The organism is Kitasatospora sp. NPDC041917 (genome assembly GCF_055589745.1).
Genome location: NZ_JBVJBI010000002.1, coordinates 359,837 through 470,453 on the forward strand (window position 1 = coordinate 359,837; position 110,617 = coordinate 470,453).

Here is a 110,617-nt window from a genome sequence, read left to right on the forward strand (position 1 = left end):
ACCATCGCGCCCTCCGCCGAGTCCCTGGTGGCCGGGCTGCGTTCGCTGGACGGAAAGGCCCCGCGGCTGATCACCGTCAACGGCGCCGGTTCGCTGCGCACACCCGACGGAAAGCAGGTGTGGGACGCCGAAGGACTGCCCGAGCCCCTGCTGCAGATCATGCACGCCCACGGCGACGCCCTCGACTTCTACCGCTCCGTCCACGACGTCCGCTGGACCTGCCTCAGCCCCGCCGGACAGATCGAGCCCGGCGAGCGCACCGGCACCTACCGCACCGCCCTCGACGACCTGGTCGTGGACTCCGAGGGCAGGAGCCGAATCTCCGCCGAGGACTACGCGGTGGCCCTCGTCGACGAGATCGAGCAGCGGAACCACGTCGGCGAACGCTTCGCCGTCGGCGACTGAACCCCGCGCTCCGCCCGCGGTATCCGACCGGTGGCGGCGAGAGCGGGTCGGGCCGAGGTGCGGGCGCACCGGGAACCCCTCCCCCGCCGTCTGCGCGCCTGTACGATCTCCTCACCGGAGCGGCCGGTGAAGCTCCGCTTCTCCACCGCTCCAGCGGACTTCACCGGTTCGGCGTTCTCGCCCGGGTCGGGGACGAGCCCCTGAGGAGCAGAGCGGATGACCACGCCCGAGACCTTCGCGGTCTTCTACTCCTCCCTCGGCACCCTCGCACCGGCCCCGGTCGGGGCGGCGGCGCCGGGTGGGGGGCCGGCCGTGCCGCCCTGGCTGGCGCAGGTGTCGGAGGCGCTGTTCGAGGGCATGGACGCCGACGCGGCGCGGGCCTGGGCACGCCGTGTGCGCCGGGAGATGGAGCGGCTGAACGGCAGGGTGCCCTTCAGCGTGGTCCACGACTGGTACCGCTCCGCCGTCGGGCCGGTGCTGACCGAGGCGAGCGCACGGCGCGGCGGGTCCGTCGCGCAGCACCAGCGCGTCCAGGCGCTGCACGCGGACGCCCTGGGCGGCGGTCGGGTCGACGAGGGCACGTGGCGCGCGGCGCTCGAACCGGAGCTGCGGGAGCTCTTCCACCACGCGTACCCGTACGCCGAGGCCTACGCCGCGGCCGCGGCCGCCGCCGGCTCCTACGCGCTGGCGAACGGCTACGACGCGGCCGAGGCCGCCCAGTACGGCGAGACCTACGCGGAGCTCAACACCACGGCCAACGTGCGGGCCCATGCCGACGCGAACGCCCTGGCCAACGCGGCCGCCGTGGCGGCCGCGTACGCGGCGGCGGACCCCGCCGCCTACGCCGCGACCTGGCCGTCCGCCCGGGTCCGCGCGGTGGTGCTGGTGCACGCCGACCGGCGGGACGAGCGCGGCGAGCGCGCCACCTGGGCGCGGCTGGCCGACGGCCTCGCCGCCTGCCTGGCCCGCGCGGAAGCCGCCTGACCCGGAGCTGAGCCCGGCACCCGGGGTCCGGGTCCCGGACCCGGGCTCAGGTCCGGGCGCGGACCGGATCAGCCCTTGAGCGGCCCGCCGTTGATCGCGACCCGGCGACCGTAGCGGGTGTGCGGGTGGTAGTCGTACGTGGCGTGGTGCTGGACGCAGCGGTTGTCCCAGAACACCAGCGTGTTGGGGCTCCAGCGGATGCGGCAGCTCAGCAGGGGCCGCTGGGCGGGCAGCGCGCAGAGCAGGTCGAGCAGGGCCCGGCTCTCGTCGGGCGACAGCTGGGGGATGCGCGCGGTGTAGGCCTTGTTGACGTAGAGGATCCTGCGGTCGGTGTCGGGGTGCCGCACCACCAGGGGGTGTTCGCTCTTGGGAATCACGTACCCCTCGGGCGGGGTGTAGCCCTGGAAGGCGACGAGGCCGTCGTGGATCGCGGTCAGGCCGTCGAGCAGCTCGCGCATCGTCGGGGACAGCATCTCGTACGCCAGGTGCATGTTGGCGAACAGGGTGTCGCCGCCGCTGCCCGGTTCCGGCACCCGGGTGATGTGGAGCATCGACCCGAGCGAGGGTTCGGCGTCGGCGGTGCCGTCGGCGTGCCAGCCGTTGCCGGCGACGTTGTCCGCCTCGGCGCCGGTGCTGATCTCCAGGATGTACGGATCCGCGTCGACCGGGGGCGGGTTGACCGGGCGCAGTTCGCCGAAGTGCCCGGCGAAGCGCTTGTGGTCCTCGTCCGTCAGCTCCTGGTCGCGGAACACGAGGACGTGGTGGTCGAGGAACGCCTGCTTCAGCTCCGCCAGTTGATCGTCCGACAGTTCCTTCGAGAGGTCGACGCCGGAGACCTCGGCGCCGATCACCGGAGTGACCGGGTCGACCGTGACGGTCCGGTACTCCTTGGCGGGCCTGGTGGTGACGGCCCTGACCGCGTCCAGCTCGTACTGCTCCATGACCTGCTCCTGTGGTGGGGGGATTCGGTGTCGTCACAGCCCGCGTGCCAGCAGGTCCGCGAGGACCAGCCGGCCGAAGGCCAGGTTGCCGTGGATGGAGTCGTCGGCCTCGCACAGCTCGGGGCGCTGGAAGCCGTCCGGTCCGGTGGTGCGGGACCGGAGGTCGACGAGCTCGACGCCGAGCGCGTCGAGCGCGCTTCGGACCGTTTCCTGCGCGGCCGTGAACACCACCGGGTCGGACTGCTCCGGTACGCGCTGCGGCGGCAGCACGGCCAGCACCCGCAGGCCGAGGCCGAGTGCGTGGCGGTAGAAGGCCAGCGCGTCGCGGACGGTGGCGCGGACGACGGCGTCGAACAGCGGCCCGGAGAGGAAGCCCGGGGCGAAACCGCCGTCGCGGCCACGGTGGAGGTGCCAGTTCTCCCGGGTGGCGACGAAGTGCGCGCTGAGGCCGAAGGTGGACACCAGGGGGACCGTGAGGTGCCCGAGGCCGTCCGCGTCCAGGCCGGCCAGGAAGCTGCGGTAGTGGGCGTCGGCCTCGGCCTTGTGGAACACCACGTCGTGCTCGCGCGGCGCGAAGAAGTCGTCGGTGAACTCGCGCCCGGCACCGATCGGGCCGCCCTGGAAGGGGATCCGGGCGGCCTTCGCGGCTCGTCCGATCGGGCCGGCGTGCGAGTCGCCGAGCAGCAGGAACCTAGCGGGGGCGGTAGTAGTCGAGGACGGCGTCGTCACAGGTGTCCACCCCCTTCGGTCCCGCGGCCGGCGTACCGGTTCGGACCGGTCGCGGATCCGCCGAGGGCCGCGACAGCCCGGCCATGAAGTGGCGCATCACGAAGTCGACGCCCTCGGAGGTCACTTCACGCAGGTTCGGCGCGTAGAACCTGCTCCGGAACGGGAGGCCGGTGATGAGTTCGTACGACGGGAAGTAGTCGACGTCGTCGAGGTCCTCGGTCAGCTGCCCGGCCACCGTCCGCAGCAGCGACTTGGAGTAGGTGTTGGCGGTGAGCGCGTGGCCGCCGGTCGCGGTCGCGGTCAGCGGAACCGGTGAGACGGTCAGCAGGACCCGCAGCCGCGGATTGGCCTCCCTGGCCAGCGCCACGGCGTCCGTCAGGTCGCGGCGGACCTCGTCGAAGGTGAACCGGTGGAGGACGTGGCGGTCCGGGTCGAAGGTGCCGCGCACGGTGCCGGGGCAGGACGGCAGGACGGTGCCGTCGGCGCGGTCCCGCCACGCCTCGGTCAGGCCCAGGGTGAAGATCAGGCAGCCGGCTTCCGTGACGGCCTCACGGATGGCGGCGAGGGTCGTCCCCCGGGCCGCCAGCATCTCCTCGGCCGAGGCGTGGCCGCCGGGTTCGACGGACGGACGGCAGGGGTCGTGGTACCTGCCCTCGTCCAGCCACGCCCCGGTGGGCGGGGTCGTGCGGCCGAAGGCCCAGGAGAGCCACTGCCGCAGCACGGCGGCGGTGTAGATGTTTCCGGTGCGGAACGAGAACACCCCGTAGTGGCGGGCCCTGCGCTCCTGCTCGGTCAGCCCCGGCGGGGCCGGCTCCGCGTCGCACCAGTTCATGCCCTGCTCCAGCAGGGCACGGCCGATGTGCGCGGCGAAGCAGGACCCCGCGGTGAGGATCGGCTCGTCCTGCCCGATCGCGAACGCGGGCGTCCAGAGGTCGTCGATGGCGAGCGGGTCCGGCTCGGCCACGGCGGAGCGCCAGAACGAGCGCGCCGGTAGTGCCTGGTAGGGGTTCACGGGGGATGGTCTCCGATGGGTCGGACGGCGGCGGTCGAAGGAGGCGCGGGTGCGGAACGGCTGAGGGGCTGGGGCTGGTGCTGGTGCGGACCGGGCCTGCGGCCGCGCCGGGCGACGCCGGACGTCACCGGGCGACGCCGGGCGCCCCCGCCGGCGGTCCGGGCCCGATGCCGCCCGGACCGCCGGTGCGGGGAGCGCGCCGGATCACGCCCGGGGGTGGTCGGCGCGGTCCCCGGGCGGGTCGTCCGACGCCTCGGCGATCGCCGCCGCCACCGCGTGCACATGCGGCGGGCGGACGATGCCGTAGTGCGTCGTGTCGAGCCGGTGCCAGGTGCTGGGTTCCGGGAGGTACGGGCGCCACAGCTCCCGCTGCCGCTCCGGCGACCCCGCCCAGGGAAGCCCCTCCACCGGCCGCCCGGCCAGCCACAGCCGGCTGGGCGTGGCGCTCAGCATCGGCATCCGGTAGTCGGCCATGCTCCGCAGGTTGGCCCGGCAGCACCGGACCAGACGTTCGGCGTAGCCGTGGGCCTCGGGCCCGGCCGGCACCGACCCGCCCTGGCCGAGCTCGTGCGAGAACACCGCCTGGAGCTGCGCGTCGTCGTACTCCTGGAAGAGCCCGCCGGAACCGGGCGGCGGCGGGTCGATCAGGTGGACGCCGTGGACCGGCCGGCCGATCGCCTCCGCCTCCGCGGCCATCCCCATCACCGCCCAGGCGCCGAAGGACCAACCGGCCAGGTGCAGCCGCCGGGTGCCGTCCGCGAAGCGTGCTCGCAGGGCGGCGGCGTAGCGGCGGGCCCGCTCGGGCAGTGTCCAGTCCGCGGTCCCGGGCCGTTCCAGCGCCGGATCGGCGATCAGACAGACGGTCGGCCGGGGGCCCAGTGCCGACACCAGGGACCGGTAGGCCTGGATGTCGCCGCCGACCGGGTGCACCAGGCACAGCACGTCGGTTCCGGTGCCCTGCTGCCAGATCTCGGGAACCACGCCCTCCGTGGCGACGGCCCTGGCGGGTGTCGCCTCGGACAGCCGGGTCAGGATCTCGCTGAGGGAGACCCGGTGGCTGAGCCGGGACAGTTCCAGCTCGACATCGAAGTGACGTTTCACCAGGCCGATCAGGTCGAGCAGGGTCAGCGAGTCGGCGCCCAGGTCGTAGAGCGGGGCGTCGGGATCGATGCGGTCGAGATCCAGCCAGTCGCACAGCCGGTCGCGGAGCAGGGCGGCCACGCCGCCGTCTGCCGTCTCGGCCGCCACGGTGCCTCCGGCGGACACCGGCGCGGTCCCGGCGGACGGCACCGTCCCAGTGGGCAGCGCAGGAGCGGGCGGCACGAGGGCCCCGGCGCCGGGCGCCGAGTAGAACGCGCGGGATGCGTGGAGGTCGGTGGTGGAGACCAGCACCTGCGGCAGTTGCAGTCCCATGGCCCGCGCGAACACCCGCTTGCCCTCGGCCACCGTCAGCCCGACCGACAGGTGCGCCCGGTGGCGTGCGTCGGCCCGCGGCGCGCGCAGCGCCATGCCGGCCTCGCTCCACACGTCCCAGTTCACGCCGAGCCGGACCGTGCTCCCGGCGTCACCGGACGACCGGTACTGGGCGAAGCCGTCGAGCAGGCTGTTGGCGGCCGCGTAGTCGAACTGGCCGACGCCGCCGAGCTCCGCGGACATCGACGAGCAGTACACCGCCACCGGCGGCCGGTAGCGCTCGATCACCTGCTCGACCAGCAGGGCGCCCTGCAGCTTGGCGGCGGACGCCCGCCCCATCGCCTCGGCGTCGCGCCGGGCGATCAGCCCGCCGCTCGCCACCCCGACGGCGTGGATCACGCTGTCGAGACGGTCGGTGCGGCGGCCGATACGGGCCATCACCTCCTCGGGCGCCGACTCGGTGAGATCGGCTTCGACCAGGTCGACCCGGTCGGCCCAGGGCGTCAGCTCCTCCGGCAGCCGCGGACTCCTGGCCAGCAGCAGGACCCGGGCGCCGCCGTTCTCCAGCAGCCAGCCGGCGATGCTGCGGCCGATCCCGCCGGTGCCGCCCAGGACCAGGTGCACGCCTCCGACAGGCAGCCCGACGGGGCCCGCGCCGGCCGTGGACACCGGCAGCGTGACCTGTTCCCACCAGTGGCCCTGGCGCAGCGCCAGCCGGCGCGGAAGGGCGGCCGCGGCCGCCGGGGGCGCGGCCTCGGCCAGCAGTGCCGCCAGCGGTACGGCCCAGTGGGCGGGGTCCGCACCGGGGACGTCGACCCAGTGGCCCGCCCCGGTTCCCTCCTGGGGCGCCACCTCGGCGGCACCGGCCAGCAGGCCCGCCTCCGGCCGCTCCACCGGGCCGTCCACCGGCCTCGCCCGGTACGACAGCCACCACGGCCTCAGCCGCAGTGGCCCGGCGGCGTCGGCCACGGCCCGCAGCAGTGCGGCCGGCGTGTCCAGACAGGCCCAGCGGGCCCGGGCCAGGCTGTCCCGGCCGACCGGTCCGCCGATCCCCAGCGGCAGCGCGTGCACCCAGTCGATGCCGTCCTCGCCCGCACCCGAACCTGTGCCCGTACCCGTACCCGCCAGTGCGTCGAGCAGCCGACCGAGCGAGGCGGGGTCGGCCGGGTCGACCTCGTAGACGTCGTCGCTCCGCCGGGCGAACGCCCCGGCGGCACGGACCCGCACCACCCGGGCGTAGGCGGCCTCGAAGGCGCGGACCGCCTCCGGGGGCGCCGGTCCGTCCGTGAGCAGCACCAGCGGCCGGGAGGTCCGCGAGCCGATCGCCGAGCCCGCTCGGCGCAGCCGCGCCCAGTGCGGCTGGTGCAGCCAGGCGTCCTCCGGAAGGCGCCGCGGAACGTCGGCGGCGGCCGGGCCGGCCGGGTCCGGGGCCGTCGGGACGGGGGCCGCCGGGGCGCGGGGGAAGTCGAACTCCGCCAGCGCGAAGGCCGGCGGCGGGAAGTCCCACGGTGCCTGGGCAGGGCCGGCGGGCCAGTCGATCCGCTCGCCGGACAGCCAGGCCGCGGCCGTCTCCTCGGCGGTGAGGCCTTCGCTCGAAACCGGTGCCCCCGCGCGGGCCTCCCCCGCTCCCGCGTCCGTGATCCGGCCCGCGCCGCGCAGCCAGGCCACGGCGGCGGAGGCGTCGGGGCAGACCGCTGCCAGCCGTCGGCGGCGTGCGGGACGGCCCGCCTGGAGGTGGCGCAGCACCTGCGGATAGGCGGAGGGCCGGGCCTCCAGGTAGTCGGCGATCCGGGCGGCGTCGACGCGCAGGCCCGCTTCACTGCTGCTGGAGAGCAGCAGGCAGGGAGGCACCGGGGTGTCCGGTGCCGCGTCGCCCGCCGTCGGGCCCGCTGTGCCGGTCGTCCCGGGGGCCGGCCGGTCGGCCTCCAGGACCGCGTGGGCGTTGGTGCCACCGATCCCGAAGCTGCTCACCGCCGCGATCCTGTCCCGGTCCGCGGGCCAGGGCCGGGCCTCGGTGGGGACGTAGAACGGCGTGGGGTCGGCGCCGAGCTGCGGATTGAGGGCGTGGAAGCCGACGTTGGGCGGGATCACGCCGTGGTGGACCGCGAGCGCGGCCCGTACCAGCCCGACCACGCCGGCCGCCGCACCCAGGTGTCCTATCTGGCTCTTGACCGAGGTCAGCGCGCAGTGGCCGGACCGGTCCAGGTCGAAGGCCTGGCGCAGGGCGCCGACCTCGACCGGGTCGCCGAGCCGGGTGGCGGTGCCGTGGGCCTCGACATAGCCGAGGTCGGCGGCGCCGCGGCCGCTGCGGCGCAGGGCGGCGCGGATCACCTCGCGTTGCCCGGCGAGCGAGGGGGCGCTGTAACTCAGCTTGTCGGAGCCGTCGTTGTTCAACGCCGTGCCGGTGATCAGGGCGTAGACGGTGTCGCCGTCGCGTCGGGCCAGCCGGAGCGGCTTGAGCACCACCGTGCCGACGCCGCTCGCGCCGATGGTGCCGCTCGCGTCGTCGCTGAAGGGCCGGCAGCGACCGTCCACGGAGAAGATGTGCTGCGGCCGGTAGCGGTATCCGCCGGTCAGGGTCGGGTCGACCAGGACTCCGCCCACCAGCATCACCTCGGCGTCGCCCTGGCGCAGCATCCCGGCGGCGACGTGGACGGCCACCAGCGAACTGGCGCAGGCCGCCTGGGTGGTGAAGGCGGGCCCCGTCAGCCCCAGGTGGTAGGCCGCCTTGGTGGCGAGGAAGTCCTTGTCGTGGTGCAGGGCCAACTGGAAGCCGTCGGGCAGGCGTTCGGGGTCGGCCTCGCGGAGCATGGACTGGAAGTAGGTGCTCTCACCGGCTCCGGCGACCAGGCCGACGCGCGCACCCGACGGGTCGGCGATCCCGGCGTGTGCCAGGGCCTCGACACAGCTCATCAGCAGGTGCCGCTGCTGGGGGTCCATCAGCCGGGCCTCCTGCCGGCCGATGCCGAAGTGGTCCGGGTCGAAGTCCAGGGGGCCGTCCAACTGGCTGCGCGCCCCGACCAGGCCGTCGGCGGCGTCGAAGTGCTCGATGCCGGTGCCGCCCGTGGTGACCATCCGCCAGAACGCGGCGAGATCGGACGCGCCCGGAAGCCGTACCGCCATGCCGACGACCGCGATCGGCTCGTCCAGGGCGATCGGGCCGACGGTGGGGGCCGGCGGCGCAGCGGCGGCGGCGGCGGAGGCCGCGGTGGCGGCGGTGGGGCCCGCGGTGGCGGTGCGTGGGGATCCGTCGTCCGCGGCCGTTGCCGACCGGTCCAGGAAGTCGGCCAGCGCCCGTACGGTGACGTGTTCGAACAGGTCGGCGACGGTGAAGCGCAGGCCCGCTTCGGTGGTGCAGCGCAGCTGGAAGCGCATCAGGCCCAGGCTGGAGGCTCCGGCGTCGAAGAAGGTCTGCCCCGGGTCGATCGCCAGGCCGGTGACCGCCTCGAACGCCTCGGTCAGCAGGGCCTCGCGCGCCGACAGGCCTGCGGCGCGGGCCGTCGGGCGGCGCAGTTCCCGCCCGGCGGAGCGCAGCGCGCCCCGGCGGTCCAGCTTGCCGCTGGGGGTCCTGGGCAGCTCCCCCATCACCCGGAAGCGGGCGATCCGGACGTGGCCGGGCAGCATCGGCGCCAGGTGCGCGGTGAGGTCCTCGACCGTGGGCGCCTCCCCACGGCATTGCAGGCAGGCCACCAGTTCCTCACCGTCGCGGACCACCACGGCGTTGACGACGTCCGGGTGCCGCAGCAGGGCCGCCTCGACCTGTCCGGGCTCCAGCCGATGTCCGCTCAGCTTGATCTGGTCGTCGTCCCGGCCCAGGAAGTGCAGCCGGCCCTGCCGGTCGAAGCGGGCCCGGTCGCCGCTGCGGTAGCACAGGCCGAGGCCGGGCAGCTCGACGAAGCGCGCGTCGTTGAGCGCCGGGTCTCCCAGGTAGCAGCGCGCCGCCATCGTGCCGCCGATCAGCAGGGTGCCGGCGCGGCCGGGGGGAACGGGCTCGTCGGCCTCGTCGACCACCGTGAGCACGGCGTTGGCCACCGGTCGGCCGATGGCGGGACGCTCCGGCCACAGGGCCGGATCACCGTCCAGGCACAGGCTGCTCACCACGTGCGTCTCGGTCGGGCCGTAGTGGTTGAACAGCCGGGCGCCCGGCAGGCCCGCGAACCAGCGGCGGATCGCCTCGGTGCACACCAGCTGCTCGCCGGCGGTGACCACCTCCCGCAGCCGCGAGGGGTAGCGGCCCAGGTGGACGCCGTGCTCGGCGAGGAGCTGGAGTGCCACGTAGGGCATGAAGACGCGCTCCGCACCGGCCGTCTCCAGCTGCTCCAGCAGCGCGGGGGCGTCCTGCCGCCAGCCGGGCCGGACCAGGTGCAGGCAGCCGCCGCCGCACAGCGTCCCGAAGACCTCCTGGAAGGACACGTCGAAGGAGAGCATGGAGAACTGCTGGGTGGCCGCCGGGGCCGCCAGTCCTCCCGACTCCGCCTGCCACTGCAGCAGGTTGCACAGGGTGCGGTCGGACACCTGCACGCCCTTGGGGACACCGGTGGAGCCCGAGGTGAACAGGGTGTAGAGCGGTCGGGCGCCGCGGTGCGCCGGGGCGGCGGGTGCGGTGGGCGCGGCGGCGGGCGCGGCCGCCGCGGTGGCGGGTGACAGCACCACCGGATGGCGAGCGACGCGGCCCGGGTCGACCGCGTCGAACTCCGGGTCACCGCCCGGGGGCAGCAGCACGCACAGCGGCTCCACCTGGTCCAGCACCTGGCGGCGCAGGGCCGGTGGATAGGACGGGTCGAGCGGCACGATGGTCACGTTGAGCCTGGCCAGCGCCAGCAGCGCCACCACGTGCTCGACCGACGGCCCCAGGTGCAGCGCGACGCAGCACGGACGGTCGTCCCCGTCCGGCAGCGGGTGGTCGGCCCGCAGCTCGGCGGCGAGCGCCGCCGCGTGGGCGTCGAGTTCGGCGTAGCTCACCGGTCGGCCGTCGGACATCAGGGCCGGTGCGTCGGGGGTGCGGGCGACCTGCCGGGCGAAGCCCTCGGCCACCGTCGTCCAGGCCGGCACCGTCGGGGCGCCGCGACCGGGTTGCGGCAGTCCGCGGCGGTAGGGTGCCGCGAGCTCGGCCGGGGTCGCCGTCCCGCCCTCGGCCAGCAGGTCGAGAGCCCGCCGGAACAGGCCCGCCATCGCCGCCACCTCGGCGGCGTCGAAGCGGTCGTCGGCATACTCCCACAGGCAGTCGAGACCGCCCTCGCGCTCGACCACGGACAGCGTCATCGGGCACTTGGCCTCGGCCGGGGCCCACCACAGCGGGCGGGCGGCGCAGCCGGGCAGGGCCAGCGCACCGAAGTCGGTGTTCTCCAGGACGAACAGGTAGTCGAACGGGGAGTCGCCCCGGGCCGGCTCCCGGTCGGCCAGGACGTCGGCCAGCGCCACGTCCTGGCGGTCCAGCACCCGGCGGGCTTCGGCGCCCTGGCGCAGCAGCTGGCCGCGCAGCTCCTCGCGGGGCGCGACGGCCTGCGGCAGCAGCACGGTGTTGGCGAACATGCCGACGCTGCCCTCGAACTCCTGGACCGGCCGGTTGGCCACCGGTGCGGCGATCCGCGGCCTGGCCGCGCCGGTCACCCCGTACAGGCTCCAGGCGAAGACGCCGAGCAGCAACTCGAAGCGGGTCATGCCCAGTTCGGCGCAGATCCGGTCCACGGCGGCGCGCCGCACGACGTCCAGCGAGGTGTGCAGCAGGCCGGCCCGGGAGAAGGGCGGGGCTCCGGCCCGGTCACCGGGCTCGTGGTCCACCGCCTCCTCCGACCGGGCGTAGTGGGCCCGCAGTTCGGCGCGCTGGGCCAGGTAGGTGGGGCCGGCGAACCAGTCGGCCTGCCAGGCGGCGTAGTCGAGCGGGGTGGGCACCGGGGCGGTGTCCGTCCGCCGCGAGGCCTCGGCGGCGCCGCCGAGGGCGTGCCGGTAGCCGGACGACAGGTCGTTCAGCAGGACGTTGAGCGACCAGCCGTCGACCGCGATGTGGTGCAGATGGAGCAGCAGCACCCCTCCCCCGTCCTGCGGCAGCCAGCGGGCGCGCAGCATCCGGGGGCGGGCCAGGTCGAACGGCACGGCGAAGAAACGTTCCGCCATGGCGCGCGCATCGTCCTCGCCGCCGATGCCGACCACCCCCGGGCCGGGTTCGGCCCGCAGGCCGGGTTCGGTCCAGGGGTCGTACGGGTCCCCGACCAGCTGGCGCAGGCCCTCGGGCGCGGCCTCGAAGGCGGTGCGCAGGGCCGCGTGGAGCCGCACCAGCTCCCGCAGCGAACCGCGCAACGCGTCGGTGTCGACCGGGCCGTCCAGGCGGAAGGCCAGTTCCACCGCGTAGGCCCGGGAGCGCGGCGCCCGCTGCTGCAGCAGCCACAGGCGCTGCTGCTCGCTGGTGGCGGACGCCGAACGTGCCCGGGTGGGGGCGGGCGGCACCGGGTACGGCGAGTCGGCGGCTCCGGCCTCCGCCACCGCCCGGGCGATCCCCGCCACGTCCCCGGTCAGCACACGGGCCTGGGGCAGTTCGCAGCCCCAGCGCCGGCGCACCTCGAAGCGCAGCCGCAGCGCCTTGAGCGAGTCGCCGCCGGAGGCGATCCAGCGGTCGTCCAGCCGCAGGTCCGGCACCCCGAGCACCTCGGCCGCCAGGGCCAGCACCTCACGCTGCCGCGCGGTGACGGCCGCGGCGCCCGGACGGTCGCCCTCCGGGCCGCGCCAGGGCCGGTCACTGCGGCGCAGCAGGGCGGCCCGGTCGACCTTGCCGTTGGCGTTCAGCGGGAGCGCGTCCACGAGGTGGATGTGATGGGGCCTCATGTAGCCCGGCAGCCCGGCCGCCAGATGGCGGTCGAACTCCTCGAACGGGACCTCCTCCCCGAGCACGACGAACGCCAGCAGCTCGTTCGGGCCGTCCTCCCCGAGCCTGCGGGTGCACACGTACGCCTGCCGCACCGCCGGATGCGCGACGATCTGCCGCTCCAGCTCGCCGGGCTCGATCCGGAAGCCGCGGACCTTCACCTGGCGGTCGGCGCGTCCGACGTACTCGACCAGGCCGTCGGCGTCGGCGCGCACCAGGTCGCCGGTGCGGTAGTGCGTCGTGCGGCCGTCGTCGTACCAGGGCAGCCGGACGAACCGGCGCTCCGTCTCCTCGGGCAGCTTGCGGTAGCCGGCCGCGAGACCGGCGCCGGACAGATGGAGTTCGGCCACCTCCCCGGGCGCCGCGACCCGGTCGCCGTCCGGGGCCACCAGCACGGCCCCGGTCCGCGGCAGCACCCGTCCGATCGGCACCAGGTCCCCGTCGAAGTCGCGCGGGATCGGGTGGCACAGCGCGAAGGTGGTGGCCTCGGTGGGGCCGTAGACGTTGTGCAGCCGGGTGGGGGCCGCCGCGTTGTGCCGGTACCAGCGGCGGATCAGCCGGGCGTTGAGCTGCTCGCCGCCGACCAGCAGCTGTCCGACCCCGGCGAAGCAGGACGGCTCCGTGTCCACCACCGCGTTGAACAGGGCCACCGTGACGAAGGCCGTGTCGATGCGTTCCCGCAGCAGGGCGGCGGCCAGCCGGTGCGGCGTCTGAACGGCCTCGTCACCGAGGACGACGCAGCAGCCGCCGGTCAGCAGCGGCACCCAGACCTCGAAGCTCAAGGCGTCGAACGCCGGATTGGACAGGCAGGAGTAGCGGGCTCCCTGCTCGATGCGGATGTACCCCGGGCTCGCCAGCCGCAGGATGCCGGCGTCCCGCACCTCGACTCCCTTGGGGCGGCCGGTCGTGCCCGAGGTGTAGAAGAGGAAGGAGACCGGCGCCCCGGTGAAGACCGCCTCCCGGTCGCCCGGTCCGGCCGCGAGCAGCGCCGCCGCCTCCAGCGGGCGCACCCGACCCGGCAGGTCGTCGGGTGCCGTCCCGCCGTGGACCACGGCCACGCTGGACGAGTCCGTCAGGATGTGGCGTCGGCGTTCCGCCGGGCTCTGCGCGTCCAGCGGGACGACCAGGGCGCCGAGCCGCAGGACGCCCAGCATGACGCAGACCAGCTGCCAGGAGCGCGGCAGGCAGACCGCCACCGCCTCACCGGGGCGGACGCCGGCACGGCGCAACCCGTGGGCCACCGCCGCGGCGGTGGCCTCCAGGCCCGTGTAGTCCAGCCGGACGTCGCCGTCGACCAGCGCGACGGCCCGGGGGGTGCGCAGGGCCTGCTCGTGCACCGCCAGGGCGAGGCCGGTGGCCGTGGGCGTGACGGGGGCTGCGCTCACGGCGCTCTCGGCGGGCATCAGGCCTCCCCGGCGGACGCGGCGGACGCGGCGGACGCGGCGGACGCGGCGGACGCGGCGGACGGTTGTCCGGGTACGGGTTCGGCCGGGGCGGGCGGGGGCACCGGATGGCGGTCCAGCTCGGCCGCGATCAGCTCGGCGATCCGGGGCACCGCCGCGCTCTCCAGCAGGTCCCAGTGGCCGCCGGCGACCGGCTCGACCAGAAGGCCGCCGCCGGCGCGCCGCTGCCAGAACGCGCGTACGGCACGCGCCAGTTGCTCCTCCTGTTCCCGGTTCGCGTTCCCGCCGGCCGATGCGTCCCCGGCGGCCTCGACCAGCACCAGCCGGGCCGATGAGGGCGGCGTCCGGTAGTCGCGGGCGGTCATCCGGTTGTGGTTGTAGATGCGGAAGTACCGGTCGACCTGCTCGTCCTCGATCCCCGGGTACATCCCGTTGAACCTGATGAGCTTGTCGCGGAATTCGGCCATCGGCACGGGCTCGATCGAGGCGAGCTGCTCCGTGTCCTCGGTTCCGTGGGTGTCGAGCAGCACCACGCTGAACCGGGTGTGCCCGGCCTGGGCCAGTCGGCGCCCCATCTCGTGGGCGACCAGGCCGCCGTAGGAGAGACCGCACAGCACCAGCGCCTCGTCCGGACGGGGGTCGACCAGCGCCAGGTACTGCTCCGCCATGGCCTCGACCGTGGGCAGTGGCGTCTCCCCGGGGTTGATCCCGGGCGACTGCACCCCGAGGACGCCGACCCGGTCGGGCAGCGCCGCGGCCAGCGGCAGGTAGCAGAAGGCGGTACCGCCGGCCGGATGGACGCAGACCACCCGCTGTCGTCCGTCCCCCCGGCGGAACTCGACCAGGTTGCCGTCCGGTGCGCCCGACGCCCCCGCCCGGAGCCGTTCGGCCAGGGCCTCGATGGTCGGGTTCTGCACGAGGTCGCGGATCGGCAGGGTCTCGCCGAACTCCTCACGGACGGCCAGGGCCACCTTGATGGCGGATATCGACGTGCCGCCCAGATCGAAGAAGTTGTCGGATATCCCGATGCCGGGGTGGAGCAGCACCCGCCGCCAGATGCTGTGCAGCGTCATCTCCACGTGGTCCCGCGGGCTCGCCGTGTTGACCCGGGCACCGGTCGCGGAGCGGGCCGCGTCCAGCAGCGCGGCGCGGTCCGGCTTGCCGCTGCGGTTGAGCGGCAGCCGCGGCAGTTCCACGAAGAGCGCGGGGATCATGTAGTCCGGCAGCCGCCGCGCCAGGGCGGCACGCCACTCGTGCGGTCGGCGCGGCTCCGCGTCGCCCCGGCCCAGGCCCGCCACCAGGCGCAGCTCGCCCGCGGCGTCGCGATCGGCCAGCACCACCGCCTCCCGCACGCCGGGGAGGGCCAGCAGCGCGGCCTCGATCTCCCCCGGCTCGATCCGGAAGCCGCGCAGTTTGACCTGGTCGTCGCCGCGACCGAGGTACTGGGCGTTGCCGTCCGGAAGCCAGCGGGCGAGGTCCCCGGTGCGGTACAGGCGTTCACCGGGCGCGAAGGGGTCGTCGACGAAGCGCTCGGCGGTCAGGTCCGGACGGTGCAGGTAGCCCCGGGCCAGGCTCGCCCCACCGAGGAAGACCTCGCCGGTCACCCCGGTCGGCACCGGCCGGAGCCGCCGGTCGAGCAGGTAGAGGCGGGTGTTGTCGAGGGGGCGGCCGATCGGGCACGGCCGGTCCAGCGGCCGCGGGTCGGTGTAGGCGGTGCTGTACAGGGTGGCCTCGGTGGGCCCGTAGCCGTAGCAGACGCGCAGGCCGGGCAGCGCCTGCTGGATGCGGTGCAGCGCCTTCTCCGGGAGGGACTCCACCCCGGTCAGCAGCTGACGGAGCACCAGCCCGTCCAGGCGCGCCTCGGGGTCCTCGTCGATCCACGTGACGTAGGACGGCGGCAGGAAGGCCTGCACGACGCGGTGCTCGCGCATCCAGCCCAGCAGTTCCTCCGGGTCGCCGCGCAGCTCGTCGGGGACCAGGTGCAGCACGGCGCCGGTGGTGAGCGGCATCAGCAACTCGTGCACCGAGGCGTCGAATCCGATGCTCGACCAGGCGGAGGCCGCCTCGCCGGGGGTGGCCCCGAAGCGCGCCAGCCAGGTGTCGAAGAGGTTGAGGACGCTGCCGTGGGTCACCGCCACGCCCTTGGGGCGGCCGGTGGAACCGGAGGTGTGGATGACATAGGCGAGCTGCGACGGCCCGACGGTGATCCCCGGTGCGTCGTCGCGCTCCGCCTCGGCCTCGACCGCCCGCACCGGCTGCCAGCCCCCGGGCGGCACGTCGGCGTCGCTGAGCACCAGGGCCGGCGCCGCGTCCTCGACCATCGCGGCCAGCCGCTCGACCGGCTGCCCCGGGTCCAGCGGCAGGTAGGCGGCGCCGGCCTTGAGGATGCCGAGGACGCCCACCACCAGCTCGGTCGAGCGCCCGGCGTGCAGGCCGACCACCTGGTCCGGGCCGACGCCGCGGGCGATCAGCGCGTGCGCCAGCCGGTTGGCGCGGCGGTCGAGCGCGGCGTAGTCGAGCCGCTCCCCTGCCCGGACCAGGGCCGGATCGGTGGGGCGGGTTCGGACCTGGGCCTGGAAGCGCTCGACCAACCCGGCCGGGGCGGCAGCGGCGGGCGTCACCGACCCGTCGGCGCGGTCGTCCCGGTCGTCCCGGTCGTCCCGGTCGTTCTGGCAGGTGCCGTCGTCCCGGTGGGCCCGGTCGGCGCCGCTCCACTCCGACAGCACCCGGCGGCGCTCCTCCTCGTCCATGAGTTCCAGCTCGTCCACGCCCAGGTCGGGCCGGTCGACCAGCTGGGCCAGTACCCGGAGCAGATAGCCCGCGTAGCGCTCGGCCGTCGGGTGGTCGAACAGCGCGACGGCGTAGTCCAGATGGCCGACCACCCGGCCGTCGTCCTCCTCCGCCAGCGACAGGGCCAGGTCGAACTTGGCCCCGGCGTACGGGATGCCGAGCGGCTCGACCTCGATCCCGGGCAGGTCCAGCAGGCCCTTCCGGGAGGGCTGCCAGGCGACCATGGTCTGGAACAGCGGGGTGTGGGCGGTGCTGCGCGGCGGGTTGATCAGCTCCACCACCTGCTCGAACGGCAGGTCCTGGTGCTTCAGGGCGGCCCGCAGCGCGCCGCGCACCTGCTTCAGCACGGCCGACCCGGTCGGCGAGTCCGCCAGGTCGACCCGCACGGCCAGGGAGTTGACGAAGAATCCGATCAGGTCGGAGAAGGTGCCGCGGCGGCGGTTCGCCGTCGGGACGCCGACGACGATGTCGGTCTGCCCGGTCAGCCGCGACAGCACCACGGACCAGCCGGCCAGCACGGCCGTGAACAGGGTCCCACCCTGCCGGCGCGCGAGCGACGTGAGGGCGGTGCCGAGTTCCCCGTCGATGGAGAGCGGCACCCGGCCGCCGCGGTGGTCCTGCTCCGGCGGGCGGGGGCGGTCGGTGGGCAGTTCGAGCAGGGCCGGGGCGCCGGCGAGGGCTTCCCTCCAGTGGGCGCACTGCACCGCCGGTTCGTCCCCGCACGCCCACTCCCGCTGCCAACGGGTGTAGTCGGCGTACTGCAGGGGCAGCGGCGTCAGCGGGGAGTGCGCGCCGTCACGGAAGGCCGTGTACAGCGTTCCGAGTTCGCGCAGCATCACGGTCATGGACCAGCCGTCGAAGACCGCGTGGTGCAGGGTCAGCAGCAGCACGTGGTGCTGCTCGGCCAGGACGATCAGACGGCCGCGCGCCAGCGGGCCGCGGCTCAGGTCGAAGGGCGTGTCGGACTCCGCGCGCTGCAGGGCGGTGACGCGCGCCCCGGCGTCCGGGAGCCCGGTCAGGTCGTCCACCGCGAGGGTGTAGCCGGAGTCGGGCGGACCGATCAGCTGGTGGAGGCCGTCTCCGCCGGCGACCAGCCGGGTGCGCAGGACCTCGTGCCGGGAGACCAGTTCGTCGAGCGCACGGGCGAGCACCGCCCGGTCGAGGGTTCCGCGCAGGGTGAAGGCCAGGGTCTCGTTGTACGCGGCGTTGGCGCCGTCCAGCTGGGACAGCGCCCAGAGCCGTTGCTGTCCCGGCGCGGGCTCCGGGAGCCGGACCCCGGCCGCCGCCGGGGTGTCGGCCCCGCGCGCGGGACGCGTGTCCGCCTGGTCGGTGGTGGTGCCGTGGGGCTCGTACGTCTCCGACAAGGCCAGACCTTTCCTGGGGGAGGGTCGTTGCAGGGATCGACGGCGCGGTGGCGGTGCGTGGGGGGGAGCGGCCGTTGACCCCGGTGGTACGGATCGGATCGCCTGGGCCGAGGCCCCCGATCGGATCGCTCGGGTCGCTTCGAACGCGCGCGGAACCCCGGGGTGACGGACGGTCGGCATCCGTTGGAGCTCGGGCGGTCCAGGGCGGCCCACAAGGGTGCCCGTGAAGCCGGCGATGACGACGTGCAGTGGATCAACGCCTCTGGATGCATAGTTAAGATGACTAATTCGGCCGGGGCAAGAGCCTGGATCTTCTTCCCCTGCCCGTCCGCGCGCCCGCCGTCACCGGAGCACACCGGTCCGTCACCGGAGCACGCCGCCCGTCCATCGCGTTGCCCGCACGAGCCGCGATCAAGGATGATGCTCCGCCGTGACGTATCTCGTCCTCGGCCTGCTGGGCATGCTCGCCTTCGCCGCCGTCCTCAGGTTCCGCAGGAACAGGGCCCGGAACTGGGCCCGGACCGAGTTCGACGCGCCCACGTACGGCATGGCCCCCCGCGACCGGCTCGACCCGGGCCGCGCCGGTCCGCCACCGCCCCCGCACCTGCGCCAGGAGTCCCTGGCGATGGCCGAGGCGGCCTGGGCCGGGGACTGGAGGCCGGCCGCCGCGTACGTCGAGGCCGCCGGGCAGGACTGGGACGAGCGCTGGTACCGGCTCGACCTGGCACCGCGGCCCCGGCCGTGCGCGGCTCACCACCCGCACCGCCTGCAACTCCGACCGCCTCGCTCCCCCGCCACGAAGCCCGGGCGCCTACCAGGTCCCGGCGAACGGATGTGGCGACTTCTTCGGTTCACCATCCCGGGCGGGGAATTCATGAAAGGAAAGTTCCCTGGTCACAAGGGGTGCGAGACGGCCCGGCCGGTGGGGTGCGCACGTCATTTCAATGACGTGTTCCCGATTGAGCCGAGGGCAGGACGAGGAATTCGCCCCTCGCTCACGTGAATCGCGCAAGTCCCTTCCGTTCCCGGATTGAATCTGACAGCATCGTCCGCTATCCGGTGACCGAAGGCCGGTGATCACTGCGCCGGTGCGCCCCCAGGGTGCCCGTCCGCAGCCGACGTCCCCGGACCGGATCGACGAGTGGGACGGAATGCGGCCGGGGCGGCGCAACCGGGGAGGAACGTGATGCTCGGCTCCGTCGTGCGCAGGCTGCGCCACGTGGAGGAGAAGTGACCGCCCAGGCCGGCACCCGCGTGCCCACCCGCGACTCCGCCCAGCGCCCACCGCGCTGGGTCCGCACCAGGCTGCGGGCGAACCCGCTGTCCGCGCTGCTCATGGCGGCCCTCGCGTTCGTCACCGTCTTCCTGGCGGCGGCCTTCCCCCGCCTCGCGGACCGGGGCGCGGACACGGCACTCCAGGACTTCGTCAGCGGGAAGGGCCCCAACCAGACCAGCCTGCAGACCACTTCCAGGACCAGGGACGACGACAACGCCCTCGAACTCGACCGGGTGCAGCGGCAGCTGATCGAACAGCTGGGCCGGCGGCTGACGCCGGCCCAGCCGGGGCAGGCCTACGGTGCCCGCGCCCTGGGCGACCACTCCATGGCCAATCCGGGGTACGCCCACCTCTCGGACAAGGAGCCCTACCCGGCCCTCAGCCTGCTCCACCTGCACGACCTGGCCGCCCGGGCCACCCTCACCGACGGCACCTGGCCGACCCCCGGCGCCGTCGGCGGTCCGCTGCCGATCGTGGTCAGCGAGAAGGCCGCCGAGACCATCCGCATCAAGCTCGGTGACGTCATCGACAACGGCGTCGAGAGCTCCGGCGCCAGGCGGACCACCGTGGTGGTCGGCCTCTACCGGGTCAACGACCCCCAGGACCCCTTCTGGGACGACCTCGGCTGCCCGGCCCGCGCCTGCCTGAACACCAAGGCCGACCACGAGCACTGGACGACCAGCGGGTTCGTCGACGGCGGCAGCCTGCCCGCGCTGGTCCGCTGGGGTTCGACCGCCGAGAACTTCTGGCGGCTGCCCGTCGACCCCGCCTCGCTGCACGCCGACCGGATCGACCGCACCCGCGACGTCATCAGATCCTTCCTGACCGGGCGCGACGCCACCGCCCTCCTCGACGCGACCGGACGCACCGACCTGCAGACCGTCTCCGGCCTGCCCGACGTCCTCACCCGGGCGGACGAGCGCTACCGGGCCTCGCTGCCGCTCAGCGCGATCGGCCCGGCCGGCGTCGCGGGCGTCGCCACCGTGGTGCTGTTCCTGGCCGCCGCGCTCACCACCGACCGGCGCGCCGCCGAGATCCGGCTGCTCCGGGCTCGCGGCGGTTCCCTCGCCGGGGTGCTGCGACGGCTGATCGGCGAGGGTGCGGTCACCGTCCTGCCCGCCGCCGTGCTCGCCACGGCCCTCGCCCTGGTGCTGCTGCCCACCCCCCGGTGGGACCGCGCGGTGTCGGCCGCCCTGGTCGCGGCCCTGATCGCGCTGCTGGCCTTTCCGGTTCGCGCGGCCCTGCTGTGGTCCCGTCGACGGCCGGCCGGCGGCCGCCGCCGACTGGTCGGCGAACTCGCCGTCCTGGCGGTCACCGCCGCGGCCGTGGCGGAGGTCCGGCGCCGGGGTGTCGGCCACCCCGGGGCCGGGGTGGACCCGCTGCTGGTCGCCGCGCCGCTCCTGCTCGCCGTCACCGGCGGACTGCTGCTGGCCAGGATCGAGCCGGTGGTGGTCGGCCGGCTGGCCACCCTCGCCGGCCGGGGCCGCGGCCCGATCGGCTTCCTCGGCCTCGCCCGGGCCGCCCGCGACGGCTCGGGCCGCCGCAAGCCCTCCGTGCTGCCGCTGCTCGCCCTGCTGATCGCCGTCACCACGACCGGCTTCGGCGCCACCGTGCTCGACACCGTCGACCACGTGCGGACCCGCGCCGCGCGCATCGCCACGGGCGGGGACATCGGCGTCGCCCTCCCGGACTACGCCACCCTGACCGAGCCGTTCACCGAGGCCGCCGCCGCCCTGCCGGGCGTCCGGGCCTCGACCGCGGCCTGGATCGAGCCCAGAGCCCGCTTCTTCGCCACCGACCGGGACTACACCGAGGCCGACCTGGTGGTGGTGGCCGACCCGGCGGCGTACGCCGAGATCGCCCGGGCCCTCGGGGTCGGCGGGTTCGATCCGGCGAGGCTGGCCGGGACGTCCGGCGGCGGCCGGGACACCCCGGTGCCCGCCCTGGTCAGCCGCGACCTGGCCGAACGCCTGGCCGCAGGGCCGTCCCGGGTGCGCACGCCCAACGGCAACGACCTGCACCTCGCCGTCGCCGGGACCGTCGGCGCCACCCCCGCACTGCCGGACCCGGGCAAGCCGTTCGTCGTCGTCCCCGCCGGCCCCACCTGGGAACGACTGCCGGACACCAGGCGGGTCAACACGTGGTTCGCCGTCGGCGACGTCGACCCCGACCGGGTCAGGACGGTCCTGCGGGACAACAGCGGGGACCGGCCGGTCGGTCTGGCCAAGCTGATCGCGGACGACGCCACCGCCGTCGGCAAGGACACCCACGGCCTGCCCTCGGGATACACCGTGCACAGCAGCCGGGAGACCGCCGCCGCGCTCGGCGACGACCCGCTGCAGCACGCCGCCGGGCGGCTGTTCCGGTACGCGGCCGCCGCCGGAGCCGGATTCGCCCTGCTCGCCGTCCTGCTGACGCTCTTCCGGGCCGCACCCGACCGCACCGCCGTGCTCGCCCGGCTGCGCACCATGGGCATGCGGCCGCGGCAGGGGCTGGCACTGATCATGACCGAGGCGCTGCCGCAGACCCTGGCCGCGGCCGTCGGCGGCGGCCTGGTCGCACTGGCGGCGGTCGCCCTGCTGGGCGGGGCCTTCGACATCTCGACGCTGGTCGGCGCCACGGTCGGGGACGTCGTCGTCCCCGTGCTGATGCCGGTGCTGCTGCCCACCGCGGGCCTGGCCCTGCTGGTCGGGCTCGGGGTGGTGGTGGAGACGCTGGTCGCCGGCCGGCGCCGGATCGCCACCGAACTGCGGGCGGGTGAGCAGTCGTGACACCGGGAGCAGCCGGGACCCCCGGTCGGTGTCCCGGTCCCCCCGGTCCCCCCGGTCCCCGGGGGGCCGGGAGCCGGGCCGCCGGACGCGGGGGTGCCGCGGTCAGTACTCGTTCTTGACGACGAAGAACGAGCCGCGGATGACACCGGCGAGCTTCGACTTCTGCCGGGCGAACTTGAAACGGGAGGCGAGCTCCTCCGGGATCTCCATCCCCTCGGAGAGCTTGAACCCGACCGCCCGCTTCTTGGCGTCGTCGACGGTGTACATCACGTTGATCGACAGCCCGCTCTCGTAGAAGACATAGGCCATGCGGATGTTCTCGACCTGAAAGGCCGTGGCCTCCAGCGGGCGGGAGGCGATGACGATGTCCCGTTCCTCCTTGAGGATCCGGTGCACCCAGTCGACGGCCTCCTGGGCGTCGCCGGCCGGCTCCACCGTGAAGACGTGGTCGTACTTGTTCCTGAAATAGCGGGCCTCGTTCGCCCGCAGACCGGCCAGCGCCTCCGCGACGGGTGAAGACTCCAGACCGACGGTCGAGACGGTGTCGAAATCCACGGTGTAGGTCATGGCGGGTTCTTCCTCGTCGGCGTCGGTGGACGGCGGACGCCCCGGCACCCGCGCCGGAACGAGTGCCTGCCTCGTCCCGCGTCCCACGTCCCGCTCCGAGCGCTGGTCGCCGTGGACCGGGATGCCGTCGGCTCCCGCCAGTATGCGGGCCGGGTGGGGCTGGTTCCAGGTCCTGAAGGTGGTGTCGCGCCCGGTGAAGCCGTTCTCCGATCTGCCGGGACGGTGCGGCCGAGGTGCCGGAGGCCGCAGCGGACGTCCGTCGCACCGTTGCTCGACGCCGCCCTGGTTCCCGTCACCGTCACGGGTCACCAGGTGACAGGCAACGCGTCGAGACCGTAGACCTCGTTGTTGACGCGGTAGGGCACGTCCTCGGCGGGACACGCGAGCGCGAGACCGGGCAGTCGCCGCAGGAGCGCGGGCACCGCGATCCGCAGTTCGGCGCGGGCCAGCGGCGCGCCGAGGCAGTGGTGCGGGCCGTGCCCGAAGGCCAGGTGCGACACGGGTGTGCGTGCGATGTCGAAGCGGTCCATCCCGGCGCCGAGCGCCGGGTCGCGGTTGGCCACCGGCAGTTGACAGACGACCTGGTCACCGGCCTTGATCGGCACGCCGCCGATCGCGGTGTCGCACCGCGCGGTCCGGGCCAGCGCGGTGCTGGACACGGACAGGTACCGCAGCAGTTCCTCGACGGCGGTGTCGATCACCGGATCGGCCTCAGGAGCGTCGCGCAACCGGTCGGCCTGCTCCGGGTGCGACAGCAGGGCGAGCACGCCCAGGCCGATCGTGTTGGACACCGTGACGTGGCCGGCGAGCAGCAGCAACTCGCAGACGCCGACCAGTTCGGAGTCCGACACCGCGCCGCCGTGGTCCCGGACGAGCGTGCCGATCATCCCGTCGTCCGGGCTGCGCCGCTTCTCCGCCACCAGGGAGGCCATGTACGCGTGCGATTCCCGGCCGGCCACGAGCCGTTCCTCGATGGGGAGCCCGAGATCCAGCGTGGTACGGGACCAGCGGTGGAACCGCCCCTGGTCGGGGTCGGGAACGCCGAGCATCGCGCAGATCACCCCGAGCGGCAGCGGCAGGGCGAAGTCGGCCATCAGGTCCGCCGTGGGACCCCGCGATTCCATGGCGTCGATCAGCTCGCCGACCAGGGTGCGGATCATCGGCTCCAGTGAGCGGATCCGCTTCCCGGTGAACTCCGGCGTCAGGACGTGGCGCAGCCGCGTGTGCTCCGGCGGGTCCATGTTGAGGAGCTCGTTCGGCAGGACCGGAGCGCGTTGCGGGTCGTACATCGCGAACGTCTCCTGGTCGGCCAGCACGCGCCGCACGTCGGCGTGCCGGGTGACGAGCCAGTACTCACCGACCCGGTGCAGCCAGAAGTCCTGGACGCGCCGAACCCGGTCCCCGCGCTGGGCCTCACCCAGTGCCGGGCCCGGGCCGAGCCCGTCGCGACGGTAGAAGATCGAGATCGGCGGCACTTCCTGCTGCTCACTCATGGAACCTCCCGTGATCGCCCGATACCCACGTGCCGATACCCACGTGCCGATACCGCCTTCCCGATACCCCGGTGCTCGTGCCGCTGCGCGCTTCGGCCTCGGTCCTGTGCGGCGCGCGGGGGCGCGGAGACTTCGAACCCACCCCCTCCCCCGAGCCGGAGCCGCCCCCTGCCCCTGTTCCCTCCCCGGCCGTTCCGCGGGGTGCGTCTTTTTCCGGGAACCCCTTGACAGGTATAGACCATTCCGCTTGAGTCTGGGTCAGCCCCGCACCGGCCCGCACCCCGGTCGGCCCGTCCCCCACGACGTGCCCCCACCCGCGGGGCCCGGCTCCCCTGCCCCGACGTCCCTACCTCCACGACCGTGCGGCCCCACACCGCACAAGGGGTGATCAAGTGTCCACGAAACGCCTGCTCGCACTGCTCTCCGCCGTCGCCACGGCACTGGCGGTGGTCCTGCTGCTGCCCGCGGCCAACGCCAGCGCCGCCGTCTGCGCCACGCCCTGGAACTCCTCGGCCGTCTACACCGGCGGCGCCGCCGTCTCCTACAACGGCCACAACTGGCTCGCCAAGTGGTGGACCCAGAACGAACCGCCCAGCACCGGAGGCTCCGGCGTCTGGTCCGACCAGGGCGGCTGCGGCACCGGCCCGACGACGACCCCGACCGCCACGCCCACATCCACGTCCACCGGCACGCCGAACCCGAGCGGCTTCCCGGTCAGCCAGGCCCAGTTCGACCAGATGTTCCCGAACCGGAACCCCTTCTACACCTACCAGGGCCTGATCGACGCCCTCGCCGCCTACCCCGCCTTCGCGGCCACCGGCAGCGACACCGTCCGCAAGCAGGAGGCCGCGGCCTTCCTCGCCAACGTCAACCACGAGACCGGCGCGCTGGTCTACGTGGTCGAGCAGAACACCGCCAACTACCCCCACTACTGCGACACTTCACAGCCGTACGGCTGCCCGGCCGGGCAGGCCGCGTACTACGGGCGCGGCCCGATCCAGCTGAGCTGGAACTTCAACTACAAGGCGGCCGGCGACGCCCTCGGCATCGACCTGCTGCGCAACCCCAACCTGGTGCAGACCGACCCGGCCGTCGCCTGGAAGACCGCGCTCTGGTACTGGAACACCCAGAACGGGCCGGGCACCATGACCCCCCACAACGCGATCGTCAACGGCTACGGCTTCGGCGAGACCATCCGCAGCATCAACGGCTCACTGGAGTGCAACGGCGGCAACCCCGCACAGGTGCAGAGCCGGATCAACGCCTACCAGCGCTTCACCCAACTGCTCGGCACCGTACCGGGCAACAACCTGAGCTGCTGAACACCCACGGCCCGCCCGTCGACTGATCACCTGCCCGGTCCGCGAAGCCAGCGGATCGGGCAGGCCGGGGCCGCCCTCGTTGCCGGTGATCAGGCGGCCGCCGACCCGGCCTTCAGGCCATCGCCATGCTGGGCGGCGCCGCAGCTGGTTGGCTCGGGGTGCGCCAGGGGCTTTTCGTGTGTGCCGCCGCCGGCTGTTTCGCCTTCGTTCCGATTCTCCTTTCGCCGATGCGCACCATGCGGAAGTTCCCGTCGTCGCCCGACGGTGACGATGAGGCTCATGAAGGCGTTGCCGAGGCCGCCGCCAAGCGCTGAGCACCTCATTCCTGAGTGTCATTGGTGGACGTCCCCGCCCTCGACGCCGCCTTCATCGGGGTCCGCGGTCGCTCCTCACGCGCGGGACGGCCCCGGCCTCGATAGCCTGGAGGCGAGCCCGTGCACCCGTCCTCGTCCGAGGGGTTGATCGGTCATTCTCCACGCACTCGTCGGCCGGCTGGGGATCGTCGCACGGGCGTTCCCCGCCGTGTGCCGTCGGGTCGGGGTCGTCCGGGCCGTCCGGCTGGGTGCTGGTGAGCTGCTCTTCGACCTGCGCCACGGCACCGAGACCGGAATCGACGTGGCGGCCCGGCACGAGGGGGCGAGCCCCTGGCTGTTCGCCGAGCTGGTGCGGGTGCTGCCCGCGGACGGTCGGCGGGTGCTGCTCGACCTCGGCTCGGGCAAGGGCCGGGCGTTGCTGCTCGCCGCGCGGCACGGCTTCCGGGAGGCGGTCGGGGTGGAGCTGTCCCCGGAGCTCTGCGCCGTGGCCCGGGCGAACCTGCGTGGACGCCGGGCCGGGGCCGGCAGTTGTCGGACCGAGGTGCACTGCGCGGACGCGGCCGGGTTCGAGGTGCCGGACCGGGTCGACACCGTCTTCCTCTTCGACCCGTTCCCCGAGGAGACGCTGCGGGCCGTCGTCGGACGGCTGACCGCCTCGCTGGAGCGGGCCCCCAGGGAGGTCCACGTCCTGTACCAGCATCCGAGGCTCGCCCGGGTGCTGACGGAGGCGGGGTTCGCCCCGGTCTACCGGATCGGCTCCGAGGGGATGGTGCTGCGCCGCGACGGCCGGGCCGACGGGGCGGCGGCTCCGGCTTCCGGCGCCGCGTACAGGCGGGACAGGAAGTCGTAGAGCAGCAGTTCCTGTGCCCGGGCGGCGGAGCGCAGCACCCGGTTGGCGTGCAGGTGGACGTAGTTGCCCGCCAGGGCGGCGATCGGGGTGCCGATCTGCCCGGTCCGCACCCCCTCGCGCAGCTCCGCCGCGAGGGACCGGACGGCCGCGGACGTGTCGTCCGCCGTGCCCGGGTCCGTGCCCATGCCCGGGCACGGACCCGGGTCCGCCAACAGTCGTTCCAGGGCGGCGCGTTCGCGGCGGTAACGGCCGCCGATCCCGCGTCGCGCGGCCTGGTCCACCCGGAACTCGGCGCGGAAGCGGTCGCGGGCGGCGCTCACCAGGGCGCGCTTCTCGGCCCGCGGCAGGCCGAGGTCGGTCAGCAGCCGGTCGATGCCGACCAGCGCGGCCCGCCAGCGGGAGTCCGCGCCGCCTTCCGCACCGCGCTCGATGCTGCCCTCCGTATCGCCCTCCGTACCGCCCTCCGCACCGAGCGACTCGACGGTGCGCAGCGCGGCCTCACTGTCCTGCCGGAACAGGAGTTCCGAGAGCCGGATGCCGAGCGGCCCGCCGTAGCGCTCGATCTCCCGCTCGTAGGTGTCGAGTTGGACGCGCCGGACGACACCGTCCGCGAGCAGCGGCTGCGCCGCGTCGTACAGGGCCGGCAGGACGTCGGCGGCCAGGCGCCGCCGATCGCCGTGCAGCCGCACCCTGAGGTGCCAGTCCGGGTCGGCGTAGCGGACGTAGAACCAGCTGTCCGCCGCGCCCTCGGCGAGGGCGCGGTGGACGAGCGGCCGGACGACCCGGCGCAGGGCTTCGTCGGCGCCGGCCGAGCCGGTGTAGAGCTTGGCGTAGAGCCACTCGGACCCGGGCGGGAAGCTCCGTACGCACTGTCGCGCGTCGGCGGCACGCGGTGGCCCGGGGTCGGCCCCGCGCGCGGGCGGGTGCGCCCGCCGATACGCGGGCGGGTGCGCGCCGGTACGGACGAAGGGGACCACCATCTCGTGGGTGAACCGCCCCTCGGGGCCGCGGGCGAGCACGTCCTCGTCGCCGAGGAACAGCTCCGCCACGGTGGCCGTGGAGCGGCCGGCCAGCAGCCGGGCCGCCATGTCGAGGAAGACGGTGTTCTCCAGGTCGACGGGCAGCAGCCGGTCGCCCTCCGCCACGGCGACCCACCGCGGCAGGCCCAGCTCCCGGCGCAACTCCTGTACGGCGACGAACCGTTCGCCCGGGGACGGCGCCGTGAAGCGCAACAGCTGGCGCTCGGTCAGGTTCCAGCGCGCCCGGGCGAGCACCAGGCGCCCGGAGACGATCCGCGGCAGGTACGGCGCGGCGGCGAGCGGCCCGAGGACGGCGTCCAGCCCGTGCGCCTGCTGCGGGGCCTGCAGCGCGCACAGGAAGCGGTACAGGCCGAGGTTCGCGGGGGCGGCGAAGTGGTGCGCGGACGTCAGGCGCGGGACGACCTCGGCCCCCAGCCGGGTGGAGCGCAGCGCCAGGCGGTCGCCGTCGGGGGCGAGGGTCAGGTCGGTCAGCGGGATCTGCTGGTCGGGCGGCGCCCCGGAGCGGCCGAGGCAGGGGATCTCGTGGCCGCGCAGCAGCGGCCGCCACAGGACGTTGCCGATCCGCTCGCCGGGCAGGTGGGCGATCTCCGCGAACACCGCGTCCGGCCTGAGCGCCTCCTCGGCGCGCAGATGGGCCCGGACGCACCGGGTGAGGTCGTCGCCGTCGTGGCAGAACCGGCCCAGCAGGTACGCCCCGGAGGGTCCGCCCAGGGCGGATATGTGCACCCGGTAGCGCCCCCGCGCCACCGCCTGCGGGCTCTCGGCGAGGATGCTCGCCACGACACCGAAGGAGTCGGGCAGCGGCGGCCGGTCGATGGAGCTCTCGTCGGCGGCTGTGAGCGCGTCGAGCCGTTCCGGGCCGAGGACGAGTTCCCGGGCGCCGGTGCGTACCGCCTCGCCCAGCCAGGTCAGCAGCAGCCGGTGGCGCCCGTCCCAGCGCTGCTCGCCGTCCACCGGCCGACCGGAAGCGTCCTGGCCGGCGAGGCCGGCGCGGTCGAGGCCGTCCGGGTCGAGGCCGGCAAGGCCCAGGCCGGCGAGGTCCAGGCCGGCGAGCAGCGGTTCGGCGGCGGCCATCGGGGCGGCCCGGACGGGGAACCCGAGGCCGGACTCCGGGTCCAGCGCCTCGCACAGCGGTACCTCGCGGGCGCCGTAGCGGGTCCGGTAGGCCGCGGTGAACCGCGCGAGCTGCGGGTCCGGGCGGGTGCCGCCCAAGCGGTGGACGAGCCGGGCGCCCCGGAGCACCTCGGCGGCCACCGCACGCCCCAGCACGGCCCGCGCGGCCGGCTTCACCAGGTCGATCCGGAACAGCCCGGCCGGCCCGGACGGGTCCGCCGCCACCGGTGGGCAGGTGAGCAGCGCCGCCGCGCGGGCGTAGTGGCCGGACGCCTCGCCCGGCGGCCGCCGGTCCGCCATGGCGAGCTGCCGCCGCGCGGCGTCCAACGCGGCCGTGACGGGGCCGAGCCCGGCCCGTTCGGCGAACGGCCGGACCTGGGCGAGCAGGTCCGCCAGCGGCTCGGGCCCGCTCACGGGCGGTGCGAGCTCGGGGACGAGGATCTGGTGCTCGATCAACTCCTCGACGGCCCGGCGGGCTTCCCCGGGCTCCACGTCCGGTTCGGCGGCGAGTACGGCGGCGACGAGTTCGTCCGGGCGGGCGCCGGATCCCGCCCGGTCGACGGCGGCGAGGAGCCACGGCGCCGGCTCGACCTCGACCAGCCGGTGGGTCGGGCCCGCGTCCGTCCGGAGCACCTCGACGTACCGGAGCCGCCCGGCGCTCCGGTACAGGCTGGAGTTGGGCCGGTGGACCAGGTGCCGTCGTACCTCCGGCCGCCGCCGCAGGTCGGCGGTCAGCGCGCCGAGGTAGCCGAAGTCCAGGCCGGTGCGGCGCCGGTAGGAGGAGGACGGTCCGAGTTCGAGGGCGGTCGGGCCGTCTTCCGCGGGGTCGACCGAGCCGACCGAGCAGCCGGCGAAGAGTCCGAACGGGGTCGGCCTGGCGGACATCCGGGCGAGGTAGCGCAGCAGGCTGTGCTCGGCGTTCCGGCCGCGCCGGCTGTCGGGTGAGTGCTCCCAGGTGTCCAGGCCCGTCGTGAGCGAGGAGGAGGCGACGGACAGCGCCTCCCGGACGTCGGCACGGCCGTACAGCGCCCGCAGCCGTGCGCGCACCCGCAGCCGGTCGCGCCGGACGGCGGCGCCGACCAGGTCCGGGTGCCCGCCGCACCGCGCGGCGGCGAGTCCCTCGCCCAGGCCCAGCAGGGCCTCCAGGGGCAGCAGCGGGGTGCGGAGCACGAAGAACTCCGCGGCCTCCCAGGCCGGTTCGCCCTGCACGGGCCCACCCCGAACGGGCTCATCCTGCACGGGCCGGCCGGGGCCGGCCGCGTCGGACCCCACCGCCGGTCAGCTCCGGTCGCGCAGCCGGGCCCACCCGCGCCGCAGCAGGAACGGCCACAGCGGCGGGGCCGACAGCCCCTGGGCGAGCGGGCGCGGCCAGAAGAAGTTGACGTTCAGCGCCCAGGCCGAGACCACCGTCACCTGGTGGTACCAGCCCACCGGGATGTAGAGCGACTCACCTGCGTCCAGGGTGCACTGCCACCCGGTTGCGCCGCGGGCCCGCGGGAACCGTTCGTAGTCGGGGAGGTTGGGGTCGAAGCGGCAGTGCGTGATCTGCGGGATGCGGTAGACGCGCCGGGCCTGCGAGGGCGGATAGAGGACGAAATGCTTGCGTCCGACGACCTGGACGTTGCAGTTCGGCGTCACGTCGCAGTGCAGTCCGGAGGAGGTCCCGAGCACGCCGCACCAGAGGTTGGTGTCGATCGGACCGCGTCGGTACCAGCCGGGTGGCGGCGCGTCGTCGAGCAGGTCCTCGGACAGCTGCCGGAGCTTCGCGTCGAGGTAGTACGAGCAGCGGAACCCGTCGGCGCACACCGCCCGGGTGATCTCACCGGCGCCGCGGCAGGACAGGGCGATCCGTTCCAGCCCGCCGGCGGTCTCCAGCACCCAGTCGAGGTAGCGGCCGAAGGAGGTCCGCCCGCCGGCCGCGAGGTTCTGGAAGACGTTCCGGGGTGGCCCGTTCGTCTCCCGGACCGTCACCTCCCGCTCCCCGGCGACGGACCGCAGGTAGTCCGCGTCCCAGCGGTGCAGGGCAGGCCAGTCCCGGACGTTGTCCAGGACGACCCGGGGCTCGCCCTTGCGCAGCGGTGCGCGGAAGTCGTCGCGGCTGACGCGCGGGACGGCTCGGAGGGCCGTGCCCCGCCCTCCCGGGAGGCTCCGCGGCATCTACTCGGGCCCGCGCCGCTTGGTGCGCCCCCGCCGGGATTCGGGCGCCCCGGGTGCCGACGCCGTCTCGTCGCAGGTCCACAGGCTCCAGCCCTGGGTGGTGAGCAGCGGGTCGTCGAGGTTGCCCACGGTGGACCGTTTCAGGTCGAGGGTCTTCTTGCCGTCCTTCGGCTCCGTCGTGCGCTCCATGGTTCTCCTCCTTCGAAGCGAGGAACTCTCCGCCGGGAAGGCCTCGCGTCAGCGGGGCCTCGGATCGGCGGGGCTTCGGGTCACTTGCGGGGCGTCATTTCAGGAAGACCTCCCGCGCCAGCCTCATTCCGAGCAGCTCGCGGAACTGCGCGCAGCCGTGCGACTTCCGGTCGGGCCCGTCGAGCCGGGCCGAGAGCTCGGCCATCCGCTCGCTGTAGCCGTCCAGCGCGGCCATGTTCTCGACCTCGGTCACGATCATGACGTTCCAGTCGTCACGGCCGGTCGGCGGGGAGACCAGGATGCGGTAGTCGCGGATCAGCTTCTGCCGCTTGGCCTCCTCCATCAGGGGCTTCCACCGCGCCCCCAGGTTGGCGAGGTAGGCGTTGGTCAGGCCGGGCTTGGTCTGGGCGAACTGCACCGACCACACCGGCCCCTCGGAAAAGGCGAAGTCACCGGCGGCCATGGCGGTTTCGTTCTCGGTCATCGAATTCTCGGTCATCGAATTCTCGTTCCGGACGTTCGAGCGCGGTTCACCGGGCGTCCCCGTCCCCGCAGGACGGCCCGCGCGGCGTCCCGCACGGCGTCCCGCACGGCGCACGGTTTCGAGGGGCGGGAGAGGGGCGCAATCGCGTACAGGACGGACAGGTGTCCCGTGACCGGACCGCCGTCCGGGCGGGCCACCCCTTCATGATGCTGCGGCGGCCCCGGTCCCTCAACCGCTGGGGGAACGCGACGGAACGGCGGTGGCCCCGGCGGAGCCACCGCCGGAGCCACCGAGGCCGTAGCCCGTCGGCCAGAGCCCGTCGCCTAACGTGAACCGGCCGGCTCGATGAGCGCGCTGGTGACGATCGTCAGCGTGGCCGGCGCGTTGGTCGCGGGGTAGCCGTCCACCTCGCCGCTCTGGGTGCCGCGCACCGACCACACGAACGCGACCGCGCCCTTGTCCTCCACGACGCGCTGCTGCAGCGTGAAGGTGGCGTCCGGGAACGCGGTGCGGATCCTGGCGATCAGCTGGCGGGTCTCGTCCGCGCCCGTGGCGCGGTACCGCCGGGGCACGCTCTGCCGTTCTTCTGTTGCCATCACAGGTCTCCTGTCGGGATTGCGGGCACCGCACCGCCGGTCGGCGATGCGACGTGCAGGGCGCGGAGCGCCGTCGCCGTGGTGAACAGTCGCCGCCAGTCCTCGGCGACGACGTCGAGGCCCGCGATCGATTCCGTCCACGACGTCTGTTCCCAGGGCTCCGTCAGCTGCGGCCGGGGCACCCGGAGGATCGGCACGACGGGCCAACTGCCGTCCGGTCGCTGGTGTTCCACCAGCCACCGGGTGCCGCGGGCGAGGGCCGCCCGGAGGGCCGGGCAGTCGTCTCCGGGCGGCGCCGTGAGCAGTTCGCCCAGCGCCTGGACGGCCAGCGCGGTGGCGAAGGCGGCGCACGCGCGGTTCGGCGCGTGCGGCCAACCCCCGTCCGGGCGTTGGGCGCGCAGCAGCCACCCGGCGGCTCCCGCCCGGGCCGCTGCCGCCCCGGGCAGGTCGGTACGGCGGCTCAGCTCTCCGATCGCCTGCACCGCACGGCACGTGGTGTACAACGCGCTCGCCCACCAGTAGGCCTCCCAGTTGCCCTCCGGGCGCTGCTGGTCCAGGAGCCGGCGCGCGGCCCGCAGCGCCGCGCGCCGCTCCCGCTCTCCGTCCAGGCCGGCCAGCAGCAGGGCGGCCACGGCGGTCACGCACGGGTGCGAGGAGGTCCAACCGCGCAGGTCGCCGGCGTCGGAGTGGAACCGGACGAGCCAGGGCTCCGGGTCCACGATGGTGGTGAACCCGCCGTCGGGTCGCTGCGTCGACAGCAGCCAGTCCAACGCCGGTCGCCACCGCTGCGGTTCGGGCGCGCCGATCCGGGTCAGGAACAGCAGGGCGTTCGCCGTGGAGTCGACGTCCACCGGCCACTGGCCGTTGTATCCCCACCCGGCTCCCGGAGCGCGGTTGGCGACCAGCCAATCGGCAGCCGCGGCAAGGGAGTTCACCGGAATCTGGTGTGCCGGGGCCGGGGCGTTCGCCGGGGCCCCGGAGTCAGCCGCAGCCGGGGCCGGGGCGTCCGCCGCCGTGCCGACGGTCGCCAGGTTCCAGCCGACGTAGCCGGTGACCCAGGAGGTGCTCTGCTGGCCGAGCAGCAGGAAGTCGCCCCAGCGGCCGGCCGGATCCTGTTCCCGCCGCAGGTAACGGGCTGCTGCCGCAAGGGAGTCGGCGATCGTATCGGCGGTGACCGACCTGCCGCCCGCGGCCACGGTGGCGCCGGGGGCGGTGTCCCGCCGCGCCGCCGGACGGCCGCCCCGGCCCGCGGCGGCGCGCGCCCGGGCCAGCCCGTCCCGGCGCATCCGGTCGAGGTCCGCGCGCAGCCCGCGGACGGACTCGGAGAAGCCGATGAGCCGCTCCACCCAGCCCGCGGGCGGCAGGTCGGTCACCGCCGCCAGCGCACGGCACAGCTGCTCGGCGGCCTCGTCGAGGGTGTGTTCGGCGAGGCCGCCGTAGTGGAAGCGGCGGGCCGCGTCGGCGACCAGCTCGGTTCGGGCGGCGCGGGTCGCCGAGGGCGTCAGGCCCAGCTCGGCGAGCAGCCGGGGGACGAGCTGCGAGGGGTGGCCGTGCAGGAAGTCCTCCTTCCAGTCGACGCATTCGCGGTAGCGGGCGAGCCCGGCGTACAGGCGGCTCTGCGACTCGGTCACCGGTCCGACCGGCTCCGGCGTCCCGGCCAGCGCGGCGAACGCCTCCGTGGTGGTGTGCGCGAGCTCCGCCCCGGCGCCGGCCGGGTCCCAGGGGCGGCGGTAACCGGCGGAGAGCGACTGCCGGAACGGCTCCCGGCCCGGCAGGTCGTCCGCCAACTGCCGGGTGGCGTAACGCCGCAGGGACGCGCACTCCCGGTCGGCCCGGGCCGGTGCGCACTGGCCCCGGCTCTGCCGGAACCGCAGGAAGCGGGCCGCGCCGCCCGCCCGCGCGGCCAGCGCCACCCGTCGGGCCGCGCCCATCGGGACGGTCGCGAAGTACTCGTACAGCAGGAACGGCAGGTGGTCGAAGAGTGCCCCGGGGAGCGGCTGCGCCGGGTCCCACGGGCGGTCCTCGCGGCCGGGCAGGCCCGCCCACTGCTCGGCGAACACCCGGTCGGTGTCACGGGTCTCCATCAGCAGCAGCGTCACGGTCGCCTCCGTCCTAGGCCACGGACTCGGCGCGGTAGGCGCGGAGCAGCACGTCGGGGGCCTGGGCGCCGCCCGGCCCGGCTCCCTTCACCAGCCGGTGGCCGAGGTACCGGCCGACCGCCGGCGGCACCCAGCCCGGCACCCCGCCCGACGGAACCCGGCCCGACTGCTCCGCGCGGACCGGCCGCCACGGCTCGGGCGGCTCGTCGAGGCCGAGCGCGAGCAGGCCGTCCAGCCACGGGCCGTGCTGGTCGAGCCAGTCGAGTTCGGCCGCGGAAACGCCGAGGTGCTCGGCCAGGCCGAACTGCGGGAGGGCCCGGCGCGAGGCCGCGATCGCCAGGCCGACCTGGCACAGGGCCTCACCCGTGGTGCGCGCCGGGCCGGCGGTCCCCAGGACCCGGAACTGCTCCGCCAGCACCGCCGGCCCGGGCGTGCGCGGTTCCCGGTGGGCATCGAGCCAGGGCCGCCAGGACGCCGCCACCGGTGTCGCGGGTGTCCGCCGGTCGCCCCGCCAGGCAGCCGCCCCGAACGCCCCGACTGCCGCGGCCGCCCCGGCCGGGGCACCGTGCGGAGCAGTGGCGGGCGGCTCGGTCGGCAGGTCGAGGCCGAGCGTCGGGCCCGCGATCCGCTGCCGGGTGGTCCGGATGGCGGCGTGCCAGCTCCCCTCGGCGATCCGGTCGGCCGCGCCCTCGGCGCGGTCCAGGTGGCCGAGCGCCAGCGCGCGGACCTCCTCGACCACGCCCTCCCGGGCGAGCAGCTCGGCCACCTCGGACACCGGGGGCCGCTCGGCCGACTCCACCCGCCGCTGCCAGCCGGCCCGCAGGAACGCCACCGTGAGGGGGTAGGAGTAGTGCCCGCGCCGGTAGTCGATCCGCCAGTCCGCCAGGTCGTCGGCGAGCTGGAAGGCCACGTAGTGGGCGTCGTGCGATGCCTCCAGCCCGGCCAGCGGCCGCTCGTCCCCGGCGAGTACGGCGAGGGCCGCGAGGCAGGCCTTGGCGATCGCGGACTTGCCCGCGTAGACGAGCTCCAGCTCCTCCCTGGGGTACGGCTGGAGCAGGCCGCGGTGCCGGGCCTCCTCGCGCAGCACCGCCTGGCAGAAGTGCCCGAAGTAGCGGTCGAAGTGGCCCCAGAACGGGCTGGCGGGCGGCAGCAGCGCGTACAGCCCGTGCAGCGCCTCGCGCTGGAGGAGGCCGCCCAGCAGCAGGCCGCCCCCGGTGCGGGCACAGGGGCGGTCCAGTACCTCGTCCAGGGCCAGCACGTAGTCGAAGAGGTACGAGCCGCTGACGGACAGCGCCCGCAGCTGCGCCAGCGAGACGCGGGGGAAGGCGGTGTAGAACAGCAGCGGGTAGGTGTAGAAGACCCGGGGGTCGACCCCGGCGGCGATCCGCCGTTCGGACGGCAGGCCGGCGGTCGCCGGCAGGCCGTCCACCTGCAGCAGGCGGGCGACCCGGCGCCGCAGCGGCCGCCGGGCCTCCTCCACCAGGGCGTTGTCGCCCCGCCAGCCGACGTGCCGTTCGACCCGGACCCCGCCGTTCGGCCGTTCGGCTACCACCGGCCCGAGACGACCGTCGTGACGACCGTGGTGACGCCGCTCGCCTGGGCCTCCGCCTCGACCCGCGACTCCAGCTCGACGAGCCCCAGCTCGCCGACCGGCAGGTCCTCGAACGGGACCTCCTCGAACGCCAGCTCCTCGAACGGCAGGTCGCCGACGGGCTTGCCGCGCTCCGCTGCCACGTCTCCAGCCATCATGTTCTCCTTCGTCTCGGTGTACCGGTGTCCTGTGCACTACTTCGGTCGGTGGGTCCGGACCGGCGGGCCCGGCGGGTGACCGGGCCGCGGGCCGCGGCCCGGTCACCCGGTGGCGGTGCCGGCCGGTTCCCGCCGCAGCCCCAGCGCCGTCACGTGGCGCTCGGTCAGATGGTGTTTCGCGGCGAAGGCGCGCCGCTGCGAGGTGTTGCGGATGACCAGCTCCGGACGGGACAGCAGCTGACGGACCGGGTCGCGGATCTCCAGCCGGTCCCCGGGCCGGACCAGCGGGTCGGCGGTGCGCGGGACCGACACCTCCAGGAAGGCGTAGCCGCGGCCCCGGGACGCCGTCAGGTTCACGAACAGCAGGTCGGACGCTACGCGCTCCACGTCGAGGCCGCCACCGGTGCGCAGCGCGGCGCTCAGCTCCCGGACGTCGCAGTCGAAGGCCCGGAAGACCGTCCCGTCCTCGGTCAGCCGGCGCTGCAGTGCGTACCGCAGTTCGACGTACGCCATGAGGTCGCGCAGGACCGGGGCGCACGGTCCGAGCCCGTCCAGGACCTCGGCCGCCAGGTACCGGCACAGGTCCGGGACGAACCCGTAGAGGTAGTAGTCCGGCCGGAGCTGCTCCGGGCCGACGTGCCGGTGCTGCCAGCGCGTCCAGCCGGTCAGCACCTGCCGCAGGTCGGCGCCGGCGGTGCGCAGCGCGAGGAACAGCGTCGGGCAGGTGTAGGTGGCGGCGGAGATCGCCTTGGCCAGGTCGCGGTCGAGGTGCGGCGTCGGGATGTGGTAGAAGCTCGGGAAGATGTCGGGGTGGCGGGTGACCGTCGCGATCTCCTCCTCGTCCAGCAGGAAGAGCGAGATGTCGGAGCTGTGCCCGTCGAAGCGCAGCTCCTCGCGGTGCTCCTCGTACAGCGGACTGCCCACCAGTGGTGCCAGCAGGTGCATCTGCGCCTGGGTGTCCGGCGAGAGCTGCAGGACGTCGAGCGCGAGGTCGAGCGAGGCCACCGCGTCCTCGGTGGTCTCCTCCGGGAAGCCGACGATCAGGGAGGCGGTGCAGGAGATCCCCCGGTCGGTGCCGGAGCGGATGACCGGCAGCACCGCGTCGGTGCGCAGCCGCTTGCGCACCAGCGGCTGCATCCGCTGGGATCCGGTCTCGATCCCGAAGAACATCCCGCGGCAGCCGGCGGCGGCCATGGTGGCCAGCAGTTCGTCGTCCACCCGGTCGGTCCGCGCGCTGCACGCCCACTCGAAGCCCTGCCCGCCGTCGAGCAGGGCGGCGCAGAACGCCAGGACCCACCGCCGGTCGACGGTCAGCATGTCGTGCACCAGGTCGAACCGGGTGAATCCGTGGGCGTCCCGCAGGTGCCGCATCTCGGTGATCAGCCGGGCCGGCGACTTGATCCGGTAGTCGCGGTTGAAGAACACGTTGGTCGAGCAGAACGTGCACCCGTACGGGCAGCCCCGGCCCGCCTCCACCGGCGCGAGGTCCTGCAGGGTCCGCTCGAAGGGGTACAGGTCGTAGGCGGGGAAGGGCAGTTCGTCCAGGTCCTGCAGCAGCGGTGCGGCGGGTTCGCGCACCGGGCCGCCGTCCGGCCCCCGCCAGGTGGTGCCGGCCACGCCGGCCAGGTCGTCGCCCGCCGCCCACCGGTCGAGCACCCGGACGAGGGACCGGTCCGCCTCGTTGCGCACGATCGCGTCGATCCAGCCGAACTCGCGCAGGGTCGCGACGTCCACCACGGAGGCCTGCGGGCCGCCGAGCAGGATCCGTACGTCGGGATCCAGCTCGCGGCACTGCCGGGCCAGCGCCAGCGTCTGAGGGTAGGAGTTGCACATCGTGGTGAGGCCGACGACGTCGGGCCGGGACTCGCAGATGAGTTCCGCCACCTCCCGGTGGAACTCGGGCCCGTCACCCACCCGGCCCTCCAGCAGCGCGAGCGTCGGATCCACCACCACCGGTTCGTGCCCGCTGCGCCGGGCCACCGCGGCCAGCCCGAGGAGGTTCAGCGGCACGTACGGCGAGGGGACCTTGCCGAAGTGCCAGTCCGCGTTGAAGCACGTCACGAGAGCCAGTCGCATCCTCGGCCCACCACACCCTGTCCCGGCCCCGGGGACCGTCGCTGCCGTCGCGTCGAAGAGTCGTCTACTCCGTGCGCGCACGACGCGCCAGCGGCCACGCCGCCACTGCCCCGACGGAGTACCCCGCCCGGCCGTACCGCAGGGGCCCGGTTCCGTGATCGTGCGGCGCCCCGTGAAGCGCTTCGACGCGCTGAAGGCCGCTCCCCGTCACGCGAAATTCACAGACCGGGGTCTACTCGCATAGACAACGGTGGGGCATCCTGGTGCGATGCCGGCGCTCGAAGCCCGTCGTCCCCGTTGCCCGGGAACCGCGGGCGGTGGCGCCGGACGGATCGGTCGGCCCTCGCGCCGGAGCACCGCCGCGTCACAGCACTGCGTACGTCCCCTTCGTCCGGGCCGGTTCCTCAGGCCCGGCTCCGGGCTTTCCGCCCTCCCGCCGAGGCGCGGCAGGAGGGCAGGGAGCCGAGTCGGAGGCACACCATCCTCACCGGGAGATGCAGATGAAGCCACGCACCGCAGCCACCGTCGTCGCCCTGGCCCTGGCCGGCCTCGCGCTTTCGGCGCCCACGGCCGGCGCCAGCGGCACCAAGTTGTCGCAGTCGACGGCCGCCAGTCAGCTCAGCAACGCCGGCGTCACGTGGAGCTCCAGTGGGGGCTGCACCACCAGGTCCAACTCCACCTGTACCTCGTTCGACCAGATCAACTCGGGCACGGTGAGCGCCGTCATCACCCTCAAGCAGGCCAGCGGCTGCGCCATCAACATCACGGGCGGGACCGAGGTCGGCCACGCCTCCGGCACCTACAGCCACTACAACGGCTACAAGGTCGACATCGCCCGCAGCTCCTGCATCGACAACTACATCCAGAACAGCTTCACCTACATCGGCCTCCGGGGCGACGGCTACCCGCAGTGGAAGGCCGCGTCGGGCAACCTGTACTGCAACGAGGGCAGCCACTGGGACGTCCTCATCTACTGACGCCGGCCCCGGGTGCCGGCGCCCCGAGGGGCGCCGGCACGCCGGAAGGGTGTCGGTCGGTGTGCCGGCACCGCGATCACGCACCGGGTCGCCACGCCCGGCGTGCCGAATTCCGGTCAGTTGCGCAGGGTGGCCGCGGGGCCACAGGGACCGCGGTGGCGCCAGAACTCCCCGGTGGGCCGGAGCCGTCGGCTCCGCTCATGCCGGTCCGGTCACCGTCCCCCGCCGGGCATGGGCGCGGTCGGCCGCGGCCTGCAGGGCGTCGAGGTCCTCGGCGATCTCCGCACCGGCGACGGCGTCCGGCAGCTCGTCCTCCATGTACCGCAGGGGGCGGTGGCGCAGGCCCATGACGGCCCAGGCGATCAGCAGCAGTCCGCAGGTGACGAGGAGCAGGCCGGTGCCGCGGCCCGGCCCGGTGCCGAGGGCTCGTCCCACGGTGCCTGCCAGCACCCCTCCCGGGTTCAGCAGGCCGGAGAAGCGCTCGGCGAGGGGCGGGGCGGTGAGGAAGGCCAGCGGGGTCATGGCGACGGCGAGCATCTGGTTGGTGGCGAGCACCCGGCCCTGGAGCTCCGGGCCGACCTTGAGCTGGATGATGGCCAGCCAGTGCGCGTTGAGGATGCTCATGGACGCCCACCAGACGAGTGCTCCCACGGCCGCCAGCGTCACGGACGGACGCAGGCCGACCAGGACGACGCCCAGGCCGACGCCGCTCACGAACCCCACCATGCCGGTCGCCCGCCGCACGGTGCCGCCCCACAGCGCCACGATCAGGCTGCCCGCCACGGCACCCGCGCCGCCGACCGCGGTGACCACGCCCACCGCCGTGGTGCCGCTGAAGGAGAGCACGCTCGGGACCGTCAGCGTCACCGCGAGGGTGCCCAGGTAGTTCTCCACCATGAAGAACACGATCATGATCATCAGCGGACGCCGCCGGATCAGGAACCGCCAGCCGCCGACGACGGTCCGGGCGAAGGACTCCTTCTGCCGCCGGAAGAGTCGGTCGGGGAAGCGCACCCACAGCAGCGCGGCCACGCCGACGAGGAACGACGCGACGTCCACGGCCACCACCCAGGGCAGGCCGACCAGCCCGATCAGCGCGCCGCCGGCCAGCGGGGCGATCAGCGTCCCCAGGCCGGCACCGAGGTTGGCCAACCCGTTGGCCTGCACCAGGTACGGCTTGGGGACGAGCTGGGCGACGGCGGCCAGGTAGGCCGGTCGCCGGAACGCGGTCACCAGCGACATGACGCCCACGATCAGACCGACCTGCCAGAGCGCCAGGCTGCCGCTCCACAGCGCGGCCACCAGGGACACCGTGGCGGTCGCGGAGACGGCGTCGCAGGTGAGCATGACCCGGCGGCGGTCGATCCGGTCCGCCACCGCGCCGCCCAGCGGCGCCGCGACGATCGCCGGGAGCATGGCGAGCATGCTGATCAGCGCGTAGTCGAGGACTCGCCCGCTGCGCTGGTAGGCCCAGACGCCGAGGGCGAACGAGGTCAGCGCGCTGCCGATCAGCGAGACGGTCTGGCCCGCGGCGACGAGATAGAACTTCCTGAGGTCATGTCGCGCCGTCCGGCCGACGACCGTGACGTCGGCGATCGGCTCCGGCAGCAGGCCACCGGCCCAGGCACCGAGCCGCTCGCCGATCAGCGCGGCGAGCTGGGCGGCCTGGTGCTTGAGGAAGTAGTGGCCCGCTCTGGGGAGGGTGGCCAGCTCCACCCGGTCGGCGAAGGCTCCCCACTCCGTGAACCGCTCCTCGTAGAGCTCGGTGGACCGGTCCCGTTCGCCGATCACGCAGAGCACCGGGGCTCGTAGCCTGCGGGCGTCCGCCCTGGTCAGTTCACCGGTGAACCAGCCCTGCGCCTGGTCCACGTCGTGCCGCAGAGCGCGCAGCACGGTCCGCAGTGCCGCTTCGGCCGCTTCCCCGTCGCCGTCGCCGTCGTCCATGCCGCCGAGGGTGCGCAGGAAGTCCCGGTAGGCCCGGTCCGACGTCCAGCGGGTGGCCGGGAACCTGCTGCGCAGCCAGGTCGACAGACGCCCCGGCAGCCGCGCGCCGGGAAAGCTCCCGCCGACCAGCAGGCCCGTCACCGGGACACCTTCGGCTTCCAGACGCAGCGCCAGTTCGGTGGCCGCGGCGGAGCCGACGCAGTGGCCGTACACCGCCACCGGGCCGACCCGGCCACCCGTCCCCGGGGCCGGGCGGGCCGCCTCGGCCAGCTCGGCGACGACCCGGTCGATCAGCACGGTGAGCGGGAGCAGCGGCTCGTCCGGCCGCGCCGGGTCGTGCCCCGGCGGTTCCACCGCCAGCACGGCCGCGCCGGGGATCGCCGTGGCCAGTTCCGTGGCGAGCGGACCGTAGGCGGCGGCCGAACCGCCGCCGTAGGGGAGGCACACCACGGTGACGGTCGGGAGTCGGCCGGGCGGGGGACCCGCCAGCCGGTGCAGCAGGCGGCGCTCACCGCCGGGCCCGCCCGCCTGCGCCGTGTCGAGGAACGCGGCAAGCTCGCGCACGGTCGGCCGGGTGAACAGGTCGATCACCCGTAGCGTCGGGTCGATCGCCCGGACGGCGCGCACGGCCCGGAAGGAGTCCCCGCCCAGGGCGAAGAAGTCGTCGTCGATGCCGATGCCGTCGGGGACGTCCAGGTCGAGGACCTGTGCCCAGGCCTGTGCGACGCGCAGCTCGGTCGGCGTGCTCGGGGCGATGTGCTCGGTACTCGCCGTCGGCTCGGGGGCGGGCAGGGCCGACCTGTCCACCTTTCCGTTGGGGTTGAGCGGCAGCGCGGGGAGCACGACGATCGCCGAGGGCACCATGTAGTCGGGCAGTCGCTCGCGCAACGCCGTGCGCACGCGCGCGACGTCCACGCCGGACGCCGGCGCCGCGGGGGTCACCCAGGCGGCGAGCCGCCTGGCATGGGCCTCGCCGACCGGCAGCACCACCGCTTCGGCGATCTCGGGCAGGTCGCGCAGCGCGGCGGCCACCTCGCCCGGTTCCACCCGGAAGCCGCGGATCTTGACCTGGTCGTCGATCCGGCCGAGGAACTCGAACAGTCCGGCCGTGGTCAGCCGGACCCGGTCCCCGGAGCGGTAGCACCGCGCGGTGCCGGTCACCGGGTCGGGGACGAAACGCTCGTCGGTGAGGTCGGGGCGGCCGAAGTACCCGCGCGCCACGCTCGGCCCGCCGATCCACAGCTCGCCGGGCACCCCGGCGGGCAGCGGCCGGCCGCCGGAGTCGACCACGTAGCAGTCCACGTCGGCCAGTGGCCGACCGATCGGAACCGTCCCCGAACGCCGGGCCGGCGGGGTCTCCTCCACGGCGCAGCCGAGCACGGACACTGTGGTCTCGGTGGGCCCGTAGTGCACCTGCACGGACAGCTCGGGCCGCGCGGCGCGGATCCTGGCCACCAGGTCCCAGGAGCAGGCCTCTCCCGCGAGGATGAGCAGCTTGCGGGGCAGCACGCGGCCAAGGTCCCCGTGGGCGGCGAGCAGTTCGAGGTGGCTCGGCACCATCTTGACCGCGTCGACCGGGTGCGCCTCCAGGTACTCCCCGTACGCCTCCGGGTCGGTGGCCACCTCGCGGTCCACCAGGTGCACCGTGCCGCCGGTGGCCAGCGCGCCGAAGAGGTTGGTCATGCCGAGGTCCGCCGCGTGGGTCGACACCAGGGCGAACGCGCCCCCCTCGACACCGCAGCCGGCCAGTCGCTCCGTCACCGCGTGCAGGTAGTGCACGATCTGCCGGTGCTCGACGGTGACGCCCTTGGGGCGGCCGGTCGAGCCCGAGGTGAAGACCAGGTAGGCCGGCGCTGTCGGATCCACGGCCACCCCCGGTGCTCCGCCGGGCTGTTCCGGTGGCGTACCCGGAGCGGGCGGACCGTCGAGGACCAGCAGCTCCCCCGGGGTGCCCGCGAGGTCCGCGCCGCACCCCGGGAGGCGCCGCGCGAACTCCCCTTCCGCGAGGACGACTCGCGCACCCGCCGTCGACAGGATGTCGGCCAGCCGGTCGTCCGGGTACGCGGGGTCGAGCGGCAGGTAGATCGCGCCGGCTTTGAGGGTGGCGAGCAGGGCGACCACGAGCGGTGTCCGGCGGTCGGCCAGGACGGCGACCGGTTCCCGCGGTCCGACTCCGGCCGCGAGCAGCCGGTGCGCGAGCCGGTTCGCCCGCCGGTCCAGCTGTCCGTAGGTGAGTTCACCGTCGGGGCCCACGACTGCCGTCGCGTCGGGCCGTTCGGCCGCCCAGCGCTCGACCAGACCGTGCAGCGGCTGCTCCAGGTCGAACTGCCGGCGCGGCCCGGACAGCAGCGGTCCGTCCACCGGTTCCACGGCCACCTCCCGCACGGGGCGGTCGAGATCGGACAGCACACCGTCCAGCAGGACCGCGTACCACTCGGTGATCCGCTGCGCGGTGTGCCGCTCGAAGAGGTCGGTGCGGTAGATCAGCGAACCCTCGTAGGTGTCGCCGGTGCCGTTCGAGGAGGTGGCCGCGAACGCCAGGTTCAGTTCGTACTTGGCCGTTGTCGCCGGCGGTGCGAAGACCCTCGCCGTCAGGCCCGGGAAGCGCGGCGCCACCGCCGGGGTGTCGATCACGTTGAGGAGGACCTGGAAGATCGGCGTGGTGGAGAGGTCGCGAGCCGGGCGCAGCCGGTCCACGATCCGCTCGAACGGGACCTCGGTGCGGGCGAAGGCCTCCAGCGCCGCGTCGCGCACCCGGGTCAGCAGCTCCCGGCCGCTCGGCCCGCCCGACAGGTCGGTCCGCATGGTCAGGGTGTTGATGAAGAAGCCGATGGTGTGCTCGGTGTCGGGGTGCCGTCGTCCCGCCTCGGGCACGCCGACCGGCACGTCCTCGACGCCCGACAGCCGGGCCAGCAGCTCCTGCCAGACCGCGAGGAGCACCATGAACGGCGTGCAGCCGGTCTCGGCGGCCCGCCCGCGCACCTTGGCGGTCAGGGCGGCCGGAAGGATCACCGGCACCTCCGCGCCCGTCCGTTCCGCGATCGGTGGGCGGGGCAGGTCGGTGGGCAGGTCCAGGACCGGCTCCAGACCGGACAGCGCATGGACCCACCAGGCCAGGTCGGTCTCCGCGCGGTCGCCGTCCTCCGGCCGCCGGGAGAGCCAGTGCGCGTAGTCCGCGTACTGGACCGGTGGCGGTGCGGGAGACTCGGCCAGCCCGAGCCGCGCCGAGTAGAGTGCCGCCAGTTCCGCCACCGCCACCGTCCTCGACCAGGCGTCGAAGGCGATGTGGTGGACCGTCAGTGCCAGGACGTGCTCGTCGGTGCCGAGCCGGAGCAGCACCGCCCGCAGGGGCGGTTCCACCGCCAGGTCGAACGGCCTGCGCAGGTCCTCGATCAGGCGGCGGTCCAGCGACTCCCGCTCGCCCGGCCCGGTCAGATCGGCCTCGGCCAGCGGTACCGCGTCCGCCGGGCCTGCCACCGCCACCGGCTCGCCGTCGGTCTCGACGATCAGGCTTCGAAGGACCTGGTGCCTCTCGGCGAGATCCCGCACCGCCCCCAGCAGCGCCGCACGGTCCAAGGGTCCGTGCAGGTGCAGGGCGACCGGGATGTGGTACGCGGTGCTCTCCGGATCCAGCTGGGTGAGGAACCACAGCCGGGTCTGTGCGGCCGACAGCGGGGCCGGGGCGCCCGCGTCCGGCCGGGCGGGTATCGCCGGGGTGCCGCGGACCGCGGTGCGGCGGGCCGAGGCGAGCCGGGCACGCAGCGCGTTGGTGAGCCGGGGGTCCCGCCGCTCGGCGGACACCTCGGTCATGCGGCACCGCCACCGGTGACGGAGGCCGGGCGGGCGGGTTCGGCCGGGTCGGCCGATTCGGCGGGGTCGGCCGGGTCGGCCCATTCGGCGAGGTCCGCCGATTCGGCGAGGTCGGCCAGCAGCAGGGCCTCCAGCGCGGCGGCGAAGTCGGCCAGGACCGGGTGCTCGAACAGCAGGCGCACCGGCAGCGCGAAGTCCAGCGCCGCCATCAGCCGGCCCGCGACCCGGGTGGCCGCCAGCGAATGCCCGCCGAGCGCGAAGAAGTCGTCGCGCGCACCGACTTCGGTGGCCCCGAGCACGGTCTCCCACACCTCGGCCACCAGCAGCTCGGCATCGGTGCGCGGGGCGATCCGTTCGCGGCCGGTTTGGCGACCGGGCGCCGGGAGGGCGCCCCGGTTCACCTTGCCCGAGGCCGTCAGGGGCAGGGCGTCGAGCACGACCCACCGCCGGGGCACCATGTGGTCCGGGAGACGGGTGTGCAGGCGCTCCTCCACCGCGGGCGTGCCGAAGGCGTCCGCGGTCGCCGCCGAGGGGTCCACCGCGAGGTAGCCGACCAGATGGGCGTCGGCTCCCTCGCCGAGGACCACGACGGCCGCGTCCACGACGGCGGGCTCTGCGCGCAGGGCGGTCTCGATCTCGCCGAGTTCGATCCGGTGGCCGCGCAGCTTCACCTGCTGGTCGCGGCGGCCCAGGAAGTCGAGGGTGCCTCCGCCGGCCTCCGGCCGGGGGGACCCCCATGGCCGCCAGCGGGCCAGATCACCGGTCCGGTAGCGCCGTCCGCCCGGCGCGAACGGATCCGCGGTGAACGCCGCCGCGGTCGCCTCGGGCCGGTTCCGGTAGCCCCGGGCGACGCCCGCACCGCCGATCCACAGTTCTCCGGTGACTCCCGGCGGCACCAGCCGGCCCATGGCGTCCAGCACGTAGGCCGTCTCCCCGGCCAACGGGCGGCCGATCGGCACCGCCTCGCCGACCGGCGTCCCCACCTGCGCCACGGTCGAGTAGACCGTGCTCTCGGTGGGCCCGTAGGCGTTCCACAATTCGCCTGTCCGTGCCAGGAGTTCGCGCGCCAGCCCGGGGTCCATCGGCTCGCCGATGCTGACGACGCGCACCCCTGGGGCCGACCACTCGGCGGCGACCAGCATCCGAAGCGTGGTCGGCGTGGCGGTCATCAGCGTCACCCCGGCCCGGTCGATGAACCGCGCGACGGCATACCCGTCGACCGCGGCCTTGCGGTCCAGCATCGCCAGCCGGAGTCCGCAGGCCAGGCTGACCCAGAGTTCGAACCCGAACACGTCGAAGGCCGGTGACGTGAGACCCAGCATCACGTCGTCGGGCCGGATGCCCGGCCTGATCCGCATCGCGGCCACGAAGGCCGCCAGGCTCGCGTGAGTGACCTCCACGCCCTTGGGCCGGCCGGTCGAACCGGAGGTGTACAGCACGTACGCCAGACCCTCGGGCGCGGCCTCGGGCAGCCTCGTGGGTCCGGGGTCGGTCAGGCCGCCCAGGTCGAGGACACCGACGCCGACCGATTCGCCGAGCTCGCCGGCCAGCGCGAGGGTCTCCTCGGCGGCGACGACGACGGTTGCCCCGGAGTCGGCGAGTTGGCCGCGCAGCCGTTCGGTGGGCTGGTCCGGTTCCAGGGGAACGTAGGCCGCACCGGCTCGCAGGACGCCGAGCAGGGCGGCGGGCAGGTACCGGTCGCGGGGAAGGCAGACCCCCACGGTGAATGCCGCCGCCGGTCCTGCCGCAGGCTCGGCCGGTCTTCTCGCGAGCAGGGCCGCGGCCACTCGCCGGGACCGTTCGACCAGTTCCGCGTAACTGAGTTCGCCGGCCGAGTCGGAGGCGGCCACCGAGGCCGGTCGCTGGGCGGCCTGTTCGAGAACGGCCGCCACCACGGTCCGCGGACCGCCGGCCGGCAGCGGGACTCCGGTGCCGGCGGCGAGCAGAGCGGCCTTCTCCGCTCCGCTCACCAGCTCCAGGGCCGACAGCGGAAGGTCCGGATCGGCCGCCGCGGCGCGCAGGACCCGGAGCAGCCGGTCGGCGAACGCCTCGGCGTCGGCCGGGCCGAACCGGTCCACGTCGTACTCGATCTGGAGCTCGGGCCCCCGCGCCGTCTCGTTGACGAACACGGTCAGCGCCGCCTGCGTCCCGCCGCTGCTCACCTCGCCGAGCAGCTCCAGACGGACGCCGTCGTGCTCCACCGCCACCGGGAGGCCGGCCGGCTGGAGCGAGAGCACGACCGGGGTGCCGATCGTTCCCCGGGGGTGTTCGACGCCGGCCGCCTCGAAGGCGTCCTGCACGGTGAACCCCGGATGGTCCATGACGCGGGCAGTCGTGGCGGAGGCACGGCCGACGGCGCTCCGGAAGGACAGTCCCTCCGCCAGCCTCAGCCTGATCGGCATGATGCCGACCAGTGGCCCGACGACCGCCTCCAGCTCGGGGTGCGCCCGGTGCGCCACGGCTGCGCCCAGGACGACGTCGGACCGGCCGGTGAGGCCGGCGACCAGCACACCGAGCGCGGTCAGGAACATCGAGAACGGAGTGGATCCGCAGTCGGCCGCGAGCTCGCGCAGCATCGCCGCCGTGTCGGCGTCGAGGGGACGGGCCAGCCGTTCGCCGACCAGTCGACCGGGGCCGGCGGGCCCGGCGGAGAGGAGGTCGTGCGGCGGGACGGCGTCCGCCAGCTCCCGGGCCCAGAAGGCCCGCAACTCCTCGACCCGGTCGGGCCCGGCGGCCAGCGCGCGCTCGTGCAGCGCGATGTCGCCGACCTGTACGGGCGGCGGCGTGATGTCCGAGCCGCTGCCCGACCCGTGGTCCGCCCCACCACCCGGGACGCCGACCAGCTCCGACATCAGGACGCCGATCGACCAGCCGTCGAACGCCACGTGGTCGGTCACGACGACCAGTTCGGCGGTGTCGTCGTCGAGCCGGAGCAGGGTGGCCCTGAGGAGCGGTGTCTCGGTGGCGAGGTCGAACGCGTGGCCCGCGGCCGCGCGAGTCAGCTCGGCCGCCCGGCTCACCCGCTCCGCCTCGGGCACTCCCCTGAGATCGTGCTCCTCGAACGGCACCGGGGCCGGCGGGCGGACCAGCGCGACCGGTTCGTCGTCCGCTCCCCGACCCGAGGCGTCCACCACGACGCCGGCCGGCACGACGCTGCGCAACACCTCGTGCCGCTCGACCACCGCGTCCAGCGCGGCCCGTAGCCGCGCCGTGCCCCGCAGTCCGCGCAGGCCCAGTCGGAAGGCGATGGTCGTGGCGCGCTCGGCGGAACTGACCTGCCGCAGCAGCCACATCCCCTGCTGCGCGGACGTCAGCGGGTACGTGTCCCGCCCTGTGTGACGGACCAACGCGGGCTCCGGCCCGGTGCCCGGGCCGTCGGCCGACCGGGCTCGCAGCAGCGAGGCGAGTCCGGCGACGGTGGGCGCGGCGAGGAAGCCCGCCAGCGGGACGGTCGTTCCGAAGTCGCGGCCCAGGACGGCACAGACGCGGGCGGCCGCCAGGGAATGGCCGCCGAGCGCGCCGAAGTCGTCGTGGATGCCGACATCCGCCAGACCGAGGACACCGGCGACGACCGCCGCGATCCGCTGCTCGGTGTCGGTGCGCGGGGCGACGTACTCGGTGTCGACCCCGCGGCCGAACTCCACCGCGGCCAGTGCGGCGCGATCGGCTTTGCCGGTCGGACCGACGGGCAGGCGGTCGAGGACGGCGATCCGGGACGGCACCAGGTGGTCCGGCAGCCTGTCCCGGAGCCAGGCACGCAGCCGCGCCTCGGTGAGCGTCCGGTCGGCCGACTCCGCGTAGGCCACCAGCTGCCGGGTGCCGTCCTCGTCCGCCGGCGCCAGCACCACGGCGTGCTGGACGGCCGGGTGTCCCGCGAGCGTCGCCTGGACCTCGCCCGGCTCGATCCGGAAGCCGCGGACCTTCACCTGGTCGTCGACCCGCCCGGCGAAGTGGTGGAGCCCGTCCGCCCGCCGGACCAGGTCGCCGGTCCGGTAGTGCCGGACTCCGGCCGCATCCGTGACGAACCGTTCGGCCGTCAGCTCCGGCCGGGCCAGATAGCCCCTGCTGACCAGCGGACCGGACACCCAGAGTTCCCCGACCTCGCCGTCGCCGAGCGGGTTCCCGGAGCTGTCACGTATCGAGAGGCCGCTCTGCGCGTAGGGCGACCCGATCGGCGGCTCCCCCCGCCCGGCCCTGGGCACCTCGTGGGTCACGCAGCTGACGGTGCATTCGGTCGGGCCGTAGCTCTGGACGACCCGTCGTACGCCGGCGTTGGCGTAGATCCGGTCCGCCAGGGCCCGGGTGAGCGGTTCCCCGCCCGCGCGGACGGTGCGCACGCCCGGTGGCAGCGGCTCACGCACGAGCGCGGCCAGTACGGACGGCGTCCCGTAGACCATCGTGACCTGGTCCCTCGCGGGCAGGGCCGGCAGCGCGAGCAGGTTCTCGGCCAGGATCACCGTCCCGCCGCCGAGCAGCGGGAGGAACAACTGGGTCACCGACGGGTCGAAACAGACGGACGTCGCGGCCAGCATCCCGCGGAGTTCGCCGGCCGAGTACACGGACGACTCCCACCGCAGCAGGGCCGTCACATTGCGGTGCTCGACCACCACGCCCTTGGGCCGACCGGTCGAGCCCGAGGTGTACATCACGTACGCGGCGTCCGTCGGCTCGCCGGACATGTCGAGGGCGGCGCGGTCGTCCGCGCCCGGGACCACCGTCTCGACGAGCAGCAGGTCGACGCCGGCGGCCCGGCGGACGTCGCCGCGGCGCTCAAGGACGGCCGACGAGGAGACCAGGTGGGAGATCCCGGCGTCCGTGGCGATGAACTCCAGGCGGTCCGCCGGGTGGGCCGGATCCAGCGGCACGTAGGCCGCACCGGCCTTCCAGACCCCCAGCAGCGCCGGGATCAGCCACTCGTCGCGGTCCAGGCAGACCCCCACCAGCGAACCCCTCCCGACGCCCAGGCGGCGCAACTCGCGGGCCACGGCGGCGGCCCTGCGGTCGAGCTCCGAGTACGTGGTCCGGGCCGACCGCGCCACCACGGCGATGTCGTCCGGGGTCCGTCTCGCCTGTTCCTCGAAAGCCCGATGAACCTGGCCGGTTTCGGACATGCTCGCCGACGTCATTGTCGATCCCCCTCATGAACGCGCCACTGCACCGGATCCACGTCCGTCGGGTTTTCGGTGCAAACGCCCTTTTGAGCGCTGGTCAGTTGTCATTGCCGATGCTGTGTGCGGGCTGATGCCGAGTGCGGTCGGGCAGCCCAAGAAGGTCAGCTCGAAGGCATTTCGGGGCGGGCCTCCAGCGACGCGCCCACCGTACTTGCCGTCTCCGGTGGGGTCCATAGCTGTGATCGGCTTGTCAGCCGGTACCCCCTCGGCCGCGACGCCGACCGCGGTCCCGCCGGTGTCGATCCCGCACGCTTCACAAGGAGCGTGCGGGATCGACGGGTTGGCGTGGGATCAGCCGGCGAAACGCCAGATGTGGTCGTGGTAGCCGTCGTAGACGCCGCCGTGCCACGAACTGTCGTAGCAGGGGTAAACGGTCAGGGGCAGGTCGTTGGCCCGGTCACTTCCGTCGCCGGCCCAGCCGGCGAGGTCCAGGCAGAGGCCGTTCCGGTAGTTGACGATCCCCCATCGTGGGCGGTTTGGGCGGGAATTCCGTGCGTGTATCGCCTGGCTCCGACAGAGCTGCGATCGGGCACGAGGATAGGGGGGTCGAATGCGGCGCGAACCGTCAAGGATTCGATTACGGCCGAAAATGATCGCGCGACCGAAAGGCGCCGGTGATCCAGGTCAATCCGGGCGAGCGGCCCAGGCCCGGCCTGACGAAAAACAGCAGACGCCGTGACCGGCGTGCGGGGTTTCGCCGAGGCGCCGTGCCGACAGGCATCCCCGCTTCCTCGCCGACACCACCGGTGACGGACGCCGCGGTCGGGGAGGGCCACACCTGTGGGCCCATCGTGCACGGGTGCCCGCAGCCGGCCGTGCCGGTCCGCCTCCGGAGGGCACCGGCACCGTAGGGTCCGCTCCGAGGGAAACGGGGCCGACCGGTCACCCGGACCGGGGCGCCACGACGGCGCCGGGCCACGGCAGAGACGAGACGAAGGGAAGCTCACGTGCGACAGCGCAGTCTGCGGGACCTCCAGGTATCGGCCATCGGCCTCGGCTGCATGGGGATGTCCGCCTTCTACGGCACGGCCGACCAGGACGAGGCCACCGCGACCATCCGGCACGCTCTCGACCTCGGCATCACCTTCCTCGACACGGCACAGGTCTACGGACCGCTCACCAACGAGACCCTGGTCGGCGAGGCCGTCCGGGGACACCGCGACGAGTACGTGATCGCCACGAAGTTCAACTACCGGATGGACAGCGCCGTACCGGGCGACATGTCGACCGTGGGCCGCCAGGACGGCTCCGCCGAGCACGTCCGCGAATCCGTCCACGGTTCGCTCGCGCGGCTCGGCACCGACCACATCGACCTGTACTACCAGCACCGGGTCGACCCGAACGTGCCCATCGAGGAGACCGTCGGCGCCCTCGGCGAACTGGTCGCCGAGGGCAAGGTCCGTCACATCGGGCTGAGCGAGGCGAGCGCGGAGACCATCCGCCGCGCCCACACCGTCCACCCGGTCACCGCCGTCCAGAGCGAATATTCGCTCTGGACGCGGGACGTGGAGGCCGAGGTCCTCCCCGCCTGCCGGGAACTCGGCATCGGCTTCGTGCCGTACTCCCCGCTCGGCCGCGGCTTCCTCGCGGGTCGCTTCAGCTCCCCGGACGAGCTGGACCAGGACGACTTCCGCCGCACCAACCCGCGCTTCACCAGGGCCAACCTGGCGGCCAACCTCAAGCTCGCGGAGAAGGTGAACGAGATCGCCGCGGAGAAGGACGTCACCCCTGCCCAGCTGGCGATCGCCTGGGTCCTGGCTCGCGGCGAGGACCTCGTGCCGATCCCCGGCACCAAGCGCCGCACCTACCTGGACCAGAACGCGGGCGCCGTCGACGTCGAGCTCACCGCGGACGACCTGGCCCGCATCGACGCCGAGCTGCCCGACGTGGCGGGCGAACGCTACGACGAGGACGGCATGCGGGCGGTGAACCGCTGACCGACCGGTCCGACGTCACGGCGGCCCCCGCCCACTCCCCCGCCCGGCGGGGGAGTGGGCGGGGGCTCGTACGGGGCGTCGGGGGCGGGGTCGGTCGGTCGCCGGTCTGCGCTCGGCTACGCGGCTTGGCGGCGGTTGTGCAGGCGGGCGATACCGAGCATGGCGTGATGGACGCCGTCGCCCTTGAGACGGCAATCGCGCAGGATCTTCCAGGCCTTCATCCGGGCGGAGACGTGCTCGACGCGGGCTCGGACGTGCTTGTGGTCGCGGTGGTGCTCGGCCTGCCATTCGGTGACTTCGCCTTCCCTGTCAAGCCGGCGTGTTGAGGAAGCGGCGCCCAACTGGTCCCGTCGTGACGCGCACAGGTGATGGCCGGCTGCGCCCCCAGTTCTCTCCGCGCCCCCAAGGCTGGTGGCGGTCAGACGTGCTGGACGGGCACATGACAGATGTCGATCGCAACCCATCCCGGGGCCGCAGCCGTGACGGAACGGTTACCGTACGGGTGCGAATCATGTCGGCGGCGACTAGGCTTGACAGCAAGCCCAGTGGTTCCTGGGATCATCTGCCCCCATTGTCTCCACTGCATTTTGCGTGCGCGCGACACGTCTTCACTGATTCTTAAAGCTCCCCAAGCATAGAGATTGTGACAGACGGGAGAGCCTCATGCTTATTTTTGTCATGACGTGCATGGCAGTTGTCCTGGTAGGCCTCATGGTCCGCCTTTCGCGACCTGCCTATGCCGATCTGAAGTGCGGTGACGCACCCATGTACTTTGACGGCGGACTCGTCGTCACATGGTCGGGGCCCGCCCCCGAAGAAGCACGGGTGAGGGTGGCGAACGGCGGTATCTTCGAGCGGGTCGAGCAGGCCACCGGGCCAGGGATTCCGTCGGACTACCCCGAGAAGTACTTGAAGAACCTTCGCACGTCCGAGGTGTTCAACGCCTGCACTGCATGGACTCCCGACGAGCTGGTGCGCTGGCAAGGACGCCACGGAATCGAGATGGAGCCCGAAGCCCTGAGCGTCTACGAAAGCTATCTCAAGAGCGGCAATACCATCTTCATGGCGCTGGTGGACCATCCGAGCGTCACTGATCCTGGATCATTCGTGGCCTGCAGCCTGGTACTCCAGCGCGCCGTGATCGTCTACAACGGCGGGCGTCAGGACCTGTTCCTCCGCTCATATTTCCACAGCGCGCGGGAAGACTCGTCAGAGTTTGTCAACTTCGCACCTGGCGGCAGTGTTCACTACTCATTCAAGACCGATACCGTCTGGTTCCCTCTGGAGCTGACCCGGTTCATCTCCGAGCCGTCCTCGTACGTCGAGCTGGATATCGTCACCTCCGAGGGATTCGACGAGGGCCTTCTTCCGGCCCCGTTCTCGGCGCGAGAAAGCGGCTATGTGCTTCTGGGGGACATCAAGTACCAGGTGAGGCGGGCCTCGGCTGTCCTCAGGATCGGAGATCAACGTCACGCCATCCCCGACTTCAGGCTCGAACTTGGCCGTTGAAATGCCACGCCTGCCCCGCCGAGGAATCGCGGAGCAGGCCTTCCGACGGCCGGCTGGGGGAACGACCAGTGCACCCTGCCGAGATCATATACCTGACCGGATTGGCGCTGGCAGTCATTGCCGTGACTTCGTTGACCTGTTTCGTTCGGATAGCAACGGAGTCCATGGCGCCGACACTACTTGTCGACGACCGTCTCCTGGTCGTCCGGAGGCCGGTACTGACGCGGCACTGTCCCGCTCGCGGCCAGGTCGTGGTCTTCACCTCCGGTACCGACGGGCGCAGGATGGTCAAGCGCGTCGCCGCCACAGGAGGGGACAGCGTTCTTGTCGGCGGCAGCGCCCGGGCGGACGGCTCGATCGACAACGGGACGCGGGTCGACGTACCCCTGCACGGAATTTTCGTACTGGGAGACAACCGAAGGGTTTCACGGGACTCACGAGAATACGGGTGCATCAGTTCGCGGCAGGTAACAGGCCGGGCCGTTCTCGTCGTATGGCCGCCACGTCGATTGCGGGTAGTCCGGTGACAGCCGAAGACCGTACGCGGAAACGGGCTCCACCGGGCGGGGACGGGTGCGGACTGCCCGGTGGAGTCCGGCCGCTACCGCGTCAGCAGCTTCTCCAGGACGTCCGCCCCCTTTGACGCGCCGCCCGCCCCGCGCACGATCCGGCTCAGGGCCGCCGCCCCGGGGCGGCAGGACCGGACGTCCTGGACGGCGTCGCGGAGGCCCTGCACGGTCGGCTCGGCGAGCGTCCTGCCGACCCGCAGCTCCTCCGCCCGCCGGGCGATCGCCCGCTGTTCCGGGATCTGCGGCACCGCCACGAAGGGCACCCCGTGGTAGAGAGACTCCATCGCCGAGTTCATCCCGGCGTGGCTCAGGAACACCTCGGTGTGTCGCAGCACCGCCACCTGCGGCACGTGCGCGTGCACTTCGACGTTCGCCGGGATCGGGCCCAGCGACTCCTGGTCCAGCCCGCCCACCGCCATGACGACCTGCCAGTCGCTGTCCCCGAACGCCTCGATGCAGGTCCGGTAGAACTCGGGCCGGTCGTTGAAGACGGTTCCCAGCGATATCAGCAGCACCGGGGCCTGCGACCGGGGGCTCCACTCCTCAGCGGTCTGCCGGCTGCTCAGCGACGGCCCGACGAAGTGGAAGCGCTCGTCGAAGGTGTCCCCCGACATCTGGAACTCGCGGGGGATGAACACCAGGCTCGTCGGGGCCACGTGGCCGAACATCAGGTTCGGGTCCTCGAGGAAGGTGTGGCCCTGCGCGAACTTCCCCATGTCCTGAATCGCGGCCACCAGCCGGGGGTTGGTGTGGTCGAAGTCGGCCGGTAAGTACACCTGCGCCGCCGAGAAGGACTCGTTCTCCGCGAAGGTCGGCACCAGGGAGACCTCCCGCACATCGAGCAGGTTCGCCAGCATCCTCCCGGTGAAGGTCACCGAGTCGTAGCACACCGCGTCCGGCGGGTCGGCCGAGAAGTGCTCGGCCAGGACGGGGAAAGAGGCACGCGCGTCGTCGAGGTAGTACTCCATCGTCACGGCGAGCTGTTCCGCCGTGAACTCGCCCCGCGCCGCCATGTCGGGCGGCAGCTGCGAGGGCAGGGTCACCGGCGACGCCCCGGCGGCGAAGGCGGCGTCCATGGTGGCTGGTCCCGTGGCGTAGCTGACCCGGTGACCGCGCCGGACCAGCTCCTCGACCAGCGGCAGGGTCGGGTTCACGTGCCCGGACGCGGGCGCGCTCACGAAGGCGAAATGGGCCATCAGCTCTCCTCCAGGATGACCGGCAGAGTCTTGTGCCCGTTGGTGAAGAAGGAACCCAGCGGCTCGAGTTCGGACGACGGGACGGCCAGCCGCAGCCGGGGGAACCGGGAGAACAGCGCGGACAGCGCCGTCGTCGCCTCCAGCTTCGCCAGGGGGCTGCCGAGGCAGTAGTGCACGCCGTGCCCGAAGGTGAGGTGGTCGGCCCGCGACTGCCGGGTGACGGAGAAGTCCTCCGCGTCGGCCCCGTGCTGCGCCGGGTCGCGGCCGGCCGCGCCGTAGGACAGCAGGATCGCCTCGCCCTTGCGGATCCGCACGCCGTCCGCGGAGATGTCCTCCACGGCGTACCGCAGCGGCAGGTTCGGCACCGGCGCCTGCCAGCGCAGGGTCTCGTCCACCACGTCCTCCCACGTGCTGGTCCCGGACCGGACCAGGGCGAGCTGGGACGGGTGCGTGGCCAGCGCGTGGACGGCGTGGTCGAGCAGGTTGACTGTCGTCTCGAAGCCGGCGGAGATGGTCAGCAGCAGGGTGTCCAGCAGTTCCCGCTCGGACAGTCGTGTGCCGTCCGCCTCCTGCGCGGCGATCAGGTCGCTGGTCATGTCGTCGCCGGGGTCGCGCCGTTTGGCGGCCACGAGCTCCTTGAGCAGCATGTACAGCTCGCCGGAGGCGGCCTGCACGCCCGCCGGGTCCGCGTCGAGGCTGAACACCGCGTCCACCAGCCGCCGCAGGTCCGCGCCGGTCTGCGCGGTCAACCCGAACAATCCGGTGATGACCTGGATCGGCAGCGGGAACGCGAACCGTGCGCGCAGGTCGACCGTCTGCCCCGGCGGCACCGTGGCCAGGTCGGCGATCAGGCCGGCCGTGATCTCCTCGACGCGCGGCCGCATCCCTTCGATGCGGCGCGGGGTGAACGCCTTGGCCACCAGGCTGCGCAGCCTGGTGTGGTCGGCCCCATAGGCGGTGAACATGTTCTGCATCGCGACCCACATGATCAGCGGCCAGTCCGGCGGGATGTCGCCGTCGCGCCACATGGGCCAGTGCTTGTTCGCGTCCTTGGAGACCTTCGGGTCGAGCAGCAGCTTCTTCGCCAGGTCGTGCCCGGTGACGACCCAGGCCGACACGCCACCGGGCAGTTCGACGGGCGTGGCCGGGCCGCGCTCGCGCAAGGCAGCGGCCTCGCCGAAGATGTCGCCGCCCGAGGGGTCGATGACGTACGCGTCGGCGGGCGGGGCCTGCGCGCGCACCGGCTCGGTGAAGGTGGTGGTCGTACGGGGCTTGGGCGGCTCGGTGACTTCCAGCAGGGAGGCGGTGAACCGCGAGCCCATGCCGAGGCCGATCGACATGATGGTGTCGCCGGGATTGAGGGTCTCGTCGTGCAGCAGCTGGTCGATGCCGAGCAGTTGGTCGCACGGCCCGACGTGGCCGAGCTCGCGCAGCATCGGCCAGGTGGTGCGGCCCAGGTCGATGCCGAGCGGCTCCAGCACGACGACCTCCAGTTGGGCCAGGCCCAGACCGGTGACGACGAACCTGGTGATGTCGGCGACGCCGACGCCGGCCTCCTCGGCGGCCTGCTCGACCGCGGTGACCAGTGCCCCGCTCATCAGCGTCAGATACGGGGCCAGGCCGGTGACCTCGATCGGCGTACGGTTGCGGTGGCCCTCGGGGTCCGGGATCGTCGGGGTGGCGAGGACCTCCATCTGGGTCGCGGAGCTGTTGGCGGTCGCGACCAGCCGCGCCCGGCCGCCCTCGCGGTTGAGCACGGCCGCGACCGCACCGTCGGCCAGGAAGATCCCGATGGTGGGCTGCCAGCGTTCCCACCGCGGCGGCAGGAACCGGGCGGTGGCCGTGACCAGGGTCGCGGTCGCGGCCGGGTCGGCCACCAGGTGCGCGGCGGCGGACTGCAGCGCGGCCGAGCCGCCGTTGCTGGTCGCCTCGACCTCGTAGACGAGGGCGTGGCCGAGGCCGAGGACCCGCTGCAGGTGGCAGGAGGACGCCATGTGGTCCTGGTGGTCCATCTGGGCGTAGGCGGCCATGGAGATGTCGGCGCCGCTGAGGCCGGACTCGCGCAGGGCTCCGATCGCCGCGTGCACGGCCATCGCGTGCTCGGTGACGTCGTCGGAGCGGGTGAACGACACGAAGTCCGACAGCGCGAGCAGCCGCCGCATGGTCGCGGTGTCCGGCACGGCCTGCGTCGCGGGCGTGCGGGGCGGCAGATATCGCCCCGTTCCGCCGATGTAGACGTTGTCCCAGATCATGCGTAGTCCTTTCCCCTGAGTGCGGACAACCCGGCCCCGTATCCGCTGAAGTCGAGGAGCCATGTGCTGATGGCCAGTGCCGTGGCCGCGGAGTGCTCCTCCAGTACGGTGAAGTGGTCGCCCGAGACGGTGAGCACTTCCTGGGCGGTGGTGGACAGCCGGGGCCACGAGCGCTTCCCGGTGCCCACCAGCAGCACCGGCGCGGTGACGGGCTCCGGGGCGCCGGCCAGATCGAGGTAACGGCCCATCGCCACCAGCCGGTCGTCGTCGACCGGCTGGACCTGGTGGCCGGCGTCGAGCATGCCGGTGAGCACACCCGGCAGGTCGTCGGGGTAGCCGTCGATGAGCACCACGGCGCTGGGCCGGGCCCCCCGCCGTTCCAGTTCCCCGGCGGTCGCCAGCGCCAGCCACGCGCCCACCGAACGGCCGACCAGCACCGGCGCGGCGACGGCCGACGCGGCCTCGGCGAGTACCTGGACCAGGACGTCGGCGTCCGCGGGCAGCGGGTCGCCGGCGAAGCCCGGCAGGGTGACCGCCGTGACGTCGCGGACCGCCTCCAGCGCCGCGGCGAACCGCCCGTACTCCTCGATGCCGCTGGACGCCAGCGCGGACGGCAGGCAGACCAGCGACGGCTGGAGGAAGCCGGCCGCGAGGGCGACCGCCTCGGCCTTGGGCGCGTCGGTGGCCGGGCTCAGCCGGGACGCCGTGGCCAGCAGGTCGAGGCCGTCCTGCGCGCGGCCGACGTCGACGGCCTTGCGCAGCAGGCGCTCCATCGGCCCGGCGACCCGGTTCTCCGGCGAGCACAGCTGCCCGTAGAGGTGGTTGACGAGCTGTTCGGGCGTCGGGAAGTCGAAGACGAGGGTCGCCGGGAGCTGGAGCCCGGTGGCCGCGTTGAGCCGGTTGCGCAGCTCGATGGCGGTCAGCGAGTCGACGCCGTGGTCGCGGAACAGCTGACGCGGGTCGTCGATCCCGCCGGGGGCCATCCCGAGGATGCTCGCGCTGTGCGTGACGACCAGGTCGAGCAGCAGGGCGCGCTGCTCGGCCTCGGGCAGGGCTTCGAGCCTGGCCCGCAGGCCGCCGGGGCCGGCCGCCGGGGCCGGCGCGCGCCGCGGCCGGACGAGTCCGCGCAGCAGCGCGGGCGGGGTGTCGATCGCCGCGAGGTCGAGGCGGACCGGCACCAGCGCCGGGCGTTCGCCGGACAGGGCGGTGTCGAACAGGTCGAGGGCCTGCTCGGTGGCCAGCGGCAGCATCCCGGTCCTCGCCAGCCGGCGGTGGTCGGCCCCGGTCAGGTTCCCGGTGATGCCGCTGGACTCGGCCCACTGGCCCCAGGCCAGGGAGGTGGCCGGCAGACCGCGCGCGTGCCGGTGCTCGGCGAGCGCGTCGAGGAACGCGTTCGCGGCGGCGTAGTTGGCCTGCCCGGGGGCGCCGAACACCCCGGACGCCGAGGAGAACAGCACGAACGCCCGCAGGTCCAGGTGCTCGGTGGCCTCGTGCAGGTGCCACGCGGCATCGGCCTTCGGGCGCAGTGCCGTGTCGATCTGTTCCGGTGTCATCGATCCCACCAGGGCGTCGTCGACGACCCCGGCGGCGTGCACGACGGCCCGCAGGTCGGGGATCGAGGCGACGAGATCCCTCAGTGCCCCGCGGTCACCGGCGTCGCAGGCGACCACGGTGAGGGCGGCGCCCAGCTCCTGCCGGAGCCCGGGCGGCTCGACGCCGCGGCGGCCGGCGAGCACCACGTGCGGGGCGCCGTGCCGCGCGACCAGGTGCCGGGCGACCAGGACGCCGAGGGTGCCGGTGCCGCCGGTGATCAGCACGGTGCCGTCCAGGGGCGCGCCGTCCAGGGGTCCGGCCGGCCCGGTCGGGGCGGCCGGGGCGGCCCTCACCAGCCTCGGCACGAGGGCGGTTCCGTCGCGCAACCGGATCTCGGGCTCGCCGTCGCTCACGGCGGCGCGCACCGCGGCGGGGAGCGCCCGTCGTGACGCGGCCGTGCCGTCGTGCCGGACGGTCAGGATCCGCCCGGGGTTCTCGCTGTGCGCGCTGCGCAGGAAGCCGCGGGCGGCGGCCGAGGCGAGGTCGTCGCCGGTGAGGACCACGAGCCGGTCCGGCGTGTCGGTGGCCAGGAACTCCCGGACCCTGCCGAGCAGTTCCCGGGTCACCGCGTGGGCGGCCGCGACCGGTTCGCCCTCGCCGACGACCTCGTGGAGGACCGTCTCGGTGTCCGGGCCGTCCGGTGCCGCCATCGGGGTCCAGTCGACGGCGAACAGCGTGTTCGGCCGGCGCCCGGCCCCGTGACCCGCCGCTTCGACGGGCCGCAGGACGATCTCGTCGATGCTCACGACCGGCGTCCCGGCGGTGTCGGTGATCCGCACCGCGCAGGTGTCCGGCCCGGTCGGGTGCAGCACCACGCGGACCGTCGCGGCCGACCCGGTGACCGACACACCGGAGAACGAGAAGGGCAGCCGCGCCGGGCTGCCGCCGGCGCCGCCGTCCTCGGCGGCGAGGCCGGCGAGCAGGGTCAGCGGCTGGATGGCGGCGTCCAGGAGCGCGGGGTGGACGCGGTAACCGGTGAGCTGCGCGGGGTCCGCCGGGAAGCTCACCTCGGCGTGCAGGTCCTCGCCGTGCCGCCGGATGCCGGTGAGCCCCTGGAAGGTCGGCCCGTAGTCGTAGCCGGCTTCGGCGAGCCGGTCGTAGAGCGAGCCGATGTCGATCGGCGCGGCCTCGCCGTCGTCCGCCCCGGGCACGGCCGTCCGGTCGGCCCGTGTCGCCCGGTCCGCCGGCGGACCGAGCACGCCGGTCGCGTGGCGGGTCCACTCGTCGGGCTCGGCGGCGGTGCGGGAGTGGACGGTGACGGGCCGGCGTCCGGTGTCGTCGGGCGCGCCGACGGTGACCTGCACGTGCACCCCGTCGCACTCGGACAGCACGAGCGGCGCCTCCAGGACCAGCTCGGACAGTACGGGGCTGGCCGTGTGCTCGCCGGCGTGGACGGCCATGTCCACGAACGCCATCGCGGGCAGCAGCGTCGAACCGAGCACGGTGTGCTCGGCCAGCCACGGGTGGACGGACGCGGAGAGTTTCCCGGTCAGCACCACGCCCTGCCCGTCGGGGAGCTTCACCAGGGACCGCAGCAGCGGGTGGTCGGGCGCGTCGGGGCCCTCCGACGGGGTGGTGGGCCGGAGCCAGTAGTGCTGGTGCTGGAAGGCGTACGAAGGCACACGCACATCCGACGTCCCCGCCGTCGCCGTCGCCGTCGCGGGTGGCGTCCAGCGCACCGCGCCGTCCGCCCACAACCGCCCCAGCCCCGCGAACAACCGCTCCGGAGAATCACCACCACGCCGCATCAACCCGTTCCCCACCAACAGCGGATGCGGACCCACCTCCACAAACCCCGTAACACCCCGGCCCGCCAGCCACTCCAAGGCATCGGCGAACCGGACCGGTTCCCGCGCCTGCCGCACCCAGTACCCGGGCTCCCCCAGGTCCACCGGACGCCCGGCCACCGTCGAGACCACCGGGATCACCGGCTCACCGAACGACAGCCCCGCAGCCACCCGGCCCAGCTCCTCCAGCACCGGATCCATCCGCGCCGAATGGAACGCGTGACTCACCTCCAGCCGCCGCACCCGGCGCCCACGGCCCCGCCACACCTCGGCGACCGCCTCCACCGCGGCCTCGTCCCCCGACACCACCACCGCGTCCACCGCGTTGACCGCCGCCACCTCGGCCCCCGGCACCAGCGACCCCTCCACCTCCTCCAGCGACGCCTGGAGCGAGACCATCGCCCCACCACCGGGCAACCCCTGCATCAACCGGCCCCGCGCCCCCACCAGCGCACACGCGCCCTCCAGCCCCAGAACCTCCGCCACATGAGCCGCCGCCACCTCACCGACCGAGTGCCCCACCACGAAGTCCGGCCGCACACCCAGCCACTCCACCAACCGGAACAGCGCCACCTCCAGCGCGAACACCGCACCCTGGGTGAACTCCGTCTCCCCCAGCACCCCCTCCCCGTCCTCGAACAGCACCTCCACCGGCAACCCCAGCAACCCGCACACCTCGTCCAACGCCCGCGCGAACACCGGGAACTCGCGGTACAAGCCCCGCCCCATCCCCGCCCACTGGCCACCCTGACCGGAGAACACGAACGCCGACCTGCCCGAGTCGCGGGCTTCGCCGATCACCAGCCCGGGATGCGCCTCCCCGCGCACCAAGGCCGCCAGTGCCTCCGGTCCGGTCACCACGGCCCGGTGGGCGAACCGAGTCCGCGCGGCGAGCGCGGCGCCGATTCCGTCCACGTCGGGGGCCTTGGCCGTGTACGCCTGCAGCCTGCGGGCCTGGGCCCGGAGCGCCTGCTCGGACTTGGCCGACAGCAGCCACGGCACCGGCACGACGGCCGCGGGGGCGGACGTGGAAGCGGGATCGTGGGCAGCGGACTCGGGCGACGTCTTCTCGGCCGGCTCCGGGGCCGGTGCCTCAAGGATCACGTGCGCGTTGGTGCCACTGATGCCGAACGCCGACACGCCGGCACGGCGGGGACGCCCCGTCTCCGGCCACGGCCGGGCCTCGGTCAGCAGGGAGACACGGCCCGCCGACCAGTCGACGTGCGAGGTCGGCGCGTCGACGTGCAGCGTCGGCGGCAGTTCACCGTGCCGCATCGCCATCACCATCTTGATCACACCCGCCACACCGGCGGCGGCTTGCGTGTGGCCGATGTTCGACTTCACCGACCCCAGCCACAACGGCTCCACCCGGTCCCGGCCGTACGCCGCCAACAGCGCCTGCGCCTCGATGGGGTCACCGAGCGTCGTCCCCGTACCGTGCGCCTCCACCGCGTCCACCTCGGACGCCTGCAAGCCGGCGTTCGCCAGCGCCTGGCGGATGACGCGTTCCTGCGACGGGCCGTTGGGCGCGGTCAGGCCGTTGGACGCCCCGTCCTGATTGACCGCCGAACCCCGCACCACCGCCAGCACCTGATGGCCGTTACGGCGGGCGTCCGACAGCCGCTCCATGAGCACGACACCCGCGCCCTCACCCCACGCCGTACCATCAGCGGCCTCGGCGAACGCCTTCACCCGCCCATCGGCGGCGAGCCCCCGCTGGCGGGAGAAGTCGATGAAGGCGGCGGGCGTCGCCATGACCGTCACACCGCCGGCCAGGGCCAGTGAGCACTCCCCCGAGCGCAGCGCCTGCGCCGCCAGGTGGATCGCCACCAGCGACGACGAGCACGCCGTGTCCACCGACACCGCCGGACCCTCCAGCCCCAGCAGGTACGACACCCGCCCGGAGGTCACACTCGTCGCCGTGCCGGTGGCCACATAGCCGTCCGCGTCGCGCGCGATCTGGTCCACTCCGCCCGCGTAGCCGGATGCCCAGATGCCGGTGAAGACGCCCGTCCGGCTGCCCCGCAACGACGTCGGATCGATCCCCGCGTCCTCGAACGTCTCCCACACCGTCTCCAGCAGCACCCGCTGCTGCGGATCCATCGCCAACGCCTCACGCGGCGAAATCCCGAAGAACCCGGCATCGAAGCCACCCGCGTCCCCGAGAAAACCACCCGACCGCGTGTACGACGTCCCGGGACCACCGGCCGGATCGTAGAGACGACCCACGTCCCACCCACGGTCCGACGGGAACTCCCCCACCGCCTCCACCCCACCGGACACCAAGTCCCACAGCTCCCGGGCAGACCCCACACCACCCGGGTACCGGGCCCCCAACCCCACCACGACCACCGGATCGTCCGACACCGGAACACCGACCGGCACGGGCGCGACCGTCCGGCGCTCCTTGCCGAGGACCACCTCACGCAGGTATTCGGCCAGCCGGGCCGGGGTCGGGTGGTCGAAGACCATCGTCGCCGTCAGCCGGGTCCCGACCGCCGTGGAGAGCCGGTTGCGCAGCTCCACGCCGGTCAGCGAGTCGAAGCCCAGGTCCTTGAAGGCCCGGTCGCCACCGATCTCGTCGCTGCGGCCCAGCACGGCCGAGGCGTGGGTCCTGACCAGGTCGAGCAGGATCTCGCGTTGCCGGGCCTCGGGGAGCGATCCCAGCTCGCCCGCCAGTCCGGTGGTCGGCACCGGTCTGCGGGCGCGTGCCAGCGCGCGCAGCACCGGCCGGTCGCCCAGTGCGGACACCTTGAGTCGGGCCGCGACCACCGCCGGTTCCGCGGTGTCCAGGCCCCCGTCGAACAGCCCGAGTCCGTAGTCGGTCGCCATCGGCAGCAGGCCCGCGCGGGCGAGGCGTTCACCGTCGGCCTCGGACATCTGCCCGGTCAGCCCGCTGGTCTCGGCCCAGTAGCCCCAGGCCAGCGACACCCCCGGCAGGCCCTGGGCGCGCCGGTACGCGGCCAGGCCGTCGAGGTAGGCGTTGGCCGCGGCGTAGTTGGCCTGCCCGGGGCTGCCGAGCGTCCCGGCCGCCGAGGAGAAGAGGACGAACGCCGTCAGGTCCCGTCCCCGGGTGAGTTCGTGCAGGTTCCACGCCGCCCGGGCCTTGGGCTCCCAGACCGCGGCGAGACGTTCGGGGGTCAGGGACTCGACCACGGCGTCGTCCAGCACGCCCGCCGCGTGCACGACCGCGGTCAGCGGGTGCGCGGCCGGGATCGCGTCCAGCACGGCCGCCAGCGCGTCCCGGTCGGCCACATCACAGGCGGCCACGGTCACCTCCGCGCCCAGCCCGGCCAGCTCCTCGCACAACGCCGCCCCGCCACCACTACGGCTGACCAGCACCACGTGCCGCACACCCCGCTCGGCCACCAGATGCCGGGCCACACGACCCCCCAGCGTCCCCGTACCACCGGTGATCAGCACGGTGCCCTCGGGGTCGACCGGCTGAGGAACAGTGAGAACGATCTTCCCCACGTGAGCGGCCCGACTCATGAACCGGAAGGCGTCCCGCGCGCGGCGGACGTCCCAGGTGGTGAGTGGTGGCAGACGCAGCTCGCCCGCGCCGAGCAGCCGGACGGCCTCGGCCAGGATCTCCCCCAGCCGTTCCGGTCCCGCGTCGGCCAGGTCGAAGGCCAGCACGCCGGGCCGGATGTCGGCCTTGCCCATCTCCACGAACCGCCCGCCGGGCGCGAGCAGCCGCAGGGAGGCGTCCAGGAACTCACCGGACAGCGAGTTCAGCACCACGTCGAAGGGTCCGAACCGGTCGGCGAACTCCAGGGTCCGGGACGAGGCGATGTGATCCTCGTCCAGCCCCAGGGCGCGCAGCGCGTCCCACTTGCCCGGGCCGGCGGTCGCGTGGACGTCCGCGCCCCAAAGCCGCGCGAGCTGGACCGCCGCCATGCCGACGCCGCCGGCCCCGGCGTGGATCAGCACCCGGTCACCGGCCTTCAGCCCGCCCAGGTCGCGCAGGCCGTACCAGGCGGTCATGAACGCGATCGGCACAGTGGCGGCCTGGGTGAACGTCCACTCGTCGGGGATGCGCACCAGCACCCTGTGGTCGGCGACGGCCACCCGGCCGAACGCGCCGGGCAGCAGCCCGGCGACCCGGTCACCCGGCCGCAGCCCGGCGACCTCGGCGCCGACCTCGGTGACGACGCCCGCGCCCTCGCTGCCGAGCAGCGCCGGGTCCGGGTAGACGCCGAGGGCGATCAGTACGTCCCGGAGATTCAGGCCGGCCGCCCGCACGGCGACGCGCACCTCCCGGGGCCCGGGCGGGGCCTGCTCGTACGGCAGGAAGGCGAGGTCGTCCAGGCTGCCCGTGCCCGCCTGCGTCAGCCGTCCGTCGAACGCCTCCGGTGCGGAGCGCACGAGCCGGGGCACGTAGACGGCCCCCCGGCGCACCGCCATCTGGTCCTCGTCGCCGACCGACAGGCCGTCGGGCAGCTCGTCGGCGTCCACGAGCACGAATCGGCCGGGGTGCTCGGACTGCGCGGACCGGACCAGGCCCCATACGGCCGAGGCTTCCGGGTCGCTCACTCCCTCACCGGGAACGACGGCGACCGCGCCCCGCGTGCGCACCACGAGCCGTTCGCCGGGCCCGGCCAGGAAGTCCTGGAGGGCCGTCAGCGCCTCGGCGACCGAGCCGGGCGAGACGACGGCGTCGCCGAGCGCGCCTTCGCCGGGGGTCAGCGGAATCCAGTCGAGGGCGTACAGCGGGCCGCGTTCGGCCATCGGACGGGTGGTCAGCGCCTCGATGGTCGCCACGGGCTCGCCGGACCGGTCCGCCAGGTGGACGGCGTACGTGCCGGGGCGCACCACCGTCAGCCGCACGCGCGCGGAGGTCACGCCGGTGCGGTGGACCGCGATCCCGCCCAGCGAGAACGGCAGCCGCACGTCGCCTTCCGTGCCGGACAGCAGCGCCAGCGGTTGCAGGGCGGCGTCCAGCAGCGCCGGATGGACGGAGAACCGGGCCGCGTCCGGCACGGTGACCTCGGCGAACACCTCCTTGCCGCGGCGCCACACCGCCTGCACGGCCTGGAAGGCCGGCCCGTACTCGTAGCCCGCCGCGGCGAGCGTGTCGTAGAGCCCGGTGACCGGTTCCGCGCCGGCCGGCGGCCACTGCGTCAGCTCCTGCCCGGCCACGGCCCGCCCAACCACAGGCTGCCCGCTCACCGTGCCGGTGGCGTGCCGCACCCAACCGTCCGTACGGGACCGGACGTCGACCGTGCGGCGGCCGGTCCCGTCCGGTTCGCCCACGACGACCTGCACGTCCACCGCGCCGTCCGCGGGCAACATCAGCGGCGCCTCCAGGACCAGTTCCTCCACGGCCGCCCCGGCCGCGTGCACCACCAGTTCCACGAACGCCGTCGCGGGCAGCAGCACCGTCCCCAGTACGGAGTGGTCCGCGAGCCAGGGGTGGGTGGCCAGGGAGAGCCGACCCGTCAGGACCCGCTGCTCGCCCACCTCGACAGCGGCGCCGAGCAGCGGGTGGTCCACCGGGTCGAGCCCGGCCGCGGACACGTCTCCCGCGCCTCCGGCGAGCCAGAACCGCGTCCGCTGGAAGGGGTAGGTGGGCAGCGCCACCGGCTCCCCTTCGGGGAACGGCCACCGCACCGGCACACCCGCGACGAACAGCCGCGCCGCGGCGGCCAGGAACTCGGCCGGGGTGCCGTGGTCGCGGCGCAGTGTCCCGGTCACCACACCCGCCTCGTGCTCCTCCAGCGCGGGCGTGAGCACCGGGTGCGGGCTGATCTCGACGAAGACGGGGTCGCCGCCCGAGGCGAGCAGCAGCCGGGTGGTCCGGTCGAACAGCACGGGTTCGCGAAGGTTTCGGTACCAGTAATCGGCGTCGAGGGCGGAGGTGTCGATCTCCTCGCCGGTGACCGTGGAGTAGAACGGGATCGTCGCCGGGCGCGGTGTGATGTCGGCGAGGTCGGTGAAGAGTTGCTCGCGGATCGCCTCGACCTGGGCCGAGTGCGCGGCGTAGTTGACGGGCAGGCGCCGGGCGCGGATGTCGTCGGCCTCGCAGGCCGCCAGCAGCTCCTCCAGCGCGTCCAGATCGCCCGAGACGACGACCGAACCGGGGGCGTTGACCACCGCGACGGTGATCCGGTCGTCCCAGCGGGCCACGAACTCGACGGCCCGCTCGTGCCCGAGGCCGACCGACACCATCCCGCCCTGGCCGGCCAGAGCGACCAGCGCCTTGCTCCGCAGGGCGACCACCTTGGCCGCGTCCTCCAGGGACAACGCCCCGACGACGTACGCGGCGGCGATCTCACCCTGCGAATGCCCGACGACGGAATCGGGCTCGACCCCGTGCGCACGCCACAGCGCGGCCAGGGCCACCATCACCGCGAACAGCGCGGGCTGCACGACGTCAACCCGCTCCAGCGAACCACCGCCGGTCAGCACCTCCACCAACGACCAGTCCGTGTACGGCGCCAACGCCGCGTCACACGCGTCGATCGCCTCCCGGAACACCGGCTCCGAGGCGTACAACTCCCCGCCCATACCCACCCACTGGGCACCCTGCCCCGGAAAGACGAACACCGACCGACCCACCGGGCGGGCGGTCCCGGTGACCAGACCCGGCGCCGACCGGCCCTCCGCCAGGGCGTCCAACGCCTCCACACCGCTCAGCACCACGGCCCGGTGCTCGAACACGGTGCGGGCAGCCAGAGCGCCCCCGACCGCCGCCGGGCTCACCTCGGGACGTACTGCGGTGAACTCGCCCAGCCGGCGCGCCTGCTCCCGCAGCACCGCTTCCGACTTCCCCGACAGCACCCAGGGCACGACCCCGCCCGTGGACCCTGTCGAAACCCCGGCCGGCTCCTCGGCAGCCGCCTCGATGACGACGTGCGCGTTGGTGCCGCTGATGCCGAACGCCGAGATGCCCGCGCGAGGCAGGTGGCCGTTGTCGGGCCAGGGCCGGGCCTCGGTGAGCAGCCGGATGTTGCCGGACTCCCAGTCGACGTGCGAGGTCGGCTCGTCGACGTGCAGCGTCGGCGGCAGTTGCCCGTGCCGCATCGCCATGACCATCTTGATCACGCCCGCCACGCCGGCGGCGGCCTGAGTGTGGCCGATGTTGGACTTCACCGAGCCCAGCCACAGCGGCTCGTCCCGGTCCTGACCGTAGGTCGCCAGAAGCGCGTGCGCCTCGATGGGGTCACCGAGCGTGGTGCCGGTGCCGTGCGCCTCCACCGCGTCCACGTCCGCCGTCGACAGCCCCGCGTTCGCCAGCGCCTGACGGATCACCCGCTCCTGCGACGGACCGTTCGGCGCCCCGAGGCCGTTGGAGGTGCCGTCCTGGTTGACCGCCGAACCCCGTACCACCGCCAGCACCCGGTGCCCGTTGCGGCGGGCGTCGGACAGGCGTTCCAACAGCAGCAGGCCCGCGCCCTCGGCCCAGGCCGTCCCGTCGGCCGCCTCGGCGAACGCCTTCACCCGGCCGTCAGGGGCCAGGCCGCGCTGGCGGGAGAACTCCGTGAACCCCAGCGGGGTCGCCATCACCGTCACCCCGCCGGCCAGGGCCAGTGAGCACTCCCCCGAGCGCAGTGCCTGCGCGGCCAGGTGCAGGGCCACCAGCGAGGATGAGCAAGCCGTGTCCAGCGAGACCGCCGCGCCCTCCAGCCCGAGCAGGTAGGCGATCCGGCCGGAGGTCACGCTGGTCGCGGCGCCCGTGCCGAGGTAGCCCTCGGAGTCGGCGGGCGCCTGGTCTCCGTAGCCGGAGGACCAGATGCCGGTGAACACACCCGTCCGGCTGCCCCGCAACGACGTCGGATCGATCCCCGCGTCCTCGAACGTCTCCCACGCGGTCTCCAGCAGCACCCGCTGCTGCGGATCCATCGCCAACGCCTCACGCGGGGAGATCCCGAAGAAATCGGCATCGAACCCCGCCGCGTCCGCGAGAAAACCACCCGACCGCGTGTACGACGTCCCGGGATGATCCGCGTCCGGATGGAACAACCCCTCGACATCCCACCCACGATCCGATGGGAACGCCCCGATCGCATCCATCCCGCCCGACACCAGACCCCACAGCTCCTCCGGCGACCCCACCCCACCCGGCAACCGGCACCCCATGCCCACGATCACCACCGGATCGTCCGACACCGACACCGCGGGCACCACCGGTGCCGCCGACGCCACACCCCCGTCGAGGATCCGGCTCAGCAGGTGCTCCGCGAGCTGCCCCGGGGTGGGATGGTCGAAGACGACGGTGGCGGTCAGGCGCAGGCCGGTGGCGGTGTTGAGCCGGTTGCGCAGTTCGACGGCGGTCAGGGAGTCGAAGCCGAGGTCCTTGAACGGCTGCCGGTCCCACGCGGCCCCCGGTTCGCTGTGCCCGAGCACGGCGGCGGTGTTGGCGGTGACCAGGTCGAGTGCGGCTCGCAGCCGTTCGGCCTCCGGCAGCGTCCGCAGGCGGTCGGCGATCGCGCCGTGCCGCGCCGGGCGCCGGGCCGCCTTGCGGGATATGAGGCCCTTGAGGGCCGCCGGGGCCGCCGGGGCGCCCGCCAGCACGGACAGGTCGAGGCGTGCCGGCACCAGCGCGGCCCGGTCCGTGGCCAGGGCCGCGTCGAACAGTGACAGGGCGTGGTCGGTGGCCAGCGGTACGACCCCGGCTCGCATCAGCCGGTCCTGGTCGACACCGGTCAGGTGCCCGGTCATGCCGCTGGCCTCCGCCCAGTAGCCCCAGGCCAGCGAGGTCGCCGGCAGTCCGAGGGCGCGCCGGTGCACGGCGAGGGCGTCGAGGAAGGTGTTGGCCGCGGCGTAGTTGGCCTGCCCGGGGCTGCCGAGCGTCCCGGCCGCCGAGGAGAAGAGGACGAACGCCGTCAGGTCCCGTCCCCGGGTGAGTTCGTGCAGGTTCCACGCCGCCCGTGCCTTGGGCTCCCAGACCGCGGCGAGACGTTCGGGGGTCAGGGACTCGACCACGGCGTCGTCCAGCACGCCCGCCGCGTGCACGACCGCGGTCAGCGGGTGCGCGGCCGGGATCGCGTCCAGCACGGCCGCCAGCGCGTCCCGGTCGGCCACATCACAGGCGGCCACGGTCACCTCCGCGCCCAGCCCGGCCAGCTCCTCGCACAACGCCGCCCCACCACCACTACGGCTGACCAGCACCACGTGCCGCACACCCCGCTCGGCCACCAGATGCCGGGCCGCACGACCCCCCAGCGTCCCCGTACCACCGGTGATCAGCACGGTGCCCTCGGGGTCGACCGGCTGAGGAACAGTGAGAACGATCTTCCCCACGTGAGCGGCCCGACTCATGAACCGGAACACGTCGACCGCGTCCCGGAGCGCGCGTACGTCCAACGGCAGCGGTGCGAACCCGCCGTCCGTGAAGGCCCGTACGACGGCGTCCAGGATCTCGCCGAGCCGTTCCGGCCCCGCGTCGGCGATGTCGAACGCCCGGTAGACGATGCCGGGATGGTCGGCCGCGTCGCGGATGTCGGTCTTGCCCATTTCCACGAACCGGCCGCCGGGCCCGAGCAGCCGCAGGGAGGCATCGACGAACTCGCCGGACAGCGAGTCCAGGACCACGTCCATGGGCGGGAACTTCTGCTCGAACTCCAGGGTGCGCGACGAGGCGATGTGGTCCTCGTCCAGTCCCAGGGCGCGCAGGGTGTGCCATTTGGCCGGCCCGGCGGTGGCGAACACCTCCGCCCCGAGCTTCCGGGCCAGTTGGATCGCCGCCATGCCGACGCCGCCGGTGCCGGCGTGGATCAGGACCCGGTCACCGGCGTTCAGCCCGCCCAGGTCGCGCAGGCCGTACCAGGCGGTCAGAAACGCCACGGGCACTGACGCGGCCCTGGCGAACGGCCAGTCGTCGGGCATCCGGACCAGCAGCCGCTGGTCGGCGACGGTGACCGGGCCGAAGGCGCCGGGGACCAGGCCCATGACGCGGTCGCCGGGCCGGAACCGGGTGTCCGGGCCGGTTTCGAGGACGACGCCCGCGCCTTCGCCGCCCATCAGGGCCTCGCCGGGGTAGACGCCGAGGGCGATCAGCACGTCCCGGAAGTTGAGTCCGGCCGCCCGCATGGCGATCCGGACCTGCCCGGGCCCCAGCGGCTCCATGAGCTCCGGGCGGGACACCAGCGCCAGGTCGTCGATGCTGCCGGTGCCCGTGTCCTCCAGCCGCCAGGTCCCGTCCGGCGGGGTGAGGCTCGCGCCGACGCGGACCAGGCGGGGGACGCGCAGCGCCCCTTGGCGTACCGCCAGTTCCGGCTCGTCCGTGCCGGCGATCAGCGCGGGGTCCCAGGTCGGGTCGGCGTCGACCAGGACGAGCCGGTCGGGGTGCTCGGCCCGCGCGCCGCGGACCAGGCCCCAGACCATCGAGTGGTGGAGGCCGACCACGTCACCGGGCGCGGCGGCGACGGCGTTGCGGGTGACGACGGCCAGCCGCGTCCGCTCACCCGCCAAGTGATCCCGGATCACGGCGAGTACGCTCCGCGCGCTCTCGTACGCCGCCTCGACGGTGTCCGCCTCGGGCTCCGGCCCGGTCACCTCGTGGACGACCAGGTCCGCGGGGTCGCCGCCCGTCGACGCCGGTTCGAAGGCCAACGATTCAAAGGGCAGCCAGTCGAGTGCGTACAGGCTGTCCGGGACGGCGGTGGCGTCCCGGACGGTCAGCGCGGTGATGTCCGCGACCGGGGTGCCGTCCGGATCGGCGACGGCCACGGTGTACGTGTCCGGCCCGGTGGCGGACAGGCGTACGCGCAGCGTCCGGCTGCCCGCGGGCCGTATCGCCACTCCGGCGAACGCGAACGGCAGGCCGGTGCGGTCGGTGAGGAACGCCATGGGATGCAGTGCGGCGTCGAGCAGCGCGGGGTGCAGGGCGAACGGTTCCTCGGCGGGAAGCTCCACCTCGGCGTAGACGGTGTCGCCGACCCGCCAGGCCGCCGTGACGCCCTGGAACGCCGGCCCGTACTCGTAGCCGAGCACGGACAACGCGTCGTAGAGCCCGTCGACGTCGAGGGTCTCACCGGCCGGCAGCCAGTCCCAGGCTCTCAGCACCGGCTCCTCGCCCAGGGTCCCGGTGGCGTGCCGCACCCACTCGTCGCCGTCGTGCGAGTACACCGTGAGCGGGTTGCGGCCGTCGTTCTCGGGGCCCACGACGACCTGGAGGTGCACCGGGGTGTCGTCGAGGACGAGCGGCGTTTCGAGCACCAGCTCCTCGACCGCGTGGCCGAGCCGGCCGGCCGCGTAGGCCGCCATTTCCGCGAACGCGGTGCCGGGCAGGAGGACGGAGCCCCGCACGGCGTGGTCGGCCAGCCACGGGTGGGTGGCGAGCGAGATCCGTCCGCTGAGCACCGCGCCGTCGGGCAGTTCCACGAACGTGCTGAGCAGGGGGTGGTCGCCCGACGCCGTCGGGACGGGCCGCAGCCAGTACGGCCGGCGCTGGAAGGCGTACGTCGGCAGGCTGACGGGCTCGGTGTCGTCCGGGAACCGCCAGTGGACCGGGACACCATGGACGTGCAGGCGGCCGAGCGAGGTGAGGAAGTCGTCCTGGTCGCGCCGGAGCGTGCCGGTGACGAGGAGGTCGGAGCCGTGGTGGTGACCGGTCTCCTCGACGGCGGAGACCAGGACCGGGTGCGGGCTGATCTCGACGAAGACGGTGTGGCCGTGGTCGAGCAGCAGCCGGGTGGTCTGGTCGAACAGCACGGGTTCGCGGAGGTTGCGGTACCAGTAGGCGGCGTCGAGGGCGGAGGTGTCGACCGGCTCGCCGGTGACCGTGGAGTAGAACGGGATCGCCGCCGGGTGCGGTGTGATGCCGGCGAGGTCGGTGAGCAGGTGCTCACGGATCGCCTCGACCTGGACGGAGTGGGCGGCGTAGTCGACGGGCAGGCGGCGGGCGCGGACGCCGTCGGCCTCACAGGCCGCCAGCAGTTCGTCCAACGCGTCCCGATCACCCGATACCACCACGCTGTCCGCCGAGTTGACCACCGCCACGGTCAGCCGGTTGTCCCAGCGGGCCACGAACCCGGCGGCCTGCTCATGCCCGAGGCCGACCGACACCATCCCGCCCTGGCCCGCCAGGGCGACCAGGGCCTTGCTGCGCAGGGCGACCACCTTGGCCGCGTCCTCCAACGACAACGCCCCCGCCACGTACGCCGCCGCGATCTCCCCCTGCGAATGCCCGACCACGGCATCAGGCTCCACACCATGCGCACGCCACAACTCCGCCAGCGCCACCATCACCGCGAACAGAGCCGGCTGCACCACATCCACCCGCTCCAACGACCCACCACCGACCAGCACCTCCACCAACGACCAGTCCGTGAACGGCGCCAACGCCGCCTCACACGCATCGATCACCTCCCGGAACACCCGCTCCGAGCCGTACAACTCCCCGCCCATCCCCACCCACTGCGCACCCTGCCCCGGAAACACGAACACCGACCGACCCAACGGACGGACGGTCCCGGTGACCAGACCCGGCGCCGTACCGCCCTCCGCCAGGGCGTCCAACGCCTCCACACCGCTCAGCACCGCACGGTGATCGAAACGCGACCGCCCCGCCAACGCCCGACCCACCGCAACCGCGCCAACCCCCGGATGCCCGGCCAGGAACGCCCCCAGCCGACGTGCCTGCTCCCGCAACGCCACATCCGACTTCCCCGACAACACCCACGGCACCACCCCGCCTGCGGACCCCGTCGAAACCTCGACCGGCTCTTCGGCAGCCGCCTCGATCACCACATGCGCGTTGGTGCCGCTGATGCCGAACGCCGACACGCCGGCACGGCGGGGACGCCCCGTCTCCGGCCACGGCCGGGCCTCGGTGAGCAGTGAGACACGGCCCGCCGACCAGTCGACGTGGGAGGTCGGCGCGTCCACGTGCAGGGTCCGCGGCAGTTCACCGTGCCGCATCGCCATCACCATCTTGATCACACCCGCCACACCGGCGGCGGCCTGGGTGTGGCCGATGTTCGACTTCACCGACCCCAGCCACAACGGCTCGTCCCGCCCCTGACCGTAGGTCGCCAGGAGTGCCTGGGCCTCGATGGGATCGCCAAGGGTGGTCCCGGTGCCGTGGGCCTCCGCCGCGTCCACGTCCGCCGTCGACAGTCCGGCATTCGCCAACGCCTGCCGGATGACGCGTTCCTGGGACGGACCATTCGGCGCCGCAAGCCCGTTCGACGCACCGTCCTGATTCACCGCCGAACCCCGCACCACCGCCAGCACCCGGTGACCGTTGCGACGGGCGTCCGACAACCGCTCCAGCAGCACCAACCCCGCACCCTCACCCCACGCCGTACCGTCGGCCGCCTCGGCGAACGCCTTCACCCGCCCATCGGCGGCAAGCCCCCGCTGCCGCGAGAACTCGACGAACCCCGCCGGCGTCGCCATCACCGTCACACCACCGGCCAACGCCAGCGAACACTCCCCCGCCCGCAATGCCTGCGCCGCCAGGTGGATCGCCACCAGCGACGACGAGCACGCCGTGTCCACCGACACCGCCGGACCCTCCAGCCCCAGCAGATACGACACCCGCCCGGACGTGGCGCTGGTGGCTGTTCCGGTGGCGAGAAAGCCTTCGAGGTCCGGCGGCGGCTGGTTGCCGTAGCCGGAGGACCACAGGCCGGTGAACACGGCTGTGCGGCTGCCGCCGAGTGTGGTCGGGTCGATGCCGGCGTACTCGAAGGTCTCCCAGGCGGTCTCCAGCAGCACCCGCTGCTGCGGGTCCATCGCCAGTGCCTCGCGCGGCGAGATGCCGAAGAACCCGGCGTCGAAGCCGGCGCCGTCGGCGAGGAAGCCGCCCGACCGGCTGTAGGTCGTGCCCGGCCGGTCCGGGTCAGGGTCGTGGACGACGTCCCATCCACGGTCCGGCGGGAATTCGGTGATCGCGTCGACACCGTCCGAGACAAGCCGCCACAGGCCGTCCGGGGACTCCACTCCGCCCGGGTAGCGGCAGCCCATGCCGATGATCGCGATCGGCTCGCGCGCGGCCTCCTCCATGTCGGCGAGGCGCCTACTGAGCACTCCCAGGTCGGCCGTGGCGCGCTTGAGGTAAGTGCGGAGCTTCTCTTCGTCGGACATCGCTACTCCTCAGCGTTTCGGGACTCGCCCGAGCGGATGACCTCGGTCCTGCGGTGCGCATCGTCCAGAAGGCTGAACAGTTCGTCGTCGCTGGCCTCGTCGACACCGGCCGCGGAGCCGGTACGTCTGGCGGTCCAGGCCGCGAGAAGCGCTTCGAGGCGGGCCGCGACGGTCTCGTAGTCGGCGTCGGCGGCTGCCGCGTCCAGGGTGGACTTGAGCCGGTCGAGTTCGGCGAGCAGGGGGTCGGGTTCGGTGCCGTGCAGCCGTGTGTGCACGAAGGCGGCGAGGCGGGCCGGTGTCGGGTGGTCGAAGACGAGCGTGGCGGGCAGGCGCAGGCCGGTGTCCGCGTCGAGCTGGTTGCGCAGTTCCACGGCGGTGAGCGAGTCGAACCCGATGTCGGTGAACGCCTGGTCGGGGTTGACCGCCTCCGGTGACGAGTGCCCCAGGACGAGGGCGACCTGGCCCACGACGAGTTGCAGCACGTCGGCCTGCGTCCACGCGCGGTCGGCGGCCTGCCTGCGCCGGGGCCGTACCAGCTCCCGCAGCAGGGCGGGCGGGTCGCCGGCGCGGCGCAGCCCCGGCAGGTCGAACCTGACGGGGACGAGGGTGGGAGTGCCCGCGGTCAGCGCGGCGTCGAACAGGGCCAGCGCGTCCGTCGTCGGCAGCGGCCGTACGCCGGCCCTGGCCAGGCGGTGCCGGTCGACGGCGGTCAGACCTCCGGTCATGCCGCTGGCCTCCGCCCAATAGCCCCAGGCGAGCGACACGGCCGGCTGTCCCTGGGCGTGCCGGTGTGCGGCGAGGCCGTCGAGGTACGCGTTCGCCGCCGCGTAGTTCGCCTGGCCCGCACCGCCCAGCACACCGGCCGCCGACGAGAACAGCACGAACGCCTCCAGGTCCGAGGTCAGTTCGTGGAGGTGCCGCGCCGCGAGGGCCTTCGGCTCCCACACGCGCGCGAACCGCTGCGGGGTGAGGGATTCCACGACGGTGTCGGCCAGCGTGCCCGCGGCGTGGATCACCGAGGTGACCGGGTGTTCGGCGAGCAGCCGCGCCACCGCCTCGCGGTCGGACACGTCGCACGCCACGATGTCGGCGGTCGCGCCCAGCGCGGCCAGGTCGGCGGTCAGCGCGGCCGCGTCGGGGGCGTCCGGGCCGCTCCGGCCGACCAGCAGCAGGTGCCGCACGCCGTGCCGCACGGCGAGGTGGCGGGCGATCGTGCCGCCCAGGGTGCCGGTGCCGCCGGTGACGAGCACCGTGCCCCCGGGGCTGAGCGGCGAGGGCAGCGGTTCGGTCCGCGCCCGTTCGAGGCGGGGGACGTGAACGGCGCCGACGCGGATCGCGAGCTGGGGTTCGTCGCCGGCCAGCCGGACCTCGTCGCCGTCGTCACCGTCGACCAGCACGAACCGGCCGGGGTGCTCGGTGGCGGCCGACCGGACCAGGCCCCAGACGGCGGCGGCCTGCGGGTCGACGTCCTCGCCCGGACGGACCGGAACGGCGTTGCGCGTGGCGACCACCATGCGCGGGGTGTCCGTGGTGAGGAAGTCCTGGATCACCCGCAGGGTCTCGACGGGCGATGTGGCGTGGTGGACCGGGATGTCCGGTTCGGTGGTCGCCGTTTCCAGGACCGGCCACGCCACCTGGTACGGCACGTCCTGCGTGGTGGCCCCGGCCGGCCGGCGCAGGGTCAACGAGGCGATCTCGGCGACCGGCGCGCCCGACCGGTCGGCGAGGCCGATCGCGCAGGTGTCCTGGCCGGTCACGGTCAGCCGGACCCTGGCGTGCTCGGCGCCGCGCCACCAGGAGATCCCGGCGAAGGAGAACGGCATCTTCGCCCGGTCGTCGGCGACGGTCACGACCTGGATCGCGGCGTCGAGCAGGGCGGGGTGCAGGGCGAACCGGGTGTCGCCGGGGGGTACGGCCACCTCCGCGTAGAGGGTGTCGCCGTCGCGCCAGGCCGCTCGCAGGCCTTGGAAGGCCGTGCCGTAGGCGAATCCGGCGTCGGCCAGGTTGTCGTAGAAGGCGTCGAGGTCGACGGCTTCGGCGTGCGGCGGCCACTGCCGTGCCCAGGGCTCCCCTGGTGCGACGGATACGGCGCCCAGGGTCCCGGTGGCGTGCCGTACCCACTCGCCGTCCGCGCGCGAGTGGATCGAGAGGCTGCGCCGGCCCGCCCGGTCGGGGCCGACGGTCACGGACACCTGCACACCGTCCGCGACCACCAGCGGTGTCTCCAGCGTCAGGTCCTCGACCGCCGGGCAGCCGACGTGTTCGCCGGCCCGGAGCGCCAGGTCCACGAACGCCGCGCCGGGCAGCAGGGGCGAGCCCGTGATGACGTGTTCGGTGAGCCACGGCTGCGCGGCGGTGGCGAGTTGTCCCGTCAGCACCACGCCGTTGTCGTCGGGGAGTTCCATGGCGTCCCGCAGCAGCGGGTGGTCGATCCGGCCGTCACCGGCCGGTGCCGGGGTGGTGGGCTGGAGCCAGTAGTGCTGGTGCTGGAAGGCGTACGAAGGCACGCGCGCGCCCGACGTCCCCGCCGTCGCCGTCGCGGGGGGCGTCCAGCGCACCGCGCCGTCCGCCCACAACCGCCCCAGCCCCGCGAACAGCCGCTCCGGAGAATCACCGCCACGGCGCATCAACCCGTTCCCCACCAGCAACGGATGCGGACCCACCTCCACGAACCCCGTAACACCCTGACCCGCCAGCCACTCCACCGCATCGGCGAACCGGACCGGCTCCCGCACCTGCCGCACCCAGTACCCGGACTCCCCCAGGTCCACCGGACGCCCCGCCACCGTCGAAACCACCGGGATCACCGGCTCACCGAACGACAGACCCGCCGCCACCCGGCCCAGCTCCTCCAGCACCGGATCCATCCACGCCGAATGGAACGCGTGACTCACCTCCAGCCGCCGCACCCGGCGCCCACGGCCCCGCCACACCTCGGCGACCGCCTCCACCGCGGCCCCGTCCCCCGACACCACCACCGCGTCCACCGCGTTGACCGCCGCCACCTCGGCCCCCGGCACCAGCGACGCCTCCACCTCCTCCAGCGACGCCTGGAGCGAGACCATCGCCCCACCACCGGGCAACCCCTGCATCAACCGGCCCCGCGCGCCCACCAGCACACACGCGTCCTCCAGCCCCAGAACCCCCGCCACATGAGCCGCCGCCACCTCACCGACCGAGTGCCCCACCACGAAGTCCGGCCGCACACCCAGCCACTCCACCAATCGGAACAGCGCCACCTCCAACGCGAACACCCCGCCCTGGGTGAACTCCGTCTCCCCCAGCACCCCCTCCCCGTCCTCGAACAGCACCTCCACCGGCAACCCCAGCAACCCGCACACCTCGTCCAACGCCCGCGCGAACACCGGGAACTCGCGGTACAGACCCCGCCCCATCCCCACCCACTGACCACCCTGACCGGAGAACACGAACGCCGACCTGCCCGGGGAGGCAGTGCCCGTGACGATTCCGGCTTCTCCGGCGATCAGCGCGTCCAGACCGGACGGGTCCGTCAGCACGGCACGGTGCGGGAACCTGGCCCGCGCGGCCAGGTCCGCGGCCACCTCTGCCGGTGTGACCTCGGGGTGCTCGGCGAGGAACCCGCGCAGCCTCCGGGCCTGGTCGCGCAGGGCCTCGTCCGACTTCGCCGACAGCAGCCACGGCACCGGCACGACGGCTGCGGGCGCGGAAGCGGCAGGGGACTCGGACGAGGCCTCCTCGGCCGGGTCCGGCGCCGGTGCCTCCAGGATCACGTGCGCGTTCGTCCCGCTGATGCCGAACGCCGACACACCGGCACGGCGGGGACGCCCCGTCTCCGGCCACGGCCGGGCCTCGGTCAGCAGCCGGATGTCTCCGGACTCCCAGTCGACGTGGGAGCTCGGCGCGTCGACGTGCAGCGTCGGCGGCAGTTCACCGTGGCGTATCGCCATCACCATCTTGATCACGCCCGCCACACCGGCGGCGGCCTGGGTGTGGCCGATGTTCGACTTCACCGACCCCAGCCACAGCGGCTCGCCCCGCCCCTGACCGTAGGTCGCCAACAGCGCCTGCGCCTCGATGGGATCGCCGAGCGTCGTGCCGGTGCCGTGGGCCTCCACCACGTCCACGTCCGCCGTCGACAGTCCCGCATTCGCCAGCGCCTGACGGATCACCCGCTCCTGCGACGGGCCGTTCGGCGCGGTCAGCCCATTGGACGCCCCGTCCTGATTGACCGCCGAACCCCGCACCACCGCCAGCACCTGATGGCCGTTACGGCGGGCGTCCGACAACCGCTCCAGGAGCACGACACCCGCGCCCTCACCCCACGCCGTACCATCGGCGGCCTCGGCGAACGCCTTCACCCGCCCATCGGCCGCAAGCCCCCGCTGCCGCGAGAACTCGACGAACCCCGCCGGCGTCGCCATCACCGTCACACCACCGGCCAACGCCAGCGAACACTCCCCCGAACGCAGCGCCTGCGCCGCCAGGTGGATCGCCACCAGCGACGACGAGCACGCCGTGTCCACCGACACCGCCGGACCCTCCAGCCCCAGCAGGTACGACACCCGCCCGGAGGTCACACTCGTCGCCGTGCCCGTCGAGAGGTAGCCTTCCAGGTCGGGCGGCTGTGCCCCGGCGCCATAGCCCGAGGACCAGATGCCGGTGAAGACGCCCGTCCGGCTGCCCCGCAACGACGTCGGATCGATCCCCGCGTCCTCGAACGTCTCCCACACCGTCTCCAGCAGCACCCGCTGCTGCGGATCCATCGCCAACGCCTCACGCGGCGAAATCCCGAAGAACCCGGCATCGAAGCCACCCGCATCCCTCAGAAAACCACCCGACCGCGTGTACGACCTCCCCGGACCACCGACCGGATCGTAAAGACGACCCACGTCCCACCCACGATCCGACGGGAACTCCCCCACCGCATCGACCCCACCCGCCACCAGACCCCACAACTCCTGAGCCGACCCCACCCCACCCGGATACCGGGCCCCCAACCCCACCACCACCACCGGATCACCCGACACCGGAACCCCGACCGGCACGGGTGAGGCAGGGGCCTGGCGCCGGGCGCCGACCAGGAGGTCCCGCAGGTGGCCGGCCAGCGCGTCGGGGGTCGGGTGGTCGAAGACCATCGTCGCGGGCAGCCGTACCCCGGCGACCGCGGACAGGCGGTTGCGCAGTTCCACTGCGGTGAGCGAATCGAAGCCCAGGTCCTTGAAGGCCCGCTCGGCGCTGACGGCCGCGGTGTCGGTGTGGCCGAGGACCGCGGCCGTCTGGCCGGTGACCAGTTCCAGGACGCGGCTGTGCTGCTCGGTCTCGGGCAGGGCCGCCAGTTCCCTGCCCAGGCCCGGCCGGTCCGTGCGCCGGGCGGGCCTGGTACGGGTGAGGCGGCCGAGCAGGGGGCGGGTGGACGCCGCCGACAGGTCGAGGTGTGCGGGGACCAGCGCGGGATCGGCGGCGCCCAGGGCCAGGTCGAACAGTGCCAGCGCCTGGTTCGTGGGCATCGGCAGCACGCCGGCGCGGGCGAGGCGCTTGCGGTCGGTGTCGGTGAGGTGTTCGGTCAACCCGCTGGCCTCGGCCCATTGTCCCCAGGCCAGCGACACGCCTGGCAGGCCCAGGGCACGCCGGTGCACGGCGAGGGCGTCCAGGAAGGCGTTCGCGGCGGCATAGTTCGCCTGGCCCGGACCGCCCAGCACACCGGCGGCCGACGAGAAGAGCACGAACGCGCTCAGGCCGAGGTCTTTCGTCAGCTCGTGCAGGTGCCAGGCGGCGTCGGCCTTGGGCCGCAGCACCTGGTCGATCCGGCCGGGCGTGAGGGATTCGACGACGCCGTCGTCGAGCACACCGGCCGCGTGCACGACCGCGGTCAGCGGGTGCGCGGCCGGGATCGAGTCCAGCACGGCCGCCAGCGCGTCCCGGTCGGCCACGTCGCAGGCCACCACCTCGGCGTCGAAGTCCACCTCCGCCGCGGTCCTGCTGAGCAGGAGCAGGTGCCGGATGCCGTGCCGGTCGCGCAGGTGCCGGGCGACGAGGCGGCCCAGTGTTCCGGTGCCTCCGGTGATCAGCACGGTGCCGTTCGGGTCGAGCGGGCCGGGTGCCGGGGCCGCTTCGGCCCGTACCAGGCGGGCGGCGTGGGCGGCGCCGTCGCGGACGACGAGCTGCGGTTCGTCCCCCGCGACGAGGACGCGGTCGTCGGTGTCGACGAGCACGAACCGGTCGGGGTGTTCCGCCTGGGCCGCGCGGACCAGGCCCCAGACGACGCTGGACGGCAGGTCGACGGGGTCCGGCCCGACCGCCCCGCGGGTCACGACGGCCAGCCGGCCGTCCCCGTCGCGCAGGAAGTCCTGGAGCACGCCCAGCGTCTCGGCGGAAACGGTGTGCGCGGCCGCCACGGGGTCTCCCGCCGGGGGCGTGACGTGGTGGACGGCCGGGGGTTCGCCGGTGCTCTCGACGGGCACCCAGTCGAGGCGGAAGAGCTGGTCGGTCCCGGCGACCTGCATGCCCGGCGGCCGGTGGCGCACGGTCAGCGCGTCGATCACCGCCAGCGGCCCGGATTCGTCGGCGAGCGCGACCCGGAAGGTGTCGGGGCCGGTGGGTGTGAGGCGGACCCGGGCCGTGGAGCCGGCTTTCCGCATCGACACCCCGGCGAAGGAGAACGGCAGGCGGCCGGCCGCCAGCAGGGTCAGCGGCTGGAGCGCGGCGTCGAGCAGCGCGGGGTGGAGACCGAATCGGTCGCGGGTGTCGGCGGGCAGCGCCACCTCGGCATAGAGCTCGTCGCCCTGCCGCCGGATCTCGCGTACGCCCGCGAACACCGGCCCGTACTCGTAGCCCTGGGCGGCGAGGGTGTCGTAGAAGTCGGTCAGGTCGACGGGCTCACCGGCCGGCTGCCAGGGCTCGCCGGTGTCGTACGGGTGGGGGCGGCCGCCGGTCGCCAGCATGCCGGTGGCGTGCCGCAGCCAGGTGCCGCCCGTCCGGGAGTGCACGGTGACGGGGCGTCGGCCCGTCCCGTCCGGTGCGCCGACGACGACCTGGACCGGCACGGAACCGTCGTCCGGCAGGATCATGGGGGCTTCCAGCACCAGTTCGTCCAGGACGTCGCAGCCGGTCTGCCGTCCGGCGTGCAGGGCGAGTTCGACGAACACGGTGCCGGGCAGCAGCACGGAGCCCAGGACGACGTGGTCGGCCAGCCATGGGCGGGTAGCCGTCGAGAGCCGCCCCGTGAGCAGGACGCTCTGGTCCCCGGCCAGTTCGACGACGGCCCCGAGCAGCGGGTGCCCGGCCGAGTCCAGTCCCGCCGCCGACACGTCGCCCTTCGGGGCGGCGGGGTTCAACCAGTACGGCCGGTGCTGGAAGGCGTACGTCGGCAGCGGGACATGGTGCGGCTCGCCGGGGAGGACCGGCGTCCAGTCGACGGCCACGCCTTGCGTGTGCAGGCGCGCCAGGGCGAGGTGGAATTCCTGCCTGCCGCTGCCGCGGCGCAGCGTGCCGGTCACAACGCCGTCCATCACCGGCACCAGTACGGGGTGCGGGCTGACCTCCACGAACACGCCGTGCCGGTCCTGCGTCAGGGCCTCGACGGCGAGGTCGAAGCGTACGGGTTCGCGGAGGTTGCGGTACCAGTAGTCGGCGTCGAGGGCGGAGGTGTCGACCGGCTCGCCGGTGACCGTGGAGTAGAACGGGATCGCGGCCGGGTGCGGTGTGATGCCGGCGAGGTCGGTGAGCAGGTGCTCACGGATCGCCTCGACCTGGACGGAGTGGGCGGCGTAGTCGACGGGCAGGCGGCGGGCGCGGACGCCGTCGGCCTCACAGGCCGCCAGCAGTTCGTCCAACCCGTCCCGATCACCCGATACCACCACGCTGTCCGCCGAGTTGACCACCGCCACGGTCAGCCGGCCGTCCCAGCGGGCCAGGAACCCGGCGGCCTGCTCATGCCCGAGGCCGACCGACACCATCCCGCCCTGGCCCGCCAGGGCGACCAGGGCCTTGCTGCGCAGGGCGACCACCTTGGCCGCGTCCTCCAACGACAACGCCCCCGCCACACACGCCGCCGCGATCTCCCCCTGCGAATGCCCGACCACAGCATCAGGCTCCACACCATGCGCACGCCACAACTCCGCCAGCGCCACCATCACCGCGAACAGAGCCGGCTGCACCACATCCACCCGCTCCAACGACCCACCGCCGGTCAGCACCCCCACCAACGACCAGTCCGTGAACGGCGCCAACGCCGCCTCACACGCATCGATCGCCCCCCGGAACACCGGCTCCGAGCCGTACAACTCCCCACCCATACCCACCCACTGCGCACCCTGCCCCGGAAACACGAACACCGACCGGTCCGGCGAACCGGCCACCCCCGTGATGACGCGGGGGTCTCCGTCGGCGAGGGCGGCCAGTTCCGCCATGAGGTCGGTCCGGGTGCTGCCCACCAGGGCCGCCCGGTGGGCGAGCATGGTCCGGGTGGTGGCGAGGGCCCGGCCGACGGCGGCCGACCGGAGTCCGGGGTGGGCGGTGATGTGGTCCGCGAGCCGTCGGGCCTGGGCGCGGAGGGCGTCGTCCGTCTTGCCGGACAGCAGCCACACGGTGGGCTCCGCGGAGTCGTCCGCGGCGGGTTGTTCGGGGGTTTCCTCCGGGAACTGTTCGATGACGACGTGGGCGTTGGTGCCGCTGGCCCCGAAGGCCGAGATGCCCGCGCGGCGGGGACGCCCCGTCTCCGGCCACGGCCGGGCCTCGGTCAGCAGCCGGATGTCACCGGTGTCCCACTCGACATGCGGCGTGGGCTCCTGGACGTGCAGCGTCGGCGGCAGTTCGGCGTGCCGCATCGCCATCACCATCTTGATCACACCCGCCACACCGGCCGCCGCCTGGGTGTGCCCGATGTTCGACTTCACCGACCCCAGCCACAACGGCTCGTCCCGCCCCTGACCATAGGTCGCCAGCAGTGCCTGGGCCTCGATGGGATCGCCGAGCGTCGTCCCCGTACCGTGCGCCTCCACCGCGTCCACCTCGGACGGCTCCAACCCGGCGTTCGCCAGCGCCTGGCGGATGACGCGTTCCTGGGAGGGGCCGTTGGGCGCGGTCAACCCATTGGACGCCCCGTCCTGGTTCACCGCCGAACCCCGCACCACGGCCAGCACCCGGTGACCGTTGCGACGGGCGTCCGACAACCGCTCCAGCAGCACCAACCCCGCACCCTCACCCCAGGCCGTACCGTCAGCCGTCGACGAGAAGGGCTTGCACCGGCCGTCAGGGGCCAGGGCACGCTGGCGGGAGAACTCCGTGAACTGCAGGGGGGTCACGCTCACGGTCACCCCGCCGGCCAGGGCGAGTGTGCACTCCCCCGAGCGCAGTGCCTGCGCGGCGAGGTGGATCGCCATCAGTGACGAGGAGCAGGCGGAGTCGACGGACACGGCCTGGCTCTGGAGGCCCAGCAGGTAGGAGACCCGGCCGGAGGTGATGCTCGGCGAGATGCCGGTGGCGAGGTAGCCCTCGGTGTCGGGCGGTGCCTGGTCGGGGCTGCCGCCGTAGCCGGAGGACCAGATGCCGGTGAACACACCCGTCCGGCTGCCCCGCAACGACGTCGGATCGATCCCCGCGTCCTCGAACGTCTCCCACGCGGTCTCCAGCAGCACCCGCTGCTGCGGATCCATCGCCAACGCCTCACGCGGCGAGATCCCGAAGAAATCGGCATCGAACCCCGCCGCGTCCGCGAGGAAACCACCCGACCGCGTGTACGACGTCCCGGGATGATCCGCATCCGGATGGAACAACCCCTCGACGTCCCACCCGCGATCACCCGGAAACCCCCCGATCGCATCCACCCCACCCGACACCAGACCCCACAGCTCCTCCGGCGACCCCACCCCACCCGGCAACCGGCACCCCATGCCCACGATCACCACCGGATCGTCCGACACCGACACCGCGGGCACCACCGGTGCCGCCGACGCCACACCCTTTGCCGCACCGGAGAGTTCGGCCGTGAGATGGTCGGCGAGGTCGGCCGGGGTGGGGTGGTCGAAGACGAGGGTCGCGGGCAGCCGCAGGCCGGTGGCGCCGGCGAGGCGGTTGCGCAGTTCGACGGAGGTCAGGGAATCGAAGCCGAGGTCGCGGAAGGCGAGTCCGGGGGTGATCGCGGCGGCGTCGGAGTGGCCGAGGACGGTGGCGGTGTGGGCGGCGACCAGGGACAGCAGGTCCGACGCGGGGGCCTTCGGCGTCGGCAGGGTCTGCGGCATCGAGAGGTCGGCCGTGGTCAGCGCGGGACGTCCGGCAGCCAGCGCGGTGTCGAACATGGCCAGGGCGCGTTCGAGGCCGATGGGGCGGATGCCCTTGCGGGCGAGGCGTTGGCGGTCGGCCGCGGTGAGGTGGGCGGTCATGCCGCTCTCCTGCTCCCAGTAGCCCCAGGCCATCGACACGGCGGGCAGTCCGAGGGTCTGCCGGTGTGCGGCGAACGCGTCGAGGTAGGAGTTCGCGGCCGCGTAGCCGGCCTGGCCGGCGTTGCCGAGTACACCCGCGGCCGCGGAGAACAGCACGAAGGCGGCGAGGTGGTCCTCGCGGATCAGCTCGTGCAGGTTCCAGGCGCCGTCGACCTTGGGACGCAGCACCCGGTCGAGCTGCTCCGCGGTCAGCCGTTCCATGACGGTGTCGTCGAGCACGCCGGCCGCGTGGACGACGGCGGTGAGCGGATGCTCGGCCGGGATCGAGTCCAGTACGGCCGCCAGCGCGTCCCGGTCCGCGACGTCACAGGCCACGACCCGCACGTCGACGTCCCCTTGCGGCTCCAGGTGCGGCACCGCGCCGCCGCCGCGGCTGACGAGCAGCAGGTGCCGTACCCCGTAGCGGGACACCAGGTGCCGGGCGACGGCCTGGCCGAGGGTGCCGGTGCCGCCGGTGATCAGCACGGTGCCGTCGGGGTCGATCGGCTGGGGGACGGTCAGGACGATCTTGCCGACGTGGCGGGCCTGGCTCATCAGCCGGAAGGAGGCGACGGCCTGGCGGAGGTCCGCGGCGGTGACCGGCAGCGGCTCCAGCGTCCCGTCGGCGACCATCGCCACGGCCCTGGAGAGGATGTCGCCCTGCCGCGCGGGGTCGACGTCGTTGAGGTCGAAGGCCCGGTAGATCAGGCCCTCGGGTGAGCGGACGTCCGTCTTGCCCAGCTCGACGAACCGGCCGCCGTCGGCGAGCAGCCGCAGGGAGGCGTCGGTGAGTTCTCCCGCGAGCGAGTTGAGGACGACGTCCATGGCCGGGAACCGGTCGGCGAACCGAGTGTCGCGGGACGAACCGATGTGGTCGTCCGCCAGTCCGAGGCGCCGCAGGGTGTCCCACTTGGCGGGGCTCGCGGTGGCGAAGACCTCCGCGCCGCTGTTCAGGGCCAACTGGATGGCGGCCATGCCCACACCGCCCGCGCCGGAGTGGACCAGGACCCGGTCGCCGGGGCGCAGTTCGCCGAGGTCGAACAGCCCGTACCAGGCGGTGGTGAACGCGATGGGCACCGACGCCGCCTCGGTGAAGCTCCAGCCCTCGGGGATCGCCGTCAGGAGCCGGTGGTCGGCGACCGCGCGCGGCCCGAAGGCTCCGGGCATCATTCCCGTGACGCGGTCGCCGGGCCGCCAGGCCGTGACGCCGGGGCCGACCTCGAGGACGGTGCCGGCCCCTTCGCCGCCCAACGGGGGCCGGTCCGGGTACATGCCGAGGGTGATGAGCACGTCGCGGAAGTTCAGGCCGGCCGCGCGTACGGCGACCCGTACCTGTCCGGGTTCCAGCGCGGCCTCTTGCCAGGGCAGCAGGGCCAGGTCGTCCAGTTGCCCGGTGCCGGACTCGCTCAGCCGGTACGCGCCGTCGGGGGCGGTCGGTTCCGGCGCGTACCTGGCCTGCCGCGGCACGAGGACGCCTTCCTGGCGCAGGGCCAGTTCGGTTTCGTCGCCGGCTGTCCTGGCGGCCCGGACCGCGTCCTCCTCGGACGCGTCGCCCATGTCGACCACGACGAACCGGCCGGGGTGCTCGGCGGCGGCGCTGCGGACCAGGCCGCGTACGGCCGCGCCGGCCACGCCGCGGGTCAGGACGGCCAGGCGTGCGGCCGCCCGCTCCGGCTGCTCGGCCAGGAAGTCCTGGACGAGCGCGCGGGCCCGCTGGACGAGGGCGTGCACGGAGTCCGCGTCGGCTTCCGCGGTGAGTACCGGGCTCGGCACCACCTCGGTCGGTGTGCTCGCGGTGAGGGGCACCCACTGGGTGTGCAGCACCGCGGCCCGGGTCTCGGCGGCCGGACGGACGGTCAGCGCGGTGATGTCCGCGACCGGGTTGCCGGACAGGTCGGTCAGTGTCGCGCGGTAGGTGCCGGTGCCCGTGCGGACCAGGTGGACCCGGGCGGACGACACACCGGTGGTGTGCACGGCGACGCCGGAGAAGGAGAACGGCAGCCGGACCCGGGTGTCGGGGCTGAGCAGGATCAGCGGCTGGAGTGCGGCGTCCAGGAGCGCTGGGTGGATGCCGAAGCGGGCGCCGTCGGGGACGGACACCTCGGCGTACAGTTCGTCCTCGCCCCGCCACAACTTCCGCACGCCCCGGAACGCGGGTCCGTACTGGTATCCGAGTCCGGCGAGGAAGGCGTAGAACCCTTCGGGGTCCACGGGTTCGGCGTTCCTCGCGGGCCGGTCGAGGCGACCGGCCGCCACCTGGCCGCCGAGGGTTCCGGACGCGTGGCGGACCCAGCCGTCGCCGCCCTTGGAGTGCACGGTGACCGGGCTGCGGCCGGCGTCGTCCGGGGCGCCGACCGAGACCTGGATGTCCGTGGGTGTGTCCGAGAGCGCGAGGGGCTGGTGCAGGACGAGGTCGTCGAGGGTCCCGCCGGCCAGGGTGGCGAGTTCGAGGAAGGCGGTGCCGGGCAGCAGGACCGTGCCGTCGACGGCGTGGTCGGCCAGCCAGGGGTGGGTGCGGGTGGAGACGCGCCCACTGTGCACGGTGCTCCCGTCGGGCAGTTCGACCGTGGTGCCCGCCAGCGGGTGCTCAGTGGCGTGGTCGCCGGCCGCGGGGGTGAGCCAGTAGGTGCTGCGCTGGAAGGGGTAGCGCGGCAGCCTGACGCCGTGCGGGCGGTCGTGCGGCCAGGTCACGGCGACGCCCTGGACGTGGAGGCGGGCCAGGGCGGTGTGGAATTCCCCGATGGCGCCGTGGTCGCGGCGCAGGGTGCCGGTCGCCACGCCGTCCAGGTCCTGCACCAGCACCGGGTGCGGGCTGACTTCCACGAACACCTCGTGGCCGTCGGCGGTGAGCCGGGCGGTGGCCAGGTCGAAGCGTACGGGTTCGCGGAGGTTGCGGTACCAGTAGCCGGCGTCGAGGGCGGAGGTGTCGACCGGCTCGCCGGTGACCGTGGAGTAGAACGGGATCGCCGCCGAGCGGGGCGTGATGTCGGCCAGGTCGGTGAGCAGGTGCTCGCGGATCGCCTCGACCTGCGCCGAGTGCGCCGCGTAGTCGACGGGGATGGCGCGGGCGCGGATGCCGTCCCTGGCGCAGGCTGCCCGCAGTTCGTCCAGGGCCCCGGGTTCGCCGGACACGACGACGGTCGAGGCGGAGTTGACCACCGCGACGGTGATCCGGTCGCCCCAGGGGCTCAGGTAGCCGGCGGCGTCGTCCGCGGACAGCGCGACCGAGACCATGCCGCCGTCTCCGGCCAGGGCGACCAGGGCCTTGCTGCGCAGGGCGACCACCTTCGCGGCGTCGTCCAGGGACAACGCCCCCGCCACGTACGCCGCCGCGATCTCCCCCTGCGAATGCCCCACGACCGCATCCGGTCCCACACCATGCGCACGCCACAGCTCCGCCAGCGCCACCATCACCGCGAACAGGGCCGGCTGCACCACATCCACCCGCTCCAACGACCCACCGCCGGTCAGCACCTCCACCAACGACCAATCCGTGTACGGCGCCAACGCCGCCTCACACGCGTCGATCGCCCCCCGGAACACCGGCTCCGAGCCGTACAACTCCCCGCCCATACCCACCCACTGCGCACCCTGCCCCGGGAACACGAACACCGACCGCCCCACCGGGCGAGCGGTCCCGGTCACCAGACCCGGCGCCGTGCCACCCTCGGCCAGGGCGTCCAGGGCCGCGGCGCTGCCCACCACCACGGCCCGGTGCTCGAACACGGTGCGGGCGGCCAGAGCGCCCCCGACCGCCGCCGCGCTCACCTCGGGACGTACGGCGGTGAAGGCGCCCAGCCGGCGCGCCTGCTCCCGCAACGCCGCCTCGGTCCTGGCCGACAGCGGCCAGAGGACCTGGTCGTCCGCGCGGCCTCGGGGGGAGGGTGCGGCGGAGTCGGCCTCGGCGGGCTGTTCGAGGATGCTCTGCTCGATAATGACGTGGGCGTTGGTGCCGCTGATGCCGAAGGCGGAGACGGCGGCCCGCCGTGGCCGCCCGGTCCCGGGCCAGGCGACCGGTTCGGTGAGCAGGCGGACCGCGCCGGAGGCCCAGTCGACGTGCGGGGTGGGCGCGTCCACGTGGAGGGTTCGCGGCAGTTCGCCGTGCCGCATCGCCATGACCATCTTGATCAGGCCGGCCGCGCCGGCCGCCGCCTGGGTGTGGCCGATGTTCGACTTCACCGACCCCAGCCACAACGGCTCCACCCGGTCCCGGCCGTAGGTCGCCAGCAGTGCCTGGGCCTCGATGGGATCGCCGAGAGTGGTGCCGGTGCCGTGGGCTTCCACCGCGTCCACCTCGGACGGCTCCAACCCGGCATTGGCGAGGGCCTGACGGATCACCCGCTCCTGCGACGGACCGTTCGGCGCGGTCAGGCCGTTGGAGGCGCCGTCCTGGTTGGTGGCGGAGCCCCGGACGACCGCCAGCACCTCGTGGCCGTTGCGGCGGGCGTCGGACAGGCGTTCCAGCAGCAGCAGGCCTGCGCCCTCGGCCCAGCCCGCCCCGTCGGCCGCGGCGGCGAAGGACTTGCTGCGGCCGTCGGGCGCGCTCGCCCCCTGCCGGGACATCTCGGTGAACAGCGTGGGTGCCGCGTTGACGGTGACGCCGCCGGCCAGGGCCAAGGAGCATTCTCCCGAGCGCAGCGCCTGGGCGGCCAGGTGCAGGGCCACCAGGGACGACGAGCAGCCGGTGTCCAGGGACAGCGCCGGGCCGAGCAGGCCCAGCTGGTACGCCAGCCGGCCGGACCCCACGCTCGACGCGGTGCCGGTGACCTGGTAGCCCTCCAGGTCGTCGGGGACCGGCCCGGCGGCGTAGCCGGTGGACCACAGGCCGGTGAACACGCCGGTGGGTGTGCCCTCCAGCGCGGTCGGGTCGATACCGGCGTACTCGATGGTCTCCCACGCGGTCTCCAGCAGGATGCGCTGCTGGGGGTCCATGGCGAGCGCCTCGCGGGGCGAGATCCCGAAGAACGCCGCGTCGAAGTCGCCGGCGGCGTCGAGGAAGCCGCCCTGGGACGTGCTCGACGTGCGGGGGCGGCTTCCCGTCGGGTCGTACAGGCGGTCGATGTCCCATCCCCGGTCGGCCGGGAAGTCGCCGACCGCGTCCACGCCGTCCGCGACCAGCCGCCACAGGTCCTCGGGGGTGCCGACGCCCCCGGGGTAGCGGCAGCCCATGCCGATGACCGCGATCGGCTCGTCCGTCGCGGCCGGGGCCGGGGCCTGCGGCGCGTCCTGCTCGCCGGACAGGTGGGCGGCCAGCCGTGCCGGGGTGGGGTGGTCGAAGACGAGGGTGGCGGGCAGCTGCGTCCCGAGCGCGGCGGTCAGGCGGTTGCGCAGTTCCACCGCGGTCAGTGAGTCGAAGCCCAGGTCCTTGAACGCCCGCCGGGGGTCGAGCCGCTCGGGGGTGGTGTGTCCCAGCACCCCGGCGACGTGGGTGGTGATCAGCTCCAGCAGGTCGGTGCCGCCGGCGGGGGGCGCGGGTCGGGGGACCTGCGGCCGGCGGTGGGCCTCGGGCAGGTCCCGCAGCAGCCGGCTCGGCCGCGCGTGGGTGTAGGCGCGGGCGAACTGTGCCCAGTCGGCCTCGGTGACGACCGCGAGGGCCTCGTCGTGGTCGAGGACGTCCTGCAGCGCGTCGAGTGCGCGGCCCGGGTCCAGTTCGCCGAGGCCGAGCAGGGTGCGCTGGCGCCGCACGGGCTCCAGGGCCGCCATGCCGCCGTCGGCCCAGATGCCCCACGCGACGGAGGTCGTGGCGCGGCCCTGGGCCCGGTGCTGTGCGGCCAGGGCGTCGAGGAAGGCGTTGCCGGCGGCGTAGGCCGCGCCGTGGCCGTCGCCCCACACGCCCGCGGTGGAGGAGAACAGGACGAAGGCGTCGAGGTCCGGCAGGAGTTCCGCCAGGTTCGCCGCCCCGGCGACCTTGGCCATGACGACCTCGGCGAACCCCGCCGGTGTCGTGTCGGCCAGCCTGGTCGCCCTGATCACGCCGGCGGTGTGGAAGACCGCGCGGATGTCGCCGACGCGCCCGACGAGGTCCCGCAGGGCGTCCCGGTCGGCCACGTCGCACGCCGCCACGGTCACCCGCGCCCCGGCTGCCTCCAGTTCGTCGCGCAGGCCGGCCGCGCCGGGTGCGTCGGGGCCGCGGCGGGCGGCCAGCACGATGTGCTCCGCGCCCTGCCGCGCGAGGCGGCGGGCCACATGTCCGCCGAGCGCGCCGGTGCCGCCGGTGACCAGCACCGTGCCCCGCGGCCGCCAGGACCGCGCGGCCGGGCCCGACGAGGCCTTGCGGCGCAGCCGCTTGGCGAAGCGCCGGGTGCCGCGGATCGCCACCTGGTCCTCGCCCGTGCCGGCGAGCACGACGAGCAGCGCGTTCACGCTCTCCTCGTCGGGCACGGCGGGAAGGTCGACCAGGCCGCCCCAGCCGTGCGGGAACTCCAGCGCCGCGGACGCGCCGGTGCCCCACGCCAGGGCCTGGGCCGGGCTGGTGACCGGGTCGGTGCCCGAGGTACTCACGGCGCCGCTGGTCGCGCACCACAGCGGGACGGCCGCCGTCCTCACCGGGTCCAGGCTGCGCGCCGGGTCCAGGGTGCGGACCAGATCCAGGGTGCGGACCAGGCCCGCCGGGAGCACCGGGTGGTCGGGGTGCGGCTCCTCGTCCAGCGCCAGCAGCGACAGCACACCGTCCGGCCCTGGCCGGGCGTCGCCGGTACCGGCCATGTCCCAGGTGTCGGCCACCGCGAAGCCCCGTTCGCGCAGGGCCTCGGCCCACGGGTGCCCGGTCGTGGCCAGGACGAGCCAGCGTTCCGGGTCCACCGGGACCGAGGTACCGGTCGTCGGCGCCCATGCCACCTCGTACCGCCAGTCGTCACGGGGCACCGGCGGGGTCGCGGTCACCCAGTAGGGCTCGCGCTGGAAGGCGTACGTGGGCAGGTCCGCCCCGGGTGCGGTGCGGGGCAGGACCGGGGTCCAGTCGACGTCGGCTCCGGCGGCGTGGAGGCGTCCCGCCGCGGCGAGGAACTCGGTGAGGCCGCCGTGATCGCGGCGCAGTGTTCCGGTGGCGGCGACATCCAGCGCGGGCACCAGCACCGGGTGCGGGCCGACCTCCAGGAACAGGTCGTGGCCGTCGGCGGTGAGCCGGGCGGTGGCCAGGTCGAACCGTACGGGTTCGCGGAGGTTGCGGTACCAGTAGTCGGCGTCGAGGGCGGAGGTGTCGACCGGCTCGCCGGTGACCGTGGAGTAGAACGGGATCACCGCCGAGTGGGGCGTGATGTCGGCCAGGTCGGTGAGCAGGTGCTCGCGGATCGCCTCGACCTGGACGGAGTGGGCGGCGTAGTCGACGGGCAGGCGGCGGGCGCGGACGCCGTCGGCCTCGCAGGCCGCCAGCAGTTCGTCCAGCACGTCGAGGCCGCCGGACACCACGACCGCCGCGGGTCCGTTCACCACGGCGGTGGTCAGCCGCTCGCCCCAACGGGCCAGATAGCCGGCGGCCTGTTCGACGGACAGCGCGAGGGACACCATGCCGCCCCGGTCGGCGAGGACGGCCAGTGCCCTGGACCGTAACGCCACGACCTTGGCGGCGTCGCCCAGCGACAGCGCGCCGGCGACGTACGCGGCGGCGATCTCCGCCTGGGAGTGGCCGACCACGGCGTCCGGCTGCACGCCGTAGGACCGCCACAGGTCGGCCAGCGCCACCATGACGGCGAACAGGGCCGGCTGCACCACGTCGACGCGGTCCAGCGAACCGTGGCGCAGTTCGTCGACCAGCGACCAGTCGGTGTACGGGGCCAGGGCGGCGGCGCAGGCGTCGATGCCGGCACGGAAGACCTCGGACTGCTCGTACAGGTCACGGCCCATGCCCGCCCACTGCGCGCCCTGTCCGGGGAAGACGAACACGGTCCCGCCGGTACGGGCCGGCCGGCCCGGCAGTCCCGGCGGGAGCGCGGCCAGGCCGGACAGCAGGTCGTCCCGGTCGGCGCCGACCACCGCGGCCCGGTGCTCGAACCGGGTGCGGGCTGCCAGTGCGCGGCTGATCGCGGCGGCCGGGACGTCGGGGTGGGCGGTCGCGTACGCGTGCAGCCGCTCGGCCTGGGCGCGCAGCGCGGCACCGGTCTTCGCGGACAGCAGCCAGGCGGTGGGGGCGGCCCGGTCGGCGGGTTCGGGAAGGTGGCCGGGGTCCGGGTCGGAGGACTGCTCGATGATCAGGTGGGCGTTGGTGCCGCTGATGCCGAAGGCCGAGATGCCGGCGCGGCGCAGGTGCTCGTGCTCCGGCCACGGCCGGGCCTCGGTGAGCAGCCGGACGCCGCCGGAGGCCCAGTCGACGTGCGGGGAGGGGGCGTCCACGTGCAGGGTTCGCGGCAGTTCGCCGTGCCGCATCGCCATGACCATCTTGATCACACCCGCCACACCGGCCGCGGCCTGGGTGTGGCCGATGTTCGACTTCACCGACCCCAGCCACAACGGCTCGTCCCGGTCCCGGCCGTAGGCGGCCAGCAGGGCGTGGGCCTCGATGGGATCGCCGAGCGTCGTCCCCGTACCGTGCGCCTCCACCGCGTCCACCTCGGACGGCTCCAACCCGGCATTGGCGAGGGCCTGACGGATCACCCGCTCCTGGGAGGGGCCGTTGGGCGCGGTCAGGCCGTTGGACGCGCCGTCCTGGTTGACCGCGCTTCCCGCGACGACCGCCAGCACCCGGTGGCCGTTGCGGCGGGCGTCCGACAGACGTTCCAGCAGTACCAGGCCGGCGCCCTCGGCCCAGCTGGTGCCGTCGGCCGCGGCGGCGAAGGGCTTGCTGCGGCCGTCCGCCGCGAGGCCGTGCCGGCGGGAGAACTCGGTGAAGCCCAGCGGTGTCGCCATGACCGTGACACCGCCGGCGAGCGCCAGCGAGCACTCGCCCGCGCGCAGGGCCTGGGCGGCCAGGTGCACGGCGACCAGGGACGACGAGCAGGCGGTGTCCACGGACAGCGCCGGACCGCGCAGCCCGAGGTGGTAGGCGACCCGGCCGGACGTGACGCTGGTCGCGACGCCGGTGAAGAGGTAACCCTCCAGGTCCTCCGGCAGGCCCGGCCCGGTCGCGTAGCCCGACGACCAGACGCCGGTGAACACGCCGGTGTGGCTGCCGCGCAGCGAGGCCGGGTCGATCCCGGCGTGCTCGAACGTCTCCCAGGCCGTCTCCAGCACGAGCCGCTGCTGCGGGTCCATGGCGAGCGCCTCGCGGGGCGAGATGCCGAAGAACGGAGCGTCGAAGCCGGCCACCGCCTCCAGGAACCCGCCCCGGGTGATGTACGTGGTGCCCGCGCCGCGCAGTTCCGGGTCGTACAGGCCGCCCAGGTCCCAGCCGCGGTCGTCCGGGAAGTCGCCGATCGCGTCCACGCCCTCCGCGACGAGCCGCCACAGGTCGTCCGGCGAGGCCACCCCGCCGGGGAGGCGGCAGCCCATCCCCACGATGACGACCGGGTCGTCGTGGGCGGCCCGGGCGATGGGGGCGGCCGGGGCCGGCCGGTCGCCGGGGCCGGTGCGCAGCCAGTCGATCAGCTCCGCGGGCGTCGGGTGGTCGAAGACGAGACCGGAAGGGAGTTCCCGGTCCAGGGCGCCCGCCAGGCGGTTGCGCAGTTCGAGCCCGGTGACCGAGTCGAAGCCGAGGTCCTTGAAGGTGAGCGCGGGATCGATGTCCGCGGGGTTCTCGTGGCCCAGCACGAGCGCGATCTGCGCGGTGACCACGGCGGCCGCGTCGACCGTGTCGCCCGACTCGGGGTCGCCCGTGTCCGTGCCGCCCGCCCCGGTGTCGCGGGTCTCCGGGCCGCCGTCCGGCCGGCCGGGCGCGGCGGTCTCCGCTGCGTGCGTCCCCGGGCCGGCCGGGGTCCGTCCGCTCTGCCCGGCCGTCGCTTCGGGCAGCCAGTACGAACGACGTTGGAAGGCGTACGTGGGCAGGTCGACCGGCGCGGCCCCGGCGACGGCCGGGGACCAGTCGACCGGCACGCCGGCCACGAACAGCCGGGACAGCGCGGTCAGGAAGACGTCCGGCCCGCCCCGGTCACGGCCCAGCGTGCCGGTGGCGACGCCGGGCACGCCGGTCCGCTCGCGGGCCTGTTCCAGGATCTGTTCGAGGGCGGGCAGCAGCACCGGGTGCGGGCTGACCTCGACCACGACGTCGTGCCCGTCCGCCAGCAGTGCGGCGGTGGCCAGGTCGAAGCGGACCGGCTCGCGCACGTTGCGGTACCAGTAGCCGGCGTCGAGCTCCGTGGTGTCGTCGAGGAGGCCGCCGGTGACCGCGGAGTAGTACGGGATCGTGCCCTGCCGCGGCCGCACACCGTCCAGTTCGGTGAGCAGCCGCTCGCGGATCGCCTCGACGTGCGCGCAATGGGAGGCGTAGTCCACCGGGACGACGCGTGCGCGGACACCGTCCGCCGCGCAGGACTCGACCAGTTCGGACAGGGCCTGCGTGTCGCCGGACACCACGACCGAGCCGGTGGCGTTGACCACGGCGACCGTCAGCGCGCCGCCCCAGCGCGACACGTAGTCCTCGGCCCGCTCGGCGGACAGGGCCACGGACACCATGCCGCCCCGGCCGGTCAGCGCCACCAGCGCGCGGCTGCGCAGTGCCACGATCCGGGCCGCGTCGGACAGCGGCAGCGCGCCCGCGACGTGTGCCGCGGCGATCTCGCCCTGCGAGTGCCCGACCACCGCGTCGGGCTCGACACCGAAGGAGCGCCACAGTGCCGCCAGGGACACCATCACCGCGAACAGGGCGGGCTGCACGACGTCCACGCGGTCGAGCGGGGCGCCGTCCAGGACATCGGCCAGGGACCAGTCGGTGTACGGGGCCAGGGCCTGGGCGCACTCGTCCATGGCGGCCCGGAAGGCGGGGTACGCGGCGTACAGCTCCCGGCCCATGCCGACCCACTGCGCGCCCTGGCCGGGGAACACGAAGACGGTACGGCCCGGGGTGCCGGCCCGGCCGGCGGCGACCTGGACGGAGTCGAGCAGGACCGCGCGGTGGGCGAACCGGGTTCTGGTGGTGGCCAGCGCGTGCGCGACCTCGGCGCCCGTCAGGTCCGGGTGGCTGCGCACGTGTTCGCGCAGGCGCTCGATCTGCGCCCGTAGCGCCTGCTTGGTCCGCGCCGTGACGATCCACGGCGCCGGCCGGCCCTCAGGGGCGGGCCGCCGGGCCGGCGGCGCGGCCGCATCGGGCGCCTGCCCGACGATCACGTGCGCGTTGGTGCCGCCCATGCCGAACGACGACACTCCGGCGAGCAGGGGCGCGTCCGGCCGCGGCCAGGGGGTCGGAGCGGTCTGGACCCGCAGCGCCAGTGCGTTGAGAGGGATGCCGGGGTTGGGGGTTTCGTGGTTCAGGCTCGGCGGCAGTGCGCGGTGGTGCACGCTGAGGACGGCCTTGAGCAGACCGACGATGCCCGCGGCGCCTTCCAGGTGGCCGACGTTCGTCTTGGCGGATCCGACCCGCAGGGCGCTGTCGGCGTCGCCGGACTCGGCCGGGTCGCGGTAGGCCGCCGCGAGGGCGGCGGCCTCGATGGGGTCGCCGACAGCGGTGCCGGTGCCGTGCAGCTCCACGTACTGCACATCCGCGGGACGCACGCCGGCGCGGGCCAGTGCCTCGCGGATGACCTGTTCCTGGGCCTGCGCGCTGGGCACGGTCAGGCTCTGTGTGGCGCCGTCGTTGTTGACCGCGCTGCCCCGGACGACACCGTAGACGCGGTCCCCGTCGGCCAGGGCCCGGTCCAGCGGTTTCAGGACGAGGAAGGCGCCGCCCTCGCCGCGGACGAAGCCGTTGGCCCGGGCGTCGAAGGTGAAGCAGCGGTCGTCCGGGGACAGGCCGCCGAACTCCGCCGCTCCCTCCTCGCGGGCGGCGGTCAGGTTGAGGTTCACCCCGCCGGCCAGGGCGAGCGCCGACTCGCCGCGGCGCAGGCTCTCGACCGCCAGGTGCACCGCGACCAGCGCCGACGACTGGGCCGTGTCGACCGTCATGCTCGGTCCGCGCACACCGAGGAAGTGCGAGACGCGGTTGGCGATGACGCCCCGGCTGGTGCCGGTCAGCGTGTGCGGCGTGATGTGACCGGGGTAGGCCAGGGACGTGTAGTCCTCCCACATCGAGCCGACGAACACCCCCGTCGGACTGCCCGTCAGCGTGCTCGGCACGATCCGTGCGTCCTCCAGGGCCTCCCAGGCGAGTTCGAGCATGAGCCGCTGCTGCGGGTCCATACCGGCGGCCTCACGGGGGGACACACCGAAGAACGCCGCGTCGAAGCCGTCCACCCGGTCCAGGTAGCCGCCGTGCCGTACGCCCTGCCGGCCCGCGGGCGGCGCGGTGATCGCGTCGGCCCCGTCGCACAGCAGTCGCCAGAACGCCTCCGGATCCGGGGCTTTCGGCAGCCTGCCCGCCATTCCGATGACAGCGACACGATCAGCGTCCGAATCCAAGGGGAAGCGCATCACATCGACACCTCGTGAGCCGGGGAATGAAGGAAGGCAGGGGGGTGTTTCCGTAGCAGTCCCGACGGTGCGGCTCCGGCCGCGCAAGCGGTTGGAGCATCGAGCGCGCGGGCAGCCCGGCGGCCCGGTGGTATCCGAACCCGGACTCGACGGCGCTTCGGGCGCCTGGATCAGTGGAGCGGTCCCTCGAAAGCGACAGCGCTGGCGACGCCGAGGAAGATGCACTGGTGAGCTGAGCATGGGGGCCGAGGCGATGATCGCCCCGCCGCGCAGACGAGCATGGCAGCAACATCACGCCGTCGCCATAGGCCATGCGGAGGCTGTCTCAAACGAGGCACATCGCAACGTCATATGCCTGCATGACCAAGGCGCCGTGGCGAAATCCGTCCCGTGCCCCATGAAACGCGCCGATTCTTGACGACGGCCCGTCGCAGTGTCCGCCGGCGGACCTGCTGGCGAATCTGCCGGTGAACCTGCCGGTTCGGTCACGGTAGTTCGTCCACGCCCCGAACCGCCACGGCCGGGCCGGGTTCGCGGGCACCGTCGACGCCGCCGGTGACAACGCCCTAGAATCCCATTCGCGCTCGCGCCGAAGAACGTCCTCGACCGCCATCCGCCCACCCGGGAAGACCTCCGCACGGCGATCACCACCCGGATCGAGCGAACCGACCACCGGCGCCACCGACAGCTCCGAGTGAACCGTTCGACCCCCCTCGACGTCGAGACGATCGCGAAACGCCACCGCCCCCGGCGGCACACCACCCAGCTGTCACCGATCAGTACGTCGGTCCCGGCCGTTCGCGCCCGGCACCCGGCGCCCGGATCCGGTGACATCCAGTCAGGAGGCAGCGATGCGAGCCACGTTTCCCCTCACCACACCACACCACCTCGACAACGAGCCCGAAGCCGAGGCCCTGCTCGCGAAGGCTCCGGTCGTCCTCGCGTCGATGGGTACGGCCGACGTCTGGCTCGCCCTCTCCTACAAGGCGGTGCGCCAGGTTCTGAGCGACAGCCGGTTCAGCCGGGAGGCGGCCACACTTCCGGGCAGCCCGCTGAAACTGTCCGTCGCCGCCGACCCGTTACTGGTCTCCAGCCTGGACGGCGAGCGCCACGCCCGCCTGCGCAAGCTGATGTCGCAGGCGTTCAGCCCGCGCATGGTCGATCAGCTCGAACCACGCGTGCAGTCCCTTGCGGACTCCCTGCTCGACTCCCTCGATCCAACCGCGGATCTTGTGGCAGGTCTCTGCGCTCCACTGCCGTTGATGGTCATCTGCGAGCTGCTCGGCGTGCCCTACTCCGAGGCGGAGGCCATCCGCAGGTGGACCAGGCGGCTGTTCGTCACGGACATCACTTCGGACGAACTGCGGGCCGCACAGGGCGAGATGCAGGACTGGCTCGCCGATCTGGTGCGTCAGAAGCGGGCGCAGCCGGACAACGGGCTGATCTCGGCGATGGTCGCCGCCAACGACGAGGGCGACCACCTCACCGAACCCGAGCTGCTGGCCAACCTCGAAGGCCTGCTGATCGCCGGCCACGAGACGACCGTCAACCAGCTGGGCAACTCGTTCCTGACCCTGCTGCGCCACCCGGACCAACTCGCGCTGCTGCGGTCGGCACCGGACCTGATCGGACCGGCGGTTGACGAACTACTGCGCTACAGCAGGCTTTTCACCTCGGCCGAGGTCCGGGTCACGACCGAGCCCGTCGATCTGGAGGGCGTCGAACTGGGGGCGGGAGAACCGGTGTTGCCGGTCATCGTCGCGGCCAACCGCGACCCCGGCGCGTATCCGGATCCCGGCCGCTTCGACATCACGCGTGAAGGACCGGCAGCGCACCTCGCCTTCGGGCACGGGCCGCACTTCTGCCTCGGCGCGATATTGGCCCGCCGGGAGATGCGGGTGGCGATCGGGTCCGTGGTGAAACGGTATCCGGGACTGCGCCTCGCCGTTGACGAGTCCGAGCTCGCCTACGTACCGGAACTGGTCTTCCGCGGCCTGCAGGCGTTGCCGGTCACTTGGTGATCCGTGGCCTCCGCCGCTCCCGCCACGGCTGTGCCGGCGAGCGCCTGCCCCGGCGCCCCCCGGGGGGGGACCGAGAGCATCGGACTCCGGTGCCTGGCAACCTTCGCACCAGGCGAAATGGCGACGGGGCGCTCCCCGGAGTGCGGACCGATAGGCAGCTCACAAGATGATGACGATTGAACAACCGCAGCCCTCCAGGTAACTTAGGGGACCCTTATTTAGGGTAGCCTCACCTCATGCATCACGCCCTGCTGGCCGCGGACACGGCCGGATACACCATGCCCCAGCTCTGGCGGGTCCTCACCAAGGCCGGCTACTTCATCGGCCTCAGCGGAGCCCTCGGCACCACCATCACGTACGCGACCACCGTGCGCCCGGCACTTCGTGCGCCGGAAACCAGCCGCCAGGACGCCGAGGCCCTGCGAAGCAGATCAGCGGCCTACCTCGCCTGGGCAGGGGTGGTGCTACTGGTCGCCGGCTACTTCCAGCTCGCCGCCCGTCTCGCCCGCGCCGGCAAGGGCATACCGTTCGGCGATGCCCTCGCCCCGGACCGGATCTGGGACTACCTCCACGCCCCGGCCGCGAAGGGCGCCTGGATCGCCCAAGGCAACGTCTACCTGGTCCAGAACGCGGTCCTGGCCGTGACGGCCGCAACGCTGATCGCCCTCTTCGTGCCCGCTGCCCGCCGCCACACGGACGCCATCGCCCTCACCGCGCTGCCGCTCTCCCTCGCCGTCACCCTGATCGCGGCCGTCCCCGCCACCAAGCCCGCCGACCTCGACCGCTGGCTCGACCTCGCCTTCGACCAGACCCACATCATCTCCGGCGTCGTCTGGCTCGGTGGCCTCGCCCTCCTGGCCGCCCTCGCCGGCACCCGTGGCCGCCTCGGCGACGGCGCCGGTCTTCTCTGGGCCGACATGTGGCGCCGGTTCAGCCTCGTCGCCATGATCTGCGTCGGCGCCGTCACCGTCTCCGGCCTCTGGCTCAGCTGGAAGCACGTCGGTGCGATCTCCCAGCTGTGGACCACCGGCTACGGCATCGCCCTGCTCGTCAAGATCCTCCTGGTCGCCGGCCTCGTCGCCGCGGGCGCCGTCAACCAGTTCTGGCTGATGCCCCGCATCGCCCGGGCCCGCCGCGCCGACGACACTTCCTCCCTGCTCCACCTGACCCTGCGGCACTTCCCGAAGGTCGTCTGGGGCGAGGTCGTTCTCGGCGTCGCCGTCCTCGTGGTGATGCCCTTCATCGCCGGCTCCGCCCGCACCGAGGCCGGCAGCGCCAAGGCCGTCTCCTCCGGCAGCATCTTCGCCGCCGGCGCCGCCCTCGTCATCGCGCTGGCCGTCTCGCTCTACGCCACGGCCAGGGCTTCCGACGCCCTCTCCCACCGCCCGGTGGCAACGACCGCCTGAACAGAACGCCCACACCGAGCCGCACAAGCGGCCGGGGAGATGGGGCCGTGCGGGGCCCGCTCCGTTTGTCGAAGCCCGCGCCGATCCGGCGGGGGCTTCGACGACCTCCAACAGGCCCTGGCTCCAAGAGACATGACAACCGCCGTGCAGCAGCCGACCGCCCCCACGTCCGCGGCTGTCACTCCCTGGTTCCGGTCGCGGCCACACCGAAGGTGAGCGCGCCCGCCAGTAGCGCGCAGGCGAGTGCGAAGGCCGCCCACTGTCCGATGGAGTCGACCTGGTCGCCGAGCCCGAGCAGCCGCCAGGCGGTGTCCCGCAGCGCCAACGAGACCGGCAGCGTCAACGCGCCTGCGGTGGTCGCGATCCGGGCGGCCCGTCGCGTCCCCGATGCGGGAGGGGACGCGGCGAACCGCAGGACGCTGTTGCAGATCATCACGAAGGCGAAGGTTCCGCCCGCGAAGACCGCGGCCTCCACGGTGAAGAGCAGCGCCCCGGGCCAGCCCTCGCCGGAGGCCAGTCCCGTGGCGACCAGCAGGCCGGCAGTGAGGGCGGCTGCGGCGGCGAGCGGGGCGAAGCGCGGACGCACGAAGCCGAGCACCGTGCCGCGGCCGATCAGCGCGGCGAGTGCGCGCCCCGCGCGGGAGCGGGGGCCGGCGAGCAGGTTCGCGAGGGGCGCGAGGTCGTCCAGCCAGTCCCCGTCCGTGTCCTCGGCCCCGCGCACCGGCTTCGGTAGCCGTCGGATCGCCCGGAGGTGCAGCAGCAGGCTCCCGGCCGTCATCCCGGTGAGCGGCAGCAGGGACGCGATCAGCCAGGGGGTGCCACCGTCCCAGGACGCGCGGTCCGCCCGTGCGGCCACCGCGGCCCAGTCGGTGGCGAGCGTGGCGGCGACGAGCAGCGTGCAGACCAGCGCGGCCCGGAGCACCTGCTCGACCCGGTAGCGCGGCAGCGGCCGGTCGCGGCGGCACAGCAGCGCCCGGACCGCACCGAGCGCACTGAGCAGGGGGACGAAGAACATGGTGAAGGTCACCACCGCGTCGTACGGATCGCCCTGCCAGGGGCTGCCGGCCCGCACCGAGCGAACCTGCGTCGTCAGGTAGGCGAACAGGGTGAAGGCGGCGGCGCCGGCGGCGGACGTCGACAGCGCCGCGGCCGCGGCGGGCCGAGCGGGGTGTCCGACGTCCAGCTGATCGATCGTCACGTCGTTGCGCATGACGGCGATAGTACACATCGCGTAGTACGTGGCACGTAGTTCGCGGCACGTAGTATGGTGCTCCGTCAGATCGGAAGGAACGACACATGCAAGCCAACGACGCCCAGACGCTGGTGCTCTGCGCGCTGGCCGACGGGCCGATGCACGGATACGCCATCAACACGGCGATCGAGGAGCTGACCGGGGAGCGGCTGGGCCCCGGCAGCCTGTACGGGGCGCTGGCCAGGCTGGAGACGAAGCGGCTGATCGAGCCGCTCGACGGGCAGGGCCGCCAGCGCCCGGTCCAGCTGACGCCCCTCGGCCGCGACGTTCTGGAACGCGAACTGCGCGCCATGGCCCGCGTCGCGAACGCGGGACTGCGGCGCCTGGGGGTGAACCCGGCGTGAGTATCGTCACCCGGAGCCTGGTCAGGCTCTACCCGGACGCCTTCCGCGAGCGCTGGGGCTCGATGGTGGAGGACGAGGCCCGTGGCGCGGGCTGGAAGTCGTGGCCCAACCTGGTCGCGGGCATCGTGGACATGTGGCTGCACCCCGCCCACTGGCCCGCCGACTCCCCGGCACAGCGCCAGCGGCGGGTGGCCACCATGGGCATCACGGTCGCCCTCGCCGCCTGGTTCCTGAGCCACCTGGCCGCCGAACAAGCCGGCCCCCTGCCCGCCGACGGCGTGCGGAACGGAGTCATGCGCGGCTGCACCACCCTGCTGCTGCTCGGCATCGCCCTCGTCGCACCCCGGCCCCGGCCCACGCCGAGCGCCGCGATCACGCTGCTCGGGTGGGCGCTCCGCCGTCTCGCCGTACCCACGCTCCTCGGCACCACCGTGGTCGTTCTGGTGCACGGCGGCGTGGACGCGGACGCCTCGCCGCCCACCCTGCGCACCGCCGTGCTCGCCGCCTGGTGGATCTCCCTCGGCCTCGGCGCGATCCAGATCCCCCGCATCTTCACCGGCATCGGCGCGGACGCCGTCGTGCCACCCGGCACCGGCCGCCTCCGGGCCGGCGTACGGACCCTCGCCGGTGCCAGCGCCACCGGCGGCGCGACCATCCTCGGACTCTCCATCGCCGCTGACGGATTCCACCCGCTCGGCGCCGGCATCGGCGTGGGCCTGCTACTGCTGACGGCGGTGTGCGCGGGCACCCTGAGCGACCTGCACGACCTGCACGACCTGCACCACTGAGCGACCTGCCGGCGGCGTCGTGAGCCGCTCGGCGCCCGCCCGAGCGGCTCGCCCAGACCGGCAAGCCGCTCCCGACCCACCCGGACGGTGCTCATGCCCGACCTGCTCCGCTCCCTCTACACCCGCCGCCTGCGCCGCGAGGTCATGGCGGGCCCACTGCCCCGGCACATCGGGCTGATCATGGACGGCAACCGCCGCTGGGCCCGGCAGATGGGCATGGCCAACCCGAGCCTCGGCCACAAGGCGGGCGCCGAACACGTCGAGGAGGTGCTCTCCTGGTGCGAGGCACTGGGGATCAAGCACATCACCGTCTTCGTCTGCTCGACCGAGAACCTCCAGCGCCGCGGCGACACCGAAGTCGCCTACCTGATGCGGCTGATCGAGCAGGTGGTCACCGACCGCCTCACCCGCCCGGACGCCCGCTGGCAGGTCCACCTCGCCGGAATGACCGACGCCCTGCCCGACAGCACCGCCCGCGCCCTCAAGGAGGCCGTCGAGGCCACCCGCACCTGCACCACCGGCGCCCACGTCACCCTGGCCGTCGGCTACGGCGGCCGCCAGGAGGTCGTCGACGCCGTGCGCGACCTGATGTACGCGCGAGCCGAGTCCGGCGCATCCCTGACCGCAGTGGCCGACACCCTGACGGTCTTCGACATCGCCCCGCACCTCTACACCGCCGGCCAACCCGACCCCGACCTCGTCATCCGCACCAGCGGCGAACAACGGCTCTCCAACTTCCTGCTCTGGCAGAGCGCCTACTCGGAGCTGTACTTCTGCGAGGCCCACTGGCCCGCCTTCCGCGAGGTCGACTTCCTGCGCGCCGTCCGCAGCTTCGCGGCCAGGCAACGGCGATACGGCAGCTGAGCCCGGTTCTCGCAGGGCGTCGCCCGCTCGGCTGACACCCGTCTTCAGCTTCGGGTGCCCTGACCGCCCGTCGGGCCGCAAGCGGCCGACACCGAGGCCGGCTCAGCCCGCAGCACCCCACCCGTACAAGTCGGAAAGCTCCGAGAGGACAGCGGAGACAAGCTGATCTTCGTCGGACGAGGTATCCGCAGGGCACTCTCACGGCACACAAGGAGTGAAAACGCTGCCGAACAGTTAAAACCCGTGAACGTTATTTCCGCAGGTCAGCAACATTGTCGGCGCCCCGGCCGCAGGTCAGGGGGATGCAGTACCCGTACAAGCCGCTACGGCACCTGAAGGCCCACACCCACGAAATGCCAAAGCCGGAACATGGCCGCCGACGACCGACGTCTCAGAACTCTGCGTTCCCTTCCTCCGGAACACAGAGCGCCGACCATCCGTGCAGACAGCTGTCCCACGGGTCGGTCGGAGCTGCCCATTCAGCGGTGTTCGGGGTTCTCGAAGTCGAAGCGGCAGCCGGCGTCCCACTCGGAGCGCTGGTTGCCGTGGGCGGGGATGCCGCCGGCGTCCTTGAGCATGCGGGCGAGGTGGAGCTGGTTCCAGGTCATGAAGGTGGTGTTGCGGTTGGTGAAGTCGTTCTGCGGGCCGCCGGAGCCCTCGTCGAGGTAGGGCCTGTGTGATGCTGTGATCAATCTTCGGGTTCTGCCCCGCTCCGGGGCAGAACCCGGTAGGCCCGTTTGATCTGACGCGCAGGCAACTCACCGACGAGCAGTGGAGTTTGATCGAGCCCTACCTGCCGATCGGCAGGTTCGGGCCCTGCCCCGAACGGCTTCGTCGCGCCGGCCGGCAGGAGCATTTCGAGTCGAATCACGAGGCCCCGCCAGCCTCGTGGGCCGCTTTCCGTGAATGAGAAATCCCGCCGAATGACAGGGCAGGCGGCATTGCGGCCGCCGCTCGTCATTCCCTCCCCTCTTTCCTTTCCTGCTGCCGCAGGCTGTGGAGAGGCTGTAATCCCGCAGGTGCACAGTGTCCAGACTCGGTGCTTCGGCAACTCCACCCGAATCATGGAATTGATATGAGAAAGCTTCTTGACCTGGGATTTTCGACTTACCCGAGAAGCCTCGGCCCGAATGAGGCGCAGGGTGTCCTTACTCGTCGGCGGCGGACGAGGAGGTCGTCTCCGCCACCCCGGAGTCCGTCGCCGGATTCATCCTCACCGGCGGCGGCGACACCTACGGGCGCCGCGTCGCCGTGGTCGGCAAGGGTGCGCCGATCCCGGACGCCGAGAGCGGGGCCGTCATCAGGGTCGACGTGCCGTTGCCGCACCAGGCCGTCAACCACGAACTGCTGTCCCGCGGCCTGGTCCACCCGGCGTTCCGGAGGAATTCGACCAAGGGCCTGCACCGCAGCATCGATGCCCTCGGCGACACGATCAAGCTGCGCCCCCGGATCGAGGACATCGTCCTCGTCGAGAAGTGAGCCGTAGGCGTCGCACCCGGGTCCGATGGGACTCGCCGAGGGCCACGATCCCAGCCCGGGGCCTGCAGGCGGTACCGACCCGAGGGAGCGAGGGGTGGCAGGATGGCCGCGACACGCGCCCACCCGGTCGGAACGTCACGCGTCCTGACATCCAGCGGACAGGAGGCGCGACCCGCCGGGGAAGGTGGAGGGTCCGACACGGGCGGACCGGCCTCGGCCCTGGCCGACTCTCGACGCACTTCTTCGAACACGGAAATGCCCGGACGGCACCGTCCGGAGATCTCGGAGGAACGGAATGAATCTGCGTCGCCCGGCCGCGACACTCGTGGCGGCCGCTGCCCTCGGAAGAGTCAGTGGAACACGATGGCGTGCCCGCCGGCGATGCTCGCCAGGCATGCCCGGTAGAGCCCGCGCCAGGCGAACCGCTCGGTCTCGAACGGTCCGTCCGTCACGGGATCCGCGGCCGGCCCGGTCTCCCCCGCAGCGAGGGGAACACCCTCCTCGTCGAGGTCGATGCCGATCGATGACGCGATGCCCGAGAGTTCGGCCAGCAGGCGCTGGCTGGAGCCGACGATTCCGCCGCCCTCGACTCCCGCCTCGTCGGGGAGGAAGAGCGGGTCCTCGAAGTCGACCGGCACGTAGTAGCCGGCGCTGTCGGAATGGCAGAGCAGGTGGGAGTCGAACCTCGTCGTCTCGTCCCGGACCTTCTCGCAGTCGAGTTCGTACTGGTGCTCGCCGACCTCCAGAGCCGACGTGACGGGTTCGCCGAACTCCTTGAGGACCAGAATGCGGCGCAGCTGGGTCAGGTACCCGTAGGGGAAACCGGCGGAGAAGGTGCGGGTACGGGGCGGATCGGTGATCTCCGGCTCCTGCCAGCCGATGTCCTCCGCCGTCAGCGCCCGGCTGAGGCGGGCGAAGGCGGAGCGGTGGTACTCGAGCCCCTCGGCATCGTTGCGAGCCTGGTCGTCGAGGAGTCCCACGGATATCGAAAGTCCCATGGGCCTCACTGTAGGAGCGGCCTCCGACAACGCCGGCCCCGCCCCCGCGGCGGCACCGGGGCGGCTGGGGACGCCACGGTCGCACGTCCGTGAGGTCCCCGGCCGGAGCACCCGCCGAGACACCGCTCCCCCGGGCCCCGCCGGGCCGGGGCACCACCGGAGGCGGTCGGGCGCGGGCGTCCTCCGGGACGCCGAGGGCCAGGAGGAGGCGGTCCCGCAGGTCGGCGAAGGAGGGGTGGCGGCGGTCGGGGCCGGCGGGGACGGTCGGGCGCAGGTCGAGGGAGAAACGGCCGTCGACGACGACGAGGAGGCGGTCGGCGAGGAGCAGGGCTTCGTCCACGTCGTGGGTGACCAGCAGGACGGCGGGGCGGTGACGGGCGCACAGGTCGCGCAGGAGGCCGTGCATGCGCATGCGGGTGAGCGCGTCGAGGGCGCCGAACGGCTCGTCGAGCAGCAGGAGCCGGGGCTCGCGCACGAGCGCCCGGGCGAGGGCGACCCGGGCGGCCTCGCCGCCGGACAGGGTGGCGGGCCACGCGTTCTCCTTGTCGGCAAGGCCCACCTCGCCAGTGCCGCGCGCCCGAGTTCGCGGGCGGCGGCGCGCGGGCCGGGCAGTGCGAGGGCGATGTTGTCGAGGACCCGGCTCCAGGGCAGCAGCCGGGCGTCCTGGAACACCACCGAGCTGGGCTCGGGCACCTCGATCAGGCCCTCTCCCGCTCCGGCCCGTGCCCGCCCGTGCCCCGCACCCGAGGCTCGAAGGAACGCGTGACCCGGTGTCAGGCCCGGCCGGCCGTGGACGCCCGGACGTTCAGCGTCCAGTCGTGGCGACGGACGGTGCCGGGCTCGACCGTCCCGGCCAGCAGGTCGCCGAGAAGGGCCGCGCAGGCCCGGCCGTAGTCCGCGGGCCGCAGATCGACCGCCGTCACCTGCGGGCTGGATCCGCGTGCGGCGGCGCCGTCGACACACGCCGCCACCAGCAGGTCGGTCCCCGGGCGCAGGCCGGCCCGCGCCGCGGCCGCGAGCACCCCGGCCACCGCCCCGTCGGGGGCGCTGATCACCGCGTCCAGGCCGGGGACGCCGGCGAGCAGGTCCGTGGTGATCGCCTCGACTTCGGCCGGGGTCGCCGCGAACGGCACCGGCCGCACGACCACCTCGGCGCCCTCCCGGCGGCTCCAGGTCCGCGCGGCGTCCCGCAGCGCCGCCGCCCAGTCCGAGGCCGGGCCGGGCACCAGCAGCGCCGGGCGGCGGGCGCCGCGCTCGGCGAGGTGGTCCAGCAGGGCGAGCAGCGAGGCCGCGTTGTCGCACACCACCGCGCCGCTCGGCGCGGCTCCCCCGCCGAGGTGGCGCTCGCCGGTGACGACCGGCACGCCCGCGTTCAGCAGGTCCGGCACGGCCTGGTCGTCGAGCTCGGGGTCGATCACCAGCAGGCCGTCGACCCGGGAGGCGAGCCCGCCGCCGGATGCCGTGCCGGGGGCCAGGAGCACGAGGTCCAGACCGTCCTCCCTGGCCCGTTCGACGGCGCCGAACGCCAGGTTCATGTAGTAGTCCAGGCGGGTCGCCGTGCGCGGCAGGTGCAGTCCGATCGCGCCCGTACTGGATCGGCGAAGGCTGCGCGCCGCGCTGTTCGGCCGGTAGCCGAGCTCCCGGGCCACCTCCCGGATCCGCTCCCGGGTGGCCTCGGCGACGCGGCCGGAGCCGCCCAGCGCGTTGGAGGCGGTGCTCTTGGACACCCCGGCCACCCGGGCCACGTCGATCAGGGTCACGGAGCGGCTGGTCACAGCCCGGAAGTCTAGACCCAGCCCGCACCGATCTTCATTCCGGCTCCCACCACCTTGCTGGAACGTTCCAGCAGTACGTAAAGTGCGCTGATGCTGGAACGTTCCAGCACCAGCTGCCGACCTCTGCACCCGGCCGTACGACCGGACGCACGCCGACCGCGGACCGTCCGACCGGCGGTTCGCACACCCCGACCCGACCCATCCAGGAGACACCCGCATGACGCGCGGATTCGATGTTGTGGAGACCGGTATCGCCGAGCTGCGCGCGGCGCTGGAGAAGGGCGATGCCACCGCGGTCGGCCTGCTCGACGCCTACCTCGCGCGGATCGAGGCGTACGACCGGCCGGGCACCGCCACCGCGCTCAACGCGATGGTCGTGATGAACCCGGACGCCCGCGCCGAGGCCGAGGCCTCCGACGCCCGCCGCGCGCGCGGCGAGACCCTCGGCCCGCTGGACGGCATCCCGTACACCGCCAAGGACAGCTACCTCGCCAAGGGCCTGACCGCCGCGGCCGGCTCTCCGGCCTTCGAGCACCTCGTGGCCCAGCGCGACGCCTTCGCCATCGAGCGGCTGCGCGCCGGCGGGGCCGTGCTCATCGGCCTCACCAACATGCCGCCGATGGCCAACGGCGGCATGCAGCGCGGCGTGTACGGCCGCGCGGAGAGCCCGTACAGCGCCGACTGGCTCACCAGCGCCTACGGCTCCGGCTCCTCCAACGGCTCCGGCACCGCCACGGCCGCCTCGTTCGGCGCCTTCGGCCTCGGCGAGGAGACCTGGTCCTCGGGCCGGGCCCCCGCCTCCAACAACGCGCTGTGCGCCTACACGCCCAGCCGCGGCGTCATCTCGGTGCGCGGCAACTGGCCGCTCGTCCCGACCATGGACGTCGTCGTCCCGCACACCCGCACCATGGCCGACCTGCTCGAACTGCTCGACGTCGTGGTCGGCGACGACCCGGAGACCCGCGGCGACCTCTGGCGCGCCCAGCCCTGGGTGGAGCTGCCCGCCGCCTCGCAGGTGCGCCCCGCCTCCTACCCGGAGCTCGCACCCGCCGACCCGGCGGCGGCGCGCGCCGCGCTGGCCGGCAAGCGCGTCGGCGTCCCCCGGATGTACATCAACGCCGACCCCGACGCCGGCACCAACCCCGAGGGCGGCATCGGCGGCCAGACCGGCCGGCCGATCGACACCCGCCCCTCGGTGATCGACCTGTGGGACGCCGCCCGCCGCGACCTGGAGGCGGCCGGCGCCGAGGTCGTCGAGGTCGACTTCCCGGTCGTGACCAACTACGAGTCCGACCGCCCCGGCGCGCCCTCGCTGTTCACCCGCGGCCTGGTCGGCCGCGACTACCTCACCGTGGAGATCGAGGACCTCTCCGCCTGGGCCTGGGACGACTTCCTGCGCGCCAACGGCGACCCGGCGCTGGCCACCCTGGCCGAGGTCGACGGCGACCGCATCTTCCCCAAGCACGAGGGTGAACTCCCGGACCGCTACGACAACTTCGAGGACTCGGTCGGCGACTACCCGCGCTTCGTGCGGGAGCGCCCGTACGCGTCCTTCACCGACATGCCGCACCTGGAGCAGGGGCTGCGCGGGCTGGAGGAGACCCGCCGGGTCGACCTGGAGCTGTGGATGGACGGACTGGGCCTGGACGCGGTGGTGTTCCCCGCCGTCGCCGACGTGGCGCCCGCCGACATGGACGTCTCCGAGGCGTCCGCCGACCTCGGCTGGCGCAACGGCGTCTGGGTCGCCAACGGCAACCTCGTCCCCCGCCACCTCGGCATCCCGACGGTCACCGTCCCCATGGGCACCATGGCGGACGCCGGCATGCCGGTCGGCCTGACCTTCGCGGGCCGCGCCTACGACGACAACGCCCTGCTGGCCCTCGCCGCCGCCTTCGAGGCGACCGGCAGCCGCCGGACGGAGCCACCGCGCACCCCGCGCCTGTCGGCGAGCTGAGGACGGCCGTGGGGCCCGGGGGGGGGGGGGGGGTGGGGGGGGGGGGGGGGGGGGTGGGGGGGGGGGGGGGGGGGGGGGGGGGGGGGGGGGGGGGGGGGGGGGGGTGGGGGGGGGGGGAAAAAAAGA

40 protein-coding genes and 5 pseudogenes (1 of these 45 only partly in view) are annotated in these 110,617 nt (G+C 73.8%); 17 read left to right on the forward strand and 28 right to left on the reverse strand.

All coding sequences use genetic code 11. The features are described 5' to 3' along the window. Positions 1–405, forward strand: partial view of an NAD(P)-dependent oxidoreductase gene (locus ACZ6EM_RS03570; protein WP_401055069.1) — the 3' portion only. Its footprint begins 246 nt before the window's first position; 405 of the gene's 651 nt are visible here — the last part of the coding sequence; its start codon lies off the left edge, out of view; its stop codon occupies positions 403–405. Between the two features lie 216 nt (positions 406–621). Next, the gene (locus tag ACZ6EM_RS03575; RefSeq protein ID WP_465771534.1) at positions 622–1,389 is read left to right on the forward strand and encodes a SpcZ; all 768 of its coding nucleotides are present in this window, start codon (positions 622–624) and stop codon (positions 1,387–1,389) included. Positions 1,390–1,457: 68 nt separating this feature from the next. On the opposite strand, the gene ACZ6EM_RS03580 is transcribed toward ACZ6EM_RS03575, so the two are convergent. The 5 genes from ACZ6EM_RS03580 to ACZ6EM_RS03600 form a co-directional block, all read right to left on the reverse strand. After that, entirely contained in the window at positions 1,458–2,330 is an 873-nt protein-coding gene (locus tag ACZ6EM_RS03580) for a TauD/TfdA dioxygenase family protein (RefSeq protein ID WP_401051843.1), read from the reverse strand. A 33-nt stretch (positions 2,331–2,363) separates the two neighbouring features. Further along, a complete protein-coding gene (locus ACZ6EM_RS03585; protein WP_465771535.1) occupies positions 2,364–3,059 on the reverse strand; it encodes a hypothetical protein in 696 nt (231 codons plus the stop codon). Next, entirely contained in the window at positions 3,022–4,071 is a 1,050-nt protein-coding gene (locus ACZ6EM_RS03590) for a GSCFA domain-containing protein (protein WP_452178554.1), read from the reverse strand. The genes ACZ6EM_RS03585 and ACZ6EM_RS03590 overlap by 38 nt, the downstream gene beginning before the upstream one ends. A gap of 204 nt (positions 4,072–4,275) precedes the next feature. Next, entirely contained in the window at positions 4,276–13,746 is a 9,471-nt protein-coding gene (locus ACZ6EM_RS03595) for an amino acid adenylation domain-containing protein (protein WP_465771536.1), read from the reverse strand. Further along, on the reverse strand, positions 13,746–17,906 hold the full coding sequence (locus tag ACZ6EM_RS03600; protein WP_465771566.1) for a non-ribosomal peptide synthetase: 4,161 nt from the start codon (positions 17,904–17,906) through the stop codon (positions 13,746–13,748). The genes ACZ6EM_RS03595 and ACZ6EM_RS03600 overlap by 1 nt, the downstream gene beginning before the upstream one ends. Before the next feature lie 1,224 nt (positions 17,907–19,130). Here ACZ6EM_RS03600 and ACZ6EM_RS03605 point away from each other — a divergent pair. After that, positions 19,131–21,947, forward strand: coding sequence for a hypothetical protein (locus tag ACZ6EM_RS03605; RefSeq protein ID WP_465771537.1), 2,817 nt, complete (start codon positions 19,131–19,133; stop codon positions 21,945–21,947). A 102-nt stretch (positions 21,948–22,049) separates the two neighbouring features. Here the strand turns inward: ACZ6EM_RS03605 and ACZ6EM_RS03610 are convergent, their stop codons facing one another. Both ACZ6EM_RS03610 and ACZ6EM_RS03615 read right to left on the reverse strand, forming a co-directional pair. Continuing rightward, positions 22,050–22,514: a phage tail protein gene (locus tag ACZ6EM_RS03610; protein WP_401055614.1), complete on the reverse strand. Its 465-nt coding sequence runs from the start codon at positions 22,512–22,514 to the stop codon at positions 22,050–22,052. Positions 22,515–22,819: 305 nt separating this feature from the next. Beyond that, positions 22,820–24,007, reverse strand: a complete 1,188-nt coding sequence (locus ACZ6EM_RS03615; protein ID WP_465771538.1) for a cytochrome P450 — start codon at positions 24,005–24,007, stop codon at positions 22,820–22,822. A gap of 392 nt (positions 24,008–24,399) precedes the next feature. On the opposite strand from ACZ6EM_RS03615, the gene ACZ6EM_RS03620 reads away from it, so the two are divergent. From ACZ6EM_RS03620 to ACZ6EM_RS03630, 3 genes are all read left to right on the forward strand, one after another. Then, positions 24,400–25,329 (forward strand): glycoside hydrolase family 19 protein, encoded by a 930-nt coding sequence (locus ACZ6EM_RS03620; protein WP_465771539.1) that lies wholly within the window; start codon positions 24,400–24,402, stop codon positions 25,327–25,329. A 125-nt stretch (positions 25,330–25,454) separates the two neighbouring features. Beyond that, entirely contained in the window at positions 25,455–25,643 is a 189-nt protein-coding gene (locus tag ACZ6EM_RS03625; protein ID WP_401043518.1) for a hypothetical protein, read from the forward strand. Between the two features lie 208 nt (positions 25,644–25,851). Then, positions 25,852–26,493, forward strand: a complete 642-nt coding sequence (locus ACZ6EM_RS03630) for a class I SAM-dependent methyltransferase (protein ID WP_465771540.1) — start codon at positions 25,852–25,854, stop codon at positions 26,491–26,493. Here the strand turns inward: ACZ6EM_RS03630 and ACZ6EM_RS03635 are convergent. From ACZ6EM_RS03635 to ACZ6EM_RS03675, 9 genes are all read right to left on the reverse strand, one after another. Next, a complete protein-coding gene (locus tag ACZ6EM_RS03635; protein ID WP_465771541.1) occupies positions 26,388–29,855 on the reverse strand; it encodes a lantibiotic dehydratase in 3,468 nt (1,155 codons plus the stop codon). The two genes, ACZ6EM_RS03630 and ACZ6EM_RS03635, sit on opposite strands and share 106 nt — an antisense overlap. A gap of 69 nt (positions 29,856–29,924) precedes the next feature. Next, a complete protein-coding gene (locus ACZ6EM_RS03640; RefSeq protein ID WP_465771542.1) occupies positions 29,925–30,803 on the reverse strand; it encodes a cupin-like domain-containing protein in 879 nt (292 codons plus the stop codon). Beyond that, entirely contained in the window at positions 30,804–30,992 is a 189-nt protein-coding gene (locus tag ACZ6EM_RS03645) for a hypothetical protein (protein WP_401043508.1), read from the reverse strand. It lies immediately after the preceding gene. A gap of 94 nt (positions 30,993–31,086) precedes the next feature. Continuing rightward, on the reverse strand, positions 31,087–31,476 hold the full coding sequence (locus ACZ6EM_RS03650) for a hypothetical protein (protein ID WP_401043505.1): 390 nt from the start codon (positions 31,474–31,476) through the stop codon (positions 31,087–31,089). Positions 31,477–31,799: 323 nt separating this feature from the next. Then, a complete protein-coding gene (locus ACZ6EM_RS03655; RefSeq protein WP_465771543.1) occupies positions 31,800–32,072 on the reverse strand; it encodes an ester cyclase in 273 nt (90 codons plus the stop codon). Beyond that, positions 32,072–34,171, reverse strand: coding sequence for a prenyltransferase/squalene oxidase repeat-containing protein (locus ACZ6EM_RS03660; protein ID WP_401043504.1), 2,100 nt, complete (start codon positions 34,169–34,171; stop codon positions 32,072–32,074). Before ACZ6EM_RS03660 ends, ACZ6EM_RS03655 begins: the two co-directional genes overlap by 1 nt. Positions 34,172–34,184: 13 nt before the next feature. Beyond that, positions 34,185–35,723, reverse strand: coding sequence for a hypothetical protein (locus ACZ6EM_RS03665; RefSeq protein WP_465771544.1), 1,539 nt, complete (start codon positions 35,721–35,723; stop codon positions 34,185–34,187). Continuing rightward, entirely contained in the window at positions 35,717–35,917 is a 201-nt protein-coding gene (locus ACZ6EM_RS03670; RefSeq protein WP_380356405.1) for a hypothetical protein, read from the reverse strand. The genes ACZ6EM_RS03665 and ACZ6EM_RS03670 overlap by 7 nt, the downstream gene beginning before the upstream one ends. Before the next feature lie 105 nt (positions 35,918–36,022). Next, positions 36,023–37,996 (reverse strand): B12-binding domain-containing radical SAM protein, encoded by a 1,974-nt coding sequence (locus ACZ6EM_RS03675; RefSeq protein ID WP_401043497.1) that lies wholly within the window; start codon positions 37,994–37,996, stop codon positions 36,023–36,025. Positions 37,997–38,490: 494 nt separating this feature from the next. On the opposite strand from ACZ6EM_RS03675, the gene ACZ6EM_RS03680 reads away from it, so the two are divergent. Continuing rightward, entirely contained in the window at positions 38,491–38,973 is a 483-nt protein-coding gene (locus tag ACZ6EM_RS03680; protein WP_380352678.1) for a hypothetical protein, read from the forward strand. A 198-nt stretch (positions 38,974–39,171) separates the two neighbouring features. On the opposite strand, the gene ACZ6EM_RS03685 is transcribed toward ACZ6EM_RS03680, so the two are convergent. Both ACZ6EM_RS03685 and ACZ6EM_RS03690 read right to left on the reverse strand, forming a co-directional pair. After that, on the reverse strand, positions 39,172–44,727 hold the full coding sequence (locus ACZ6EM_RS03685; RefSeq protein WP_465771545.1) for a non-ribosomal peptide synthetase/MFS transporter: 5,556 nt from the start codon (positions 44,725–44,727) through the stop codon (positions 39,172–39,174). After that, on the reverse strand, positions 44,724–49,838 hold the full coding sequence (locus ACZ6EM_RS03690) for an amino acid adenylation domain-containing protein (RefSeq protein WP_465771546.1): 5,115 nt from the start codon (positions 49,836–49,838) through the stop codon (positions 44,724–44,726). Before ACZ6EM_RS03690 ends, ACZ6EM_RS03685 begins: the two co-directional genes overlap by 4 nt. Positions 49,839–50,845: 1,007 nt before the next feature. On the opposite strand from ACZ6EM_RS03690, the gene ACZ6EM_RS03695 reads away from it, so the two are divergent. Next, positions 50,846–51,835: an aldo/keto reductase gene (locus ACZ6EM_RS03695; protein WP_465771547.1), complete on the forward strand. Its 990-nt coding sequence runs from the start codon at positions 50,846–50,848 to the stop codon at positions 51,833–51,835. A 116-nt stretch (positions 51,836–51,951) separates the two neighbouring features. On the opposite strand, the pseudogene ACZ6EM_RS03700 reads toward ACZ6EM_RS03695, so the two are convergent. Then, positions 51,952–52,113, reverse strand: a pseudogene (locus ACZ6EM_RS03700) (IS5/IS1182 family transposase); the annotation flags it as partial. 409 nt (positions 52,114–52,522) lie between these two features. On the opposite strand from ACZ6EM_RS03700, the gene ACZ6EM_RS03705 reads away from it, so the two are divergent. Together ACZ6EM_RS03705 and lepB are read left to right on the forward strand one after the other, a co-directional pair. After that, the gene (locus ACZ6EM_RS03705; protein WP_452180781.1) at positions 52,523–53,344 is read left to right on the forward strand and encodes a hypothetical protein; all 822 of its coding nucleotides are present in this window, start codon (positions 52,523–52,525) and stop codon (positions 53,342–53,344) included. Positions 53,345–53,412: 68 nt separating this feature from the next. Further along, entirely contained in the window at positions 53,413–53,871 is a 459-nt protein-coding gene (gene lepB / locus ACZ6EM_RS03710; protein ID WP_452180782.1) for a signal peptidase I, read from the forward strand. Between the two features lie 74 nt (positions 53,872–53,945). Here the strand turns inward: lepB and ACZ6EM_RS03715 are convergent, their stop codons facing one another. The 4 genes and pseudogenes from ACZ6EM_RS03715 to ACZ6EM_RS03730 all read right to left on the reverse strand — a co-directional run. Continuing rightward, positions 53,946–55,109 carry a macrolide family glycosyltransferase gene (locus ACZ6EM_RS03715; protein WP_465771548.1) on the reverse strand — a complete coding sequence of 388 codons (1,164 nt, stop codon included), beginning with the start codon at positions 55,107–55,109 and terminating at the stop codon, positions 53,946–53,948. Next, positions 55,109–57,361, reverse strand: a complete 2,253-nt coding sequence (locus ACZ6EM_RS03720; RefSeq protein ID WP_465771549.1) for a cytochrome P450 — start codon at positions 57,359–57,361, stop codon at positions 55,109–55,111. The genes ACZ6EM_RS03715 and ACZ6EM_RS03720 overlap by 1 nt, the downstream gene beginning before the upstream one ends. Beyond that, a pseudogene (locus ACZ6EM_RS03725) lies at positions 57,358–74,736 on the reverse strand (SDR family NAD(P)-dependent oxidoreductase); the annotation flags it as partial. The pseudogene ACZ6EM_RS03725 and the gene ACZ6EM_RS03720, both read right to left, overlap by 4 nt. Positions 74,737–75,023: 287 nt before the next feature. Then, a pseudogene (locus ACZ6EM_RS03730) lies at positions 75,024–97,610 on the reverse strand (SDR family NAD(P)-dependent oxidoreductase); the annotation flags it as partial. Between the two features lie 851 nt (positions 97,611–98,461). Between ACZ6EM_RS03730 and ACZ6EM_RS03735 the strand changes: the two are divergent. Continuing rightward, positions 98,462–99,631 carry a cytochrome P450 family protein gene (locus tag ACZ6EM_RS03735; protein ID WP_465771550.1) on the forward strand — a complete coding sequence of 390 codons (1,170 nt, stop codon included), beginning with the start codon at positions 98,462–98,464 and terminating at the stop codon, positions 99,629–99,631. Positions 99,632–99,867: 236 nt separating this feature from the next. Then, the gene (locus tag ACZ6EM_RS03740) at positions 99,868–101,037 is read left to right on the forward strand and encodes a CopD family protein (protein ID WP_465771551.1); all 1,170 of its coding nucleotides are present in this window, start codon (positions 99,868–99,870) and stop codon (positions 101,035–101,037) included. A gap of 178 nt (positions 101,038–101,215) precedes the next feature. On the opposite strand, the gene ACZ6EM_RS03745 is transcribed toward ACZ6EM_RS03740, so the two are convergent. Further along, entirely contained in the window at positions 101,216–102,247 is a 1,032-nt protein-coding gene (locus tag ACZ6EM_RS03745) for a hypothetical protein (RefSeq protein WP_465771552.1), read from the reverse strand. An 86-nt stretch (positions 102,248–102,333) separates the two neighbouring features. On the opposite strand from ACZ6EM_RS03745, the gene ACZ6EM_RS03750 reads away from it, so the two are divergent. The 3 genes from ACZ6EM_RS03750 to uppS all read left to right on the forward strand — a co-directional run bounded on the left by ACZ6EM_RS03750 (position 102,334) and on the right by uppS (position 104,285). Next, positions 102,334–102,633: a PadR family transcriptional regulator gene (locus ACZ6EM_RS03750; RefSeq protein ID WP_465771553.1), complete on the forward strand. Its 300-nt coding sequence runs from the start codon at positions 102,334–102,336 to the stop codon at positions 102,631–102,633. Next, on the forward strand, positions 102,630–103,421 hold the full coding sequence (locus ACZ6EM_RS03755) for a hypothetical protein (protein ID WP_465771554.1): 792 nt from the start codon (positions 102,630–102,632) through the stop codon (positions 103,419–103,421). Before ACZ6EM_RS03750 ends, ACZ6EM_RS03755 begins: the two co-directional genes overlap by 4 nt. A gap of 87 nt (positions 103,422–103,508) precedes the next feature. Further along, positions 103,509–104,285 carry a polyprenyl diphosphate synthase gene (gene uppS, locus ACZ6EM_RS03760; protein WP_465771555.1) on the forward strand — a complete coding sequence of 259 codons (777 nt, stop codon included), beginning with the start codon at positions 103,509–103,511 and terminating at the stop codon, positions 104,283–104,285. A 479-nt stretch (positions 104,286–104,764) separates the two neighbouring features. Here uppS and ACZ6EM_RS03765 read toward each other — a convergent pair. Next, a pseudogene (locus tag ACZ6EM_RS03765) lies at positions 104,765–104,953 on the reverse strand (flavodoxin family protein); the annotation flags it as partial. Between the two features lie 583 nt (positions 104,954–105,536). Between ACZ6EM_RS03765 and ACZ6EM_RS03770 the strand changes: the two are divergent. Beyond that, positions 105,537–105,764 (forward strand): hypothetical protein, encoded by a 228-nt coding sequence (locus ACZ6EM_RS03770; RefSeq protein WP_465771556.1) that lies wholly within the window; start codon positions 105,537–105,539, stop codon positions 105,762–105,764. 350 nt (positions 105,765–106,114) lie between these two features. On the opposite strand, the gene ACZ6EM_RS03775 is transcribed toward ACZ6EM_RS03770, so the two are convergent. The 3 genes and pseudogenes from ACZ6EM_RS03775 to ACZ6EM_RS03785 all read right to left on the reverse strand — a co-directional run bounded on the left by ACZ6EM_RS03775 (position 106,115) and on the right by ACZ6EM_RS03785 (position 108,537). Beyond that, positions 106,115–106,762 carry a hypothetical protein gene (locus ACZ6EM_RS03775; RefSeq protein WP_465771557.1) on the reverse strand — a complete coding sequence of 216 codons (648 nt, stop codon included), beginning with the start codon at positions 106,760–106,762 and terminating at the stop codon, positions 106,115–106,117. A gap of 160 nt (positions 106,763–106,922) precedes the next feature. Beyond that, positions 106,923–107,578, reverse strand: a pseudogene (locus ACZ6EM_RS03780) (ATP-binding cassette domain-containing protein); the annotation flags it as partial. Further along, a complete protein-coding gene (locus tag ACZ6EM_RS03785) occupies positions 107,536–108,537 on the reverse strand; it encodes a LacI family DNA-binding transcriptional regulator (protein WP_465771558.1) in 1,002 nt (333 codons plus the stop codon). The pseudogene ACZ6EM_RS03780 and the gene ACZ6EM_RS03785, both read right to left, overlap by 43 nt. Before the next feature lie 217 nt (positions 108,538–108,754). On the opposite strand from ACZ6EM_RS03785, the gene ACZ6EM_RS03790 reads away from it, so the two are divergent. After that, the gene (locus ACZ6EM_RS03790) at positions 108,755–110,491 is read left to right on the forward strand and encodes an amidase (protein WP_401054258.1); all 1,737 of its coding nucleotides are present in this window, start codon (positions 108,755–108,757) and stop codon (positions 110,489–110,491) included. Positions 110,492–110,617: the final 126 nt, after the last annotated feature.

Excerpts from the sequence above, each read along its gene's own strand:
- ACZ6EM_RS03575 (WP_465771534.1), top strand. The coding sequence starts at position 622 with ATGACCACGCCCGAGACCTTCGCGGTCTTCTACTCCTCCCTCGGCACC.
- ACZ6EM_RS03580 (WP_401051843.1), bottom strand. The coding sequence starts at position 2,330 with ATGGAGCAGTACGAGCTGGACGCGGTCAGGGCCGTCACCACCAGGCCC.
- ACZ6EM_RS03595 (WP_465771536.1), bottom strand. The coding sequence starts at position 13,746 with ATGCCCGCCGAGAGCGCCGTGAGCGCAGCCCCCGTCACGCCCACGGCC.
- ACZ6EM_RS03610 (WP_401055614.1), bottom strand. The coding sequence starts at position 22,514 with ATGACCTACACCGTGGATTTCGACACCGTCTCGACCGTCGGTCTGGAG.
- ACZ6EM_RS03615 (WP_465771538.1), bottom strand. The coding sequence starts at position 24,007 with ATGAGTGAGCAGCAGGAAGTGCCGCCGATCTCGATCTTCTACCGTCGC.
- ACZ6EM_RS03625 (WP_401043518.1), top strand. The coding sequence starts at position 25,455 with ATGCTGGGCGGCGCCGCAGCTGGTTGGCTCGGGGTGCGCCAGGGGCTT.
- ACZ6EM_RS03640 (WP_465771542.1), bottom strand. The coding sequence starts at position 30,803 with ATGCCGCGGAGCCTCCCGGGAGGGCGGGGCACGGCCCTCCGAGCCGTC.
- ACZ6EM_RS03645 (WP_401043508.1), bottom strand. The coding sequence starts at position 30,992 with ATGGAGCGCACGACGGAGCCGAAGGACGGCAAGAAGACCCTCGACCTG.
- ACZ6EM_RS03650 (WP_401043505.1), bottom strand. The coding sequence starts at position 31,476 with ATGACCGAGAACGAAACCGCCATGGCCGCCGGTGACTTCGCCTTTTCC.
- ACZ6EM_RS03655 (WP_465771543.1), bottom strand. The coding sequence starts at position 32,072 with ATGGCAACAGAAGAACGGCAGAGCGTGCCCCGGCGGTACCGCGCCACG.
- ACZ6EM_RS03670 (WP_380356405.1), bottom strand. The coding sequence starts at position 35,917 with ATGGCTGGAGACGTGGCAGCGGAGCGCGGCAAGCCCGTCGGCGACCTG.
- ACZ6EM_RS03675 (WP_401043497.1), bottom strand. The coding sequence starts at position 37,996 with ATGCGACTGGCTCTCGTGACGTGCTTCAACGCGGACTGGCACTTCGGC.
- ACZ6EM_RS03680 (WP_380352678.1), top strand. The coding sequence starts at position 38,491 with ATGCAGATGAAGCCACGCACCGCAGCCACCGTCGTCGCCCTGGCCCTG.
- ACZ6EM_RS03685 (WP_465771545.1), bottom strand. The coding sequence starts at position 44,727 with ATGACCGAGGTGTCCGCCGAGCGGCGGGACCCCCGGCTCACCAACGCG.
- ACZ6EM_RS03690 (WP_465771546.1), bottom strand. The coding sequence starts at position 49,838 with ATGTCCGAAACCGGCCAGGTTCATCGGGCTTTCGAGGAACAGGCGAGA.
- ACZ6EM_RS03705 (WP_452180781.1), top strand. The coding sequence starts at position 52,523 with ATGGCAGTTGTCCTGGTAGGCCTCATGGTCCGCCTTTCGCGACCTGCC.
- ACZ6EM_RS03715 (WP_465771548.1), bottom strand. The coding sequence starts at position 55,109 with ATGGCCCATTTCGCCTTCGTGAGCGCGCCCGCGTCCGGGCACGTGAAC.
- ACZ6EM_RS03720 (WP_465771549.1), bottom strand. The coding sequence starts at position 57,361 with ATGATCTGGGACAACGTCTACATCGGCGGAACGGGGCGATATCTGCCG.
- ACZ6EM_RS03735 (WP_465771550.1), top strand. The coding sequence starts at position 98,462 with ATGCGAGCCACGTTTCCCCTCACCACACCACACCACCTCGACAACGAG.
- ACZ6EM_RS03740 (WP_465771551.1), top strand. The coding sequence starts at position 99,868 with ATGCATCACGCCCTGCTGGCCGCGGACACGGCCGGATACACCATGCCC.
- ACZ6EM_RS03745 (WP_465771552.1), bottom strand. The coding sequence starts at position 102,247 with ATGCGCAACGACGTGACGATCGATCAGCTGGACGTCGGACACCCCGCT.
- ACZ6EM_RS03750 (WP_465771553.1), top strand. The coding sequence starts at position 102,334 with ATGCAAGCCAACGACGCCCAGACGCTGGTGCTCTGCGCGCTGGCCGAC.
- ACZ6EM_RS03775 (WP_465771557.1), bottom strand. The coding sequence starts at position 106,762 with ATGGGACTTTCGATATCCGTGGGACTCCTCGACGACCAGGCTCGCAAC.
- ACZ6EM_RS03790 (WP_401054258.1), top strand. The coding sequence starts at position 108,755 with ATGACGCGCGGATTCGATGTTGTGGAGACCGGTATCGCCGAGCTGCGC.